Annotated in this window: 87 protein-coding genes (2 of these 87 cut by a window edge); 81 read left to right on the top strand and 6 right to left on the bottom strand. The window is 40.7% G+C overall.

The genetic code is table 11. The features are described from left to right. Positions 1-343 carry the 5' portion of a hypothetical protein gene (locus G602_RS0100255; RefSeq protein WP_026657080.1) on the bottom strand. It extends 221 nt beyond the left edge of the window, so the window shows 343 of its 564 coding nt (coding positions 1-343); the start codon lies at positions 341-343; its stop codon lies off the left edge, out of view. 176 nt (positions 344-519) lie between these two features. Here G602_RS0100255 and G602_RS0100260 point away from each other — a divergent pair, with 176 nt between their 5' ends. The 31 genes from G602_RS0100260 to G602_RS0100415 all read left to right on the top strand — a co-directional run bounded on the left by G602_RS0100260 (position 520) and on the right by G602_RS0100415 (position 41652). Further along, entirely contained in the window at positions 520-2106 is a 1587-nt protein-coding gene (locus tag G602_RS0100260) for an AAA family ATPase (RefSeq protein WP_026657081.1), read from the top strand. Between the two features lie 23 nt (positions 2107-2129). After that, positions 2130-3674: a glycosyltransferase family 39 protein gene (locus G602_RS0100265; protein ID WP_026657082.1), complete on the top strand. Its 1545-nt coding sequence runs from the start codon at positions 2130-2132 to the stop codon at positions 3672-3674. A gap of 300 nt (positions 3675-3974) precedes the next feature. After that, entirely contained in the window at positions 3975-4181 is a 207-nt protein-coding gene (locus G602_RS0100275) for a hypothetical protein (protein WP_026657084.1), read from the top strand. Between the two features lie 287 nt (positions 4182-4468). Then, positions 4469-5596, top strand: coding sequence for a right-handed parallel beta-helix repeat-containing protein (locus tag G602_RS0100280; RefSeq protein ID WP_026657085.1), 1128 nt, complete (start codon positions 4469-4471; stop codon positions 5594-5596). Between the two features lie 234 nt (positions 5597-5830). Further along, a complete protein-coding gene (locus G602_RS0100285) occupies positions 5831-6634 on the top strand; it encodes a glycerophosphodiester phosphodiesterase family protein (protein ID WP_026657086.1) in 804 nt (267 codons plus the stop codon). Positions 6635-6659: 25 nt separating this feature from the next. Beyond that, positions 6660-8339, top strand: coding sequence for a hypothetical protein (locus G602_RS0100290; RefSeq protein WP_155829647.1), 1680 nt, complete (start codon positions 6660-6662; stop codon positions 8337-8339). A 24-nt stretch (positions 8340-8363) separates the two neighbouring features. Beyond that, on the top strand, positions 8364-9326 hold the full coding sequence (locus G602_RS24595; RefSeq protein ID WP_044930701.1) for a glycosyltransferase family 2 protein: 963 nt from the start codon (positions 8364-8366) through the stop codon (positions 9324-9326). A 22-nt stretch (positions 9327-9348) separates the two neighbouring features. Next, positions 9349-10650: an oligosaccharide flippase family protein gene (locus tag G602_RS0100300; protein WP_026657088.1), complete on the top strand. Its 1302-nt coding sequence runs from the start codon at positions 9349-9351 to the stop codon at positions 10648-10650. Positions 10651-10835: 185 nt separating this feature from the next. After that, positions 10836-12008, top strand: coding sequence for a glycosyltransferase family 4 protein (locus G602_RS0100305; RefSeq protein WP_026657089.1), 1173 nt, complete (start codon positions 10836-10838; stop codon positions 12006-12008). A 52-nt stretch (positions 12009-12060) separates the two neighbouring features. Continuing rightward, positions 12061-13599, top strand: coding sequence for a hypothetical protein (locus G602_RS0100310; protein ID WP_026657090.1), 1539 nt, complete (start codon positions 12061-12063; stop codon positions 13597-13599). 138 nt (positions 13600-13737) lie between these two features. Beyond that, on the top strand, positions 13738-14709 hold the full coding sequence (locus tag G602_RS0100315) for a glycosyltransferase family 2 protein (protein ID WP_026657092.1): 972 nt from the start codon (positions 13738-13740) through the stop codon (positions 14707-14709). Between the two features lie 21 nt (positions 14710-14730). Then, on the top strand, positions 14731-15159 hold the full coding sequence (locus tag G602_RS0100320) for a GtrA family protein (RefSeq protein WP_026657093.1): 429 nt from the start codon (positions 14731-14733) through the stop codon (positions 15157-15159). 32 nt (positions 15160-15191) lie between these two features. Next, the gene (locus G602_RS31265; RefSeq protein ID WP_026657094.1) at positions 15192-17975 is read left to right on the top strand and encodes an Ig-like domain-containing protein; all 2784 of its coding nucleotides are present in this window, start codon (positions 15192-15194) and stop codon (positions 17973-17975) included. A gap of 11 nt (positions 17976-17986) precedes the next feature. Continuing rightward, entirely contained in the window at positions 17987-19834 is a 1848-nt protein-coding gene (locus tag G602_RS0100330) for an aminotransferase class I/II-fold pyridoxal phosphate-dependent enzyme (RefSeq protein ID WP_026657095.1), read from the top strand. After that, on the top strand, positions 19831-21084 hold the full coding sequence (locus G602_RS0100335; RefSeq protein WP_026657096.1) for a CDP-glycerol glycerophosphotransferase family protein: 1254 nt from the start codon (positions 19831-19833) through the stop codon (positions 21082-21084). The genes G602_RS0100330 and G602_RS0100335 overlap by 4 nt, the downstream gene beginning before the upstream one ends. Further along, complete coding sequence (locus G602_RS0100340) at positions 21081-23843, top strand: YidC/Oxa1 family membrane protein insertase (protein ID WP_026657097.1); 2763 nt, start codon at positions 21081-21083, stop codon at positions 23841-23843. The genes G602_RS0100335 and G602_RS0100340 overlap by 4 nt, the downstream gene beginning before the upstream one ends. A gap of 47 nt (positions 23844-23890) precedes the next feature. Next, on the top strand, positions 23891-26350 hold the full coding sequence (locus G602_RS0100345) for a YfhO family protein (protein WP_207638165.1): 2460 nt from the start codon (positions 23891-23893) through the stop codon (positions 26348-26350). Positions 26351-26696: 346 nt separating this feature from the next. Further along, positions 26697-26975 carry a flagellar biosynthesis anti-sigma factor FlgM gene (flgM, locus tag G602_RS0100350; protein ID WP_026657099.1) on the top strand — a complete coding sequence of 93 codons (279 nt, stop codon included), beginning with the start codon at positions 26697-26699 and terminating at the stop codon, positions 26973-26975. A 182-nt stretch (positions 26976-27157) separates the two neighbouring features. Beyond that, on the top strand, positions 27158-27679 hold the full coding sequence (locus tag G602_RS0100355) for a flagellar protein FlgN (protein ID WP_044930703.1): 522 nt from the start codon (positions 27158-27160) through the stop codon (positions 27677-27679). Positions 27680-28068: 389 nt separating this feature from the next. After that, positions 28069-29754, top strand: a complete 1686-nt coding sequence (flgK, locus tag G602_RS0100360) for a flagellar hook-associated protein FlgK (protein ID WP_081675777.1) — start codon at positions 28069-28071, stop codon at positions 29752-29754. A gap of 279 nt (positions 29755-30033) precedes the next feature. Then, complete coding sequence (flgK, locus tag G602_RS28415; RefSeq protein ID WP_026657103.1) at positions 30034-31890, top strand: flagellar hook-associated protein FlgK; 1857 nt, start codon at positions 30034-30036, stop codon at positions 31888-31890. A 13-nt stretch (positions 31891-31903) separates the two neighbouring features. Further along, positions 31904-34096 (top strand): flagellin N-terminal helical domain-containing protein, encoded by a 2193-nt coding sequence (locus G602_RS28420; protein WP_049944974.1) that lies wholly within the window; start codon positions 31904-31906, stop codon positions 34094-34096. A gap of 373 nt (positions 34097-34469) precedes the next feature. After that, on the top strand, positions 34470-34931 hold the full coding sequence (gene fliW, locus G602_RS0100375; RefSeq protein WP_026657104.1) for a flagellar assembly protein FliW: 462 nt from the start codon (positions 34470-34472) through the stop codon (positions 34929-34931). 56 nt (positions 34932-34987) lie between these two features. Then, on the top strand, positions 34988-35209 hold the full coding sequence (csrA, locus tag G602_RS0100380) for a carbon storage regulator CsrA (RefSeq protein ID WP_026657105.1): 222 nt from the start codon (positions 34988-34990) through the stop codon (positions 35207-35209). A 355-nt stretch (positions 35210-35564) separates the two neighbouring features. After that, complete coding sequence (locus tag G602_RS24610; RefSeq protein WP_049944975.1) at positions 35565-36035, top strand: flagellar protein FlaG; 471 nt, start codon at positions 35565-35567, stop codon at positions 36033-36035. Positions 36036-36238: 203 nt separating this feature from the next. Beyond that, positions 36239-37825, top strand: a complete 1587-nt coding sequence (gene fliD / locus G602_RS0100390) for a flagellar filament capping protein FliD (protein WP_026657106.1) — start codon at positions 36239-36241, stop codon at positions 37823-37825. A gap of 64 nt (positions 37826-37889) precedes the next feature. After that, complete coding sequence (gene fliS, locus G602_RS24615; protein WP_242835466.1) at positions 37890-38321, top strand: flagellar export chaperone FliS; 432 nt, start codon at positions 37890-37892, stop codon at positions 38319-38321. A gap of 152 nt (positions 38322-38473) precedes the next feature. After that, the gene (locus tag G602_RS0100400; protein WP_026657108.1) at positions 38474-38953 is read left to right on the top strand and encodes a hypothetical protein; all 480 of its coding nucleotides are present in this window, start codon (positions 38474-38476) and stop codon (positions 38951-38953) included. Positions 38954-38961: 8 nt separating this feature from the next. Continuing rightward, positions 38962-39960 (top strand): hypothetical protein, encoded by a 999-nt coding sequence (locus G602_RS0100405; RefSeq protein WP_026657109.1) that lies wholly within the window; start codon positions 38962-38964, stop codon positions 39958-39960. A 57-nt stretch (positions 39961-40017) separates the two neighbouring features. Further along, a complete protein-coding gene (gene fliW / locus G602_RS0100410) occupies positions 40018-40473 on the top strand; it encodes a flagellar assembly protein FliW (RefSeq protein ID WP_026657110.1) in 456 nt (151 codons plus the stop codon). Between the two features lie 6 nt (positions 40474-40479). Further along, entirely contained in the window at positions 40480-41652 is a 1173-nt protein-coding gene (locus tag G602_RS0100415; protein ID WP_026657111.1) for an iron-containing alcohol dehydrogenase, read from the top strand. Between the two features lie 88 nt (positions 41653-41740). Here G602_RS0100415 and surE read toward each other — a convergent pair whose 3' ends face one another. After that, on the bottom strand, positions 41741-42457 hold the full coding sequence (gene surE, locus G602_RS0100420) for a 5'/3'-nucleotidase SurE (protein ID WP_026657112.1): 717 nt from the start codon (positions 42455-42457) through the stop codon (positions 41741-41743). Positions 42458-42661: 204 nt separating this feature from the next. Between surE and G602_RS0100425 the strand changes: the two genes are divergently transcribed. The 16 genes from G602_RS0100425 (at position 42662) to G602_RS0100505 (ending at position 65659) form a co-directional block, all read left to right on the top strand. Further along, complete coding sequence (locus G602_RS0100425) at positions 42662-43801, top strand: glycosyl hydrolase family 8 (RefSeq protein WP_026657113.1); 1140 nt, start codon at positions 42662-42664, stop codon at positions 43799-43801. Between the two features lie 14 nt (positions 43802-43815). Beyond that, positions 43816-45003: an acyltransferase family protein gene (locus G602_RS0100430; protein ID WP_026657114.1), complete on the top strand. Its 1188-nt coding sequence runs from the start codon at positions 43816-43818 to the stop codon at positions 45001-45003. 503 nt (positions 45004-45506) lie between these two features. Beyond that, the gene (locus tag G602_RS0100435) at positions 45507-46379 is read left to right on the top strand and encodes an ABC transporter substrate-binding protein (RefSeq protein WP_026657116.1); all 873 of its coding nucleotides are present in this window, start codon (positions 45507-45509) and stop codon (positions 46377-46379) included. A 21-nt stretch (positions 46380-46400) separates the two neighbouring features. Further along, positions 46401-47504, top strand: a complete 1104-nt coding sequence (locus G602_RS24620; protein ID WP_049944976.1) for a BMP family ABC transporter substrate-binding protein — start codon at positions 46401-46403, stop codon at positions 47502-47504. Next, positions 47497-50076 (top strand): ATP-binding protein, encoded by a 2580-nt coding sequence (locus G602_RS28425; RefSeq protein ID WP_026657117.1) that lies wholly within the window; start codon positions 47497-47499, stop codon positions 50074-50076. The genes G602_RS24620 and G602_RS28425 overlap by 8 nt, the downstream gene beginning before the upstream one ends. 5 nt (positions 50077-50081) lie before the next feature. Continuing rightward, positions 50082-51398, top strand: coding sequence for a GGDEF domain-containing response regulator (locus G602_RS0100450; protein WP_026657118.1), 1317 nt, complete (start codon positions 50082-50084; stop codon positions 51396-51398). Between the two features lie 7 nt (positions 51399-51405). Further along, a complete protein-coding gene (locus G602_RS28430; protein WP_049944977.1) occupies positions 51406-54312 on the top strand; it encodes an amino acid permease in 2907 nt (968 codons plus the stop codon). A gap of 190 nt (positions 54313-54502) precedes the next feature. Beyond that, positions 54503-56902 (top strand): ABC transporter substrate-binding protein, encoded by a 2400-nt coding sequence (locus tag G602_RS0100465; protein ID WP_026657119.1) that lies wholly within the window; start codon positions 54503-54505, stop codon positions 56900-56902. A 72-nt stretch (positions 56903-56974) separates the two neighbouring features. After that, a complete protein-coding gene (locus G602_RS0100470) occupies positions 56975-57343 on the top strand; it encodes a hypothetical protein (protein ID WP_026657120.1) in 369 nt (122 codons plus the stop codon). Between the two features lie 149 nt (positions 57344-57492). After that, the gene (locus G602_RS24640) at positions 57493-58395 is read left to right on the top strand and encodes a hypothetical protein (protein ID WP_049944978.1); all 903 of its coding nucleotides are present in this window, start codon (positions 57493-57495) and stop codon (positions 58393-58395) included. A gap of 51 nt (positions 58396-58446) precedes the next feature. After that, a complete protein-coding gene (locus tag G602_RS0100480) occupies positions 58447-58812 on the top strand; it encodes a helix-turn-helix domain-containing protein (RefSeq protein WP_026657121.1) in 366 nt (121 codons plus the stop codon). Between the two features lie 17 nt (positions 58813-58829). After that, positions 58830-59303: a Cys-tRNA(Pro) deacylase gene (gene ybaK, locus G602_RS0100485; protein ID WP_026657123.1), complete on the top strand. Its 474-nt coding sequence runs from the start codon at positions 58830-58832 to the stop codon at positions 59301-59303. A 109-nt stretch (positions 59304-59412) separates the two neighbouring features. Continuing rightward, entirely contained in the window at positions 59413-61182 is a 1770-nt protein-coding gene (locus G602_RS0100490; RefSeq protein WP_026657124.1) for a glycoside hydrolase family 13 protein, read from the top strand. 115 nt (positions 61183-61297) lie between these two features. Beyond that, positions 61298-62245, top strand: coding sequence for an AAA family ATPase (locus G602_RS0100495; protein WP_026657125.1), 948 nt, complete (start codon positions 61298-61300; stop codon positions 62243-62245). 194 nt (positions 62246-62439) lie between these two features. Continuing rightward, complete coding sequence (locus G602_RS0100500) at positions 62440-63345, top strand: DUF58 domain-containing protein (RefSeq protein WP_196808552.1); 906 nt, start codon at positions 62440-62442, stop codon at positions 63343-63345. Continuing rightward, a complete protein-coding gene (locus G602_RS0100505) occupies positions 63305-65659 on the top strand; it encodes a transglutaminase-like domain-containing protein (protein ID WP_026657127.1) in 2355 nt (784 codons plus the stop codon). The genes G602_RS0100500 and G602_RS0100505 overlap by 41 nt, the downstream gene beginning before the upstream one ends. Here G602_RS0100505 and G602_RS24645 read toward each other — a convergent pair. Continuing rightward, positions 65625-66482: a YitT family protein gene (locus G602_RS24645; RefSeq protein WP_049944979.1), complete on the bottom strand. Its 858-nt coding sequence runs from the start codon at positions 66480-66482 to the stop codon at positions 65625-65627. The genes G602_RS0100505 and G602_RS24645 overlap by 35 nt on opposite strands. A 120-nt stretch (positions 66483-66602) precedes the next feature. On the opposite strand from G602_RS24645, the gene G602_RS0100515 reads away from it, so the two are divergent. Beyond that, the gene (locus tag G602_RS0100515; RefSeq protein ID WP_026657128.1) at positions 66603-66800 is read left to right on the top strand and encodes a hypothetical protein; all 198 of its coding nucleotides are present in this window, start codon (positions 66603-66605) and stop codon (positions 66798-66800) included. Positions 66801-66897: 97 nt separating this feature from the next. Here G602_RS0100515 and G602_RS0100520 read toward each other — a convergent pair whose 3' ends face one another. Further along, positions 66898-67794, bottom strand: a complete 897-nt coding sequence (locus tag G602_RS0100520) for a helix-turn-helix transcriptional regulator (protein ID WP_196808553.1) — start codon at positions 67792-67794, stop codon at positions 66898-66900. Between the two features lie 264 nt (positions 67795-68058). Here G602_RS0100520 and G602_RS0100525 point away from each other — a divergent pair, with 264 nt between their 5' ends. The 8 genes from G602_RS0100525 to pap all read left to right on the top strand — a co-directional run bounded on the left by G602_RS0100525 (position 68059) and on the right by pap (position 80164). Then, a complete protein-coding gene (locus G602_RS0100525; RefSeq protein WP_026657131.1) occupies positions 68059-69693 on the top strand; it encodes an extracellular solute-binding protein in 1635 nt (544 codons plus the stop codon). An 81-nt stretch (positions 69694-69774) separates the two neighbouring features. Continuing rightward, positions 69775-70689 (top strand): ABC transporter permease, encoded by a 915-nt coding sequence (locus tag G602_RS0100530; RefSeq protein WP_026657132.1) that lies wholly within the window; start codon positions 69775-69777, stop codon positions 70687-70689. A gap of 10 nt (positions 70690-70699) precedes the next feature. Then, on the top strand, positions 70700-71641 hold the full coding sequence (locus G602_RS0100535; RefSeq protein ID WP_242835467.1) for a carbohydrate ABC transporter permease: 942 nt from the start codon (positions 70700-70702) through the stop codon (positions 71639-71641). 36 nt (positions 71642-71677) lie between these two features. Then, on the top strand, positions 71678-73627 hold the full coding sequence (locus G602_RS24650; RefSeq protein WP_196808554.1) for a beta-L-arabinofuranosidase domain-containing protein: 1950 nt from the start codon (positions 71678-71680) through the stop codon (positions 73625-73627). A 23-nt stretch (positions 73628-73650) separates the two neighbouring features. Further along, the gene (locus G602_RS0100545) at positions 73651-75660 is read left to right on the top strand and encodes a glycoside hydrolase family 31 protein (RefSeq protein ID WP_026657134.1); all 2010 of its coding nucleotides are present in this window, start codon (positions 73651-73653) and stop codon (positions 75658-75660) included. A gap of 34 nt (positions 75661-75694) precedes the next feature. After that, the gene (locus G602_RS0100550) at positions 75695-77065 is read left to right on the top strand and encodes a sodium-dependent transporter (RefSeq protein ID WP_334290796.1); all 1371 of its coding nucleotides are present in this window, start codon (positions 75695-75697) and stop codon (positions 77063-77065) included. 136 nt (positions 77066-77201) lie between these two features. Beyond that, positions 77202-78584 (top strand): uracil-xanthine permease family protein, encoded by a 1383-nt coding sequence (locus G602_RS0100555; RefSeq protein ID WP_026657136.1) that lies wholly within the window; start codon positions 77202-77204, stop codon positions 78582-78584. Between the two features lie 104 nt (positions 78585-78688). Next, entirely contained in the window at positions 78689-80164 is a 1476-nt protein-coding gene (gene pap / locus G602_RS0100560; RefSeq protein WP_026657138.1) for a polyphosphate:AMP phosphotransferase, read from the top strand. A 130-nt stretch (positions 80165-80294) separates the two neighbouring features. Here pap and G602_RS28435 read toward each other — a convergent pair whose 3' ends face one another. After that, positions 80295-81545, bottom strand: a complete 1251-nt coding sequence (locus G602_RS28435) for an AraC family transcriptional regulator (RefSeq protein WP_026657139.1) — start codon at positions 81543-81545, stop codon at positions 80295-80297. Positions 81546-81882: 337 nt separating this feature from the next. Here G602_RS28435 and G602_RS0100570 point away from each other — a divergent pair, with 337 nt between their 5' ends. The 22 genes from G602_RS0100570 to G602_RS0100675 all read left to right on the top strand — a co-directional run bounded on the left by G602_RS0100570 (position 81883) and on the right by G602_RS0100675 (position 106638). After that, positions 81883-83862 carry an ABC transporter substrate-binding protein gene (locus tag G602_RS0100570; RefSeq protein ID WP_026657140.1) on the top strand — a complete coding sequence of 660 codons (1980 nt, stop codon included), beginning with the start codon at positions 81883-81885 and terminating at the stop codon, positions 83860-83862. A 152-nt stretch (positions 83863-84014) separates the two neighbouring features. Then, on the top strand, positions 84015-85019 hold the full coding sequence (locus G602_RS0100575; protein WP_026657141.1) for an ABC transporter permease: 1005 nt from the start codon (positions 84015-84017) through the stop codon (positions 85017-85019). 14 nt (positions 85020-85033) lie between these two features. Then, positions 85034-86278, top strand: a complete 1245-nt coding sequence (locus G602_RS0100580; protein WP_026657142.1) for an ABC transporter permease — start codon at positions 85034-85036, stop codon at positions 86276-86278. Positions 86279-86297: 19 nt separating this feature from the next. Next, entirely contained in the window at positions 86298-87341 is a 1044-nt protein-coding gene (locus G602_RS0100585) for an ABC transporter ATP-binding protein (RefSeq protein WP_026657144.1), read from the top strand. Then, on the top strand, positions 87298-88164 hold the full coding sequence (locus tag G602_RS24660; protein WP_081675782.1) for an ABC transporter ATP-binding protein: 867 nt from the start codon (positions 87298-87300) through the stop codon (positions 88162-88164). The genes G602_RS0100585 and G602_RS24660 overlap by 44 nt, the downstream gene beginning before the upstream one ends. A 188-nt stretch (positions 88165-88352) precedes the next feature. Then, positions 88353-89339 carry a diaminopimelate dehydrogenase gene (locus G602_RS0100595; protein ID WP_026657145.1) on the top strand — a complete coding sequence of 329 codons (987 nt, stop codon included), beginning with the start codon at positions 88353-88355 and terminating at the stop codon, positions 89337-89339. Positions 89340-89492: 153 nt separating this feature from the next. Beyond that, entirely contained in the window at positions 89493-90482 is a 990-nt protein-coding gene (locus tag G602_RS0100600) for a helix-turn-helix transcriptional regulator (protein ID WP_026657146.1), read from the top strand. Between the two features lie 78 nt (positions 90483-90560). Next, positions 90561-92222 (top strand): SulP family inorganic anion transporter, encoded by a 1662-nt coding sequence (locus G602_RS0100605; protein WP_026657147.1) that lies wholly within the window; start codon positions 90561-90563, stop codon positions 92220-92222. A gap of 133 nt (positions 92223-92355) precedes the next feature. Further along, positions 92356-93999 carry an ABC transporter substrate-binding protein gene (locus tag G602_RS0100610; RefSeq protein WP_026657148.1) on the top strand — a complete coding sequence of 548 codons (1644 nt, stop codon included), beginning with the start codon at positions 92356-92358 and terminating at the stop codon, positions 93997-93999. Further along, entirely contained in the window at positions 93996-94919 is a 924-nt protein-coding gene (locus G602_RS0100615) for an ABC transporter permease (protein WP_026657150.1), read from the top strand. Before G602_RS0100610 ends, G602_RS0100615 begins: the two co-directional genes overlap by 4 nt. Next, positions 94916-95737, top strand: a complete 822-nt coding sequence (locus G602_RS0100620) for an ABC transporter permease (protein WP_026657151.1) — start codon at positions 94916-94918, stop codon at positions 95735-95737. Before G602_RS0100615 ends, G602_RS0100620 begins: the two co-directional genes overlap by 4 nt. A 3-nt stretch (positions 95738-95740) precedes the next feature. Next, positions 95741-96490, top strand: a complete 750-nt coding sequence (locus G602_RS0100625) for an ATP-binding cassette domain-containing protein (RefSeq protein WP_026657152.1) — start codon at positions 95741-95743, stop codon at positions 96488-96490. A 3-nt stretch (positions 96491-96493) separates the two neighbouring features. Further along, positions 96494-97234: an ABC transporter ATP-binding protein gene (locus G602_RS0100630; protein ID WP_026657153.1), complete on the top strand. Its 741-nt coding sequence runs from the start codon at positions 96494-96496 to the stop codon at positions 97232-97234. Positions 97235-97309: 75 nt separating this feature from the next. After that, the gene (locus G602_RS0100635; RefSeq protein WP_044930708.1) at positions 97310-98098 is read left to right on the top strand and encodes a class I SAM-dependent methyltransferase; all 789 of its coding nucleotides are present in this window, start codon (positions 97310-97312) and stop codon (positions 98096-98098) included. Then, a complete protein-coding gene (locus G602_RS24665; RefSeq protein ID WP_026657155.1) occupies positions 98099-98998 on the top strand; it encodes a class I SAM-dependent methyltransferase in 900 nt (299 codons plus the stop codon). A 62-nt stretch (positions 98999-99060) separates the two neighbouring features. Then, positions 99061-100389, top strand: coding sequence for a DUF2130 domain-containing protein (locus G602_RS0100645; RefSeq protein ID WP_026657156.1), 1329 nt, complete (start codon positions 99061-99063; stop codon positions 100387-100389). A 132-nt stretch (positions 100390-100521) separates the two neighbouring features. Beyond that, positions 100522-101463, top strand: coding sequence for an ABC transporter permease subunit (locus tag G602_RS0100650; protein WP_026657158.1), 942 nt, complete (start codon positions 100522-100524; stop codon positions 101461-101463). Further along, positions 101460-102344: a carbohydrate ABC transporter permease gene (locus G602_RS0100655; RefSeq protein ID WP_026657159.1), complete on the top strand. Its 885-nt coding sequence runs from the start codon at positions 101460-101462 to the stop codon at positions 102342-102344. Before G602_RS0100650 ends, G602_RS0100655 begins: the two co-directional genes overlap by 4 nt. 37 nt (positions 102345-102381) lie before the next feature. Then, positions 102382-103968 carry an ABC transporter substrate-binding protein gene (locus tag G602_RS0100660; protein WP_026657160.1) on the top strand — a complete coding sequence of 529 codons (1587 nt, stop codon included), beginning with the start codon at positions 102382-102384 and terminating at the stop codon, positions 103966-103968. A gap of 10 nt (positions 103969-103978) precedes the next feature. Next, entirely contained in the window at positions 103979-104899 is a 921-nt protein-coding gene (locus tag G602_RS0100665) for a hypothetical protein (RefSeq protein ID WP_026657161.1), read from the top strand. Next, complete coding sequence (locus tag G602_RS0100670; RefSeq protein WP_026657162.1) at positions 104900-106120, top strand: hypothetical protein; 1221 nt, start codon at positions 104900-104902, stop codon at positions 106118-106120. It abuts the gene before it with no gap. 20 nt (positions 106121-106140) lie between these two features. Then, positions 106141-106638 carry a hypothetical protein gene (locus tag G602_RS0100675; protein ID WP_026657163.1) on the top strand — a complete coding sequence of 166 codons (498 nt, stop codon included), beginning with the start codon at positions 106141-106143 and terminating at the stop codon, positions 106636-106638. A 12-nt stretch (positions 106639-106650) separates the two neighbouring features. Here the strand turns inward: G602_RS0100675 and G602_RS28440 are convergent, their stop codons facing one another. Further along, positions 106651-108759 carry an ABC transporter ATP-binding protein gene (locus tag G602_RS28440; RefSeq protein ID WP_049944982.1) on the bottom strand — a complete coding sequence of 703 codons (2109 nt, stop codon included), beginning with the start codon at positions 108757-108759 and terminating at the stop codon, positions 106651-106653. A 272-nt stretch (positions 108760-109031) separates the two neighbouring features. Between G602_RS28440 and G602_RS0100685 the strand changes: the two genes are divergently transcribed. The 3 genes in view from G602_RS0100685 to G602_RS24680 are tightly spaced (at most 35 nt apart) and all read left to right on the top strand, a layout consistent with a single transcriptional unit that may run on beyond the window. Beyond that, positions 109032-111551: a glycoside hydrolase family 2 TIM barrel-domain containing protein gene (locus G602_RS0100685; protein WP_026657165.1), complete on the top strand. Its 2520-nt coding sequence runs from the start codon at positions 109032-109034 to the stop codon at positions 111549-111551. A 35-nt stretch (positions 111552-111586) separates the two neighbouring features. Then, positions 111587-114148, top strand: coding sequence for a glycoside hydrolase family 95 protein (locus G602_RS24675; protein ID WP_049944983.1), 2562 nt, complete (start codon positions 111587-111589; stop codon positions 114146-114148). Continuing rightward, positions 114145-115343, top strand: the start of a protein-coding gene (locus G602_RS24680; RefSeq protein WP_049944984.1) for a glycoside hydrolase family 31 protein. The gene runs 1327 nt beyond the window's last position; 1199 of the gene's 2526 nt are visible here — the first part of the coding sequence; the start codon lies at positions 114145-114147; its stop codon lies off the right edge, out of view. The genes G602_RS24675 and G602_RS24680 overlap by 4 nt, the downstream gene beginning before the upstream one ends.

Raw genomic sequence — 115343 nt, forward strand, 5'->3', positions numbered from 1 at the left:
AAAGGGCGATAAGAATAATTTTGGCTGTGATGCCTACAGTATGATTTATTCCTGTTGTGTTAAGGAGCACAGCCCTTAAGGCTTCAAGGCCTGCATAGTTAAAGAGAAAAATTCTTATCTTAGTCGGATTTTTATCTTCTATATACACATAAGATAAAAATATAATCGTTATACATGCAGCTGACTGAAATGTATAGATAATAAATCTGTTAGGATCAAGAATCCGGATTATTCCCAGAAGATCAAGCATCACTGCGGTTAAGATCAGGATTGTCTGAAGCAGAATCCTTCCGTCTGCTTTCTGAATATACTCTTCTTTTTTATTAGTTAATATCTGTTCCATTTCTCATATTCTCCTCACATTCATTGTTGATGCCAATTGTAAAAGCAAGAGTCCAACAAATGTCCAACAATACAATTTTGGCAAAGAATTGGAAAGAATGGTAAGATAAAGATTATCAGGATATATCAAGATTTATAATTCGGATAAAATAAGCGTTTAACAGATGAGGTGATAGAATGGGTACATATTTAAATCCCGGAAATAATGGCTTTGCCGAAATGATTAACGGAAAATATGTAGATAAAACCGGACTTATAGAGGTTATGAATGGACGGGTTAACACTACAGATAAATTAGTGTGTATCAGTCGTCCCCGAAGGTTTGGAAAATCCTTTGCTGTTGATATGCTAAGTGCTTATTATGACTGTACATGTGATTCTCAGAATTTGTTTACGGGATTGGATATATCCCATAGTAAAGAGTATGAGTGTTATTTGAACAAGTACAATGTAATAACGATTGATATTGCAGGCGCGTTGTCAAAGCTAAAACGGAATAAAAAATCTGTTGCAGACATAGTGGATTTTATTACTGAAGGCATCAGAGCTGATCTGATTGAAGTGTGTCCTCAGTTAGAGAGTACTGCGGATTTGTCGGATTGCATTGAGAAGTATGTTGAAATATCAGGTAAGGAATTTATTTTCATAATCGACGAGTGGGATGCTGTAATTCGTGAAGCAAAAGAGGACGATAAGACACAGGAATCTTATTTGAATCTTTTAAGAGAGTGGTTTAAAAACAGAAATTTCACACCAAAGGTTGTGGCTGCAGCATATATGACGGGTATACTCCCGATAAAAAAGGATGGTTCGGAATCTGCTATTTCTGATTTTAAGGAATATACAATAATTGATCCGGGCCCGTTTACAAAATATACCGGATTTACCGAGACAGAAGTAAAGAATCTATGTGAGGAATATCATAGGGACTTTAACCTGATTAAACAGTGGTATGACGGTTATGAATTTGAGGAAATTGGAGCTTTATATAATCCCTATTCCGTAATGGAAGCGGTTAAGTCGGGGGATTATTCTTCGCATTGGCGGAAGACATCTGCTGCCGAGAATTTGGTAACTTATATAAACATGAATGAAGATGGTTTACAGGAGGATATATTAAAGCTTCTATCAGGAGAACATCTTCGTGTAAATATAAGGAATTTCAAGAATGATTTTGAATCATTTTCTTCAAAAGACGATGTCATTACCCTGCTTATACATCTTGGATATCTGACTTATGATAAAAAATCTCAGCGCGTAAGAATACCTAATGAGGAAGTAAAGCAGGAATTTACTGATATTATAGAGAATCCCAAGCATACGAAGCTGCTGAAGCTCATCCAAACTTCGGAAATGCTCCTTGAGGATACTATAGCGGGAAATGAGGAAGCGGTTGCGAGTGCTATTGAAAAGGTCAGAGAGTCCAATTACGCACCACAATATTATAACAATGAGCAGGCACTCAGATATGCTATCAAGTTCGCGTACATAGTGTGTGTTGACAGGTTTCTTAGGATAGAGGAGCTACCATCAGGCAGAGGACTTGCAGATGTTGTATTTATCCCAAGAAGAGATACGGCATACCCTGCTATTATCATTGAACTTAAATGGGATAAAACTGAAGAGGAAGCTATTTCTCAGATAGATGAGAAGAAGTATGATGCTGTGCTTAAGGATTATTCCGGAGAGATAGTAAGAGTAGGGATAAATTATGATTCAAATAAGAAGATACACAGCTGTAAGATAGTAAGAGACAGTAAGTGAAGCTTTATTATAAGGACTTATAAATGAATGAGAGTGGATTAAATTTAAAGAGAATATGCTCAAAATTGCCATATTTATTATTGGGGATTATTTTGGTTGTCGTAATTAGTAAAAAAATAAATTATCATGTGGATGAGGTTTATTCCTATGGCTTGGCTAATCATAAAGCTGACGGCGAAAAAAATATGACAATAAAAAATGGAATTAAATATGTTCCTGCAAACAAACCATGGATGGATTATGTGACAGTATCTAAAGATAATAAATTTAATTATAAGAGTGTTTGGGATAACCAGGGAGTAGATACTCACCCACCACTTTATTACGCAGTGTTACATACTATCTGCTCTTTTTTTCCTGAATCGTTTTCTGTTTGGTATGCTGGAATTATTAACATATTTTTTTCTCTAGTTAGTATGTTTATGCTAAGAAAAATACTTCGATTATATTTTGAAAATTCGGGGGGGGTACTGACAGTTGCATCATTCATGTTTGCACTATCTCCGGCATTTGTTAATATGGCAACCTTCATGAGAATGTATGTTATGGCTTCATGTGTTGTTTTGGGTTTTACATATTATTTTATATGTAGTATTCAAAAGAAAAGTATAGGTACATATGTTGGAATAGTTATTATGACTATACTAGGAACATTGACGCATTATTATTGCATGTTCTACATAGTTTGTTGTTCGGTGGTATATGGATGTTTCCTTATCTTTAATAAGAGATGGAGAGATTTTATAAAATATGGCTTTTCTATGCTTGTTTCAGCACTTTTATCAATAGCTATTTTTCCTAAAATAATACATCACCTATTTGAGGGTAATCGCGGTAAACAGGCCTTGAATAACGCATCAGGAATGGAAGTTTTCTTGAAAAATATTATGCCTATGATGACAAGACTGTGCAGAGAGTTTGTTGGTCATTATTGTGTAGCAATTTTAGTGTTGCTGGGAGTGGCTTTGTTTCTTGTAAAACAGAGGAAAAATATTAGAATTCCCAACGAAGTTAGGATAATTTTTGTTTCTCTATTATTATACTTTATTGTTGTAGCTGCAATGGCGCCTTATTCTAATACAAGATACTATTATCCGGTTTATGGAAATTTGTTTTTTGTTGTTGTTTTTGTAATTACCAAAATCATTCTGAGTAATAGAGAAGTCTATTTCTGGATTTGTTCTATAGGATTATGTATGATAGTTTTCTTTGCTTGGAAGAATGTCGTGTGGGATTACTTGTATTCGGATGATATCGTTTCTTTAGAATGGGCACAGCAATATTTTGGTAAGGATTGTTTAATTGTTCATTCATCTAGATTTAAGCTTTATGCATGCATGGAAGAGGTAAAATACTATAAAAGCTCATATTTTGTTAATCATAAGAATCTTACAACTTTACTGGAAGAAGATAGCTTGGGCGGAGAAGATTTTGTTTTGATAATATGTGGTATTGATAATATTGAAGGGGCTTTAGAAGAAGTAAAAACGCTATATCACAATTATGAATGTATATCTCAGAATCAAGCTCAAAATCATGTTAGTTACTATTTTAAGTATAATAATTGAGAATGTTTTGATAGTATTATTAAAAGTTAAGTTATTAGCAAGAGGATTGATGAATTAATACAAAACATCAAAGTCGGGAGAGTGGAGTCTTTATGAACAACATTAGTAATATGATGAATAATTCAGGAAAAGTGAAATGATAACTAAAAATAAATATTGATAATAAGGTACATGAAAAAGGTATTAAGATTGGAATGTATGATACCAAGACAGCAAGCGATATAAAATATCTTAATAAGATCGGTGCGGATTTTGCATTTTTTTATCATGATCTTTTGAATTAACAGATGAGATGTGGTATTGGATCCTGAAAAAGAATACAATATCTGCATAAGCAGCAATGTGTCTTTAAAACCATCTCATATTTTAAGCACAAAAACGCCTGTTAATACCTTGGAAGATGCATCTTCTGAAACAGAGCTTGTGATAAGCGCTTTGAGGAAGATGAAAAAAGATACTGGCGGATATATAGAAATAGATGCATCTCCTTGCGGGACTAAAGAATAATATGGATATATAGGATTGCATTAAATTATTAGACACCGAAGAAATGATACAAAAAATTTCTTCGGTGTTTTTGTGCTTTGGCATAAGAATTGAAATAGAATATACGATATTGTAGTACGTTATTGTAATAAAAATTTTGTGAATCTAAATAAAAGTTTAATAGTTGCTTTATAAAATCCTATATCGGTGAATGCTATAATAAATCTGTGGTTTATGAGAAATGGCAAGTAAAATGTGATTCGAAATCACGTGTATAGCTTACTGAATAAATAGGAGGGTAGTTTTTTATGAGGGATATTAAGAATATTTCCAAGGTGGGTCTTGCTGCTGCGGCTATGGCTTTTTCCATGATGCTGATTGTGCCTGTCCAGGCAAAGGCTGCAACGGTAACAATCACACACAATCCAGAGAGTAAGCCTGGTGGTGAGGATGAATACGCAGATACTAATAATATAAAAGAAGCCCTAAAGAGAGGTGATTCCGTTAAACTTAAAGCAGGTGATGAGTTTTATTTAAAGGGACCCATTGATGCAATTGATGGAACCAGTATAGACGCAACCGGTGCGACTATCTTATGTAAGAAGTCTGCGGTTCATAACAGTGATGACAGTAAATCAATTTCTAACTTTAGTATAAATGGTGGAACATGGTTAAGAGCATCCAATTTTGAATTAGATGGTTCATCTTTCAGATTCCACTATGGTGATAATCTTAAGTTTACCAACATGACAATTAAGATGGCGAACATGGAGAATCACTCAATTGAGCTTGTTGCATGTAAGAATGTTATTATTGATGGTTGTGTAATAGAAGGCCAGGGAACAGGTGGAAAGAAGAGTGTTGAAGAACAGATACAGATAGATGTTGCAACACCCAGAACAGCTCCTTTCCTTAAGGGAAAGAATGCAGGACTTCTTGATGGTACATGCTGCGAGAATATTACAATCAACAATTGCAAGGTAATCGGCTGCAGAGCAGTCTGCGCTAACTATGATAAGAGCAACAAGAAGTTTAAGAGTAAATATCATAAGAATATTAAGGTTACCAATTGCGAACTGACAGGTGAGACTGCTGAAGGACTTATGATTTTCAATACAAAGGGCATTACTGTAAAGCACAACAAACTTATCAGCAATGCACCTAAATCAAGAAAGTATTTCTCACCCGGTCTTCATATTCAGGTATATGGAAACGGAAAGGGAGGCTTCGATAAGGGTAAGGTTAAGGTAACAAATAACACAATTAAGGGTGGAATATGTGGTGCATTCATTTCTGCAAACACGAGCAAGACAAAGTTTGGAAAGGTTACTTTCAAGGGTAACAAAGTATACACTAAGGGCGAAAAGGATAGTGCTTACCACATAGATTCTTATAAAAAGCTTACGGATAAAGGTAACAAGAAAAAGGAATGGTAATCACCTGATATTTTAGATAATGAGGAACACTATGATAATATCCTACCGCAAATTTATAATTAAAAAGAGTCTAAAGAAGTGGCGACGTTTTATTGCCTCACTGGGAAAATACTCAGCTGTGGTAAAATGATAAAATGCGTGGAAATGCTTTGACAAACGATGTATATTATATATAAGTACAAAAAGGTAACCAAAGTGATTTGGCTACCTTTTTGATTGAGGGGGAAATTGAATATGAAACTAATGAGAAGACTAACAGGATGGATAGTTGCTATATTAACTATTGCTATGCTGGCGCCACAGGGCACAGTGCATGCATCATCTCTTTCGGACAGCCTGAAGAGAAAAAAGATAGTTCATGCCTGCGGAGGTTATAACGGAATCAGGCATGCCAATTGCGAGGAGTCGCTTATTGATGCAATTAAAAATGGCAGTAAAGTCATTGAAATAGACTTTATGCTTACTTCTGATGGAGTACTAGTATGTGATCATGCGTTTGATAGTTTTGGGTATGAAAGAGTGTCATATGAAAAATTCAAGAATGAGAAACCTGCAGAAAAGGGTACTCCCATGTCAGCGAAAAGAGCAATTAAGCTGTTAAAAGATACTGATATGAAGCTGATCGTGGATACACAGGATAAGAATCTCATTAAGGTATATAAGGAACTGCTTAAGATATGCAAAAAGGAAAAGGCAGAAGCTTATTTTGATAATATAATTCCGCAGATTTACTATGAAGAACAATATAAAAAGATGGAATCATTTCATAATTTCAGTGAATATATATTTGAAGCATATCGAATGACCGGATCTCCGAAAAAAGGGGGATATGCGGACTTTAACAAATTTGCAAAAATATGTAAGAGACATAAAAAGATAAAATACGTTGCTTTTTATAAGAGCTTTGTGACCAAGGAAGCCGTAAAAAAATTTAAAAAGTGTGGTGTGGGTGTGATTGCGCATCCGGTTAATTTGAAAGAAGATTTTAGACGCCTTAAGAAAATGGGTGTGGCTGCAGTTATGACAGATTTTTTATAAGAAAGGTATAACTATTAATATAGCTGTGAGAAGTAAGAAAAAAGAGATATTTGTCTTTACAATTATTGTCATATTGCAACTATTGATAATTATGTACTGGGCAAATGCAAAACAGAATTATTTTATTGATGAGTTGTATTCTATGGGGTATGTCAGTAGTTATACCGGCAATGGTGACACTGCAAAGTACATAACCACCAGTGATGATTTTAAGTTCAACGAGTGGGTTGAGAACTCAAATTATAAAAAGTACTTATTGCTTTCTGACGAAGAGAGTCTTTTTAGAATGCCTTTTTATAAGGCGATTGGAAAGATTCTCACAGGTAGAAATTACTTTGGCCTGTTAAATATTGCCGAATCCATATATGGATATGATCATGTTTCGCAGGTTCCTGCATTGGTTCTTAATGTAATACTGCTTATTTTAACTGAAATTTTGCTAATTGTCCTTATGAACCGACTGAATATTGCAAAAGAAATACAGTTTTTGTCAATTGCAATGTTCGGTTTTTCAAGTTTCGTGATAACCCATGTTGAATATATCAGATTTTACATGCTCGTTATGATGTATTTTGTTCTGTCCCTGATACTGCTTCATAATATGTGGATAGAGACCGGGATGAGAAAATTCATATTTGAGGAGATTTGCTTTCTTCTGATTATTTATTTGATGTACAAAAATTCCGAATTTGCAATTATTTATTTTGGGGCGATATCAATCTGTTTTTTTGCAGGGCTGATTTTTTTAAAACAAAAAATAAAGTCTATTGTCTACGGAGTTTCAATTGCAATAAGTGGGATAATTGCAGTGATCGGAACAGGAAAATTAGATATCCTTTTACATCCCAATGATTATATAAGTGAAAGCGAATCAAAGGTTTCTGCGAGTATTGCTCTGCAATTACATAGTCCATCCCTGGATGATATAAAGGACTGCCTGAAATGGATAACGGAATTGTTCAGAGATGGGTACTTTGGGAGTTGGATTATTGTATTTGCCTGTGTCATAGCTGTTACTGTATATATAATTTTAAAATCAAAAAAAGAAGTTAAAGGGATTTCGGAAACTATAGGTAAGCCGGTTAAGCCTGATTGGAATAAATTTGGAATGAATGCATATTTTATATGTATCCTATTGGGCGCGACTACCATATTTACAGCCTTTGTAGCATGGTCAGGGTTAGAAAAATGGAGATATTATTGTTTGGGATTTTCAATGATTGTCATATCTCTATGGTATTTGGTAGACCGGTTAATTAAAAAAACAGCTCCTGAAAATTCTGTCAAAGGTGTATATAGAATCATAGCTGTTTGTGTACTTATCAGTGCAATAATTCCCTTTAAAGCAAGGAACATTGAATATTTATATGAAAATGATGCTTCGATGATAAATGAAGTTAATAAGTATAACACCTTAGACACAGTGCTAGTAACAAGGGCATACGGGGATTCTTCGTTAAACACAAAAAGACATGAAACATATGACTGTGTAAATTTAATGTCATCTGAATCAAATATTTATGCAGTGAACCTTAATGATTACAGTTATGATTCGGTTGATTTCCCGGAGAAGGACTTTGTGTTATGGAGGAGTACAAAAAGGGATATTTCCGCGGTAATAAACGATCTTACAGAGCATGGATATGTGGTTGAAAGTCTTGGGAGAGATCATTGCTCTGAAGCATATATTTGCCGCAAAGAATAAAAAATAAGGAGCAGGTAATAGAGAATGAATGGATTATCAGTAGTAGTTCCGGTATACAACGAGGAAGGAAACGTTGCGGAACTTCATAAAGAAATTTTAGATGTGTGTAAGGAAAACAATTATCAGTTTGAGATTATTTTCATTGATGATGGTTCAAAAGATAAAACTGTTGAGATATGTAAAACACTTGCACCGCTTAAACTTATTCAAATGCGACGCAATTTTGGTCAGACAGCAGCAATGGATGCCGGAATTAAGGCGGCACAGTATGATTATATAGTTACGATGGATGGAGACAGGCAGAATGATCCTGCGGACATTCCCAAAATGATTAAGTATCTGGAAGATAATAATCTGGATGTGGTTTCCGGTTGGAGAAAGAACCGTAAAGATACTTTGATGAAGAGATTTACCAGTAGAGGAGCAAATTTTCTCAGGGGATTAATCGTACATGATGGTATACATGATAGTGGATGTTCGCTAAAAGTATACAAGAAAGAATGCTTTGAAGGCCTCAACCTATATGGCGAACAACACAGATTTATTCCTGCCTTACTTAAAATCAAGGGCTTTACTGTAGGTGAAATAGTTGTAAACCATAGAGCCAGAACGGCAGGAGTTACAAAATACAACTGGAAGAGAACAATCAAAGGCTTTGTAGATATGATTTCAGTCTGGTTTTGGAATAAATTTGCCAGCAGACCACTTCATCTGCTTGGCGGTGCCGGACTTGGATTTATCGGCCTGGGATTCATATGTGGAATTTGGTCTCTGTGTTTATTCATATCCGGAAGAAAGATGTCGAATAACATTTTCCCGCCACTGCTTACTATATTCTTTGTCATTATAGGTGTTTTGCTGTTTGTATTTGGTCTTATGAGCGAAATTATGATGAAGACTTATTATGGAACACATATTGATTCTCCCTACAGTATAAAGGATGTTGTTGAAATTACAGATGAAGGTGCAAGGAGTATAAAAAAATAATTGAAATGGATTTTTGTGTTTTATGAATAAAGCTGCACTAAAACCGGGAGCTAATTTTTATAATGTCGTATATTCTCTGGCGGGTAAAGGTGTATCCCTTATTGCGCTGATGCTTCTGGATATACTAGAGACCAGACTTTTAGGACAGACATTATACGGAGAATGGGCGTATTTTTTTGCAATACTGAATATATGTTTTTTTATTGGCTGGGCCGGAATAAATAATTCAGCAAAAGTAATAGTTTCACATTGTGATACTGTGGATGCAAGAACGCAATGTCTGAATGCTTCTATCATATTGAGACTGATATCAGCTTTTGTGATAAGCATTCTTGTTGTTATTGTTCTTTATGTTATTGCCCCTGAATTAGGTTATCCGGATAAATATCCACATTTGAAGTCACTTATTTTTCTTTCGGTGGGCATGATATTTTTTAATGCATTTGCTGTTTATTACAAACATTTATTCGTTGGATTGGGAAATTTTAAAGATGTATTTATTGTCACGGTACTGGAATACTTTTTGAATCTATTATTTTGCTGGCTTTTTCTTAAGCTTTTTCATAATATTGAAGCTGTTGCATATGGATATATTGTATCAGGTTTAATATTACTTATAATCGGATTATGTCTGATTAAAAAGGACTATAGAATATTTGAGGCCATTGATGAAAGTATAATTAAAAAGTACACCAAAAAAATAATAAAATATGCCCTTCCAATGTTTGTTGTTGGTATAGGAGCAGCAATTCTTATAGAATTAGATACTTTTATGCTTGGAATCTTAAGTACAAAATCAGAAGTTGCTGTCTATAGTATTGCAAAGAATCTGACAAATAAGGCCGGGCATGTGAATGTGTCTATTGCCACCGGTGTAATGACTTCGTTTGTGATCATTAATCAAAATGAAAAGAAGGCTAAAATTAAGAAATTTAATAGATATGCTATGGTGAATTTTACCGTAGCTTTGTTTATTGCGGTATTTATTTTTGTTTTAGCACCGATACTTATACCGTTCTTATATGGAAGTGAGTATGTTAAAGCTGCAGAAATTTTTCGTGTACTTACTATTTTTCATATGATGAATGCTGTGTCAAATTTTTATGCTACCTTTCTCGACTTCAGAGGCAAAGCAAATATAAGGAGCATAACATATGTTGTAGTGATTTTATTGGATATAGTCTTAAATTATTTACTTATACCCGGTATGGGAGCTATGGGTGCGACAATTGCTACAGAGGTATCTATGCTGCCGTATGTTTTTGTAACAGTATTTTTTTCATATAAGGAAATTAAGAAAATTGAAGGTGACGGGATAGCATAAAAATATGACTTCTTGTGGGGCAAACAAGGAAAAGCCCCACAAGAATCCTGCCTTTGGCAGGACACGCCCCTCGCAAGCGAGGGCCTGGTCCAATACGATTCCCGTTTTTCTGATGAAAAACAGGAATCTATATTTTTCTGTAAAAGATGAAAATATAAAACGAAAAATGGGTTGAAGAAAACGAAATGAAAATACTTATAATATCACATGAATACCCGCCTATTGGTGGTGGTGGAGCAAATGCCTGCATGTATCTTGCAAGAGAATATGCAAAGAATAATCATATTGTAGACATTGTTACTGTATGGTACGAGGGGTTACAGGAAAAAGAAATTATTGATGATTATAGCGGCACCATAACAATTTACAGGGTTAAGGCAAAGCGTTCAAAAAAAGAAAGCTGCGGTTTTGCAGAAATGCTTGATTTTATTCATAAGGCAGATTCCTTTGCCTGCAAACTGGTAGCTGACGCGGAAAATACATCTTCTAAATATGATATATGTCAAATTTTCTTTGGAATTCCAAGTGGACCAATAGGTTATCATCTAAAGAAAAAATATCACTTGCCCTATGTTGTCAGATTCGGGGGCGGAGACATTCCGGGATTTCAGGAACGGTTTAAGACTATATATAAATTGATAGGACCGTTTGTTAAGATTATTTGGAAGAATGCTGATGGACTAGTGGCTAATAGCAAGGGACTCCAAGAATTTGCGTTGGATTTTTGCAGTAAATATACTATAGATGTTATTTATAACGGAGTTGATACGGAAAAATACTATCCTTTGAAGAAAAATGATTCAGAATCGGACAATAGTGAAATCCGGTTACTTTTTATTTCCCGCCTGATAGAGAGGAAAGGATTGCAATATCTTATTCCAAGAATAAAAGACATAGAAACGGCAACAGCAAAAAAAGTCAGATTACTGATAGTCGGTGATGGCCCATACAGAAGCATACTTGAGAACATGGCGGAACAATATGGGATTAGTGATAATGTAATTTTCTATGGTCAAAAGGACAAGTCGGAATTGCGTGGCTATTATCAGCAGGGTGATGTTTTTGTTTTTCCTTCAAAAAAAGAAGGAATGCCAAACGCAGTTTTAGAGGCAATGGCATGCGGACTTCCAGTAGTGATGAGCCCTTGTCAGGGAAGTGATGAATTAATTGAAGAAAATGGTCTGATCGCTGATGCGGACTTAGACAGATTTTATGAATCAGTTGTAAAGTATATTAATCTTACAGAAGAAGAGCAAAGCAGAATGTCTGAGGTAAGTCGTAAAAGAGCAGAAGAGATTTTTTCATGGAAGAGCGTTGCAAACGATTATATAAAGATGTTTGATCGAATCGTATCATGATTTTAAGCGTTGTAAATAAGAAAAATGTGAAATATGAAAGAAATAAATAATTATGGAACGTTCTGAAAAAATGATAAGATACTCTCTATATATTGTTTTTTTGCTGCTCCTTGTTTTTTCATTCAGTAGAAAATTCAATGTAAATATAGATGAGGTATACTCCTTTGGCCTGTCCAATCATTACGGTTCCCGGAGCATGACTTATGAGGATGGGATAAAATACATTCCTGCAAACACGCCTTGGATGGAGTATGTTTCAGTTTCTGAAGGGCATCGTTTTGATTATGTCAATGTTTGGAAAAACCAGGCATCGGATGTTCATCCACCTTTTTATTATGTTATTCTGCATACTATTTGTTCGCTTTTTCCCGGAAAGTTTTCCATGTGGTTTGGTGGAGTGATAAATATCTTCTTTTGCCTTGCGGGATTATATGTATTTGAGAAAATAGTCTCAATTTATATGGATGATTTTAAGGTAAGGACAGTTTTGGCTGCTGTTTTTGCGCTTTCTCCGGCATTCTTAAATATGGCCATGTTCATAAGAATGTATACGATGGCAATGTTTTGTGTGATGCTTTTTACATATTTTTATATCAGATATGTAAGGGGAGAGGAGGGAAGAAAGCTTCTTACGGCGCTTACTGCAACAGCTGTGCTTGGGGCGCTGACACACTATTATTGCATGATTTTCGTTGTACTGCTGTCTTTTTCGTTTGGTGTGTATTGCCTGATAAAAAGAAAAATCTCTGCACTTATAAAATATACAGTATCAATGGGCATCTCAGCAGGCTTATGCATTACTATTTTCCCTGGAATGCTGGGACACTTTTTCAGTAGTGACAGAGGAGAACAGACTATAAGTAACGCAGGTAGCGATTCGGTTCTTAAGGCTAATTTAGTTGGGGATATTCGAATTGTAATCGGAGAGTTATTTGGCAATCCGGTGATTTTTGGTATCGCAATAGTTGCGGTTTTGCTTCTGATGATAATGGGAATAAAAAAGCGTCATATTAGATTTTGTACAGAGTTTGTTCTTGTTGGGGTTGCGATTTTTGCATACATGGTGATGATAGCTGCGACTGCTCCGTATGCTGCAGACAGGTACTTTTTCCCAATATATGGAATTGCGCTTACATCGGTTTTGATTGTATGTACAAATGTGATTTTGACTCTGTGCAAGAGAAGTATAGCCCTTGTTGTAACAGTTGTGTTTTTTTGTGTGATGCTAAGTACAGCCTTCGTTGGTATGGAGTGGGGATATACGGACAGTTTTACAAGAGAATCAGTAGAGTGGGCTAAGGATCACGCTGATCTTGATGCTATAATGATACATGGAAAGAGATTCAGAATGCATACATCCTTTTTTGAGGCTTCCGAGTATGCGGGACTTACAATGGTTGACAGTAAGGATTTGAGTAAGCTTCCGGATACATCAGAGTATGCAGATAAGGATTTTGTTCTAATGGTTGCCGTGAAAGAAGATGATGATAAGTTCCTCGAGGAAGTTATGAAAAAATATCCGGGGCATACCTATACCAAAGTAGCTTTTTCTGCATATCATAATAGCTACTATTTTGAGAAAGAGAATTAAATAGATATAATAGCGCTGAAAAGTCAAATAATCAGGAGAAAATTCTGATTATTTGACTTTTTCTTGCAGTGTTTGGGAATAACCATTAATATAAGAGAAGTATGTTTTTTTATATTGATTTAATTCTAGGAGATTTTAATGAAGCTTATTATACAGATACCGTGCTTCAATGAGGCTGAGACTCTGGAGGTTGCACTTAATGACCTTCCAAAGCACATAGATGGAATTGATACTATAGAATATCTCATAATTAACGACGGAAGTAAGGACAATACAGTAGAGGTTGCCAGGAACTGGGGTGTTCATTATGTTGTGAATTTCAAGAAGAACAAGGGGCTTGCCAAGGGCTTTATGGCAGGTCTTGACGCATGTCTTAGAAACGGTGCGGATATTATCGTTAATACGGATGCTGATAATCAGTATAACGGAGATGATATTGAGAAGCTGGTACGTCCTATTATTGATGGAAAGGCGGATATTGTTATCGGAGCAAGACCGATAGACCAGACTGAGCATTTTTCACCAATTAAGAAAAAACTACAGCATTTTGGAAGCTGGGTTGTAAGGAAGGCTTCAAAATCAGATATTCCCGATGCTCCCAGTGGATTCAGAGCTTACAGCCGTGAAGCTGCCATGAGACTCAATGTGGTTAATGAGTATACCTATACTCTTGAGACCATAGTTCAGGCAGGACGCGAGAGAATACCGATGGAGTCTGTGAATATCCGGACTAACGCCGAGCTTAGACCCTCCAGACTTTTCTCCAGTATGATGGGGTATGTGAAAAAGTCCATGCTTACAATTATCAGAGCTTATATCATGTATAAACCTCTGAAGTTTTTCTCAATTTGCGGAGCGGTTCCGTTTTTGATCGGATTTATACTGGGAGTGCGCTATCTGTGCTTTATAGCTATGGGCGTAGATGGAGGCCATGTTCAGTCACTTATCCTTGCAAGCACACTTATGATGCTCGGATTTATGACCTTTATAGTAGGGCTTCAGGCTGATGTCATTGCTGCTAACCGCAAGATTCTTGAGGATGTTCAGTATCATGTAAGAAAACTGGATTATGACAGAGATAGTAGCAAGGATGAAGCTACAGATAAATAATACATTTTGGAAAGATTATATATGTTTGAAAAGATATTTAAAAAGTTGGTAAACAGAGAAACCATACTTTATACAATATTCGGCGTGGCTACAAGTGTTCTGAATGTAGCCATGTTTCATGTTCTGGATTTGCTTGGGATGGAGTACAAACTGGCAAATCTCATAACCCTTATTACTGTTAAACTTGCAGCATATTTATGCAATAAGAACTTCGTTTTCAGAAGTAAATGCAATAATTTTTTTGAGCTTGTCATGGAATTTGCACGGTTTGTATTCTGGCGCGGTGCAACCATGATTCTTGACTATTTGGGGCTTATTTTCCTTGTTGAAATTGTTCATATGAAGAAGCTTTACGGAAAGATTATTGTTACCGTGCTCGTTATCGCTATAAATTATGTGACAGGTAAAAAGCACGTGTTTAAGAATCAGGTTGGAGAAGAAAGTAAGTAACTTGGCGGGGGAGTAATTAAGAAGGAGATAGTATGAAAAGAGTTTTAGCAAATATTCTTGTTGGGGTTATAGCTGTGTCAAGTATTCTGCAGGGGCAGGTGGTTTGTGCTGCGGAGGAAACAGAGATAATCGGATCAGTATCTGATGGAAATGCTGAGGAAAATATTTACGGTGAAAACTCTGCTACAGCAGATGCTGCAGAGTCAGGTAGTTCCGAAGATACCGATATTGCTGAAGACGGACTGGAACAGGATGAACCTACTGTATCTGACGGAAATGCTGATTCTGATGATCTGGACGATCCTGAACCGGAAGTATCATCAGGTGATGCCGGCGAGGACGATACTGATGCGCCATTGCAGAGCCCTGAATTTAAGTATGAAGCTGAAATTGACGGCTACTATTTTGCCTTGAGTGCTGATGAGAATATTCTTCCTGAGGGTACGGAGGTTCAGATAGATAAACTCACGGAAGACGAAGAAAAAGCGGCAGAGGATGAGATTCAGAATATGTCTGAGACAAGTGTCATTGAGACAGATTCTTTTGACATTAAGCTGTTTGACGCTGAGGGCGAAGAAATCCAGCCTGAAGATGGAGATGTTCATATTTCAGTAAAACTCCCCGAGGAGAAGTCCTATTCAATGGAAGGCTGCGGCGGAGGTGCGCAGTTCAAGATATATCATTTTCATGAGGATGATAAAGCTGCTCTTGAAACCGAGGTGAAGGAAGAAGATTCTGATATAGCGCTTCCTGATGAGGATGACACGGAAGTATATGTGGATGAGTCTAATATTGATCCCGAAACACATGAACTGAAGAGCAAGAATGAAGTACATGCCATAAATGCCGGTGCTTTCGAGGAACCTGAGTATCTGAAGGAGTATACGCTTGAATGTGATACTGAGAGTTTTTCAATTTTTTCAATTGCGCTGCTGACAAAATATGCATATGATCCAACATTATCAAATGGGGAGCATGTCTATAATTTGTCCGGAAGAGCCGAGCTGAAATCAGATTTCAGAGGGCTGGTAAATGGTGCCCTGAGAGATGCATGGGATAACTATGAGGAGGATTCTTCGTATAAATCAAGAGTTATTATTCCGGAGGGAACCTATGCGTTATCAGATGTGCTTCGTATTGGCAGCAATACAACACTGGAGATGAATGGCGTAACAATTAAAAATGGCTATGGCAGAATGCTTACAACTACCCTTAAGGGAAAGAATAAGCGAGGCGCAGGCGGATATGCAGATTATCAGAACATTACTCTTATCGGTGGATGTTGGGATGCTGAAGGATATGAGAAGGTTCCTGTAAGATTTGCTCATATGACAGGTCTTACAATTAAAAATGTGACTTTTGAAGATTCTGCTGCAACGCATACGCTTGAGATTGGTGCATGTAAGGATGTTGAAGTCAGTGGATGTGTCTTCCAGAATACAAGACATTCCAGTGCTGAATTGGAAGCCTTTCAGATAGATGTACTCCATGAATATGGCGGAGGATCAGATGACGATGATGAGAACTCCGATGATACGGGATATACTATGAAATACCATCCCGATCAGGTATATGATGATACCTGCTGCGAGAATGTAAGAGTAACAGGCTGTACCTTCAGAAATCTGAAAAGAGGATTTGGAAGCCATGGAGCGCTGGTTGGTAAATATTATTACCAGAATATATATGTAAGCAACTGTACTTTTGACAATATTACAAATACAGCTATCATGTGCACTATGTGGAAAGATTCTGCTATTACAGGAAATACCTTTACTAATGTAGGAAGAGGTGTGGATACGACTACCTATTCCTGGTATACACATTATCCGGACGAGCATGAAAGCAAGAAGGCTTTGGGATATGAAGCTAATCTGACGATTTCGGGAAACCGGTTTTCAATCGGAGGAGGTGACAGGGATAGCGCTACACTTGCGGCAATTCTAGTAAGTGGATACCACAGCTCCAATGAGGGTGATGACTATCCTTCAGGAACTTACGCTCCCACAGGCTTTACAATTACTGATAATACCATTACAGGCTACAGTGATTGGGGAAGTTACAATGAAAACAATATTTATGCTGATATTTATGTTCTCTATGCCAATGGTGTGACTGTAGCAAGAAATAAACTGGAGTACGGAAAATATGGTGTACTGGTACAGAGCAGTAGTGAAGCGTCTTCAATAAATAATAATGATTTTTCATCTAACGATGCTGCATCCATTGCTGTAAGAAATGGTGGAACCATATCAGATATGTATGATAACAATCTTTTAGGTGCTGCTCCGTATGTTTTGTATGCAGATAATGAATCAAACTGTAATGGAAGAATCAGTTCAAGCATCAAGATGGGCGCGGGTGAAAAAGTAAGGCTAACCCATGATGCTTTTCCTAAGGTTACATCAGATCTGGCCAACATAGAGGGACTCAGATATAAATCTTCAAAGAAGGCTGTTGTAAAGGCCGGTAGTACCAAGCTATCAGCCAAGAAGAAGGGAAAAGCGTATGCTAGGGCTGCATGGCAGCGCGGAAACGGCACAGTAACTGTAGAAATGGCTGTGCAGGTAAAGAAGGCTCCGTCTAAGCTCAAACTTGGTAAGAAGACGGTGACAATTGCGAAGGGCGAGAAATATCAGCTTAATCCCAGGGTGAATACAGCCTGCAACACGTATACTTATAAGTCTTCAAATAAAAAGATTGCAAAGGTTAATAAGAACGGACTTATAACAGCTAAGAAAAAAGGAACTGTGACGATTACGGTTACCACGTATAATAAGGTGTCGAAGACTATTAAGGTTAAGGTAAAGAAATAAGAGGTATAAAAATGCAGGGAATAATTCTGGCTGCCGGCATGGGCAAGCGCCTGAAATTTTTAACAAATGATAATACAAAGTGCATGGTGAAGGTTAATGGTGTCACCATGATAGAACGAGCGCTCAGGATCCTTGACAGAAAGCATCTGTCCAAGATTGTGATAGTTGTGGGATATAAGGGACAGGAGCTCATGGATTATATCGGAACCCTTGATATAAAGACGAAGATAGTTTTCATAAATAATCCTGTTTACAACAAGACTAACAATATCTACTCTCTGGCGCTTGCAAAGGAATACCTTTGTTCCGAGGATACGCTGCTGCTGGAATCGGATCTTGTATTTGAGGAGAGTGTTATCGACACAATTCTCAGTGATAAGAGAGAAAATCTGGCGCTTGTTGATAAGTTTGAGAGCTGGATGGACGGAACCTGCATGGAGCTTGATGATGTTGACTGCATCACTAACTTCATTCCCGGGAAATACCTGAAATTCTCTGAAAAGGATAACTACTACAAGACGGTTAATATCTATAAATTCAGCGCATCGTTTTCAATGAATACCTATGTACCATTTCTTACGGCATATGAAAAAGCAATGGGTGAAAACGAGTATTACGAATCTGTAATCAAGCTTATATCCCTTCTTGAGACAAGAGAGATACGTGCAAAGAGACTGGATGGTCAGATTTGGTACGAGATAGATAACATTCAGGATCTCGATATAGCGGAGTCGCTGTTTTCCGAATCTGATGAGGAGCATTTTAAGAAGATATCCGCACGTTATGGTGGCTATTGGAGATACCCTAAGCTCCTGGATTTTTGCTATCTTGTAAATCCGTATTATCCGCCAAAGAAGATGATAGAAGAGATGAAGTCGAACTTCACTGAGCTGCTTACACAATATCCTTCCGGGATGGCAGTTAATTCCCTGTGCGCGGCAAGTGCTTTTGGAGTAAGGCAGCATCATATAGTTATTGGAAACGGAGCAGCAGAGCTGATTAAGAGTCTTATGGAAAAGCTGCTGGCGGATCCTGACAGGAAAATCGGGTGCATTTATCCTACTTTCGAGGAATATCCAAACCGCTTTGACAGGGATAGGATTGTAAGCTTTGTATCCACAGCTGATGATTATCACTATACAGAAGCTGATCTTATGGAATTCTATAAGGATAAGGATATCAGTGCTCTTGTTCTGATAAATCCGGATAATCCCAGCGGAAGCTATATTAATCACGATGGACTCTTGAAGCTTATAGACTGGGCAAAGGAAAAAGGAATAATCCTTATAATTGATGAGAGTTTTGTGGACTTTGCAGATATCCCGGAGGCTAAAGGAATTGACAGTGTTACTCTTTTGAAGGAGAGTATCCTTAGTCTCTATGAGAAGCTGTATGTGGTAAAGAGTATATCGAAATCCTACGGGGTTCCCGGAGCAAGACTTGGAGTGCTTGCAAGCAGTGATGAAGAGACTATAAGCTTTATCAAGAAGGATGTTGCCATTTGGAATATTAATTCCTTTGGTGAGTTTTTCATGCAGATAAAGGAAAAGTATGATAAGGACTACTTTAAGTCTCTTGAGAAGATGAGAATGGCGAGAGCAGCACTTTTTAAGGAGCTTGAGGCAATTCCCTATATTACTCCCTTCCCGTCACAGGCTAACTACATCATGTGCAGACTTTCTGATGTAAATTCCGGGGAGCTTGCAAGGAGACTACTCAGGGAGAATATTTTCATAAAAGATCTGACGCCCAAGATTAAGGACGGTAATCAGTACCTGAGAATAGCAGTGAGAGATGAGGCGGATAATAAGAAGCTTGTAAATGCTCTTAAGCGTTACATGAAGGAAAAAATGAAATGATAATGGCGTTATATATAGACCCGGGCACAGGCAGCATACTGTTTGCAGTGCTTATAGGTATTCTCGGGGCTATAAGATATGTAATCAGAATCGGAATAGTTAAGCTGAAGTTCATGCTTAGCGGCGGTAAAAAAGTGGATAACAATGGTGAGGTCATCCCTTTTGTTATATATTCCGACAATAAACGATATTGGAATGTGTTTGAACCGATCTGCAGAGAGCTTGACAGGAGAGGGATGAAGGTCCTTTATATGACGCAGTCCCCGGATGACCCGGCTCTTAATAACCCCTATGAAAATATAAAGGCAGAGTTTATCGGAGAAACAAACAAAGCTTTTGTCAGACTCAATTTCCTTGAGGCGACAATGCTCCTTTCAACTACACCGGGACTCGACGTTTATCAGTGGAAAAAGTCCAAGGGAGTTAAGCATTATTGCCATATTCTCCATGCGGCAGGTGAAGTTGTGCTATACAGAATGTTTGGTATAGATTACTATGATTCACTTCTTTTGTCCGGAGAATATCAGGTAGAGGAAGTCAGACAGCTTGAGAAAATGAGGAATCTTCCTGCTAAGGAGTGCTATGTTGTTGGGCTTCCTTACATGGATGAGATGGTAAGGAGACTTAAGGAAAGCGGACCCAGTGAGCCTCATGAGAGAACGGTACTACTTGCTCCGTCCTGGGGTCCCAGCGCTATTTTTTCAAAGTTTGGCGGAGACATTATAGGTAAGCTACTGGATACCGGTTATCATGTAATTGTCCGTCCACATCCCCAGTCGTTTGTATCTGAGAAGGAAATGCTTGATAAGATAATGGAAAAATATCCTGAGTCAGACAGACTGGAGTGGAACAGAGATGTAGATAATTTTGAAGTGTTAAAGAGAGCAGATATTCTGATTTCTGATTTTTCAGGAGTTACCTTCGATTTTGCGCTTGTCTATGATAAGCCTATTATCTATGCAGATACTGAATTTGATACGGCGCCTTATGATGCATGGTGGCTTAAAAAAGAGGTTTGGACGCTTACAGCACTACCCAGAATCGGTATGAAACTTGAGGAAAACAATATGGACAGCCTCAAGGAGATGATCGATACCTGTATAGAGGATCCAAAGTTTGCAGAGGGAAGAAAAGAAGTTCGCTCCGAGACCTGGTGCTATTATGAGGAAGGCACCAGGAGGACAGTAGACTGGCTTATGAATAAGTACGAGGAGCTGTCGAAGGAAGATAAACAGGAAACAGAAAAATGAGTATTTCGGAAATAATTTATACACTTCTTATAAGACCACTCAGGGTATTTTTTGAGCTGGTCTTTATAACTGCCAACAAAGTCATCGGGAATCCCGGTCTTTCAATCATAGCACTCAGTCTTGCCATCAATTTCCTTGTCCTGCCGCTTTATAAGAGGGCGGATGCAGTTCAGGAGGAGGAAAGGGATATAGAGGCAAAGCTCCATGACGGTATTGCTCATATAAAGAAGACCTTCAAGGGCGACGAGCGCATGATGATGCTCCAGACCTACTACAGACAGAATGATTACAGACCTACTGACGTTTTTAAGGGTTCTATTTCTCTTTTTTTGGAGATACCCTTTTTTATAGCAGCGTATCAGTTTTTATCGAATCTTTGGATTTTAAAAGGTGTCTCCTTTGGGATAATATCTGACCTCGGAGCACCGGATAATCTTATTAAGATCGGGGCATTGGGGATAAATCTTCTTCCAATACTTATGACCGGAATAAACCTTATATCTTGTGCGATTTTTACAAAAGGATATCCCTTAAAAACCAAGGTTCAGCTATATTCCATGGCGGTGTTTTTCCTTATCTTTTTGTATGATTCACCGTCAGGACTGGTATTTTACTGGACACTGAACAATCTGTTTTCACTTATTAAGACGATTTTCTACAAGCTGAAGAATCCGAGAAAGGTTCTTAGCATTTTATTCGCAGCAATCGGTGCTGTGGCTTTTGTTTATGGGGTTTTGTTTTATCAAAGCGAACATATCAAGCATAAGATTCTTATTATCGTGCTTGGTGTATGCTGCATGATTCCGTTCTTTATAATGCTTCTTAAGAAGAAAAAGAGCGACGTCGTAAGGCTGAGTAAGGATAAGCCTAATGCCAGACTTTTCTGGGCAGGCGCTTTTTACATGGTGGTGCTGGTGGGACTTGTCATTCCTTCAGCAGTTATTAAGTCATCACCTCAGGAGTTTGTGGATCTTAACTATTATGTTAATCCCCTTTGGTATGTAGTCAGCTCACTTTGTCTTGCAACAGGCGCGTTTGTGATATGGATGGGAGTATTTTACTGGCTTGCAGGAAAAGAGTTCAGACCTTTTTTTGATAAGCTTATTGTGGTTGTGAGCGGTGTGGCTACAGTTGATTACATGTTTTTTGGAAACAAACTGGGTACACTTACTGCAGATCTTGAGTATGAAGAGGGCTTTGAATTTCTTCTTTCCGAAAAACTGATTAACGTACTTATAGTTGCCATAGTTGTATTGATTTTTATATTGCTGGTAAAAAAGCTGCCGAAGCTGACTGCTTCAGTGATATCTGTTGCAGCCCTTGCGCTTGCGGTAATGGCCGGAAGCAACATGTTGAATATACAAAAGTCTATATCGCAGCTATCAGGTGCTGTAGCGGATGCGCAGGCTGACAGACCCAGCTTCAACCTCAGCAGGAATGGGAAAAATGTTATTGTGATCATGCTCGACAGAGCCATGAATGCGTATATTCCTTACATTATGAATGAAAAGCCTGAGCTGAGAGAGGTATATTCGGGCTTTACATATTATTCCAACACGATATCCTTTGGCCCCTGCACAAACTTTGGAGCTGCGCCGATTTTCGGAGGTTATGAGTACACACCGGAGGAGATGAACAAAAGGGATACGGAGCTTCTTGTGGATAAGCAGAACGAGGCACTTAAGGTTATGCCGGTCCTTTTTGATGAAAATGATTATGATGTCACAGTAATTGAGCCTCCTTATGCGGGATATCAGTGGACTCCTGATCTGTCGATTTATGATGAGTACCCTGATATAAAAGCTTACCATGCCAATGGTAAATTTATACCTGCAGAGCAGAAGGAGAGCAGCATAGAGCGCAGAAAAGAGGACTTTTTCTGCTACAGTCTTATGAAGGCTTCTCCACTTGTTGTACAGAACTCTCTATACAACAGTGGAAATTACAACAATTATGCAGATCCCTCAATCCCGGGAAAGCAGAAGAGACATGGCTTCCACGAGGCAACCGGAATCCTTGCCAAATGCATGGACAGCTACACTGTTCTGGAAAATCTGTCAGATATAACAACTGTTACTGATGAGGGTAATACCTTCCTTATGATGGCCAATGATACTACTCATGAGCCCATGCTGATGCAGGAGCCTGAGTATGTGCCTGCTGCAAATATAGACAATAACGAGTATGACGAAGATCATGCGGATAGATTCACATTGAATGGCGAGGAACTGCACTTTAAAAAGAGCTGGACTCTGGCACATTATGAAACAAACATGGCTGCGCTTTTGAGGATTGGTGAGTGGCTGCAGTACCTTAAGGATGAAGGCGTCTATGATAATACCAGGATTATTATCACAGCAGACCATGCGAGAGGCTTGGGGCAGCTTGATAATCTGGTGCTTGACGATGGAAGTAATTTCCTTCTGGATGCGGAGTTCTACTATCCGCTTTTACTGGTAAAGGATTTTGGCGCAGAGGGTGAGCTTACAACCTGTGAGGACTTTATGACTAACGCGGATACACCGACTATTGCAGTTAGTGATATCATCGACAATCCTGTTAATCCCTTTACAGGAAAAGAAATCAACAACAATGAGAAATATGCTCATGACCAGTATGTCCTTGCTTCTCATCAGAATGATGTTTCAGTTAACTGTGGGACACAGTTTCTGCCTGACATGTGGCTTGCGGTACACGATGACATGAGGAAGAAGGAAAACTGGAAGATATTGACGGAAAAGGACGTAATGCCATATTGATGAAAATGTTTTTTATGGATGCTAAAGGGGAGAAAGACAAATCCCATATGGAGAGTAGAATAAAGCCGACTATTATAACCGCATTAATAGCGGCTTTTTCTGCAGCCCTTTTATTTTTGATGCTGTGTTTTGTACTTCATATCACGCCTTTTGGGGATAAAACTTTTTTGTATGAGGATATGAAGCAGCAGTATGTGGATTTTTTTGCATACTATAGTAATGTATGGCATGGTAAGGATGGATTCTTTTATTCAAAAAACTGCGGACTGGGAGCTGATATGCTTGGGATATGGGCATATTATCTGACAAGTCCGTTTCTTTTTATGTTCGTTTTTATTCCGGATGTTTATTATGCAACTGCTGTGACTTTTCTGATCATGTTGAAAATTGCAGCGGCTACGGGGACAACTTCAGTGTTTTTTTCATATGTTCAGCAATCGTTTTTTTATCTGAAAAAGAATGCTTTGGATAAGAGTGGTTCAAATATCCTTGTTTCAGTTGCGTTTGCCTTTAGCGGCTGGATGATTGCCAACATGACTAATATCATGTGGCTTGATGCAGTTATCATGATGCCTGTCGTACTTATTGGCTTTTTCAAAATGATGCGTGGAGAAAAGAAGGGAAGTGTTGTATACATTGTCTCAGTGATGTTTATGGTTGTAATGAATTACTATATTGCGGCCATGATTATGATGTTCCTGGGAGTATTTGCAGTACTTATGGTGCTTTTTGGAACAGGTGAGCTTATATGCTCTGAAAATGCTGTAACTGACAGTGATTTGAGTTTTGGAACGAGAGCAGCTAAGTTCCTTAAGTTTATCGCAGCAACTCTGGGAAGTCTTGTTCTTGACGCCTGGTTTTTAGTGCCTACAGTAAGATCCCTCATGGGAAGTAATAAGGACCATCTTGGTGATAATGCAGGTGCTTTGGATGGTTATTTACCCTCATCAGAAGCAGTTGGTAAGTTTATATCTCCTTTTTCAGTAATTCCAAAGCTCTTTTCCATGAGCTATGATTCCCTGGAAATCATGGAAGGAATGCCCAATATATACTTTGGCGCGGTGCTGATAATTCCATGCATTATTTTCTTTCTCAACGAAAAGATAAACAAAAAGATTAAGCAGCTGATGGGAGCATTTCTCTTTGTGATTATGATGTTTTTTTCCATAAAGCCTCTTAATACCCTGGCGCATGGAGGAACAGAGGCATATGGATATTTGTACAGGTATTCATTCATTTTTTCCTTTGTATGTCTGATGCTTGTTTATCTTTGTCTTGCGAATATTGACGGGATAAAAACAAAATCTGTTTTGATGTCCGGAGCGATTGCATTTGCGTTAGCTATTGTCGGGTTCCTTTCCAAGCCTGGATTTATGAGTTTAAAGGCATGGATTGTTAATGTTTTCATTTTGATTTTTGCAGTAGCTATATTGGTGATTTATGTCCAATTTCATGATGGGGATAAGGCAGGAACAGAAGCCAAAAAGGTTGGGGATGATACTTGTAATAATGCAACATGCATCAGCTCAAAAATACTAATGGGAATGCTGACGGTGGTATTTGTATTGGTGATTATTACAGATATTTCTATGAACTTTATTTCAATATATAGAAATTCATCCATGAATGCGGAGACGGTTTCAGGGTACATGGCTAAATGCAGGGAAACTGAAGAAAGATTGGAAGCTATAAATCAGTTGACTAAAGAAGAAACAGGGGTTGCATACCGTATAGAATCACTTTCGCCCAGAACTCCTAATGATGCGTTGCACTATGGATATCCCGGTACAACTACATACAACAGTCTCTTAAAGATTCAGAACAGACTTTTCATGTATAAGCTTGGATTTAATGATAACGGACTTTACACAAGCTATGATGATAATAATACCGAATGTGCGGATGCTATTCTTGGTATCAAATATATTCTTAAAAGTGATGGCAGACAGGGACAAAACATAAACGATGTAGGCATACTGAAGGAGGGACAAACGACATTATCCAAATGTGTGACGGAGAATCTTAATGTACTTTCTGCTGAGTATATATCGGATGAGAAGATTCCTGCTCTGCTTGAGCTAATTAAGGATGCACAGAATCCTTTTGAGGCTCAGGAGATTTTGTGGAATGAGTTCACCGGAAGAGAGGATACGATATTTGAGGCGGCAGAATGCGAGAGGATTGAAGCCGGGTTTAAAGAAAATTCAGCTGAAGATACTGAAGATAGCGGTATGATTGTCAGATATAAGGTTCGCTCTGCTGCTGATGGAGAATTATATTTCTATATGAATCGTGATAAGTCGGAAGAAAGATCCCTTGCTGTTTATGTAAACGATGTGTTAGTAAGCGGTTATGGAAACGCATCATGTCAGAAAGTTCTGAATCTTGGGTATTATAGTGAGGGCGAAGAACTGGAGCTTATAATAGAAGAATACGATGGATTCAGAAGTCTTCCATCAGAGCCTGTTGTTGTGACCGAGCTGGCAGAGAAGTTGAGGGTCAGGTAGGCTGAGGGTTGAATAATATACCTGGCTATGTAGAATTCACACTTTGAACAACTTTCTAAAAAAAATATAAAATTTTTTTTGAAATAGGGGTTAAGTTTTAAAGGTGTCAGACCGATATTATTATCGGTGGGGAAGAAATGACACAACACCTTGGGCTTTCTAAAGTATTACTACAAGATAGGGTATTCCGGAATGGTTATCTACAATATAGAGCCTTCCGGGGGAGCGTTTGGAGGACGAGTTAAAAATCAATTGATTTTTTTTCATAAACCCTCTAAAGTAAAATTAAAATACGCCGATAAATGTAGTAGAACTAAAGAAATTCTCCAAGGAAGGAGGAAACGATATGCGTATAGAAGCTTACAGCCAGATTCAACAAGTTTATGGCACCAGCAAAGTGAATAAGACCGCAAAGACTCAGAAGTCAGGTAGTGTTTCTGATTCTCTTAAGATTTCTTCAATCGGAAAGGATATTCAGATTGCTAAGCAGGCTGTGAAAGAGGCTCCGGATGTCAGGGAGGACGTTACGGCACCTATCAAGAGTGCAATTAAGAACGGAACATATGACGTTAGCGGAGAGGATTTTGCAGATAAGCTCCTCGCTAAACTCAGCGAATCATTATAAGGCTAATCTTATATGAAAATAATATATGGAAACTATTAGAGCCGGCTTAATCAAACGGTTTAAGCTCCGACGGTCATTAGGCAGGCTCTATAACTTTGCCCTTTTTTAGGTCTGGCGAGTGAAGCGAGAGCAGATATTCCTTATTAGCCAGTCACCTGACGAAGTTATAGGGAGGTAGCATCATGGCAAGTTTATTGGAAAATCTTGTTGATGTTCTTGACAGAGAATGTGCATTATATGAGAGACTCCTGGAGTTGTCGGGTAAGAAGACACCTGTCATTGTTGACAGAGATCTGAAGAAGCTGGCAAAGATTACAGAGGATGAGCAGGCGGTTGTATCCCTCATTTCAGCGGTGGATAAGGAACGCGAAGCAGTGATGAACAGCATAGCGGACGTTATCGGTGAAAAGGGAAATAACCTGAAGCTTACAGAGCTTGTCGATATGCTGAATTCAAGACCTAATGAGCAGAGGAGTCTTGCAATTCAGAGAGATAAGCTTAAAACAGTTTCTTCCAATGTTCAGAGAGTTAATGATCAGAATCAGATACTGCTGCAGAGTTCGCTTGAGATGGTGCAGTATGAGATGAACATTATTCAGTCTGCAAGACGTGCACCTGAGACTGCAAATTATACCAGACGTGGTGGATCCAGAGGCGATCTTATTGGTATAGCGCCTACGGGCAGATTCGATGCGAAGCAGTGATGGAACTGTGAAGATAGAGAGCACAATGTAGTCACGAAGATACACTGTATAGTTGCGAAATATGCTATTCAGGAATGAAGATTCACTATGCAGGTATAAAAATACACTATGTAATTATGAGGGAGAGGGATAGTGTATTTTCTATAAGGATTGATCGGTATTGTTATTTTGTACCGGTCAATTTTTTTATGGTTTTATGTGTCCAGACAATATTTTAATACGTTGAAAATTACTTGGGAGATGTACAGGAATTATTGGGAAATATAACATTTTTACTCAGTAAATATAAGATAAACCCCAAACCTGCCGATACATTATATGAATGATAATCCCCTCATCGTGCGCGATAGCACAGGAGCAGATGAGGATTCATACAACGAGGTGAACACATGGCGTCTTTAATGGGAAGTTTATATATTGGAGCATCAGGATTACAGACATCACAGAATGCGCTGAATACTACAGCTCACAATATGTCAAATATTGACACAGAAGGTTATACAAGGCAGCAGGTTTCACAGGGCACTCGCCCTTACATCACCACTGAAAAAGATTTCAGAGTAATATCCTGGAAACAGACCGGTCTCGGTGTTGTTTACAACAACTGTAAGCAGGTCAGAAGCTTGTTCCTGGATCAGAGTTATCGCCAGGAGACAGGCAGAGAAGCCTTCTATGATGTGTCTGTTACGACGCTCGAGGAGATTGAGGACCAGCTTCAGGAAATGAACGGCACGGAGTTTGCTGAGTCTTTAAATGACTTATGGGTTGCAGTTCAGGAAATGAGTAAGAATCCTACTTCCGCAGTTAATCAGAGTACGCTGGTAACAAGAGCAAATGAGTTCATCATAAGAGCAAAGAGTGTATATGAAGGCTTTACCAATTATCAGGACAACATGGATCTTAAGGTAGCAAGCCTTGTTGAAGAGATAAACGGAATTGGTGACAGAATTAAAGAGCTTAACCTCGAGATAGTAAAAATAGAATCAGGACATCAGGAACATGCGAACGACCTTAGGGATGAGAGAAATCTTCTTCTCGACAGACTGGGAGAGCTTGGAAAAATAAGCTACTACGAAGATGTTTTTGGCAATGTCCTCGTACAGTTCGAAGGAACACAGTTTGTAACAACAGATCATGTAAACCATATGGCATGTGATAATGAGCTTCCTGCAGATAAGGGTGGAAGTGCAGTAGGATATAACACTCCTTATTGGGAGTTTGCAGCTAAAAAAGAATACGATGAAAGCAGAGGAGAATGGGTAGTAGCTGATATCAGAGGAGCTAAAGTATTTGACCTCACACAGACAATCTCAACTGCAATGAATACTGATGTCGGAAAGCTTCGCTCAACACTACTTGCAAGAGGTGATCATCACGCAAACTATCACGATATTACTGAGGATGGCACAGGAGTTTACTACAACACAAATATTGCTAAGTCAGTCATCATGAATGTGGAAGCGGAATTTGATCAGATGATCAAAAATATTTGTACCGCGATAAATCAGGTATTTGAAGAAGCAGGAAGCAATCCTGTAACTCTTGGGGAAGTAGAGGGCTTTACTTCTGACTATGATTTATTCAAGTGCCTTGATGAAGAGGATTGCCTCAATTACGATATTGACGAAAATCACAAAGCAGGAACAGTACAAAGAGGCTTCACAACTACTAATATTGCAGTGAATTCGATATATCTTCAGGAACCCACAGCAATGAAGTTCCTTCTTGCAGATGGAAGTGAGGATCAGGTCACAGTTGAAAAGCTCAAGGATGCATTCACAACAGCGAAGTATGTTATCAATCCTAATGTAGCAACAAAGACAGATTTCACCGGATATTACAATATGCTGGTTTCACAGGTTGCAAACTCCGGAGATGTTTATAAGGGAATCAGAGATAATCAGGAGCTCACTGTTAGTGCTGTAGGAAATGCAAGAGAGCAGATAGTCGGAGTTTCAAGTGATGAAGAGCTTGAGCACATGATAGAGTTCCAGAATGCATTTAATGCATCCAGCAGATATATAAATGTGGTAAGCGAGATGCTGGAGCACGTAGTAACAGCACTGGGAAGCTAACCCCTCATCCGGCGCTTCGCGCCACCTTCCCCCCAAGGGGAAGGCATAAAGGAAGGGGCTATATAATAAAGCCTTCCCCTTGGGGGGAAGGCATAAAGGAAGGGGTTATATAATAAAGCCTTCCCCTTGGGGGGAAGGCATAAAGGAAGGGGTTATATAATAAAGCCTTCCCCTTGGGGGGAAGGCATAAAGGAAGGGGCTATATAACAAAGCCTTCCCCTTGGGGGGAAGGTGGCACGAAGTGCCGGATGAGGGGAACCTCAGAAAGGACCAAGACACATGCCTTCAACATTTTTCGGATTAAACATAGCTGCATCAGGACTCAGGGCAGCGAATGCAGCACTCAACACAACTGCAAACAACATAGCGAATGCCAACACTGAGGAGTACAGCCGCCAAAAGGTAAACCAGAGAGCAACCGATGCTCTCAGAGTTTTCACAACCTACGGATGCGCAGGTGCAGGTGTAGATACCATCTCAATAGAGAGAGTGCGCGATGAGTTCTATGATGTGAAGTACAGAACAAACGAAACCCTTCTTGGAAGAGTTTCTCAGAGATATTACTTCAATCAGCTGACACAGGAGTACTTCAAGGACGATGGTGTCACAGGATTCTCAAGTCTTTTCACAAAGATGCAGTCTGCACTTCAGGATGTTATGAAGGCATCCGGCACAACAGAGTCCAAGGCAACCTTTGTTTCTTCGCTGTCACAGATAACGGACTATTTTAATCATATGTCCGAGTCATTACAGCAGCTTCAGAACGATATCAACCAGGAAATAAAAATGGACTGCGACACCATTAATTCCTATGCACAGCAGATATGCTCACTTAATGAACAGATAAATGTCATTGAGATGCAGGGATCAAGAGCAAACGAACTCAGAGACCAAAGAGATGAGCTTCTTGATAAACTTTCAAAAATTGTCGATATAGAGGTTAAGGAAACAAAAGTAATAGATGCAAGTAATCCCGAAAGAGAGACGGGAGCAACCAGACTGATCGTGAACATTGCAGGACAACAGCAGCTCCTTGATGATTATTCATACAGAAAGCTGGTCTGTGTTGCAAGAGAGGCAAATGAAACTGTAAATCAGAGCGATATGACCGGACTATATGATATCAAATGGGCGCCTTCAAATTTTAAAGATGGTGATGACACAAGTAAGCTGGATGTTTTTAGCCTTCAGAATAAGCTGATCGGTGGTGAACTTCAGGGACTTATCGATATGAGAGACGGTAACAACAGCTTCTACTTTAACGGTGAAGTAATAGACTCCATCAAAGATAAGAATACAGGACTCACAACCTGCACAATTAAGGTTACAGATTCGAACCTCATGGATATGTCAAAATGTACACTTCCACAGGCAGGAAAAATCGAGGTTGCAAGCAAGATATATTCCTATGAGGACTGGCAGTATGACGGAGGCGATACATATACTTTTATTCTCACAGCAGAAAGTACAAAGTCCACAACACCTCCAAAGGAAAGGACAGCGACTGTAGGAGCCGACTTTTCATATCAGGGAATACCGTACTACATGCAGCAAATGAATGAGTGGGTAAGAAGATTTTCAGAAAAAGTAAATGACATTATGGTGAAGGGATTCACATCTGATTCACTGGAAGGTTCTTATATACTTTCAGGAACCAACAACATGGATTCAAACTCACAGTTTTCATATCCCCAGCTGACTTCACTTTCAAATAATAAGGGCTACTACGAATTGACTGCAGGGAATTTCATTGTAACAAGAGAACTCAGATCAAATTCAGACCTTCTGGCAACCAAGATGGATGTTACTGAGGGAGAATCGGAATATAGGAATATTCAGGCACTGGGAGAATTTTTCTCAAAGGAAGATATTTTCCGAGGCGCAACAAGCGGAGAGTTCCTGGATAAGGTTCTCGGAGATGTGGCACTTAACACAAGTAATTCAGAAACACTTGAAAAGACCTACACAGCACTTGAAAAGACTATAGGTAACCAGAGACTCTCAGTAATGGGCGTTGATGAGGATGAAGAAGCATCCGCACTTGTTCAGTTTGAACACAGCTACACACTTAACTCCAAGATGATAAATACTTTAACACAGGTCTACGACAGACTTATCACTCAGACGGGCGTATAAGAGAGGAATTACCATGAGAATTACCAACAAAATCATGAACAACAACTCACTCTACAACATCAATAACAACAAAGTCGCAGAGGATGAGGTCAACACACAGATGGCTACAGGAAAAAAGATAGCAAGACCCTCTGATGACCCGGTTATTGCAATCAGAGCTTTGAGACTTCGCTCGACAGTAACCCAGCTGGATCAGTACTACGAGAAGAACGCGAAGGATGCAAAGAGCTGGATGGATGTTACGGAGGATGCGCTTTCGACTATAACGGATGTCCTCACCGATGCAATAGGTCTTGCCAACAGAGGCGCAAACAAGGATCTTACAATGGCGGATCTTACAACAATAGTTACACAGCTTGATGCACTTTCCAAAGAGTACTATTCGACAGGAAATGTGGATTACGCCGGACGCTATGTTTTCACAGGTTTTCGTACGGACACCACGCTATCATATGGACAGCCCACGACAGAGAATTTTACAGATATAAATGACGAGTTTAATGCTGAAAATGTCAGCAAATCAATTCGCACCTTAAATCTTCAGTATCTTGATGCAGGTAACATTCTTGATACAAATTTTGCCAGTAATTTTGTAAATGAAACAAAGGAAGATGATATTCGCGAGATTGATATAGGAAGAGTAAGACTTTCCTATGATAACCTTGACTATACAGAAGGTGATGGGAATAAGGCATATCTTAAGTACAGGGAAAATCTTCCCCAGGAAGCAACTTCATCAATTACAAATACACAGCTGACTTACTTTGATCTTAAATTTGTAAATTCGGAGGGGAAAGAGCAGGTAGCATATGTTCCTCTTTCAGATAAATATACTGTGAATGTAGGAAGATATCAGTGTACAGCAGAACGTGCGAGCCTTACAGATCCTGATAGAGGCTATATAATCAGCGTGACCGATCTATCAACTTATGAGATTTACCAGTTCGAAGTAAGTAAGGATGGAGTGCTCACTGATCAGGATGGTGACGGACAGTTCGATATCCCTACAGGTATTAAAAGTGCGATAGTATCAATGCACACTACAAGTGTATCATCAATTGAATTTTCGGATGGTGAAAATACAGATACGACAATACCTCTTCTGGGTCCTATTGGACAGGAGTATACAATTGATTTGGATAATGAATTTGTAGCAACGGTAAATGGTGATGGAACCTACACTATTGTGAAAGAAACTGACTACGATGAGTATGATAACAAGACACAGACAGTTCTGCAGGTGACAGATAACGGAACCATTCATTCATCCTATAAAGAGACCACAATACAGATTGACCCTGATCACATTCTGTATTCCACAACAACAGATGACGATATAGATGAAGCCTACAGAGAGTTAAATGGTGACTATGCACCAAAGAGAAGCGATTATGATTCAGGTGATCCGGTTAAGGACGAAGAGGATTTTGAGAATGCATACAAGGCATTTACAATGACCTATAACAACATGGTTTACTTCAATGCAAAAACCGGTGAGGTTTTACTCAATGATTATCTTACAGAGAAACTCTCATCACTTGCGTTTATACAAAATGCCAATACTATCGATGTGGTTTATGACAAAAAGGAATGGCAGGAGGGAGACATAAGACCTCAGAATCTGTTTTCCTGTGTTGATTCAGACGGAGTTATTTACAACGGTGGAAATGCTGCACACGAAATACAGTATGATGTGGGATATTCACAGAAGATTACAATCAACACTACTGCAAGCTCTGTTTTCACAACCACTGTAAAAAGAGATATATTTGACTTAACACAGATTCAGGAAAAGATAGAAGTGGTAAATACCACATTGACAACACTTAAGGATAAGCTTGCCGGACTTACAGATGAGAAAGAAAAACGTGCTGTCCAGAATGAGATAGATGCCTGCCAGAAGGCGTATGACAATCTCAGACAGAATATCCAGGAGGAGTTTGAGCACAAGATTACAAGCATACAGGCAGCTCTTGATAAGGCAAATGTGGCAGTTACGGATAATGGTACAAGAAGTAAGAGACTTGAGCTTATAAATTCAAGACTTCAGGATCAGACTACAACATTTAAGACATTGCAGTCAGATAATGAGGATGCGGATCTTGCAGAGACAGCAACCAATCTTGCAACAGCACAGCTGACCTACCAGGCAGCACTTATGGCAACCGGTAAGATAAGCAAGGATAGCCTTATGAACTACATCTAAAGCCTTTCCCCTCATCCGCCCTTCGGGCACCTTCCCCCCAAGGGGAAGGCAAAAAATGACTTCTCCTATGGGAAGAAAAGAAACTCTAAAGCCTTCCCCCCAAGGGGAAGGCAAAAAATAAATTCTCCTATGGGAAGAAAAGAAACTCTAAAGCCTTCCCCCCAAGGGGAAGGCAAAAAATAATTTCTCTTATGGGAAGAAAAGAAACTCTAAAGCCTTCCCCTTGGGGGGAAGGTGCCCGAAGGGCGGATGAGGGGATTTATAATAATTTTTCTTGCTAAATACCGTATATTTGCATACAATTATTAATAACAGAAAGTTCGAGGAAATGCGCGCTGCGCATTAGCATATTTTCATATGGAGGGGCACCAGAATGAAACTAAAAACCAGAATTTTCGGAGAGATTGAGATTGAGGACAGTAAGATAATAGAGTTCCCTAAGGGAATCATCGGTTTCCCGGATATGACTCAGTTTGCGCTGATGCATGATAAGGATAAGGAATCCAACAACATCAGATGGCTTCAGTCCCTGGACGATCCGGTTTTTGCTATGCCTGTTATGGATCCGCTTTATGTTAAGCCGGATTTTAATCCTGTTGTTCAGGAAGATAACATCAAGGATATCCTTCCGCTTGAGGATGAGGACCTCCTTATTCTTGTGACTGTTACGGTTCCTCAGGACATTACCAAGATGACAGTTAACCTTAAGGGGCCAATTATTATCAATTCGGGTAATTGCAAGGCTTGTCAGATCATCATTGACGATGATGATTATCCTGTTAAATACCCTATTTATGACTATCTTCAGAAACAGAAGGAAGCTGCTCAGAATTAATTTACTGGAAACTTCTGTTGGGAGCCAGGTATAAAAAAGGAGAGAGAGGAAGAGCTATGTTAGCATTATCCAGAAAAAAGAATGAATCTATCATTGTCAATAATGATATAGAGATTACGATTTTAGATATCAGAGGTGATCAGGTGAAAGTGGGAATTGCCGCACCTAAGGAAGTACCAATCTACCGCAAGGAGGTTTATCTTCAGATTCAGGAGGAGAACAAGGCAGCAACAAATGTGGATGGAATTTCTGCACTTGCGGATTTGCTAAAAAAATAAGAATAAAGTCAGGTGGGGCAGTCGTGAGGTTTTACGGCTGCCTTTTTTCATATAGAAAATTTCTATGAAATTTCTATATGAAAAACGCTCCGCTATGGATGTGCAGCTCGCGGAGAGGTATCTAATTGCTACGCAATACCGCTCGCGCGCAAGGATTTTGCAAGCAAAATCCTATTTATAATCCATGTATAAACATTTTATTAAAAAAATATAAGAACCTAAATGTTTGATATATTATTCCGATATAATGGATAGAGGAAACTATAAGTATGTTTATGATGTTTTATAGGCATACTGATATGAAAAAAGCGGAGAGGGATATCCGCTGTAAACATAACACAAGGAGGTGAGAGTGATGGCTATGGATGCAATCAGTAACGTAGGTGCAATCAGCACAACTCAAATTCCTGATGTTCAGAAAACAGAGAGAGTAGTGTCATTCCCGGAAGGTGGTGCAGGACAGGGACAGGAAAAACCTGATTTTTCACTGAACCAGTCAAGTACAGCACCTCAGACATCTCAGGCATCAAAGCCCGAGGTTCAGGAAAGCGCTAACCCCAATATGCCAACACGTCAGGAGATAACAGAAGAGCAGATTGAGGCTGAGAACAAGCGCATAAAGAGTGCGATCAGCGAGATGAACAAAAAGCTCATCAGCAATTCGGAGGCAGTCTTTGGTATTCATGAGGATACCAACCGTATCACAATCAAGATCGTGGATAAGACTACCAGAGAGACAATCAAGGAGCTACCGCCGGAGAAAACACTCGATATGATTGCGAAAGCTTGGGAACTGGCTGGACTTATGGTCGACGAAAGAGGATAAAAATATCCGCTTCCGAAAGCTATTTTTAAACGTGCAAGGGGTAGTCTGCGCTCTTTTACCCTTCGGGCAAAAGAGCCTCTCCGAGGGATGCACAGCCCGCGGTAAGGAGATAATTGCTACGCAATTCCGCGGGCGCGCAGAGATTTCGCAAGCGAAATCTCATCTCTATGGCGTATTCAATCCCCAGAAGAAAGGAGCACCATATGACCATGAGAATAACCGGACTTGCTTCCGGGCTCGATACAGAGAGTATCATTACCGAGCTGACGAAAATAGAGTCCAAAAAAGTAGATAAAATAAAGAACGATCAGAAAAAGCATGATATGAGGATGGATAAGTGGAAGGAGCTCAACAAAAAGGTAGTGAGCTTCTACAACAAGACCCTCAGTAATTTGCGTTTTGATGGAAATTATACAAAGAAGACTACAACTGTATCCAATAATGATGCGGTATCCGTAACAACAAGCGGTTCTGCCATGAACAGTATGCAGAAGATGTCGGTTGATAAGCTGGCATCAAGTGCATATATGACAGGTTCCAAGATTAAATCCAAATCAGAAGATGGCAAGGCTACCAGTAGTACCACTCTGGATAACCTGGTTGGATATGGTGCTGAAGGTGAAGTTGATGATAACGTAAAAAATCATATCCGTATCAAATTTGGTGCTGAACCGGCTGAAGGAGAGGACGACAACAGAGAGTATGTTGACATTCAGCTTAGCGGTTCAGAGACAATTGCCGAAGCCATAGCTAAGATTAAGGAAGCTAAAACAGATAGCGGACTGGGAGTAAATGCGAACTATGATGCAAATCAGGGACGACTTTACATGACATCAACTACGTCCGGTGCTGATGGAAGCTTTTCCATTGACTATGGTGCAAGCGATATGAACGTTATCTCAGCGCTTGGATTAAAAGAATCCGATGACATGAAATATACTACCGGTGAGGATGCGCGGATAACTCTTAACGGACTTCAGTATACGTCAAATACCAATACCTTCGAGATAAACGGCCTTTCAATCACAGCAAAGCAGGTGGCTGAAGATATCAGCCTTACTACGGATGATGACACCAGTGGTGTCTATGACATGATAAAGGGCTTCCTTAAGGAGTACAACGAACTCCTGGGAGAGATGTCAACTCTTTACAATGCTGAGAGTGATGAGGAGTATGATATTCTGACAGCTGAGATGAAGGAATCCATGTCAGAGGAAGAAATCGATGAGTGGAATGAGAAGATAGAAAATGGTCTTCTTTCCAAGGATCCTGTTATCGGACGCGTAATGCGCGAGATGAAGAATATCATGCTAGGAAGTTTTGACATGGGTGAAGTTGATGAAGATGGAAAGCCATTCAAGACATCCTTTGCATCCTTTGGAATAGCAACCAGAAGCTATTTTGAGACAGAGGAAAATGAACGCGGACAGTGGCACATCGATGGTGATGAGGATGACGAGTACACCAGCGGCAAGGATGACAAGTTAAAGGATAAGATCAAGAATAATCCTGAGCTTGTAAGAACATTCTTTAAGCAGATATCCTCCAATATGTACACCAAGATCGGTGATCTTATGAAGTCAACCGAGTTTTCAAGTGCTTATACATTGTACGATGATAAGACAATGAAAAAGCAGGTCGATAAATATAAGACACAGCTCAAGGAAGCGCAGGATAAGCTTGGTCAGGTAGAAGACAAATACTATGACAAGTTTGCCCAGATGGAAAAAGCTATGACGAAGCTTAACGAGCAGACCAATTCCCTGGCAGGAATGCTTGGAACAGGCTGATAAGTAAATTGTCAGTACAGCTGACGGATGAGGGGTAACATAAAATCTACACGGAGGTGGTTCTATGCCGGTAACGAGAAATCCTTACGCAAAGCAAATGAATCAGTATCAGAATACGAAGATCCAGCAGGCTAAGCCGGAGGAGCTTACACTGATGCTTTATGACGGTGCCATAAAATTCTGCAATATTGCAATTATGGGCCTTGAAAATAATGATGAGAAGAAATTTACAACATATCTTCTTAAGGTAGAGAATATCATAGATTATCTGAACAACACTCTGGATATGAAATATCCTGTTGCAAAGGATTTTGAAAATGTATACAACTATCTTATGAAGAGACTTGTTGAAGCGGATCTTCACAGAGAGGAATCCCTGGAAATCATGAATGAGGTGAATAAACATATTCATACCATGCGTGATACCTGGGTTGATGCAATTAAGATTGCAAGGGGACAGATGCCTGCGCCTAAACGCGTACCGGCAGGAGCTTAGTAGGATGGTAGAAGCTTAGTTAGTTACTAAGCCTTCCCTTTGGGGGCGCTAATCGTCCAGGGGACGATTGCTCAGCGCGGACCGAAGCGGAGCGAAGACAGGTGGCACGAAGTGCCGGATGAGGGTTTTAAGAAGAAAGTGGGGAATGTAAAGTGACAGAGTCATATCTGGACATGATGGAAGAGAGTCTCAGAAGCAAGATAGAAGTACTTGAAGAGATTGTTAAGGAAAATGAGACTCAGAAAGAAATACTTGAAAGTACCAAGGAATTTGATGAAAAAGGTTTCGATGAAGCAATTAGTCGCAAAGGCGAACTGATACGGCGGGTGGATAATCTGAATGACGGATTTGAAAGCTTGTACGACAGAGTAAAGAAAGAGCTGGAAGAAAACAAAGACAAACATAAGGAAAAAATAAGGATTTTCCAAGACCTTATACGACAGATAACGGATTTATCAAACTCCATTGAAGCAGGCGAAAAGCGGAACAGTTCCCTCGCAAAAAATTATTTTAGTGTGGCAAGGAGTAAGATTAATCAGGGACGAAAATCCTCCCAGGCTGCTCTTGATTACTACCTTACAATGAACAAGTCCAAGATTACACCGCCTCAGTTCTATGACACAAAGAACTAGGTGATAATGTGAACGAACTTCCGATTGTAAAGGAATACGAAAACAGAATAGTTGAGATACTTTCATGCGATGATATTACTGAATGCTTTGATGAGATGTTGCAGATCGGAGCACGGATAATAAGCGGAGCGCTTTCTCCTGATGGGAAGAGAGAGCTGGCAGATCGCATTAAGAGAAGTGTCTACTTCCTCCCCAGAGAGGAAACACCGGATATGCTGCGTCATGTGGCATATCTTCATTTGATGGTGCGCCTTACTGACAGTAGGGATTTCTACACCGAATTTTTAGCCTATGTAGATGGAATGCGCATTGATGAGCGCTACAGATTTTTCCTTCTGATGCAGGCAAGATATCTTTCATATCAAAAACCGCATATTATTACTATCGAATCTGACAGATTGTTCCATAAAATTTTCAAAAGATGTAAACAATATTATGCCGACAGGATGGGTGATACTGGGCCGTTTTTAAAGCTGATCGACAGAAAAGCAGATCAGACCATAATCCTGACACAGCAGTATCTGACGGATACACACAGAGAAACACATATCACCAATCTCATAGCACAGGAGATTCTGGTGAGCATGTGCCAGAATACATTTATTATAAATACTAATGACCTTCTTCCTGTTTCAAATGTAGTTCCGCTTTTTGGAATAGAAGGTCATAATTCCATGCAATATCTCGCAAATGCAAACAATGTTTTTGTGAGAGGTCTTTCAGTTCCCTATTTTCAGTGCGATGACAGAATGCCCTCAGAGGATGAGATGCATATAATTCTAAGCACTATAAGGGAAATGAGACCTGAATACATCATAAGTTGTGGTGATCATGCTCTTACAGCATCACTTGCTGCAAGGATTGTTCCTGTAATTCCGGGATTCCAGATAGCTCCGGTAGATGATCCGCAGGTAATACGTGAAAATCTTCTCAATTACAGAAGAATGATAGAAGAAAAAAGATTTTGGCAAATCCGTTTTAAAGTTAGCGAAAATAAGATAAAATAAAAAGAAAACAATGCTAATGTCAAATAGTCTATAAAAACGATGAGGGGGAAAGAAAAAATGAAAGTAAATACCAGGATCTTTGGTGAAGTAGACATTGAGGACTCAAAAATCATTTCAATGCCATTTGGTCTTGTAGGATTTCCGCATCTTCAAAAATTTGCACTTATCCATGACAGTAAAAAGCCTGTGGGTGCTTTGTGGTATCTGCAGTCTATGGACGATCCTGATATTGCACTTCCGGTTATTGATCCTTTAACCATTAAGGCTGATTACAATCCTCAGATTGAGGCTGCTGATGTGGAGCTCTTAGAGCCACTGACAGAAGATAATCTGCTTCTTCTTGTGACCATTACCGTTCCTGAGGATATCACAAATATGACCGCCAACCTCAATGCACCTATTTTGATCAATTCCGATACAGGAAAGGGTGCTCAGATTGAGATTGTCTGGGGAAAAGAAGAATATATTACAAAGTATCCTATCTATGAATATCTAAAGAGACAGAAGGACTGAATTTGAATGGAAAACTTTAAATATTATGCACCGACAGAGGTTATATTCGGAAAAGGTGTAGAGAACAACACAGGTGAAGCAGCAGCGAAATATGGAAAAAAAGCACTACTTGTATTTGGAAAGGGTAGTGTGATAAAGAGCGGACTCCTTGAGAGAGTTGAGAAATCACTCGATAATTCAGGAATTCGGTATAAAGAGTTTGGAGGAGCAAAACCTAATCCCACTCTTGCACATGCCGAGGAAGGAGTTAAGGAGGCTCTTGATTTTGATGCTGACATGATCATTGGAATAGGTGGCGGAAGTGCAATTGATACAGCAAAAGCCATTGCTCACGGCGCAGCTAATCCTGATGATAAGTTGTGGGAGCTTTGGACTAAAAAGGTGCCACTTACAAAATCTCTCCCTGTAGGTGCTGTGCTCACAATAGCTGCTGCGGGAAGTGAGATGAGTGACTCTGCGGTTCTTACCAACGAAGAGATCGGTAAGAAGGCAGGAATAAATACTGATTTTAACAGATGCAGGTTTGCCATGGTTAATCCCGAGCTTGGAATGACGCTTCCAAAGGAGCAGATTGCAGCGGGTGTTACAGATATTATGATGCACACCATGGAGAGATATTTCATTCCGGATTCGTGCTGCGATCTTACTGATGAGATAGCAGAAGGCCTTATAAGAACAGTAATCAAAAATGGTGCGACCGTAGTGGAGAATCCCTCTGATTATAATGCAATGAGCGAGATTTTCTGGGCTTCAAGCCTTTCACATAATAACCTGACCGAGTGCGGAAGGGGAAAAGATTTCTCTGTACATAAGCTTGGACATGCACTTTCTGCCCGCTACGATGTTACTCATGGCGCATCGCTGGCAGCAGTCTGGGGTGCCTGGGCAAAGGAATTGTACAAGGATGCTCCCGGCAGATTTGCAAGATTTGCACGTAAAGTGTGGAACATTGCCGATGAAGATGATGAGACAGCTGCGCTTGTGGGAATTGAAAAGACATTAAAATTCTTTGAGTCCATAGGAATGCCCATCAGTATAAAAGGACTTGGTGTAGAGCCTGCAGAGGAGGATATCAAGGCACTTGCACTTGACGCAACTATGCAGGATAGCGTGAAGCTTTCGAGAATAAGACCACTTGATGCTGCAGCCGTTGAAAAAATATATAAGGCAGCTCTGTGATAAATGATAAAATATTACCCCTCAAATTCTTGTTAATGCAAAGAAATCTGAGGGGTTAATTATTTCTGGCTGTTAAAGAGACTATGTATTAGCCGATATTATTGGCGATACCAAAAGAAATATAGCCTTCGATGAGAGCTCTGAAATCAGTTCCTTCTTCACATTTTTCATTGTAGATTCCATCTACCATCAGGCGAAGTCCGCCGCCTTCAAAATGCTCTACAATTTTATATCTGTCCTTGTAAAAGGAACTTCTGGAAACCGCTACGTCCCTGCGCACGCCCTTGAATTCCGTAAGAGGGCAGCCCGGGAAATTAATGTTGACTATCTGACCATAGTCCAGTTTTACCTTCATAGCCTCCTGTAGCATGTCTTTAAGGTAAGCGTTTGTGACTTCATGCCTGTCATCCATGTTCTCGGAGAGGGCGATGGCATGATATCCCTGAAAAGCTGCTTCAAAGGCAGCACCTGCTGTTGCGGAGTATTGTATGTCAGTTGCCACGTTATAGCCGAAATTGATTCCTGAGAGCACGACATGTGGTTTTTTCGGCATTATGTTCAGACTTCCAACGCGAACGCAATCTCCGGGAGTTCCGCTGCATGAAAAGGCGTGTACGCCCTCAACGGTAAAATCGTGTGGAAATACATCTATTGGATCCCTGAGGGTTATGCTGTGGGAAGCTGCACTCCTCTGGTGCGCAGGTGCTACAACCCATACCTCTCCGAATTCCTTTGCTGCTTCAGCGAGTCTGTGAATTCCGCTGGCATCTATACCATCATCATTTGTAATAAGTATTCTTTTCATATGTGAAAATCCTTTTTGTTTTTATCTATATTAACACACGGGGAATAATGTCATCCAGCCTTCAAAACCGCAACATCTAGAAATAAAATAAGCAACATTATGTAAGACAGTAATTGTGGATAATGCGAAGATGATTTATAGGAATTTATGAAAAAACGATAATGATGTGGCATTGGAATCCACTATTAGGAAATGAGGACGCTTATGGGAGCTTTTGAAACAGGAGAATACAGGAACCTATTGAAGGAAATAGGTAAGTCGGACACCGAGATACAGGCTCGTATAGATGAAGCGGTTAAGACATTTTTCTATGATGAAAATGAGAGAATCTACCACGAAGCAGGTGAGGATATGGGGTACCTCACCGATACGGGTAATAATGATGCGAGGACGGAAGGCATGTCCTATGGCATGATGATGTGTGTCCAGCTGGATATGAAGGAAGAATTTGACCGCATATGGAAGTGGTCAAAGACCTATATGTTTATGGATGAAGGCGAGAACGAAGGGTATTTTGCCTGGTCATGCCAGACGGATGGTAAAAAGAATGCCTACGGACCAGCACCTGATGGTGAGGAATTCTATGCCATGGCTCTTTTCTTTGCTTCACACAGATGGGGTGACGGAGAGGGAATATTCGAATATAGCAGAGAGGCCAGGGAGCTCCTTGGTGCATGCCTCCACAAGGGAGAAAACGGAAGACAGGGGTGTCCTATGTGGAACAGGGAAAACGGACAGATACTCTTTGTGCCGGGAAGTAAGTGGACGGATCCATCCTATCATCTTCCACATTTCTATGAACTGTTTGCACTTTGGGCCAATGAGGAGGACAGAGAGTTTTTCAAAAGGGCTGCAGGAGTAAGCAGGGAATACCTTGCAAAGGCCTGCCATAGTGAAACGGGCCTAAGTCCTGAGTACGGGAATTTTGACGGAACACCTTTGGACGAGGAGCTGCCTTGGGGATATTTTGGTAACTTCTTCAGTGATGCATACAGAACCGTAGCAAATATAGGGCTTGATGCGGTTTGGTTTGGTGAAGAAAAACGGCATCTTGGGGCACCACTTCGAATGATGAAGTTCTTCGGAACCGATCTTGAAGCTGTAAGGTGCGAATATAAAATTGACGGAACACCGCTTGAGAGACCGGTGCTCCATCCGGTGGGGTTACTTGCAGCAACTGCTCAGGGGGCACTTGCAGCTGCTGACGAGGATTTTGAAACCGCTAAAAAATGGGTAGAGTGGTTTTGGAATCAACCTCTGAGAAAGGGAGAGCGCAGATACTACGACAATTGTCTGTACATGTTCGCGCTCCTGGCACTCTCGGGGAACTATAGAATTTATTAAGGGAGGTATTTTTTATGGGCAAACAACTTATTTATTCGGTGTATTTTATACTACCGATACTACTTTTGTGGGGGGCTAAACCTGCAAAAAGAGGGGAGTGGAACGACTCTCTCACACTCGAGCAGACTAAAGTATTTCAAGGATTTCTTACTATCTGCATCATGTTACATCACATCGGACAAAAGACCTGTGCATCATGGCTTTTTCCTAAGAGCCGCATAGTACCGGGCTTGGAATTCTTTGTTCCGATAGGCTACATTCTTGTTTCATTTTTCTTGTTTTTCAATGGCTATGGTGCTTACAAGAGCTTCCATACAAAGGAAAATTATCTTAAGGGCTTTGTGAAAAAGAGAGTACTGCCTGTAGTACTTGCTCTCTATTCAACAACTCTAATCTTCTTCATTGCAAGACTTCTTGTGGGTGAAAAGATTGACGGACAGGGCGCTTTTTACTACCTGACCAGCATTAAGCTTTGTAATCCAAACACATGGTATGTGATAGTTCTTCCGTTCTTCTACCTTGCATTTTATTTTGCATTCAGATTTATCAAAAAGGACGGTATTGCAGTTGCGGTAACAACAGCCTTTGTAGTGGCATATATGCTCGTCGGAACAAGCATCGACCACAATGACTTCCTCATAAGAGGTGAGTGGTGGTGGAACTGCGTGCATATGTTCCCTGTCGGTATCATCTTTGCAAAGTACGAGGACAGGATCATTCCTCACTTAAAGAAATATTACTGGGTATATGCTGTTGTGGCAGTAGCTGCATTATATCCGCTGTATCTGTATTCAGTTCATGCGCAGGATGTGTTCTCATATTATGGGGAAAACTGGGGAGCACCTGACACAGTTTTAAGAAGACGTTTGACTCTGCTTAGCCAGGTATTTGTAACTATGGACTTTGTATTTGCAGCACTTCTTCTTGGAATGAAGGTGAAGATCGGAAACAGGTTCCTTAAGTTCATGGGAACAATTACACTTGAGTTCTACCTTATTCACGGACTTTTCGTAGAGCTCTGCGACCATACCTTTGATGGCGGCGTTAAGTCACCCTTCCCGATCAAAAATGTATTCCTCTATGTGCTTGTGGTATTTGCCCTTGGGGTACCGTCAGCTATATTGCTAAAGAAGTTCCACGGATTAGTTCTTGGTATCGGTAAGAAGAACAAGTCACAGCTTAAAGATAAAAAGGTTGCCTGAATGGGCAAAACATACGGATTTGGTTATTCACCCAGTTTTGATGAATCAAGTCAAATTGGGTGAATTTTTTTATTTATAACCTAAAGTAATACTATATTGATGTAAGAAAATTCAACCTATATGCATGAAAACTTAATGATTGGGTGAATGAAAACGAAATAACGTATATTTTTGGTTAAAAAAGATGGCCCAAAACAGTAAAGTATAAGTTTCCGGGTGAAAGTAGATTCCAGTAATCTCAACCTGTCAGGCACTGATTACACAATGAATTTTTTATCGTAACTTAATCACCTGTTTATCATATTTTTATATCAATAGTGGATAATGTCATTAGAATGACAATTAGTATGTGTAGGTATGCTCAGGCGTGAAATGTGCGCATAGATAAAACAGCTATCTGATGTGCCAGCTATAGAGATAACCGGGCAGGAATAATGTAAAAATGTAAAAACAAACTGAGCGATGATAGAGGCAGCAATATAGGGCGACAAGAGGGCAAACATATGAGGAAACGACTGATATCGGCAATCGCGATTCTCACAATATTAGTGGCTATGACAGCATCATGCAGCAAGGGATCCGGTGGTGTGGTAGGTTCTGATGCCGAGGATACGGGAGATGCACTTGTTGTAATAGATATTAACCTCACTGATGAAGATTATGGAATCGGGGTAAATAAAAATAAGCCCGAGCTCCTGGAGAAGATAAATACGTTCATAGAAGAAGGTTTTAAGAACGGAAAGTATGAAGAAATCACCGGGCACTATTTCGGCGGTGGTGGTGAACCTGTGGGTATCCCTGCGGGGGAAATTGATAGGAGCAAGGATCAGCTCATTGTTGCTACGACAGGAGATTTTGAACCCTTTGATTATGATGATGGGGATCTGCAATATGGAATTGATAAGGAGCTTATTAAAGCTATTGCAGATGATATGGGAAAGGAACTTGTACTTGTCAATGTCAATTTTGACCTGATGTTCATTCAGGTTAGTCAGGGAAAATGTGATGCCTGCATAGCGGGAATTACCATAAATGAAGAAAGAAAAGAATATGTGGACTTCACAATTCCATATTTCAATGCAGGACAATGCCTTGCTGCAAGAGAAGCCAAAAATGAATTCAAGGATGCAAAAACCAGAGAAGAGGCTGAAGAGATACTAAGAAATTTGGATGCAGGCACAACTATTGCAGTTGAGAGCAAAACTACCGGAGAGGATTACCTTGAAGGCACAAGCGGCACCGGTTTTGAAGGAGTAAGCTGCAAATTACTTATTTGCTCAACCCTTAAGGATTGCATAAATGCACTTAATAACGGATCAGCAGATTATGTCATTGGAGATAATGCTACGCTCAAATACCTTATAGCTAATCAGTGACATGCTTAATAGGGCTTCAAAATGAAAACGTTGAAGAATTACATCTGGATATTGTTGCTTGGCATCCTTTTGCTGGTGTTCCTTGGACTTGCAATAGGACTTAGTTCCATGTTCAGAGTCTCTGTGGACAACAAAAATATAGTTGGAGCGATTTTTATAGATAATATAGATGATGGTGGGTGGAACGAAGCTCATTATAAGGGGTTAAAAAAAGCCTGTGATATGTTTGGCTTCAAGCTTGAGATAGAGACCAATATAGAAGAGTCACGGAATGCAGCTGAAGCTGCAATAGATGAACTGGTTGCAAAAGGCTGCAATATCATATTCCTTACAAGCGATGGGTATGGGATGGATCTGTATCCTGTAATGGAAAAATATAGGGATGTCCAGTTCTATACGGTTTCTCCTAATGCAGATATGCCCAATGCTACAACATATTTTTGCAGAGATTATGAGATGAGATATCTTGCAGGAATTATTGCCGGAAAAATGACAAATAGTAACATAATCGGGTATGTTGCAGGTATGAGGAAGCCACAGACAACCAGAGGAATTAATGCTTTTGCCCTCGGAGTGAGATCTGTGAATCCGGATGCGATAGTTAAGGTAAAATACATGGATGCCTGGACAGATTCTGACGTTGAATATGAATCAGCAAAAAAGCTTATTTTAGATGGTGGAGCTGATTTTATTACTTTTCATGCAAGTCTTCATACAGCGATTGATGCTGCAGAGGATTTTGATACCTATTCAATAGGCTACGGATCCTATAAGGAGGGATATTCGGATAAAAATCTTACGACGGTTTTATATAAATGGGATGTGGTGTATCAGTACATTCTTGAGGATATCTCAAAAGGTAATTTTGATGCCGAGCCGTATTACTGGTTAGGTTTAAGAAAGGGAGCAGTGGATTTGGCAGAATACTCACAGCTTGTACCGGGGGAAGTGAAGCTCCTTGTCGAAGAGAAAAAACAGGAAATAAAGCATGCATACGATATTTTCGAGGGCGAACTTATAAGTAATACAGGTGAAATCATGTGCAATAAGGGAGAGAGTATAAGCGATGATGCTCTCCTAAAGCGCATGGACTGGTTTGTGGAAGGGGTGGAAATCTATGAGTAAAAAGAACCGCTTCCTGACAAATCAACTGGCCTTTGTACTGGCGCTGACTGTACTCATCATGGCGGCATTGGGAGCTCTTATGTACATCAGCATGGACAGGCGAATTAATAGAATTACAGAGTCCAATATAGCTAACGAAGCAGCTGCAGCAGCTTCCTATTATTCAGAGAATCTGCGAGGTGAGATGCTTACTCTTGAGCACATAGGAGCCATATTGGCAAATGAGGATACCGTTGGAGAAGATGAAAGCTTACAAAAAGCCACGGTTATTATTGAAAATGTATTCAATGCAAACCCAAGCATAATTCTGGGTATTATGGATGGAGAAAAAAAGCCGGTATATTCAGAGGCTGTTGATCCTAGTGATTATCAGGAACTGCTTGATTCTTTCCGCGGTAATTCCGGCGTGTCATATATGAAAACAGGGGCTTTGCTGTTTTCATATTCCGTTCTTCGCGGAGATAATGTGCGCTATGTATTATATTACATCTGCTCATCTACCTACATTAAGAGAAAGCATGATCTGTCAATGATTAAAAAACTGGGCAGTATTTCACTTATGACTAAGGATGGAGATGTGATAATACCTTTTTCGAATGTTGAGAAGGGGGATGAATCATTTTTTGCCAGTAAATCCGTAAATAATGTTTTTAATAACCTGCGTAGAGGACATAACCTTGAATCCGTAGTTGTAGAAAAAATCTCAACTACAAAAGGGGATATGTTTTTCTACTCTGCTGAAGTGAAAAATACGCCATTTGTACTTGCGGGAGCAATCGACAAATCGACTGCCATAGGCGTATTGTATCTTATTCCAATTACTGTAATGTCGGTATATGTTATTTTTGTGCTGATAGTTTTGATCCTTTCGGTTTTCCTTATCGTAGCTTCCGTTAAGGTAAGAGAGAGTGATGAGCTTAGAGAAGCAAAGCTGATTGCAGAGGATGCATCGAAAGCCAAGGGGCTCTTTTTGGCGAATATGTCTCATGAGATAAGAACGCCCATAAATGCCATACTTGGTATGGATGAAATGATAATAAGGCAGACAGGGGATAAGAAACTTCTTCAGTATGCACATAGTATTAAAAGTTCAGCGAATTCACTTCTTGGACTTGTAAATGATATTCTTGATTTTTCGGCGATTGAAGCCGGCAAGCTAAAGCTGAAAAATGAGCCATATAACCTGTCAACATTGCTTATGGATATCTCTACCCTGATAAAAACCAGAGCAGAGAGCAAGAATCTTGAATTCAAAATTGACATAAACAAAAACGTTCCGGATAGACTCATTGGTGATGTGACAAGATTAAAGCAGGTAATAATCAACCTTCTTACAAATGCCGTCAAGTATACCATTGAGGGATTTGTTTATCTGATAATTGATTATGAAAAGATAAATGATGAGGAAATAAAACTTAAAGTATCCGTCAAGGATTCCGGAATAGGAATGAAACCTGAGGATATTCAAAGACTGTTCCATGCCTTTGAAAGATTTGATGAGAACAGAAACCGTACAATTGAGGGAACAGGCCTTGGAATGACCATAGTTAAACAGCTCCTTGACGCAATGGGAGGAACCATCGATGTTAAGAGCGTGTACGGTGAGGGCAGTGAGTTTTCATTTGAAGTAAATCAAAAGGTTGAGAATTGGAAGCAAATAGATGATTATGAAATTACGGCAGAGAAAGCAGCAATAAAGCAGGAGAATTACAGACCATCCTTCTATGCTCCTGATGCCAGGATCCTTTCTGTGGATGATATGGAGATTAACTTAAGAGTCGTAAACGGACTTCTTGAGCAGACGGGAGTTAAAATAGACTCTGTTCTTAGTGGGGAAAAGGCGCTGGAGCTTATAAAAGAAAACCGCTACGATATTATGCTCATAGATCATAGAATGCCGGTTATGGATGGCATGCAGCTTCTTGAAAGAATAAGATCTATGACGGACAACGAAAATCATGGCTGCGTGTGTATTGCACTTACTGCTAACGTAACGGAAGGCATGCGTGAAAAGTATATAACAGCAGGCTTTAATGATTATATGGAAAAGCCTGTTAAAGGAAATCTTTTGGAGGAAATGTTATTAAAATATATTCCAAAGGATAAGCTTCTTGATGAATCGGAGAGAGAAAAGTCCATGCAGACTGCGGAGGCAGATTTAGGGGAAGAAGCAAAGGAAGAAGCTGAACAGGGTATCCCGGAAGCTGTTAAAAACGAACTCCAAAGACTTCAGGATGAGGGGCTTCTGGATTGGACAAATGCTGTTGAGTTCGCAGGAAGTGAGGAGCTTTATCTGGATACGGTTCTGTTCTTTAGAGATTCGATAGATGAAAAGGCAGATGAGATAGAATCTCTGTATTTTGCAGAAAATATACAGGATTTCACTACCAAGGTACACGCACTTAAGAGCTCTGCAAGACTGGTGGGACTGACAGAGCTTTCAGAAATGGCAAGGCTTCTTGAGGAAGCAGGTAAAAATGAAGACATGAACTATATAAGAGACAATACCTGGGAGGTACTGTCCAAATATCGTTCTTACAAGGATGTACTTGAAAAAATAAAGAGGGAGTAAACACTATGGACGGTAAAAAAATACTGGTCGTGGATGACGATGATCTGATGCGCATGGTCACTGTCAAAATGCTTCAGCAAAAGTACACAGTAATAACGGCAGGATCCGGGAAGGAAGGAATAGAAGCATATGAGAGAGAAAAGCCGGATATGATTCTCTCTGATCTTATGATGCCGCAAATGGACGGTTTCCAGATGATGGAGCATCTGAGGGAAAAGCATAATATTGTTATTCCCGTTATGTTTATGACGGCCTATTCCAGCGATGATTCCGAAAAGAGAGGACTTGAAGTAGGGGCTGTGGATTACATCAGAAAGCCCTTTAAGGCTGAGGTATTACTCCGCAGAATAGAGAATATTCTTCAGAATGCAGACAGAATAAAAGGGCTGAAAGAAGCTGCCGAACTCGAGCCCATGACCGGACTTTTGAATAAGGTTACAACTGCAAAGGAGGTAGGGGAGACTGCCCAAAAGACCGGCGGAATTCTCATGATGGTGGATCTCGACAGCTTCAAACTGGTAAATGACATCTACGGTCATGAATCCGGAGACAAGATACTGATATGGTTCGCAGAGCTTTTGAGAAGCATAATGAGATCCGGCGATATTGTTGGAAGAGTCGGCGGAGATGAATTTGTTGCGTTCTGTCAGAATGTCAGGGATGAGAGGATGGTAGCGGAGAGGACGCAGTTTATGAACAGAAAGCTCCTTTCCTATGCAAAAGAGCTTTTTGGCGAGGATATGAATATTCCTCTTGGCGTATCTGTCGGTGCGGTTATCTGTCCTGATGAGGGTACGGATTATATGACGTTATATAAAAAGGCCGATCAGGCGCTCTATAACGTCAAGATGGCAGGAAAGCATAATTATGCATTTTTCAGGAATACTGAGGAAGTAGAAAAAGAGAAAGCAGCTGAGGGGCTAAGTGAAATAAATATGGTCCTTAAGGAGCGTGACATTAAGAAAGGCTCAATGGTACTGCCTCTCGATAGTTTTAAGCTTATTTACAGGTTTTTGATGCGTTTTCAGAGAAACTATGCATGGGATATCCATCTTCTTGCTTTTAAGATTGAGTCACAGGCAGGAAGTGAGGAGGATATTTCGAGGATGACGGATTACTTTTTGGAGATGGCAGCGGGATGTCTTAGAGGAAGTGATGTATTTTCCAAGATGGGTAATAATACAGTGCTGGCCATTTTCCTTAAAGCAACTGATGATGAGGTGAAGATTCCCATCCTGAGAATTCAGGATAAGTGGGAGACAGACGCAGAGACTGCCGGGTATACCTTCACATATGAAATGGAATATATGATGCCGGATTGAGGTATAGATGTTTAGGGATAATTCTACTGATAAAAATCCACAGCTTAAAAAATATCTGACTCCTGTGGGAGCATGGGCTCTGGCCTTTGGATGCAGTGTAGGGTGGGGCTCTTTTGTGATGCCCGGAACTACCTTTCTTCCACTTGCAGGTCCTGTTGGAACGACACTTGGCATGATTATTGGCGGCTTTGTAATGTTCCTTATAGGTGTGAATTTCCACTACATGATGAATAAATATCCGGATGATGGCGGAACCTATGCCTTCTCAAAGTATGTTTTTGGCTATGATCAGGGATTTCTTGGCGCGTGGTTTTTACTTCTTGTATACATGGCAATTGTATGGGCAAATGCCACAGCCATACCGATTATCTGCAGGAATCTTTTTCCGGGGCTTTTGGAAAAGGGATTGTGCTATAACATCGCAGGGTTTGAAGTATATGTCTATGAATCCCTATTATCTGCAGTGATAATAGGAATTTCGGGATTTATCTGCCTTAGTGGTGGTAAGCTTTCATCTCTGGTTCAGACTGTTTTTGCCTTTGTACTAATTGGCGGAATTACTGTTGTTGCATTATTGATTCTTGCGAGCGGACGGGTTAGTGCCGCGACCTTTGAACCCGGTTTTGTTTCGGGAAAATCAAACGGATTCCAGATTTTTCAGATAGTTGCACTTGCACCATGGGCATATGTCGGTTTTGAATCCATATCTCATTCGACTGAGGAATTTAATTTTTCACAAAAAAAGAGCGGATGGATATTTTTCTTTGCTCTTCTTGCAGGGGCAGCAGCCTATTCACTTCTATCACTTATTGCTGTAACAGCACTTCCTGCCGGGGCATCAAATTGGAAAATGTATATTGATCATCTTGGTCAGTTTTCAGGAATTGCGGGGCTTCCCACTTTTCACGCTGCAACTACCATTATTGGAAAACCGGGATTTATACTGCTTTGCTTTGCCGTAGCAGCCGGAATAGTCACAGGACTTATAGGTAATCTTATAGCAGCCAGCAGGCTTATGTATTCCATGGCAAGGGATAACCTTTTTCCTGAATGGGTGGGGAAGCTCAACAAATATGATGTTCCCTACAAAGCTATCATGGTTATCACAGCTGTATCCATGATTATTCCGTTTTTTGGAAGAACAGCCATAAGCTGGATTGTTGATGTGAATACAATAGGTGCAACCCTGGCATACAGCTACACCTCTTTTGCTGCTTTTAAGAGTGCCAGAGAGGAAGGAAATGCAACTGTTCAGCTTACAGGTGGCATTGGACTGGTTATTTCGGTTATCTTTACAATCTATTTTCTTATTCCTAATCTATGGTCTGTTGAAGCGCTTTCGCAGCAGTCCTATATAATTATAATTCTGTGGAGTATTGCTGGATTTGTAGCATTTTACTTTATTCTGAAAAGTGATAAAACGAAGAAGTTTGGACATTCCACGACTTCACTTATTGCACTTTTGTTCCTTGTGTTTTTCATAAGCATGCTGTGGTTCAGAGAGGCTTCCCACAAGACCTCGGAGGAAGCACTTACTGACCTCAAGGACTACTATATTTCCAGAATGGAGGAACGCGGAATTGAGCTGACAGATTCGGAGATGCTCAATGTTAATGGCTATATAGAGAAGAAGGTTAATGATGTAAATAATTCACTTCAGATAAAAAGTATCCTGCAGATGCTGACAATTCTGATTGCGCTTTATGTCATGTTCAGCGTATACAGAACCATGCACAAAAGAGGGCGGGACATGGAGATGGAAAAAATAGCCGCTGAGGAAAACAGTAAGGCGAAGAGTATGTTTTTGTCCAATATGAGTCATGACCTCAGAACTCCCATGAATGCAATAATCGGTTATACGGAGCTTACCAAGGATATTAAAGGCATGCCTCCGGAGGCACTTGAAAATCTCTATAAGATTGAGTATTCAGGAAAGCATCTCCTTTCACTTATAAATGACGTTCTGGATATGGGAAGAATTGAGAACGGCAAGATGACTCTTGAAATAGAGGATACCGATATCACGACAACCATGCATGATGTAAAGGTTATTTTCATGCCCCAGATGAAGTCCAAGAACATAAGCTTTGAGGTTGTGACAGAAGGCGTAAAGAACAGGTATGTTAAATGTGATGAAAACCGTTTGAACAGGGTTCTTCTTAACCTTATCAGTAATGCGTTTAAGTTCACTCCCGAAGGCGGAACCATCACGGTATCGCTCATTCAAAAGGGTGTTGCAGGTGGAAAAGGTAAGTATGAAATAAGGGTTAAGGATACGGGAATGGGTATGAGCCCTGAGTTTGCGGCTACTGTTTTTGATGCCTACACCCGTGAAAATACTGCCATCAGAATTCAGGGAACAGGACTTGGAATGGCCATAACCAAGAGCATTATAGAACTCATGGGCGGTGATATACGAGTAGAGTCCGAAAAGGTTAAGGGTTCTGAGTTTATCATTAATGTGGCTTTTGAGATTATTCCTGATGAAGACTATGTGAAGAAGCATCAGCCTGTTCAGGATGTAGGTAAGGACTTTAGCAAATATACAGTACTTCTGGTTGAGGATCAGGTTATCAACAAAGAGATAGCAATCCGTCTTCTTAAGAAGTATGGCTTTAAATATGATACTGCTGAGAACGGACAGGTGGCTCTAGACAAGGTTTCTTCTTCAGCACCCGGGACCTTTGACCTGATTCTTATGGATATACAGATGCCGGTTATGGATGGATACACTGCCGCCAGGAAGATACGCGAACTTGAGGATCCTGAGCTTAACAGTATTCCCATCCTCGCCATGTCTGCCAATGCCTTCGCAGAGGATGTCACGAACGCCAGGGACAGCGGTATGAACGGCCATATCTCCAAGCCTATTGAGGTCAACAAAATGATTGAGACGATGAGTGAATTTTTGTAATTATAGCCTTCCCCTTGGGGGGGGAAGGTGCCCGAAGGGCGGATGAGGGGAATATGACAGATTGTTAACAGAAAAGTAATATATAGTTATTTTCTGTGAATGCCCAGGGAGATATGTTAAAATCACTTCGTGGTGTTTTTAGTGAAATACTCTAAACGATGAGGGGGTCATCTAGTAGGAGGAGATTAGTATGAGAAAAGGGCAACTGGCGAAAGTAATGGCCATAGGCTTAGTATGCTCTATGGCTTTTTCTAGTGCTTGCGGCAAAAAGAGCGGTGTCATCACCGAAGGTGGCGACAGACCCGCAAAGGAAATAGATAAGGATCATGTATACAGCTTCGAGAGTGTAGATATACCTGCAGAAGGCGACAGCAATGTATCCAATGTGTGTGCCGGTAAGGACAGTCTGTACGCAACTGTCTATAACTATAATAGTGAATCCGGATATATGAAGCTGTACAAAATTCCCTTTGATACAGTGGAACCTGAGGAAGTACCGCTTGATAATGGTAATAATGTAAGCTTCGACAGCATTACCTGTGATGATGAAGGAAATATCTATGCTTCTAAGTATGTGTATAGCGGAGACGATGCAGATGCAGAGCTTTTGGAGCAGGATGTAGTTTCTGAAGAAAATACAGATGAAGAAAAAGAAGCTGCTGAGGAGGAGACCGGAGCTGCCTCTGAAGAAACAGGCGATGATGCAGTGTCAGATGAGGACTATACAGCGCCTAAAGCATTCATGGTTAAGATGAATTCTTCAGGAGAGACACTCTGGGAATCCGACTTCACAGAGGAGGATTCAGAATCCTACATACGATCAATGGTTTATGCCAAGGGATACGGAGTACTCACATGCAGTGAGAATGGTGTTTGTCTCTATGATGAAAATACCGGCGAAGGCAAAATCATTTATGCACGTGAGAAAAAGCAGGATGAGTATTACGATGCCTATCTTTTCCGAATGAAAAATGATGATGTATATCTCGTAGCGGAGGACGGTGGAAATGATACTACTATAAGTAAGTTCAACCCGTCCCAGATGACCTTTGACAGTACTGATTATAAATTGCCGGAACATGTATATGGTGGTTACGGAATTTATCCCGGAACAAGCTATGACTTCTATAATCAGGATAATAGCGGAATATATGGCTTTAATCTTGGTGATGAGAAGACTACTAAGATTGTTGATTTCACCGCCTCCAATGAAGTGGTAAATATGGTGAACTTCATTGGTGAAGCTCCTGACGGAAGACTTGTCATTACTAATTCATCAGGTGATGAGAGCTGTCTCAGTTTTCTTTCAAAGGTTGATCCTTCCAAGGTTGAAGAAAAGGAAATCATCACTCTTGGTACCTGCTACATAGCTGACACAGTAAGAAAGCAGGTTGTGAAATTTAATAAAAATAGTGACAAGTACAAAATCAACATCATCGATTACGCTGAGCTTGCAGGAGAAGAGCCCGGTGATGATGATAATTCTGATGAGTACATGACAGGAATAAACAAGCTGAGCCTTGATATCACACAGGGCAAAGCTCCGGATATCATCGCCGTTGAATCGGATATGCCTTTTGAAAGCTATGCTTTAAAAGGTGCAATAGAACCTCTTGATCCTTATTTTGACACTGATGATGAAATATCTGCTACAGATTATTTATCAAATGTATTTGATGCCAGTAAGATAAACGGAAAAATATATTCCATAATTCCCAGCTTTTATGTGACAACCTGTGTTGTTTCAAAGGACAACGCAAAAGGTGATGTAATTACAATTGATAATTATGAAGATATATGTAAGAGATGCGGAATTGATCCCATACTTGGAATGGGAATGACGACAAGAAGTGATGCCCGTCAGCTATACGAGACGATGGGAAGTGCCTACGTGAACTATGAAGAGGGAACCTGCAGTTTCGATTCAGAAAGCTTTGTAAAGCTTCTTGAGTTTATAAAAGAGCTTCCTAATGATAGCGAGGACATGGATTATGAGACCTACGAGGCATACTACAGAGAGAATAAATCGCTCTTAAAGGGATATTGGCTAAGCTCCTTCGAAGACTACCAGGTTCTGAAAAAAGGTTACTTCGGAAAAGATATTGTGTTTAACGGATTCCCCGCAGCCAAGGACGGAAGATCCTATATAACTCCCAACGTACAGATTGCAATGAGCAGCGACTGCAAGAATAAGCAGGCAGTATGGGAATTTATGAAGTCATTCCTCTCAGATGAGTATCAGGAAAATGTTGAATGGAGTTTTCCGATAGAGAGAAAAGCAATTGACAAGCTTGCAGAGAAAGCTCAGGAGAAGCCTTACTACATTGATTCGAATGGCAAGAAGGTCGAAAATACTTCTATCTGGAGCATTGGTGGAATGGATGTGGAAATAGAAGAGCTTTCAAAGGAAGAGACGGATACAGTTGTTGACTTCATTGAATCCGTAACAACTACCCAGAGCAAGGATGACAATGTCATAAACATTATTGATGAAGAGGCAGCAGCCTTTTATGAAGGCCAGAAGAGCGCTGAGGAAGTTGCTGACATCATCCAGAGCAGAGTATCCATATACCTGAGTGAACAGATGTGATAGGGATAAAATAGAACAATTATTGAGATATTCACCCGGATTGGTTTGTGAACTGATTCCGGGTGATTTTTTGTGACTTTAAGTGCTATTATGAATTATGAGGGCCTTTCTCTTTCCAATATTACGCTGCTGGGATGGTCCATGGGTGCCGGAGTGGTGCTAAATTATGTAAGACTATATGGGTGCGATGCTCTGAAACAGATTATACTTTGTGACATGACGCCAAAGCAGATTAATGATGATGAGTGGAAGCTTGGGCTTTATCAGGGCAGGTATACGAAAGAGGATATGGACAGGGATGCGGGAAAGGAGTTTTATACGCTGTATAAGGAATTTGCCAAAGGGGCTATTCCCAAACTAAAAAAGTTACCGGGATTCATTCTGAAAAAGCCTTTAATGCAAAAACTTGCTGAGTGCGATGAAGCTGTACTTCGCAGGTAAGAGATGGAGAAATTGACAAGCGGTTATTGCAATGATAAAATCCATATAATTGAATTATAAAGAAATTATAGAATTGACAGATCATGTACGGCAAACATTCTGTAATACTTTTATAAATCAATTATAGTATAATGATAGTGAGAACAGGCATGGAAGAGAATAAACGTATTAAGTGGCATCCTGGCTTTTATGGAGCACTAGAATTTGAACTTAGAAAATACAGGGATGTGCTGATATTTGAAAGTGAGCATGAGCTGTCAAAGGAGCCTTTGCTCATGGATATGCTGGTTATTAAGAAAAAGAATTCCGAAGTTATTGATGAATCTTTTGCCAGAATATTCAGAGGACATAATGTTATAGAGTATAAAAGCCCTGATGATGAATTATCAATAGATCAGATGTACAAGACTGTAGGCTATGCCTGTTTATACAAGAGTCTTGGAGAAAGAGTTAATAAAATATCTGCTGACGATATGAGTATTTCAATATTTAGAAGCAGACATCCGAGGAAGCTGTTTGCAACATTAAATGCTCTGGGGGCAGTCATAAAGGAGCTTGATTTTGGGGTATATTATATTCAGAGAATAGTTAACATACCTTTACAGGTGATTGTTACAAGTGAACTTGAACCCGATAATTATTATGCACTGAAGATACTGACACGTAATGCAAACAGAGAAGATATCAGTGCATTCATAGATATGACAAGTACTGAGTTGCCGCAAGGTGACAAGGACAATGTTGATGCGGTTTTGCAGGTCAGCGTTTCAGCAAACTACGATCTTTATCAGGAGATAAGGAGGGACAATACCATGTGTGAAGCACTTAGGGAACTTATGAAGGATGAAATAGAGAAAGACGTTAAGGAAGGAATAGAGCAGGGAATAGAACGTGGAATAGAACGTGGAATAGAGCAGGGAATAGAACGTGGTCGCGATGAGATACTTTTTTCATTGGTTCATGATGGCTTGCTCGATGTTAAGGAAGCAGCGAAAAGAGCCGGAAAATCAGTAAAGGCTTTTAATAGCGGGATGAAGAAGATTTACGGTTGATCTCATGATTGGGTGCCTGTCAGCATGAGGTTTATTTGGGGAGCAAATTACATGACAATTAGTGATAGGATATTTGAGAGAATAGAGCAGCTTTCTATGACACAGAAAGAATTTTCCAGGAAAGCAGGCATTCAGCAGAGTACGATCAGTGAATGGAAGAAGAACAAGACTAATCCATCATCTGACAAGATATTAGCTATATGTAAGGCACTTGATGTTACTCCTGAGTGGCTTTTGTCTGGAGTAGATCCTTCAGAAAACCGTGGTAGAAATCAGTCATACTATACAGTTGATCTAAGCACAGACACAGGAATCCTTGTTGCTGAATTTAATAAGCTAGAGAAACAGGAAAGGGACAGGATACTTGGATATGTAGCAGCTTTTGTAGCAATGCAGAAAGAAAAGCAACAAGAATAAAGGAAGACAGAAATAATATGGCAAAGGAAGAAAAAACTAATGTTATGAGAGTTCTTGATGGCAAGAAAATTGCCTATGAGAGCCATGCATATGAACCTGATGCGACCATGAGCGGAGAGGAGATCGCAGGGATACTTGGAGAGGATCCGCAGAAGGTGTTTAAGACACTTGTTACTCAGGGGAAGAGTGGACAGTATTATGTCTTTGTAGTTCCGGTGAAAGAGGAACTGAATCTGAAGAAGGCTGCTTCTGCAGCATCTGAAAAGTCTGTGAGTATGATTAAACAAAAGGAACTGCTTCCACTTACGGGCTATGTTCACGGGGGATGCTCGCCCATAGGTATGAAAAAACAGTTCAAGACATTTATTCATGAGTCAGCAGAGGCCTTTGACAGGATTTTCGTAAGCGCAGGCAAGGTTGGCTATCAGATAGAGCTTGCGCCGACTGATCTTATCAGCGTTACCGGGTGCAGCCTGGCAGATATTATCTAATGTCATTGTATTCCGTTTTTTGAATTGTACAAAATAGGTATTGATTAATGATTATTCATAAGGTATAGTTTTATTTGCAACGGAAAACGTTTTCCAATAAGGAGAGACTATGAATTTAAGCGCAATATACCACAGAATGTCAGAACAATACTGCTACTCCCTGGACCAGGATCAGCTGATTATCAATATCAAAACAGGATATGATATCGACAGGATATACATTTACCATGGAGATCCGTATGATGCCGGAATAATGGGCGGCAATGAGAGATGGACAGGTAAGAGGGAAGAAATCTATTTTAAGAAGAGACTAAAGGACCATATCTGGTGGACAACCACTCTTCGCCCTGAACATAAGAGATGTAAGTATTACTTTGAGCTTCACAGTGGGGATGAGTGCGTATATTACTTTGAGGATGGTTTTTACTCTGAAGAGGAGATGAATCAGGAGGGTAAGACTCTTTCATACTTTATTATGCCCTGGATGAATCCTGCAGATGTGTGCAGGACACCCGACTGGGTTAATGATACTGTGTGGTATCAGATTTTTCCTGAGAGATTCTGCAATGGAAATAAGAGCATAGATCCTGATAACGTACTTCCATGGCAGACAGGAAAGGTAGGATTCCATGACTACTATGGTGGAGATATACGAGGTATAAGGGATAAAATTCCTTACCTCAAGGAGCTTGGAATCACGGGGTTATATCTGAATCCTATATTTGAGGCACATAGTAATCACAAGTACAACACTCGTGATTATAAAAGGGTGGATCCTCATTTTGGAACTAATGAAGATCTGAAACTGCTTGTAAAAGAGGCGCACGAAGCAGGCATAAGAGTGATGCTTGATGCAGTATTTAACCACACAGGAGCAGATCATCCGATGTGGGTTGATGTACTTGAAAAGGGGCAGGAATCCAGGTATGCGGATTGGTACATGGTAAATAAGTGGCCAATTGAGCAGGGCCGTGATACAAGAGATGGCAGATACTATTCCTTTGCTTTCGCAGAATATATGCCAAAGCTCAATACGAACAACCAGGAGGTTCAGGATTATCTTCTGGATATTATCAGATTTTGGATAGAGGAATTTGACATAGACGGATTAAGGTTTGATGTCGGTAATGAGGTTTCACATTCATTCCTGAAGGCAGTACGCTACATGACGAAGCGCATGAAGGGCGATTTTTATCTGCTTGGCGAGATCTGGCATGATTCTATGTCCTGGCTTCTTGGAGATGAATATGATTCTGTCATGAATTATCCGCTCTCAACAGCGATTGCTGATTTCTGGGTTTACAAACACAGAGGCAGGGAAACCTTTGAATATGATATAAACAGGTGCTTTACAATGTATTTCTCACAGGTAAATGATGTACTGTTTAACCTGCTTGATTCTCATGATACCAACAGACTTTTCGAGAAAGCTGAGAAAAATGTTGATATATTCTATCAGCAGCTTGCAGTTCTGTTCACAATGCCGGGAAGTCCCTGTATTTACTACGGAACTGAGGTTATCATGGATGGAACCTATGACCCTGATTGCCGAAGGTGCATGCCTTGGGATGAGATTGAGTCAGGAGAAAAAGATGCTGAGATTTCAGAGATTAAGAAACTTATCGGTATGAGAAAGAGCTTGCAGGCATGTAAGAGCAGAAACTTCCATTTCCCCAACGACATCGATAAGCAGCGGGTGGTTTCTTATCTAAAGATAGGAGAGAATGAGAGCCTGCAGATATATCTTAATTGTGAGGAAGAGGATGTTTCCATAGAAATAGGCGATGCAGCCAAGATTGTTTACTCACGCAAATGGGAACAGAGTGACGAGGCTGCAGGCAAATTGGGAGTTAACGGTATTTTGATATTAAAAGTATGATAGAAGAGAAGTTTTCTATTCTCAACCCTGCTATTTATGATATAGTTTATTAGTGAGTGGCAGATTTATCTGACATTTACGATGGAACATATCATAAATTGTTTGGGGGAAAGTCATGGAAAAAGTCAGTACCGGGGACAAAGATAAGATTACAGTTTTAATAGACAATATGAAAAACCGCCTGATCGGGAAGGATGATGTTATAAGAAAGGTTATAACTGTTCTTCTCGCAGGCGGTCATGTTCTTTTAGAGGATGTTCCGGGGGTTGGAAAAACATCACTTGCGCGGGCTCTTTCAGATTCACTCTCATGCAGCTTTGCAAGGATTCAGTGCACACCGGATACAATGCCTTCCGATATCACCGGACTTTCAGTATATCATATGGAAAAGGGAGAGTTTGAAGTAATCCCCGGACCTATCGTTAATCAGATAGTTCTTGCCGATGAGATAAACAGAACTTCTCCTAAGACACAGGCAGCTCTTCTTGAAGCCATGGAGGAGAGGCAGGTTACTATCGATGGCAATTCAATACCGATTCCGGAACCCTTTATGGTAATAGGAACTCAGAATCCTATGGAGATGGCAGGTACATACCCGCTTCCGGAGGCGCAGCTGGACAGGTTTATGATGAAGCTTTCAGTAGGTTACCCATCTGAGGACAGCTCTGTGCAGATAGCATCAGAATTCCTTAAGGGGGCACTTCACGCTAAGACAGAGCAGGTGCTTGGAGCTGACGACATTACTGCCATGAAGGATGAAGTCAGTAAGGTGGAAATCCACAAGGATCTGGTGAATTATGCAGTGAGAGTAATCGAGGAGACAAGAAAACATCACAGTATAAAGTGCGGGGCCAGCACAAGAGCACTCCTGGATCTGCTCAGGGCTTCTCAAGCCAAGGCATATATTGAACACAGGGATTACTGTATTCCGCTTGATATCCTGGAGACGGCAAAGGATGTACTTCCACACAGAATGATTTTATCTGCGGAAGCAAAAATGAATAAAATAACGCAGGAGACAGTCATTTTACAGATTCTCAATAATCATCCGGTGCCGCAATGAAAGTAAATTTTAAAAGACTTTTTGTTTTCTTAATTATCTTGATAGGAGCCACAGTCTGGGCGTCATATATGGGAGGGGCGCTTCCGTATATGTGCCTTTTCAGTGTGCTTTTCTATTTACCTGTTTCCGCTTTTTATATATTAATAAATAACCACTTTTTTCAGGTGTATCAGGAGCTTCCTTCACGGAGAGTTATGAAAAATGAGGAGCAGCCCTACAAGCTGACTATTGAAAATGCCGGTGTTTTTAGAATAAATGACACCCAGCTTCAAACGGAGGAGGAGCTTGCTTCAACAAGCTTCATAGATTTCTCAGAGAGTGAAAACAGAGTGGAAATGTGCAAGGATAAGCCTGTTATAAATCTCACACCAGGGGAAAGGGCTCTGATAGAGGGTGCCATAAACTGTAAATATGCAGGAACCTATGATGTGGGACTTCTTAGGGCTATGTTTTTTGATCCTTTTGAAATATACGGGGCATCTTTTTCTATACCATCACCTTACCGTGTGACGGTGATGCCGATGATAACGGATGTAGCAAATAGTGTGTTGGATTTTGAAAATCTTAAGAACAGCAGCAGAATAAAGAGTATGGTGCTTAGGGAACCTACACCGGGAAACGATATGAGACCCTACAGAGTAGGGGATCCTATAAAACAGATTCACTGGAAGGCGAGTGCTTCTGCCGGGGAGCTTATAAGCAGGACGCCGGAGCTTCTTGATCTTAGGAAGATATCTCTTGTTCTGATTGCGGAGAATGGGATATCAAAAAAGAATGAACCGGAATTTATAAAAAGAAGAGACTACTTTTTGGAATTCGCTGTTTCTGCAGTGTACTACCATGCGCAGAAGGGTGAGAGCATTCAGGTGGTTTATCCCAGGGGTGAGATAAAAAAAGTTCAGGTAGCTTCCCTGGATAATTTCGCGGAGTTCTATGAGGATATTTCAAAGGGACCTTTTTATAACAGAGATAGTGATATAGAGAAACTTGAAATGCAGAGCGAAAGTATGGCGGAAAATGAGCAGGACGGGATTATCATCACAGTCAGAGAAAGTGAATATGGGAAGGAGCATTTTCTGGAAATCAGAAACGGCAATTGAGAGAGCGCTTTTGGTATTATCCGGATCCTTGTTATGGAAACCCGGATTCTGGCTTATTCTTTTTGTTTGCTATGCCCTTTTTGAAGGAATGCTGTTGCTTGGCAGATATGTGCAGAAAAAGGGGATTCTTATCGGTGCGCAGGTCGTTATAACAGGTGCGCTTCTTTTGCTTTTTCATGAGATACCGGTGGTATATCCTGAAAATGTTCCGGAGGAAGAGGTTTCGTACTTTACCTCAATCGGAATTATCGCAGCATTGGCACTTGTCATGTATGTGGGGCTTGTACTGCTGTCAAGAGTATCTGCCGTTATCTGCACGATGATAATTGCGACGGATATAATTATAGTGTTCCGCTGTGTAAACGGGATTCAGACAAAAAAGGCGGCGATAGCTGCTGCTTTGGCACTTACATTGCTGGAGCTTAGCAGAGGTATTGGTTTTCTGGAGGAAAGATTTGGAAATGGAAACAGCAGATTAGGTTGTTTTGATAAAGGTGTTGGAACGGAAAGATATCGATGGCTGATTTTCTTTATGGTTTTGGAAGCTCTGGTGCTAGGGGTGCCGGTAAATGAGGAGCCTATAGACTGGAGTTTTGTATATAAAATAGGATACCGCGTAAGGGATGGTTTTGAAACCTTTGTTGAAGATACCGGATACTTTTTCTCGGGAATCGGCGATGGTGCCATGTATCAGAGCGGTTATAGCGGGTTTGGAGCTGTTCCTGATGCGATAAATGGAAGCAGTCGTGAAGAGCTTTATATTACGACTGATGGGACAAAGGACAGTCTATATCTTGCAGGACATATTGAGGGAGACGATGAGGACATTTCAGATGAGATGAAGGGTGAGAGGTTCCTGGATTTTCTGTATGCGCTCTACTCTCATGATGTTGGAAGAGAGGAGGCTAAGTGTTTCGGGCGTGTCATGAAGCTGACTGCAGAGTTTGGGTACCTTAGAACTAAGGATGTTATAAGGCCTGAGAATACACTTTTAATAGATTCTGTGAAGAAAGACGCAGTTGATATAGAGGGTACGCAGTTTGTGAAAACACATAAAAAGGGTGACAGCTATGATATTGTGTACCTGAATGTGGATTATGGCAGCAGGTATCTTGAGAAAATCATGCGAAACCCGATTGAAGCTGCTGTGCCTTCCTATGATGAGATGGAGGATTATTGCGGAAAGCTGTTTGATTATCAGCTTAGCAGGACTGTGTCGGAAATCGGGTACAGGAAATGGAGCGGGAAAAAGAAAAGCATAGAGAAGAATACGGAGTTGGCGATATATCTGGAGCCCGGTGATATGGCTACGACCAGAATGAAGGAACTGGCTGAGGAGATTACGAAGGGTGCTCAGAACGACTATGACAAGTGCAGGCTTATTGAGAAATACTTAAGGCAGTACAAGTATTCAACGCATCCCGGAAAGACAGTGGATAATGGCAGTAATTATATTGATAGTTTTTTATTTGAGACGGGTGAGGGGTACTGTGTCCATTATGCGTCAGCCATGGTTGCACTTTTGAGACTGAGTGGTGTTCCTGCGCGATATGTGGAGGGGTATTGTTATACGTTCCCTTCAATAAAGCATGACAGATTTGTTGTGACAGGGGACAGGGCACATGCCTGGGTAGAAGCTTATATAGAAGGGACCGGATGGGTGCCCTTTGAGCCTACTGCAGCCAGGAGAACATCTATAGAGTCTTCATGGAATTATACCATTCCTGAGGAGGAAGAAACTGCTGAGATAGAGATAGAAGCTGATGCTGAGCAATTTGTGCCCGATATACCGGATAATGCAGCAGGATATCTTTCAGATGAGGCCATGGATGAGGAAGAAAATGAGACCAAAAAGCACACGATAGATTTACTTGTTCTGGGGAAACTTTTGGTTACTATTTTCATAGGTCTTCTGATATATGCGATACTCATGTGGGGAGCGATAGTTCTTGTAAGAGTGATAAAATACAAGAGAGCGCCTATGGCACTTAAGCTTGAAAAAAATGTGAAAGACATTCTCTGGTACATGGGCAGAGAGTTTCCCGGAACCGGAGAAAAGGCAAGAGTTCTTGAGGATTATGCTCTGGCGCTTCCGGAGGGGGAAGCTGTTAATGGTGAGAGGCTTGAAATAACTGATTTAAAAGCTCTCTCGGATTATGTCTTTTCCGTTTATTACAGACAGAGATTTGCAGGGCGCAGCGCTAATGGCGCGGAGGTTCGCGATTCTGAATACTTAAGGAAACACCTAAGGAGAAGATATATTAAGCAGATGCTTCCTTTTAGGATAATGTATTCTTTACATTCTTTCCGATGATTTCATCTATGCCGCTTATGGTTGCAAAGCAGTTGAAGTCTGCAAGGATTTCCCTGACCTGCTTTAATTCGTACTGAGAGACAACTATATAGAGAGCTTTGTTATCACCCTTGATGTAGCCTTCAGTATCCCATTCGGTACAGGTGCGACCAAGCTCTTTATAGAAGCGGTCTTTTATTGCAGTGACATCGTCGTGGGTAAAGATAAGGCATGCTCTCTGTGCATCGAAGCCCTCTTCAACTCTTGTCATGACAACTGACACAAGGACATAAGTGAGAATAGAATACAAACCCTTGTTCCAGCCATACAGGAACCCGATGATCATGTACAAAACGATATTAAAATACAATACCTGACGGCCTATGGGAAGATGAATCTTGGGACTGAGGATAGATGCGACAATCTCTGTGCCGTCAAGGCATCCACCGTATCTTAAAACCATTCCGACACCGACACCGAGAATAAGGCCGCCAAAGGTAACCGCAAGAAGTGACTCCTCCGTAACAGCGGGAGTTGTCTCAAAAAAAGCTACAGCCACGGCAAATATGGTCATGGCATATATTGATCTTAAAACAAAATGCACTCCTCGCTTTTTCCATCCGAAAGTAAGAAAAGGAACATTCAAAAGCCAGGTCAGAATACTGAGTTTAAAGCCCGTGAAGTTCGATATTATCATTGAAACACCGACTATTCCGCCATCGAATATCTTGTTCGGGGCAAGAAAATCTTCAATTGCAAACGCTGCAATCGTAGCGCCTACCCCAACCATTATGTAGCAGAAAATTATTTCAGTTAATGAGTTATTTGAGATACGCTTTGACAAAGTTTTTCCTCCGAAGCAAATAAAATTCCGTAACTATTTTCATTATATATTCCTATAGAGGTGCATTAAAGCAAATAAGTATTAAGAAAAAATAAATATATTTTCAAAGAGGAAAAGAGTTTGTATATCGTCAAAATATCATTGGCAAAAAGTGATAAAAAGAGAGCATTTTCTGGTAGGTATATGGTCAATATATACGGAATAATAGCGGTACTGAGAATGAACCAGCCGCTGAGAGGGATAAAAGTGACCGTATCAGGTAGCGATAACTATGAAAGCGCAGAGAATACAGTTACATTCAAGGTTAAGGTAAAATAAGTAATAAGTATGAGGGCTGTTGCACTAATTATAAATATAGTGTAACAGCCCTATTTCCTTAGGTGTTAAGTCGGCTTTGCGTAAAGTAATATGAAAATCAGAAGTGAAAAAGAAGTCTCTTCGAGTAGGTATTGCGGTAAGCGGTGGGAGTGAGCCCGGTTATCCGTTTGAAGGTTCTTGAGAAGTTATGCACATCTGAAAAACCGACGTCATTAGCAATTTCAGAGACTGTCTTGTCGGTGTCTCTAAGATAAAAACTTGCAGTTTCCATTTTTAAAGACATAATAAACTGCTTGAGTGAGGTACCCTTCACGACACTGAAGAGGTGTGAAAGGTACTTTGGACTGTAGCCGAAAGCATCTGCAATTTCACTGATCTTGATATTTTTTGATATATTGCGACGTATATAGTCTGCGATGTCCGAATATATCTGTTTGGTTCCTATAGGATCTGAATCCTTTGGAAGTTCAGCAAGGATCTGACCGTATAGCTCTGTGACGATAGCTGTCATGGCAGCATTCAGAGTTATATCGGGATAACTGTTGCGCTCCAGATCCTGAAGCTGCTTCATCTGTACTACCATCTTCTCGAGCCTTGGGACGGTACCTGTCTGAGGAAGGAGAAAACAGTTTGCTCTTTCGTATGCCGGTGTTTCATCAGGTGTTATTCGCGCAGGGAAGGATTCCATATCTACTGTGAAATGACTCCAGTAGAAGGAGCAATAGGCTTTCTTGAAACCGGATCTGTCTCCTTCACTTGGAGGTAAAATCAGATATTCGCCTTCGGAAACCTTGTAGTCTTCTTCCATATAACGCAGATAAAGAGTTCCTTCTGTTACAACAATAAGTTCATAGTCAAAACGGAGAGGAAGATTTTGATGCTTCCAGTCTGCATTTAATGCAACAAATTTTCCTGATCTCAGGTAGCAGAAAAGTTGTTCTTTGGGAAAAACCATCAATTTGGTAAGTTTCTTCTTAAGCCTTGCATTAGCCATATTATTCACAATTCCTTTTGAAATAGTATCCTTAAAAGTGTCAAAAATAACACCGAAGATAGAAAAATGATACATTTTTTAAAAAATTATACACTCAAAGAGAATGATAAGCAAACTAAAGCAAGAATTGAGCCATATTTGAATAGGCGGTAAAATGACACACAATCTATCTTTGTACTATTTAGATAAAAGACTGGAGATGATAACCTTTTTATAGTGCAACATGCACAAAGGGGAAGCAAAAAGGTTTAAAGGAGGATTAGTATGAAGAAAAAGTTAGTTTCAGTTTTATTGTCTATGATTATGGTTACCGGAATGCTTTCAGGATGTGGAGGACAAGCCGGAAACGGAGCAGCATCTGATGAATCTGCACAGACATCCGATGATTCGGCTTCGGGAGAAAAGACCAAGCTCACTGCGCTTTTCTGCGCACATGCTCTTACTGCTGATATCAATGAATTCAAGTGGCTTCAGGAGTTTGAGGACCAGGCAAACGTAGATATCGAATGGGAAGTTATCTACTCTGACTGGGATCAGACGAAGCCTACACGATTTGCTTCAGGAGATATCCCGGATATTCTTTTTAATGCAACAACAGATGCGGATTACATTACATATAACGGACTTTTTGAGGATCTTACACCTTATGTAAGTGCAGAAAAGACACCCAATATTCAGGAAATGTTCGATGAAGAACCGGATACACTGGTACTGGCAAAGACACTTGAGGGTAAGCTTTTCGGACTTCCCAAATTCCAGGGGAAATGGCCCGGAACAAATGGTGTTCTTTTCATAAATAAAACATGGCTTGATAAGCTGGGACTTGAAAAGCCCAGGACATTCTCAGAATTGGAAAAGGTTCTGTTGGCATTTAAGGATGGAGATCCTAACGGTAACGGTGTAGCAGACGAGGTTCCTATGGATTTCAACGGATGGTTTGGAAGTGCTTATTCACTTTCAAATCTGGTTGGCGGACTTGGTATACAGCTCACAAACTGGGCAAACGACGGATATTTTGCAGAGGGCGGAGAGGTAAAAAACTTCGCGGTTGATGAGAGATATAAGAAGCTCATGAAGTACCTTGCAGGTCTTTATGCAGAAGGACTTATTGATGAAAATGCTATAACAAACGATTATTCAATGTTCCAGTCCTTATCAAGAGGAAATGAGAATGGTGATGCGCTTGTAGGTGTTGTTTACGGATGGGAAGAAACAGATAAGTTTGGTAATGAGCTCGCAAGTCAGTACGAAGCACTGGAGCCTCTTACTTATGATCTTGATGGCGAGAGTTACGATGCACGTTGGACCTATGACTATTCAGGACTTAACATGTCCACAAACAGAGCATGTGTAAGTGCCAAGTGCAAAGATAAGGAAGCTGCTATGAGATTCCTTGATCAGTTCTATACACAGAAGGATTCTGTAGAAGTTCTTTTTGGTGGCATAGCAGACGGCAACGTATCAGAAATCGGTGACAATAAATACAAAGTAAATGATCCTCAGGATCCTGCTGTAGATCCCGGCACATGGAAATGGACCTATGCATTTGCAGATAATGGACCTATGTATATAAGAAGAAACACAGAAATTGAGATGACACAGGATATGGACAATGCTCTTCGCGAAAGAGAAGCTTATAATGATACGCTTGCCAAGGTTTCCGAAGATGACTATTATCCGCAGATGTTCATGAAGTACACAGAGGATGAGCAGAATGAAATGGCTGTACTTCAGGCAAATGTTACGAATATTACTGACAATCAGTGGGGATTATGGCTTGTTGGTGATGAGGATGTGGATGCAACCTGGGATGCTTATGTAAATAGTGTAAATGAAGCAGGGCTTCAGCGAATTCTTGAGATTCGTCAGGGTGCGTTTGATAAATACAGAGGTAAATAATTGAAATAGCGGAGATTTAGGGCGGCAGAGTGGATATTTGCTCGTCGCCCTTATTCCTTTTTTTAGAAAGTGGAGGAGAATATGGTAAAAAAGGCAGCCAAATATTTTAGTAAAACCTGGCAGCTGTGGATAATGCTATTACCTGCCATGATTTATATTTTTGTATTTTGCTATGTTCCCATGTATGGAGTTCAGCTTGCATTTAAGGAATATAGTTTTTCTAAGGGATTCCTGGGAGGAGACTTTGTAGGCTTTAAATACTTTAAACAGTATTTTGAAAGTAATATGTTCTGGCCTACTTTAAAGAACACATTTGTCATAGCTGTGACGGGAATAATCGTAGGATTCCCTGCACCGATAGTTCTTGCGTTGATAATAAATCAGCTGAGAAATCAGAAGTGGAAAAAATTTGTACAGACAATAGTGTACATACCATACTTTATTTCGGTAGTTGTACTTGTCTCGATGATAAACATTTTGTTTGCAAACGGGAGTGGAGTAATTGCCAACTTTTTCAAGACTATACATCTGGTGAATCCTTCGGTAAATATCATAGGAAGTTCTTCCACCTTCCTGCCGCTTTATGTTTTGACCGGGGTGTGGCAGTCCATGGGATGGAATTCGATCATCTTTATTGCGGCACTGTCGTCAGTTGATACCCAGCTCTATGATGCCTGTAAGGTTGACGGAGCAAACAGGTGGCAGACGATGATTCATATTGATATTCCAGCTCTTGTACCAACTATTATGATTCTTCTTATTCTTAATATGGGCGGAATTCTTAATGTAGGTTTTGACAAGATTTTCCTTATGCAGAACAGTACAAACCTCGGGGTGTCACAGGTTATATCAACCTATGTATATGATGTGGGTGTTAAAAGCTCTCAGTTCTCGTTTGGTACAGCTGTTGGTCTGTTTAACACAATTATCAATTTTATCTGTCTGGTTGTTACAAACTGGGTTTCACGCAAAACCACAGGCAGTGGCTTGATGTAAGGAGGCAGATATGGAAAAAATGTTAAATGCGGCAGACTTATGTGAAGCAGAGACTGAGAAAGTAAAGGAAAAAACATTTTCAAAATGGCCTGACAGGATCTTCGGGGCAGCAGTCATTATTCTTAGCATAATTGTGGTTATCATGATTGCGTATCCTTTGTATTTTGTGGTTATAGCATCGATTTCAAATTCGAATCTTGTTAACCAGGGAGCGGTGACTTTTTGGCCAAAGGATATAAGATTCTACGGATATGAGCAGATCCTTAAGGATGGCAGAATCTGGACAGGTTACGCCAATACTATTTTGTATGTTGTAGCAGGGACTGCCCTTAATATGGCAATAACGATGCCTGCAGCGTATGCTCTTTCACGAAAGGATTTTAAGGCAAGAAATGTGGTGATGTTTTACTTTGTATTCACGATGTTTTTCAATGGCGGACTAGTACCTACGTACATGACGGTTTCATCACTTCATCTTATTTCGACAAAGACCATACTTATAATTTTTGTTGCGATAAATACTTATAACCTGATAATAGCAAGGACCTTTATAGCAAACTCTATTCCGGATGATCTTTATGAGGCAGCTATACTGGATGGATGCTCACATTTTAAATACTTTTTCCTTGTGGTGCTTCCTTTATCAAAAGCGGTTATTTCGGTTCTTACACTTTATTATGCTGTATTCCATTGGAATGATTATTTCAATGCTCTTATTTATAATAGTAAGGAGCAGAATGTTCCGCTGCAGATCGTACTAAGACAGATCCTTCTTCTTAATCAGGCCTTTGCCAGCGGAAATGGCGGAGTACAGGGCGGCTACGGTCAGTCCAGTGCTGATCAGGTTAAGTATGCAGTGCTTATAGTTTCAACACTGCCGATATTGTGTGTATATCCTTTTGTACAGAAATACTTTGAGAAGGGTGTCATGATTGGCGCCGTCAAGGGATAAATGAGGGGAAATAAAATAAGAAAGGTTTTTAATATTATGAAAAAATGCTATAGGGCAGCTGAATTGTCAGCTGTAAAGGTTACTGACAAGTACTACGACGAGGCGCTTTGCATCGAAATTAAGAATATGCTTCTGCTTGATGCTGACAGGCTTCTTGCAGGGTTCAGGGAGACGGCAGGACTTCTTGCGGGTAAGAGCGAAGAGGAACTGGTCAGCCTAATGAAGGGAAAAAGACGTTATGGAGGAGACTGGGAGGATGGTCTCATCGGAGGGCATACTCTTGGGCATTACATCACTGCTTTGGCGCAGGCTGTTGCCAGCCCTGCGCTCTCTGAAGAGGATAAGAAAAGTGTTTTAGACAGATTGGACTATATGCTTTCTGCACTGAAGGAGTGTCAGGAACTTACAAAAGGAACAGACGAAGAAGGCTTTATATTCGGAGCAGCATTTCCTTCAAAAGCATTCAGAGATAATCCGGTTCTTCAGTTTGATAATGTGGAGAAGGGGCTTAGCCAGCCCTTTGAAGAGGCGTGGGTACCGTGGTACACAATGCACAAGATTCTTTCAGGTTTAAACGCATCATTTAAGCTTGCGGGGAAGGAGCTTGGACTTGATGTGGCAAATTCTCTTGGGATGTGGATTGCAGACAGGGCACTTTCCTGGTCAGAGGAGGTTAATAAAACAGTTCTTTCTATAGAGTATGGCGGAATGAATGACTGTCTTTACGAACTCTATCAGATTAATGAATGCTTGAAGAAAAGTGGCAGCAGCTTGTATCATCCTGAATTTGAGAAGATAAAGGAAGCTGCTCACAGATTTGATGAAACTGAGCTTTTTGAAAAAGTACTCGCAGGAGAGAAAAATACCTTAAACAATTTTCATGCAAATACTACTATTCCCAAGTTCATCGGAGCCCTTGCGCGATATGAGACCGATAAAAACGAGGTCAAATATCTGGAGTATGCAGAGAGCTTCTGGGATATGGTGTTATCAAAGCACACCTATGTTACCGGTGGAAACAGTGAGGATGAGCACTTCGGTGAAGACAATATCCTGGATGCTGAGAGAACTAACGTAAATAACGAAACCTGCAACACTTATAATATGCTGAAGTTTTCAAGAAGGCTTTTTGCGGTGACAGGGAAAAAGAAATATCTTGATTATGCGGAGAGGACGCTTGTAAATGCCATTATGGCATCCCAGAATCATGAGACGGGATTTTCAACTTATTTTCAACCTATGGCGACAGGTTTTCAGAAGGTGTTTAACACACTTGACGGGAATTTCTGGTGCTGTACAGGAACGGGCTATGAGAACTTTACAAAGCTCCAGGACGGTATATATTTTGGCAGAGAAGACGAGATAATTATTGCGCTGTATCTGGCTTCTGAGTACTGTACAGAGGACTTCAGTATTTCCATAGATGCTGATTTTACAAAGTCGGATGAAGTGAAAATATGTGTTAAACCTGTGGCAGGGAAGGAAGTTGAAAAGGATCTCCTTTTGAGAAAACCAACCTGGGTAATGGGAGAGCCTGAGATTAAGGTGGGAGAAGATGAGATTTCTCCTGAGGAACAAGATGGTTTTTATATAATTCCAAAGAAGACTGTTAAGAATGGCTGCAACATTTTCTTGAAGCTTCCTATGGGAATTACCTGCCATAATCTTCAGGATGGAGCTGACACCTATGCTTTCATGTATGGACCATATGTACTCTCTGCACGACTTGGAGTAGCTAAGATGAAGACAAAAGGACACGGAATCGCTGTTGTGGTTGCTGCAGAAAAAGCTGTAGAGTCAGATGAAGTTCTTGTTACTAAAGAGAAATCAGTTCAGGATTTTATTGAGAATATAGATAAGTATCTTGTGAAGAGGGAAGGCGAGATGGAATTTGATCTTGCAGGCACAGATAGGAATCTTAACTTTACAACACATTATAATCAGTACAGTGAGAGCTATGGTATTTACTGGAAGTTCAAGGCTTGATTTAGCGATAAGAGGATGAGGATATGCAGTTCTTTTCAATCGAAAACGGATCATTATTATTTAGGGAAAATGGAGAGACACTGAAAATTGAAGCCTGGGGCAGGGACAGCTTCCGGGTAAGGTCGGTTTTTCTCGGAGGAATAAGTGATTATAGCCCGGCGCTTCTGGAACAGGAGAAGAGAAACTGTGATATCACAATTGATGACAGGAGAGCTTTAATAGTTAATGGGAAGATCACAGCAAAATGCTATGTTCAGCCCTGGGGAAATGCGCTCCAGATATCATTTGTGGAGACTGATTCAGGAAAAGTTCTTCTTGAAGAAATATCAAACGGAGGTGCTTTGGCCAATAAAGCCAGGTATTACAAGCATCTTAAGGGTGATGTTTTCAGGCTTAAGGCAAGCTTTATTGCAGATCCGAAGGAGAAGCTCTTCGGAATGGGGCAGTATCAGCAGGAGATTATGGATTTAAAGGGCTGTAATCTTGAACTTGCTCACAGGAATTCTCAGGCAAGCGTTCCTTTTGTATTATCTGACAAGGGCTATGGCTTTTTGTGGCACAATCCTGCCATAGGTGAAGTTCACTTTGGATACAATACCACCGAGTGGGTGGCAGAGGAGACAAGGCAACTGGATTATTGGATTACTGCCGGTGATACGCCTGCTGATATCATGGGAAATTATACAGAGGTATCCGGACGTGCGCCCAGAATGCCGGAGTATGGACTTGGCTTCTGGCAGTGTAAACTTCGTTATTATAATCAGGAACAGGTTCTTGATATAGCGAGGGAGTATCATAAGAGAGGCGTCCATATTGATGTTATTGTTATTGACTATTATCACTGGCCAAGGTGCGGAGACTGGAGATTTGACCCTGAGTATTTTCCTGATCCAAAGGCTATGATAAAAGAGTTAAATGACATGGGAATAGAGTGCATGGTCTCAATCTGGCCTCAGGTTGACTGGAGAAGTGAGAACTATGAAGAAATGAAGCAACAGGGGCTTCTTGTGAAAATTGGCTCCGGTGTTGATGTTCAGATGATTTTCCATGGGAATAATGTATTTTTTGATGCTACAAATAAGAGGGCGAGGGAGTATATCTGGAATAAATGCAGGAAAAACTATGCAGAACTCGGGGTGAAGACCTTCTGGCTGGATGAGGCGGAGCCTGAGTTTACCGGATATGACTATGAAAACTATCATTATAATTCCGGTTCTGTTCTGCAGACAGGAAACATATATCCCAGAGAATATGCACGAGCTTTCTATGAAGGACAGCGCTCACTTGGTCAGGAAAAGATAGTAAATCTCATAAGATGCGCCTGGGTAGGAAGTCAGCGCTACGGTGCACTTGTGTGGTCAGGCGATATAATGTCGACCTGGGAGGATTTCAGAAAGCAGATAATTGCAGGACTTCAGATGGGAATAGCAGGTATTCCCTGGTGGACAACGGATATTGGAGGATTCCATGGAGGCGATATCCGAAGTGATGAGTTTAAAGAGCTCCTGATCAGATGGTTCCAGTATGGATGCTTTTGTCCGGTAATGAGAATACATGGTAACAGGGATCCTCATACAGAAATTATAAATAAGGCGGGCGAAGTTCGTGAGTGGACCGGTGCTGAGAATGAAATCTGGAGTTACGGAGAAGAGAATTATGAAATAATGAAGCATTTCATAGAAATCAGGGAAAAGCTTCGGGATTACACCCGTTCTGTAATGGATGAGGCATCAGAGAAAGGATATCCTGTAATGAGAACTCTTTTCTTCGAATTCCCTAATGATGAGAGAGCATGGAGTATCACTGATGAGTATATGTACGGAGGTGATATTCTTGTTGCTCCGGTGTGTCACAAAGGAGAAACAAAAAGGAAGGTATACCTTCCGGAAGGCTGCGACTGGATAGAGGCATTTACAGGGGAAAAGTATCAGGGAGGCATTGAAATTATGGCTGATGCGCCGATAGAGAGACTTCCGGTATTTGTCAGAGCCGATAGTGAAAAGATTGGGAATGGCATACAAATAAATTTCTGATATAATAAGCTGTACTATTTTTGGGAGGTTTATTATTTTGGAAGAAGAAAATCGCAGTTCCTTTTCGGGGAAAATCGGCTATGTGCTTGCGGCAGCAGGTGCATCGGTAGGACTTGGTAACATTTGGAGATTTCCGTATCTGTGCGCGAAATATGGCGGAGGAATATTCCTTCTTGTCTATATTATTCTTGCACTGACCTTCGGATACACCATGATTATTGCTGAGACTGCCATAGGACGTACTACTAAGAAGAGTCCTGTAGGAGCATTCAGAGAGCTCGGAAAAAATGGACAGATGCAGATCGGTGGTTGGATTAACGCTATTATACCTATGCTGATTGTGCCGTATTATTCTGTTATTGGTGGATGGGTATGTAAATATCTGTACGAATATATAACAAATGATGTGCAGAACATTGCAGGTGATAGTTTCTTTGTTGATTTCATCACGGACGGCTCTAAGGCAGAGCTTTGGTTTATTATTTTCATGCTCCTGGTAGTTGTGGTTATTATCATGGGAGTAGAAAATGGTATTGAACGCGTATCTAAGATTATGATGCCTGTGCTTTTGGTTTTGGCAGTTATCATATGTATTTATTCCGTTTCAAGACCCGGAGCACTTAAGGGTGTGAAGTACATGCTTGTTCCGGATATGAAGCATTTCTCATGGATGACAGTAGTTTCAGCTATGGGGCAGATGTTCTACTCACTGTCAATAGCAATGGGTATTCTGATTACATTCGGTTCATATGTGAAAGAGGATGTAAGTATTGAGGATTCTACAAGAAACGTTGAGTTTTTCGATACAGGCATAGCTATCCTTGCAAGCCTTATGATAATCCCGGCAGTATTTTCATTTTCAGGCGGAGATCCTGATACCTTGAATGCGGGACCTTCACTTATGTTCATCACAATGCCCAAGATATTTGCCAGCATGGGACTTGGAAGGATAATCGGAATATTATTCTTTGCCCTCGTTCTTTTTGCAGCTGTTACAAGCGCTATTGCTCTTACTGAGAGTGCGGTTTCAACACTTACGGATGAAACAGGCTGCAGCAGGGGAAAGGCAACAGGCGTAATGGTATTGATAATGCTTATTCTGGGAAGCTTATCTTCTCTTGGAAACGGACCGCTTGCAAATATAACTATATTTAAGATGCAGTTCCTGGATTTCTTTGACTTCCTTACCAATTCTGTAATGATGCCTATAGCAGCATTTGCTACATGCATGCTTGTTACAAATCATATGGGTATTGAAAAGGTAGAAGAAGAGGTTATGCTGAACGGACATCCCTTCAGAAGAAGAGGAATATTCAGATTCATGATAAGGTTCCTGTGTCCACTGTTCGTAATTATAATTCTGTTCAGCTCAGTAGCGCAGGTGTTTGGACTTATCAGTTTTTAAGGAATTAAAAAAATACAATCGATATGTTTTGATTTTTCTTTATCTGTAAGAAAGTGCATGATATAATTGATAGGGCTTCCGGTTAACCCCGGGAGCCTTTTTGTGTGTAAATGTATTCATAACGGAGGAGTAGAAAATGGGAGAAAAAGGAAAAGCTATTTATGATGCGTCCAAGCTGGGGAAGAAAAGAATGATGATTCTTGGTCTTCAGCACATGTTTGCAATGTTTGGTGCAACCATTCTTGTTCCGATACTGGTTAACAGCTATTTTCATGGCGAAGGCCTGTCGGTTCAGGTAACATTGTTTTTTGCGGGAGTTGGTACACTGTTGTTTCATCTGTTTGCCAAATTTAAGGTTCCTGCATTCCTGGGGTCTTCATTTGCATTTCTTGGAGGTTTTGCAACAGTAGCCGAGCTTAACACAGGTAAATTTGCAGATATGTCATACGGAGAAAAACTTCCTTATGCATGCGGTGGAATTGTAGTTGCAGGTCTTCTTTATCTGGTACTTTCATTATTCATTAAGCTTGTAGGTGTTAAGAAGGTAATGCATTTCCTTCCTCCGGTAGTTACAGGCCCGATCATTATCTGCATCGGATTATCACTTGCACCTTCAGCAGTCAGTAATGCAGCAGTTAATCCTGTCCTTGCTATAATAGCGCTTGCTATAGTAATCGCTTTCAATATATGGGGCAAAGGAATGTGGAAGATTATTCCTATTCTTATGGGGGTTGTAATATCCTATGTATGTGCGCTCGTTATGCACCTTGCAGGCATGACTAATGTTGACGGAAGTGCGATTCTTGATTTTGCACCGATTGCTTCTGCAAGCTGGGTTGGTCTTCCGCCGTTCGTGATTGCTAAGTTTGACATTTCAGCAATTCTGGTTATGGCTCCTATCGCACTTGCTACTATGATGGAGCATGTAGGTGATATCTCAGCTATCTCTGCTACAACAGGCAACAATTTCCTTGAAGATCCTGGTCTCCACAGAACTCTCTGGGGTGACGGTCTCGCTACAGCACTTGCAGGTCTCTTCGGTGGTCCTGCTAATACAACTTACGGTGAGAACACAGGTGTTCTTGAGCTCTCTAAGGTGTATGATCCCAAGGTTGTAAGACTTGCAGCAGTTTATGCTATAGTAATCAGCTTCATTCCGAAGATTACCGATGTTATCGGAACAATGCCCACAGCTATTATTGGTGGTATAAGCTTTGTCCTTTACGGAATGATCTCAGCAATCGGTATCAGAAACGTGGTTGAGAACAAGGTTGACTTTACAAAGTCAAGAAATCTTATTGTGGCTGCAGTTATCCTGGTAACGGGGCTTGGCTTCTCAGGCGGACTTACCTTTGAAGTTGCAGGAACTTCGATTACTCTCACTTCACTTGCTCTTGCAGCTATTTTCGGAATCGCACTTAATGCTGTTCTTCCCGGAAATGACTACAACTTCGGTGAGAATTATAAGGGCGATATAAACAGAGGAGTAAGCTTCAACAACCTTGAAAAGGGAGCTTGATAGTACGAAATATTAAACTTTTCTAAACAAGATATAGTGAGCGCTGTGTGTGGTATGATTACCATATATGGCGCTTATTTTTTCACTATTATAGGGGGTTACATATGCTTAGAGATTTCGTGGTAACTGATATTCCGGAAGAGGAAGAGTTAAGAGCAAAGCTAAAAGAAGAGAGAGCAAAATTAAATGCTTTTCAGATGAAAATAAAGGAAGCGGGGCTTCCTGTAATGGTGCTGTTTGAGGGATGGAATGCCGCAGGAAAAGGTGCAGTTATAGGAAAGGTAATAAGAAATATCGATCCCAGATTTTTCAAGGTGGCAACTTTGGACAGAGAGCCCAGCAATGAGGAAAAGAGGTATCCCTTCTTATATAGATATATCAGGGAGATCCCGGAGGCAGGAAAATTCCAGTTCTTTGATACCTGTTGGATGGAGGAAATTGTTGATGGTGTTCTCAAAGGTGAGATGGATGATGAGACCTATGCTACGAGAGTGCATTCCATCAATGTGATGGAGAGGCAGCTGTGTGACAATGGCTACCTTGTTGTGAAGTTTTTCATGAATATATCCCAAAAAGAACAGAAGGAGCGCATGGGAAAGCTTCTTGATAACAAGAATACGCGTTGGCGTGTAACTGATGAGGATATAAAGCAGAATAAGCACTATGATGAGATTCAGGAGGTGTATGACAAGTATCTTAACGACACAAATCAGTCAAGAACACCCTGGTATATTATAGATGCAACTGATAGGAAATATGCTGAGCTTCAGGTTTTGCAGTTTCTTAATCAGGGTATAGACATTGCTTTGAAGAACCACGCACTGAATGTGCCAATACTTCAGAATACTTTCCCTATGGAGAAGGTGCAGAAACTCTCTGATATTCCGCTTAACGATAAGTTTCTTACGGATGAGGAATATAAGCTTGAGCTTAAGAAACTGCAAAAGGAGCTCAAGGAGCTTGGAAATAAGGCCTACAGAAAAAAGCTTCCTGTAATTATTGCTTATGAAGGCTGGGATGCAGCAGGTAAAGGAGGAAATATAAAAAGAATTACAGCAGCTTTGGATCCAAGGGACTATGTTGTTGAGCCCATTGCGAGCCCTGAGCCTCATGAGAAGGCAAGGCACTATCTCTGGAGATTCTGGACAAGACTTCCCAAGACAGGACATATCACTATTTTTGACAGAACCTGGTATGGACGCGTTATGGTTGAGAGGCTTGAGGGATTCTGCTCTGAGAATGACTGGCAGAGAGCTTACAACGAGATAAATGAATTTGAAAAAGAACTCCATGACTGGGGTGCAGTTATAATTAAGTTCTGGGTGCAGATAGATAAGGATACCCAGCTTGCCAGATTTACCGACAGACAGAATACTGCTGAAAAACAGTGGAAGATAACGGATGAGGACTGGCGAAACAGAGAGAAGTGGGATCTTTATGAAAGTGCGATAGATGAAATGATCGCTAAGACCAGTACAACCTTTGCACCTTGGCATGTGCTTGAATCGGTGGATAAAAAGTATGCGAGAATTAAGGCACTCAGGATTGTGATAGAAGAGATGAAGAAGGCATTAAAATAGAGGGGAAGGCATTCCCCTCATCCGCCCTGTATACTTTATTGCCCCTGCATAGTATATGTGAAATTTCAATCGATTATGTACGAAGTACAACGAGATTGAAACTTCCATATATACTATGCAGGGGCGTACTTTAGTTACTCATAACGTTTTTCTGCATGGCCCGTTCTCTGAATTCCTTGGGCGTAAGATCTGTCTTTTTCTTAAATATACAATTGAAGTAGCTCTGTGAGCTGAAGTTTAATAAGGTACTGATCTCAAGATATGAAAGCTCTGTATTTGTGAGAAGGTGCTTGGCTTCGTTTACCCTTAGATCCTGCATGAAATCTGTAATTGATGAACCGGTTTCTTTATTAAACAGTGCTGATAAGTATTTTGCTGAGATATGCAGCTCTTTTGCCAGCTCATCTAAGCTTATCCTATCGGGCAGGCGCTCGATAATACGCTGTATGCATTTGTTTGTCATAGGTGAATACGAATCGTTGGTATATTTGCTCATGTCATGAGAGTTACGTGCAAATTCAATAGCACATTTTTCAACGATTTTGGCAATTGTCTCGTAGTTTTTGGCATCAATCAGCTTTGTGGAATATTTCTGATATCTGCTGTAGCTGGATATGCTGTCATTTCCGCTTTCATGTGAGGCAACTCTTGCAAGAGTAAGTAGCTCGGAAGCTCTGACCTTACTGCTCTGAACAGATGCCTTGTTGGGGAACAGGATGCCCATGGTATGCTCGTCCTTGAACATGGAATATAGCTGATAGGTGTTACCGTTTGTGATATAAACCTGGAAAAAATCTTCCAGTCTGCAAAGCTCGGAAATCTCGTCGGAATTAAATACATCATCTTCGGATGACAGAATTTCATAGGAATCTTCTTCGGAAGAGTATTTGTTTATTACAGCAGAAATATTGTCTGATTCAAAAGTGGGTGGAATTACATCAATAACCTGTTTGAGGAAGTTGGTTATCTCAAGCTTGAAATCTTCAACGTCCATAACCGGAAGGGCGCGTGAAAGGACACGCTTTTGCTCTGCGAACAGATTGCCCGAAAAGCCAAGCTCCGGCCATATTGTTTCTGTAGGATTAACAGTGAGCACAGGACCAACAACCATAGTGTAGGTGCTGTGCTTTCCTATAGTATATGAAAATTCAAAATACATTACGTAGGGATTATCCAGATTGAGATGATAACCTTCTATGGAATGTGCAAGCATAAAGTTCCTCGCAAGAGGGCGCACGCACTCAAAAAGGTTCAGGATAGCAGCAGTGGAAAAATTGGTATATGCTACTTCCAGATTCTGATCAAAGAACCATATGGGTACTTTTTTCTCCTGATAATAACTCTCCAGTCTCCATTTAACCAAAGAAGTATTTGTCTGCATAAAGTGTCTTCCTTGTCCCCTCAAAACGATTACAACGCTCCCAAACTTCATATTAATGTAGTAATTTTGCTTATCAAATTACCAAGGTAAATTCTACATTATAATGTGCGAAAATACAAATTAATTGAGCAATATTTGTTATATGCGCAAGTTTTGTATGTGAAATATGCCCATAAGCAGCTAGTTAAATTTCGATTAAATGTGAATAATGAACAAAAGCGGAAATTTTTTTATGGATGTGGAATTTTTGATATAAACAATTATGAACATTTTATTAAAATTCTATTATCAACTTATGAGCATATAGCTCACAACAAAAATGAAAGGGAGGTAAGTTATGAAGAAGAACTTACAGAAGGTTATGTCACTTCTGTGTGTATCCGCATTATCACTTTCCATGCTTGCAGGATGTGGCGGCGGAAACAACGGTGGCACAACAACAACTGAGACTCCGGCAGCTACAGAAGAGGCTTCTACAGAAGCTCCTGCAGCAGAGGAGAAAACAGAAGACACAGCTGAAGAGACAACCGAAGAGACAACCGAGGAGACAACCGAGGAGACAACCGAGGAAACAACTGAGGAAGCTGCTGAAGAGACAACGGAAGAAGCTTCTGCAGACGGTGAGTCAACACCCAGAAACGAGACTCTTTATGAGGCTGGTCAGCAGTGGGGAACAATCAATGACTGGAACCCTATGTCAGCTAACTCAAACAACGGTCTTGCACTTTCCGCAAATGATGTTGCACGTGAACTTGTATATGAGACATTGTTCATGTTCAATCCTCTTGACGGCGAGCTCTATCCTCTTCTTGGTACAGAGTATAGCTGGAATGACGATAACACAGAGCTTACTGTAAAGCTTAATGCTGATGCTAAGTGGAGCGATGGTACTGCATTCACAGCAGAGGATGTTGCATATACTTATGATACACATGTTAAGTATCAGTCTTCACAGGGTTCAGATTTCTCAACCTATGTTGATGCTGTAGAAGCTGTTGATGATGCAACAGTTCTAATCAAGGCTAAGGTTGAAGGCGGTAAGGCTATTAACCCTCTTAAAGTTACATCAATGCTTAATACAATGTACATGATGCAGAAGGCTTATCTGCAGACTGTAGAAGAGAGAAACGGCGAGGATGCTGATAAGGTTAAGCAGGATACAATGGAAGATATGGCTCATACAGGCCCTTATGCTCCTTACATCTCTAACGATCAGAAGGCTGTACTTCAGAGAGATGACAACTATTGGGGACAGGCTGATTCAATGTGGGGCAAGCTTCCTGTTCCGAAGTACATCGCTCATACAATTTATAAGGACAATGCAGCAGGACAGGTTGCTCTTTCACAGGGCGAAGTTGATGTCTGCCAGCAGTTCATCACAGATGTACAGAACCTTTGGTTAGAGGATCAGCTTCCGATTTCAACATGGCTTGATGAAGCTCCTTACGGACAGTGCGAAGCTATTCCTTCAATGTTCTTCAACGTAGAGAGAGAAGGCCTTGATCAGAAGGAAGTTCGTCGTGCAATTGCTATGGCAGTTGACTATGAGCAGATTATTGCATCAGCTATGTCAGGTCAGTCACCTACATTTGACGAGTATCCGAGATCTATTGTTGGACCTACAGCAGGTGAGAGAAAGTATGTAGACTTTGATGCTATTGCAGATCTTCAGTGGGAGAACGCAGATGTAGACGGCGCTAACAAGCTCCTTGACGATGCAGGTATCGTTGATGGCGATGGAGACGGAATCCGTGAGTACAATGGTAAGAACCTTTCCTTCAAGGCTGAGTGCCCTTCAGGATGGTCAGACTGGAACGCTTCAATGGAAATCGTAGCAGCAGCCGGTGAGAAGATTGGTATCGATATCCAGACATACTTCCCTGAGGCTTCTTCATTCTACGATGACATGACAACCTGCAACTTCGATATTTGCATGTGGTCAGCTCCCGGTGCAGGTGTTATGAACCCTTACTCAAAGGGAATGTTCTACTTCTCAGAAGAGTATGCAAAGCTTGCATCTAACTGGAGTGGTAACTTCGGACATTATATGAATGATGACGCTGAAGCTATCCTTGAGGCTATTCCTACAGAGACTGACGAAGCTAAACTTAAAGAGTACTATACAGAGCTTTCAAGAATACTCCTTGAAGAGTGCCCTGCAGTTGCTCTTATGTATCGTCCTCAGCTGTTCTATGCTGTAAACGAATCTGTATGGACAAACTTCCCTGCAGCTGATGATGGAAGAAATATTCCTCCGACAGACTGCACAGATGGTTATGGTATTGCAGCACTTTACGAGCTTGAGCTTGTTGAGTAATTCATATGAATTAAATATCTGACTGAAAACTGGGGCTGCCGTTAGTGGCAAAAACGCTTTCGGCAGCCCTTTTTTTACCAAAAATCGCCGATTTTTTGGTGAAAAACACAACTATTTACCGGCGTAAGTTAGCAGAAGGGAGGTTTCTTCAATTGAAAGGGTATAAAAAATACTATGGTCAGAAATTATTCTGGTATTTTCTGACACTCATATTCGCCGTAATCCTCAATTTCATTCTGCCGCGCCTGATGCCCGGAAATCCTGTTTCCGCTATAGCATCAAAGGCAGTAAGCGGTATGACGGATTCAACGGCTATCCAGAAGGTTTTAAATGATTATGCTACAAAATTCGGTATCAATGAGCCGATGTACAAACAGTTTTTCATGTGGCTTGGAAATGCATTAAAGGGTGACTTCGGTGTTTCCTTCAGCCAGTATCCCAGACCTGTTTCCGATATAATCGCAAATGCTGTATGGTGGACAGTTTGCTTACAGCTTCCTGCAATTATTGTTGGATGGATTCTCGGAAACATTCTCGGTGCGATTGCCGCTTATATCAAAGGTGCTTTTGATAAGGTAATCCTTCCTGTATTCCTTTTTATAGGAAACATTCCGGCATTTGGTATGGCAACAGTTCTTCTTTATCTGTTTGCTATCAAGCTTAAGATTGCTCCTTCATCAGGTGGTTACGGATATGATCTTATTCCATCTATGAGCTGGACTTTCATGAAATCGATAATCGCGCATTACCAGCTTCCTTTCTGGTCAATCGTTCTTATTACAATCGGCGGACAGGCAATCGGTATGCGTTCAATGTCAATATATGAGTTAAATGCGGACTACGTTAAATACTCAAGATTCCTTGGAATCAAGGATAGAAAGATTGTAGGCTATGTGTTCAGAAACGCTATGCTTCCTCAGATCACAGGTCTTGCACTTTCACTCGGAACCATGATGGGTGGTGCTCTTGTTGCAGAGATGATTTTCTCATATCCCGGACTTGGAATGACACTTCTTTCAGCTGTAAATGGTCAGGACTATCCGCTGCTTTCAGCTTGTACACTCATCATTACAATCATGGTACTTATTGCCAACCTTGCGGTCGAACTCCTCTATGGTGTTATTGATCCTCGAGTTAAGGCTAATCAGCAGGATTAAGGAGGGAATGAAAAATGAAAAATACAATAAAACAAGTTTTCCATTCCGGAAAGTTCCTGTTTGGATTTGTAATCTTTATGTTCATACTGCTTACAGTACTCATTTATCCTATTTTTGTAACAGCTGATCCGTTGCAGATGATAGGACAGGGTAACTTCTTCAAACCGGGGACATATGTATCTGTAGAAGAGTCAGCACTTGAGAAAACCTATACATTGCAGATTCCCAAGCAGTTTTCAAAGCTTGAGATGGTACTCGATGTAGACACAAGAGCAAGTATTCAGGATTTCCTTATTAAGCAGGCAGGTGTTGCTGAGTCAGAAATCGATGTAACAGATGCTGAAGGACTTGTAGCACTTTGGAAAGCAAATTACGATCCCAATACAAAGTATAAGGGACTTACAACAGCTAAGAGAAAAGCACTTAGAAGATTAGATGGCCAGATTACAGCAGCTATGAAGGATTCAGGTGTTATCATTGCTGAAAAGGATGAAGAGGGTACTCTTCAGCAGAGTAAGGTTATTAAGGATACAGACTATATAAACATTAAGGACGTAACAACAAAGACCTTCCTCTTAGGAACTGATAACTTCGGTCGTGATGTGCTCACAGAGCTTGTTGCAGCTACAAAGTCTTCCTTAAAGATCGGTCTTCTTGCAGGACTTATCGCAACAGCAATTGGTCTTTTACTTGGACTTATTGCAGGATACATGGGTGGACTTGCTGATAACATCATTATTTTCATCACAAACCTGTTTACAGTTATTCCTTCCTTCGTAATCCTGATCCTCATTTCTTACTCTGTAGGAGATAAGGCAAGAGGTATTGCAATGGTTGGTATAATCATCGGTATTACATCGTGGCCATGGACAACACGTTCCGTTCGTTCACAGGTAATATCACTTAGAAACCGTGATCACGTTAACCTGTCAAAATTGTCAGGTCACAGCATGTTCAGGATCATCTTCACAGATATCCTTCCTTACATCGCTTCTTATGTTGTAATGGCTATGATTCTTCAGATTTCATCAGGAATCCTTGCAGAAGCACAGCTCTCAATGATAGGACTTGGACCTGCAACAACAAAGACAGCTACCCTGGGACTTATGATGCAGTGGGCAATGCAGTATTCAGCACACTTAAATGGTTCCTGGTGGGCATACTTCCCGGTAGTAATTTTGATAGCGCTGATTTCATTCTCACTTAACCTTATGAACACAGGAATGGATCAGGTATTCAACCCGCAGCTTCGTGATTAATGGAAAGGAAAGGTTAGTTATGGGAAAAGTAATGCTTGAGGTAAGAGACCTCAAAACTAAATATATAACCAGATTCCATGAGGATGTGTATGCGGTTGATGGTGTTTCCCTTAAGGTAGAAGAAGGAAAATCACTTGGTATTGCCGGAGAGTCCGGATGTGGTAAATCAACACTTGCACTTTCACTTATGGGTTACTATTTTGCTCCCCTTCATTATATTAGTGGAGATATCATAGTTGACGGTCAGACAATTTCAAATATGAAGCCCGATGATGTACGTAGAAAGATTCTCGGTAACGAGATCGCTTACATCCCTCAGGCAGCTATGAATGCGCTGAATCCTACTCAGAAGATTATCCGTTTCGTTGAGGACGTTATTCATGCTCACGGAATAAAGATGACTAAAAAAGAAATTTACGATATGGCAAGGGAACGCTTTGCTGAGCTTGGACTTCCTGAGGATGTACTTGAAAAGCACGCTGTAGAGCTCTCAGGTGGTATGAAACAGCGTACCGTTATTGCAATATCTACAATCCTTTCACCTAAGGTACTTATTGCAGATGAGCCTTCATCAGCTCTTGATGTTACATCTCAGAAGATGGTTATCAGAATGATGAGACAGCTTATGGAAAAGGGCTATATCAAGTCCATGATTTTCATCACACATGAGCTTCCACTTCTCTATAATGTAACAGATGATATCGCAGTAATGTACGCAGGACAGTTTGTAGAGCTTGGAACAGCGAAGGAAATGGTATTTGATCCGGTGCATCCATATGCTAAGGGCCTTATGGGATCCATCATCGTTCCTGAGGAAGGTATGAAAGCACATGATCTGACAGCACTGCCCGGAACACCTCCGAACCTCAAGAATCCTCCGAAGGGATGCAGATTTGCACCCAGATGTAAATATGCGGTTCCTACATGTACCGCTATGGCACCTGATGCCAAGGAATTTGAGAATGGCAGATGTTACCGCTGTCTGATGTCAGTAAGAAAGCTTAGGGAGGTATACGCTAATGGCAACGAATCAAAACCAGAGCCAGAAACAGAATTCGACTGATACAAATAAACCGGCTCCGAAGCCTTGCCTCTCAGGGCGAGGACTTACAAAGATATTCGGAGTAGGTAAAACTCAGAAAGTAGCTGTTGATCACGTTGATTTTGACTTTAATGAGGGCGAGATTGTTTCAATAGTTGGTGAGTCAGGAAGTGGAAAGACAACTCTTTCAAAGATGCTTCTTGGTCTTATCAGCACAACAGAAGGATCAATTGATTATCAGGGAAAACCCCGTGATATAAGCACAAACGCTAAGAAGAAGGAATACTGGAAAAATATCCAGCCCATCTTCCAGGATCCTTTCTCATCCTACAACATCTTCTATAAGATTGATGCGGTATTGGATGACTGCCTGAACATGAGAGGATTTAAGAATCTTCCTGAGGAGCAGAAGATACAGATGAAGACAGAGGCCTGCAGCTTTGTTAACCTTAAGTATGCAGAGCTTACAAACAAGTATCCTTTCGAGCTCTCCGGTGGACAGATGCAGAGACTTATGATTGCCCGCATCTTCCTCTTAAAGCCGAAGATTCTTATGGCCGACGAGCCTACATCCATGATCGATGCATGCTCAAGAGCAACAATCCTTGATATGCTCTTAAAGCTTCGTGATGAGATCAATATGACAATCATTTTCATCACACATGATATCGGTCTTGCTTATTACATTTCCGATAAGGTTTATATCATGGAGCATGGTAAATTTGTTGAGTCAGGTACTGCAGAGGAGGTTATTATCAATCCGCAGGCTGATTACACAAAGAGACTTATCAGTGATGTACCTAAGATCTATGAGAAGTGGGATCTTGATACAGTAGTAAGCTGATAAAAATAGCTTTAGCCTAACTTTAATAGATTAGTTGTATGAGCAAATCCCTCGCCATGGACGGCGGGGGATTTGGCATGTAGGGAGAATATATATATTAACGCGTTAATACACTAAAATTTTATGTAGATTTTTCCTTGTAAAATGGCGTATAATGCGCTTTAGAAAGATTAAATAAAGGAGGACTTATGAGCACTAGAATCGGTATTATAGGATATGGTAATCTGGGTAAGGGTGTTGAGCTTGCAGTAAAGGAAGCTCCTGACATGGAGCTTGTAGCTGTTTTCACAAGAAGAGACCCTTCCACACTGACAATAAAGACTCAGGGAATTCCCGTTGTGTCTGTTAATGAAGTAGAAGACTGGAAAGATAAGGTAGATGTAATGATTCTCTGCGGAGGAAGCGCTACAGATCTTCCGGTTCAGACTCCTCAGTATGCTAAGCTGTTCAATGTTGTAGACAGTTTTGATACACATGCAAGAATTCCGGAGCACTTTGCAAATGTTGATGCCGCTGCTAAGGAAGCAGGTAAAGTTGCTGTTATTTCATGCGGATGGGATCCCGGAATGTTCTCACTTGCAAGAGTTTATTCAAATGCTATTCTTCCTGACGGAAACGATTATACTTTCTGGGGAAAGGGTGTATCACAGGGACATTCAGATGCAATCAGAAGAATTGATGGCGTAAAGAATGCCAAACAGTATACTATCCCTGTAGAAAGTGCTCTTGAAGCAGTCAGAAGCGGCAAGAATCCTGAACTCACAACACGCGACAAGCACACAAGAGAGTGCTTTGTTGTTCTTGAGGAAGGCGCTGATGCAGCAAGGGTTGAGAAGGAAATTAAGGAGATGCCCAACTATTTTGCTGATTATGACACAACAGTTCACTTCATCAGTGAAGAAGAGCTTCTTAAGAACCACAGTGGAATGGCACACGGCGGTTTTGTTTTCAGAACAGGCAAGACAGGTGCTGACAAGGAGCACAATCATGTTATAGAGTACAGCTTAAAGCTTGATTCCAATCCGGAATTTACTACAAGTGTCCTTGTGGCTGCAGCAAGAGCAGCTGTACGCATGAATAAGGAGGGACAGACAGGTTGTAAGACCATGCTTGATATTCCTCCGGCATATCTTTCAGATAAGAGCGGCGAGGAATTAAGAGCACACCTGCTGTAATATATGCTGATAGTAATCCCATGTAATGTGTATCATAAAATATTATGATACGCAGAACGTGGGATTTTTCTTTTGCAATTGCCTGGTTTAAGGCATACTATAATAATATAAAAAGGAGTTGCATCAGCATAATTTACGTATGGGGGAAAACTTATGCCAAAGGGAACAAATCAGAAATTAAAACTCTATTATCTTGCAAAAATACTGCTGGAAGAGACTGATGATACACACGGACTTACTATGCCGGATTTGTTGCAGGAGCTTGAGGCGTATGGAATTACGGCAGACAGGAAGAGCATTTATACAGATATTGATGCTCTAAACGAGATAGGTCTTGATGTTATTGGCGAGAAGAGTGGTAAATATTTTGTTTACCATATTGCAAGCAGAAGGTTTGAGCTTGCAGAATTAAAGCTCCTTGTAGATGCGATTCAATCCTTCAAATTTATTACAGAGAAGAAATCTAACGCTCTTATTAAGAAGCTTACTACACTTGCAAGTTCCTATGAGGCTGCACAGCTTGAGAGACAGCTGGCTGTTCAGGGACGCGTAAAGACAATGAATGAGAGTATCTACTATACTGTGGACGAGATTCACAGTGCAATATCCGATAATAAGAAAATCAGTTTTAAGTACATGAACTGGGACACAAATAAGAAGCTGGTTCCGAGAAAAAATGAACCCTATATCATTAGTCCCTGGAAGCTTACCTGGAATGATGAAAATTACTATCTCATTGCTTATGATGCTGTGGCAGATAAGATCAAGCAGTACAGAGTAGATAAGATGGATAAACTGACAATTCTTGACGAGAAGAGAGAGGGAAAAGAGCACTTTAAAGCCTTTGACCTGGCAGCATACACAAACAGGGCTTTTGGAATGTTTGGCGGAGATGGAACGATGGTCACTCTTTCTGTCAGGGATGAGATGATAGGTATTCTGATTGACAGATTCGGAAAAGATATTTCAGTGAAGCCATCCAAGAAAAAAGGATGGTCAGATGTCAGGGTCGAAGTGGCTGTAAGTGACCAGTTTTTTGGCTGGATCTTCGGACTTGGAACAAATGTGAAAATCACTGCTCCGGCTTCTGTAGTAAAAGCGTACAAGGAAGAGATAGATAATCTCTTAGAATTCTACAAATAAAATATGCTCCCATTTATGAAACTGTGCTATAATTTGTCTGTTTTTTGTTAACGTTTCATTAAATGGGAGATTTTTATTATGAAAAAGGACAAAATAAAGCCGATGCTTTTTTCCGTGATGAAGAAGTACACGGCGAAACAGTTTACTACTGATGTTATTTCCGGAATAATAGTTGCAATCATTGCGCTTCCGCTTTCGATAGCGCTTGCACTTGCATCGGGTGTAGGACCTGAGGAAGGTCTTTACACTGCAATTGTTGCAGGTTTTATCATTTCATTTTTAGGTGGAAGCCGAGTTCAGATCGCAGGTCCCACAGCCGCTTTTGCAACAATTGTCGCAGGTATAGTTGCTACTAACGGAATGGAAGGACTTATGATGGCAACAATTATTGCCGGAATTCTTCTTATTCTGATGGGACTTCTAAGACTTGGTTCGCTTATCAAGTTTATCCCCTATACCATCACAACAGGTTTTACAGCGGGTATCGCTGTGACAATTCTTATAGGACAGATCAAGGATTTCTTAGGACTTACATATCCCAAGGGAACAGTTACGATTGAGACAACGGAAAAAGTGGAGGCTATAGTTAAGAACATAGCAACCATCAATTATCAGGCACTTATCGTTGGTGTTGTCTGTCTTGCGGTTCTTATTATATGGCCTAAGTTCTTTGAGAAGATACCTGCTTCACTTATTGCCGTAATCGTAGGTATCCTTATGGTAAAGGTTCTTGGAATGAAGGTTAATACCATAGGTGATCTTTATACTATTAACGGTGGACTTCCTAAATTCCATGCACCGGTATTTAGCTGGAAGCTCGTAAGAGAATCATTTTCAAACGGATTCACAATCGCGATCCTTGCTGCTATCGAGTCACTTCTTTCTGCAGTTGTTGCCGATGGTATGATCGGTTCACATCACAGATCAAATATGGAGCTTATTGCACAGGGATGCGGTAACATCGGATCAGTTTTATTTGGCGGTATCCCCGCGACAGGAGCGATTGCAAGAACAGCTGCAAACATCAAGAACGGTGGTAGAACACCCATAGCAGGTATCGTTCATTCAATTGTTCTTTGCCTTGTACTTGTTGTGCTTATGCCGTATGCAGCACTTATCCCCATGCCGACCATTGCAGCAATCCTTTTCCAGGTTGCTTACAATATGTGCCAGTGGAGACCCTTTACACACCTTTGTAAAACTGCACCTAAGAGTGACATAATCGTACTCGTAACCACTTTTGTTCTTACAGTTGTATTTGACCTTGTGGTTGCTATCGAGGTTGGTATGGTTCTCGCATGCCTCCTTTTCATGAAGAGAATGAGCGAGGAGACATCAGTTCGCGGCTGGACTTATGTTGATCCCGATGATGAGGAACTTGAAAAACATGATCCCGACAGCATTGACCTTAAGGTTGTGCCTAAGCATGTTCGTGTATATGAGATCAATGGTCCCATGTTCTTTGGTGATGCAGATGCCCTTGCAGATATTACAACCAAGGAATTCACTAAGTGTCTTGTTATAAGAATGAGAAGTGTTCCGGCTCTTGATGCTACCGCAATGAGAGCTCTTGAGATGCTCTATGATGATTGCAAAAAGAGAGGAGTAAGACTTATCTTTTCACATGTTAACGAGCAGCCCATGAGAACCATGGAGAAGGACGGCTTTGTTGAGAAGGTAGGAAGAGATAATTTTGCAGCTCATATCGATGAAGCTCTTGAGAAGGCTGCTTCATATTAAAAATAAGAAGTAATTATTTTCATGCATTCAGGTGCTTAAGGAAAATCATAACCCCCCGGGGGGCTTATAATAAATTCTTGTTTGTACTAAACTTCTATTCGTGACTAATAATCATGAATAGGAGTTTTTTATTATGAAGAAAAAAGTTTTATCAATTTTACTTACCGCAGTGCTTGCGCTTAGTGCAGTAGGCTGTGGAGGTAATACAAATACCGGAAGCACAAATGAAAGTACAGAAAGTACTGAAGCAAGTGCTGATCAGACTGATGCGGGTGATAAGAATGAAGCAGAAGGAGATCAGACAGAGGCAGACGCTAAGGATGCGGCAGCAGAAGGAACAACTTCTTCTGACGGGACAAAGATACTTAAGACAGCAGCATCATTTGCATATCCAAGTCTTGATGTGCATAAGGAATACTATGGATGGTACACTTCAATTTATGGTATTTCCGAGGCACTTTTTAAGATGAATGAGAATATGGAAGCAGCACCATGCCTTGCGGGGGATGCTACAGTTGAAGGCAGAGTATGGACAATTACACTAAATGATGGAGTTGCTTTTTCAAACGGAACACCTCTTACTGCTGAGATGGTAATTAAGAATCTTCAGAGAGTTGCGGAAGTGAATGAGCGCTTTGCTTATCTTGCTGACTTTGACATGACAGCTGTGGATGACAAAACAGTTACTATTGATACAAAGGAAGTTTATCCTACTCTTCGTAACGAGCTGGCAAGCCCTGAGCTTGGAATGATTGACCTCGATGCGACAACAGATTTTGATAACAATCCTATCTGCACAGGTCCTTTCGTGATCGCAAAATTCCAGCCTGAGGGTGATGTGGAAGTTACAAAGAACGAGAATTACTGGGGCGGAGATGTAAAGCTTGACGGTGCAGTATTCTACTACATGCAGGAGGACGACCCGAAGCTTCTTGCGATGCAGAGTGGTGAGATTGACTGCTATAACAGCGTATCTTCTGCAGCACTTGCAGTATATGAGCAGGAGCCTGAAAATTACAACGTGGTATCCATTCCCGGAGCAAGACTTCAGTTCTATATCCTTAATGAGAACACTCTTGATGATGCTGTAAGAGAAGCAATTAACCTCACTGTTGATAAGGACAAGATTGCTGAATACTTATCAGGAACAGTATCACCTGCAGTGGGACCTTTCAGTACCAGTGCTGAGTATGGTAAGGTTACAGTGCCTGCAGTAGATACAGACAAGGCAAAGGAGATTCTTGAGGCTGATGGTTATACACTTGGAAGTGATGGCATCTATGAAAAGGATGGACAAAAGCTTTCCATAAATATTAAGTATTATGCTGCAAGATCACTCGATACAATTGCACTTCTTATCCAGGAACAGCTTAAAGCTATAGGAATTGATTCAGTACTTGGAGTAGAGGAAGATCCCGATTCTACTTACATTGCAAACAGTGACTTTGACCTTGCACTTTATTGTATGATCGCTGATAAGTCAGGTGATCCGCTTTATTTCATCGAGTCAACTCTTAAGGAAGGCTCATATTACGACTGCGGCGGATTCGACGATGCTCACTGTGAGGAGCTTATTGAGCAGCTTAAATATGAGACAGATACTGCAAAGAGGGCAGAGCTTGCAAATGAGATAGTTCAGATTGCAATTGATGACAATGCTTTTGGATATGTCGGACTTTTCAATAACACAACAGTTCTTCGTCCCGGCGTATCAGGTTTTGCAGAGGATATTCCATTTGATTTCTATGGAATAGATGCGGAGACAGATATTAAATGATAAAAAAGGCAATTAAGAAAATTGTCAGTTTAATAGTAATCCTGATGATTTTGAGCTTTTTTGTATTTGCACTTCTTTATATAGCGCCGGGTGATCCGGCTGAAAAAAGGCTGACCTCGCAAGGGGTCGCCGTCACAAAGGAAGTGCTGGATGCAGAGCGCGAAAGACTCGGTCTTTTAAAGCCATTCCTCGTTAGATACGGGGAGTGGCTTGTCCGCGTTATCAGAGGAGATTTTGGAGTTTCCTTTAAGGATGATATGCCTGTTGCACCAAAGCTGTGGGCAGGGCTTAGGAATACGACTATTCTTGCTATGACAAGCCTGATATTATCGCTTCTGATTTCATTTCCACTTGCAGTGCTTTCTGCAATTAAGAAAAATGGCATAGCAGACAATATCATCAGACTGTTTTCCTTTATAGGAAATTCAATTCCCAACTTCCTGATATCTGTTTTGCTCATGTACTTTTTATGCATAAAAATGAAGCTGTTCCCCGTAATCGCAAGCGAGAATCTTCAGGGGCTGTTTATGCCTGTGGTATCTCTCTCGATACCAATGACAGGAAGATTTATAAGGCAGATGCGCACAGAGTTTCTTATCCAGTTGAAAGAGGATTACGTCGTAGGAATGTGGGGACGAGGGGTAAAAGGTCGATATATTGTGCTGAATATTCTAAGGAATTCCATCGGACATATTTCCACAGTTATTGCGCTGCAGATTGGAACACTCATGGGCGGAAGTGTTGTAATTGAGACAATTTTCAGGTGGCCCGGCATAGGAAAGCTTGTGATGGATTCAATTACCGCAAGAGATTACCCTGTGATAATGGGATTCGTAATAGTAATGGGAACAATCTATGTGGTGATAAATCAGGTTTCAGACATTTTAGGGCACTTAATGGATCCAAGGACAAATATATGAAACAAAGAACACTCAGGGAAAAGAAATTAAAAAAGAGAATAATTGTTGTGTCTTTGCTTGCGCTTTTGATAATTCTGATGACCACCTTTGCAGGAGTTATCGCGCCAAATGATCCGTATACAACAAGTGCGTCTTCCATAAGGATGGCACCGGGAGCACAGTACCCCTTTGGAACGGATAATCTTGGAAGATGTGTGTTTTCGAGGGTATTGTATGGTGGAAGAACCACAATTGCAGCTACTTTTCTACTGGTATTCATATCATTTTCAATCGGAACGGTGATAGGAATGCTTTGCGGATATTATGGGGGTATTCTGGACCAGCTGCTTATGAGACTTGCTGATATTATGCTGGCATTTCCGCAGATGGTTGTGGCAATTGCAGTTGCGGGTATATTAAACGCGGGAATGTCAGGAGCAATGGTTGCACTTGGTATAACCATGTGGGTCAGCTTTGCGAGACTTTCAAGAAGTCATACTTTTTCAATAAAAAAGGAGGCATATATTCAGGCGGCTTTCTTTGCAGGGAAAAGTGATTTTTATATAATAATGGTTCATGTATTCCCGAATCTTCTTGCGCCTGTTTTGACAAATGCCCTTACACAGATTGGAACAACTATGATAGGATTATCAGGCTTGTCATTTTTAGGACTTGGTGTTGTGCCTCCGAAGGCTGAATGGGGTTCGATGATAAGTGAGGCTAAGGCATATATTCAGATAGCGCCGTGGGCTGTGCTTTTTCCTGCGCTTGCAACTATTATCACCATTATTGTTTTCAACTATCTTGGTGATGTTGTGATGGATTACATGGAGGTGTAAAGGATGGCGGAGTGTTTACTTGACATAAAAAAGCTTTGCACCTCATATGATGAGAGTATGGTGCTGAAGGAAATTGACCTTAGCGTCTATAAAGGTGAAGTTCTCTGCATTGTGGGAGAGAGCGGTTCCGGAAAGTCCACTCTCATAAAGGCAATATGTGAGGATAAGAGCGTAAGGGTAAATGAGGGAAGTGTAATGTTCAAGGGAAGTCACTGTGGACACAAGCTTCTTGGCAGCAGTATAGGGCTTGTTCAGCAAAATCCTGAGGGTGCTTTTAATCCCTTGCGGTCCTTTGATGTGCAGTTTGCGGAGACGCTTAAGAGCCACAAAAGAGAGCCTGATAAGGAAAAGCTTGCTGCGATATTTTCTACTCTTGGACTTAAGGATACAGACAAGCTTTTGAAAATGAGACCGTATGAGCTGAGCGGCGGAATGAATCAGAGAATGGCAATTGCGGCGTCTCTGCTTTTGAATCCGGAGCTTTTACTCTGTGATGAGATTACAAGTGCGCTTGATGTTTCTACTGCAATAGCTGTCGTAGATGAGCTTTTAAGGCTCCGCAGAGAATTCGGGGTTACCATAGTTTTTGTAACTCATAATCTGGGTATAGCTGCCAATATTGCAGACAGAGTTGCTATTATGTATCAGGGAAAAATAGTTGAAATCGGTGATGCAAAGGATGTTCTTACAAATCCAAAGCATGAATATACAAAGGGTCTGTTAAGAGATGTCCCAAGATTAAAGGCGATGTGATATATGGTTTTACTCGAGGGTAAAAATTTAAATAAATGCTTCAATGATAAGATTGGCTATACTAATGCTCTTCAGGATGTGAGCTTTACGCTTAGTAAGGGTGAGGTGCTTGGGATAGTAGGAGAGAGCGGTTCAGGGAAAAGTACTCTTTTACGAGTTATTTCAGGTATGATCCCTCCAAGCAGCGGTTCTCTTTATTTTAAAGGTGAGGAGTATACCGGCAAAAAGCCAAGGCAGACAGGCGAGTTCCTGCAGGTGATTTTTCAGAATGCAAAGAGCTCATTCGATCCCAGAATGACAATGGAAAAAGCTATTTTGGAAAACGGAAGAGGAAAGAAGGATAAGGATGAAATTCTGCGTCTTCTTGAGCTTGTAGGACTAGAGGAAAGGCAACTGTCAAGAAGAGCGGGAGAACTTTCAGGCGGGCAGTGCCAGAGGATGTCCATTGCGAGAGCTTTCTATTCAAATGCGGAGATATTACTCTGCGATGAAATCACAAGTGCGCTTGATGTATCGACGCAGGCAAGGGTAGTTGAACTATTGCAGAGGTTAAAGAGTGATGGAAAATTGTCCGCTGTTTTCATATCCCATGATATTGCACTAGTCAGTATGATATGCGACAGAATCATGGTCATGAAGGATGGAAGATGCGTGGAGCAGGGCAGTACTGATGAGGTAATTGGTAATCCCAAGGATGAATATACAAGACTGCTGATTGATAGCGTAAAAAGGCAGGCTATTTAGGATGGCTCATTTAGATGTAGTATGAGCAGCGCAGATTTGACTGAGATTTACAGATAGAACGGTAAGAATACGAATATGTTTAGTACTAAGAATGCAATAAGTATCAGGAATCATGAATATTGGATAGACAGAGCACCCGGTTATTCTGACGTTAACAGGGAAGAGCTTGAGGGCTCCCAGAGAAAAAACTGGTCAAAGCTTCTGGATGAGGAAATCAGGGCTCATTTTGGTATTGCGCCGGATGAAAGAGGAAAGATAAAAATTCTTGATATAGGTGCAGGCCCGGGATTTATTTCTATTATACTGGCTGAGCTTGGATATACAGTTACTGCGGCAGATTTTGCAAAGACCATGCTCGCAGAAGCTAGGAAAAATGCCGGAGAGTTGGCAGATATGATTTCTTTCAGAACAGAGAATGCCATGGAGCTTGGCTTTGAAGATGACTGTTTTGATGTTGTTTTTTCAAGGAATCTTACCTGGAATCTTCCGGATCCTCAGAAGGCCTACAGTGAATGGATGAGAGTTCTTAAAAAGGATGGACTGATGCTGATTTTTGATGCCAACTGGTATGCCTACCTCAGGGATTCGGAAAAGAAAGAACAGTATGATCTGGACAGAGCCAATGTGAAGGAGCAGGGCTTTGGAGATTACAACATCGGTGATAATTTTGATGTTATGGAGCATATCGCGGATAAGCTTCCGCTTACAGGAATAGACAGACCGGGATGGGATATTGACTATTTCAATAAAAATTTAGTGCAGTCAGTTAGCAGTGTTTATGATATAGGTTCGAGGGTTTATTCGGAAAAGGAAAAGGTTAATTATGCTTCGACACCTATGTTTATGGTAAAGGTTGTTTTATAAATGAGTGAATTAAAGTATATTCCCTTTGAGGAGGAATCAGAGGAAATCAAGGATAGAGTTACAGGCTATTGGACAGAAAGGGCAGAGAGTTTTTTTGAGCAGAGACAGCATGAGCTTTCGAGTCCGAAGGCGGGGAAGTGGCTTTCTGAAATCAGAACAAAGCTTTTTGAGTCATTTGGAGAGAATGCTTCTTTGGAATTGAAAAGTGATGGTTTTTCGGAATTGAAAAGCGATGGTTTTTTTGAATTGAAAAAAGACACATCTGAGATTTGTGGTATCAGCTGCAATGACGGGGGCATGGAAAGAACCTTGAAAATTCTCGATGTAGGTTGTGGAGCCGGATATTTCTGTGTTCTTCTGGGGAAAGAAGGTTATGAAGTAACTGGAATCGACCTTACAGAGAAAATGATTAACGAAGCCAGAGAACTTATTAAGCTTCATGAACCTTATAGTAAGCCTGTGAAGGCAGTGATCATGGATGCGGAGAAGCTTTCATTCGAGGATGAGACCTTTGATGTTGTGATCACAAGAAATCTCACCTGGACACTGCCTCATCCTGTAGAAGCATATAAGGAGTGGTTTAGGGTTCTGAAGAAGGGAGGGCTGCTTCTGAATTTCGATGCGGAATATGCCAAGGGTGCTCACAATTTGAAGACATTAGAGAATCTGGCCCACAGAAATATCAGCGATAAGCTTAAGGATGAGTGTCATGAGATTTATCATATGCTTACAATAAGTGCGCTGGACAGGCCTGAGTGGGACAAGGAGATTCTTGAGAGACTTGGCTTTGTTGATATTCAGTGTGATACGGAATTTGCGGACAGGATTTTTTCAGAGAAGGATGAGTTTTATATTCCGGATAGGATGTTCATGATAAGTGCAAGGAAATATTATATTTAATGAAATGATAGTTTTTCGAGATATAATTAAGAAATAATATTGGAAATTCCGGGAGGATTGAAATGGCAGAATTAAAGTGCCCACATTGTGGACAGGTTTTTTCGGTGGATGATACAGAGCTGAGCTCAATTGTAAGTCAGATAAGAGATGAAGAGTTTAAGAAGGATGTTGATAAAAGAATCGAAGAGCTGGAGAAACATCTTGGGGAAAAACACAAGCTTGAGCTGGATGCGGTTAATTCCGAACTTAAGCTAAAGCTCCAGGAATCTTATGAAAAACAACTATCCGAGCTTCGTGAAAGTCATGAAAAGGAGCTTAGTAAACTTAGAGAGTCTTTTAGTAAAGAAAATCAGGAACTTAGAAAAAGTTATGATGCAGAGACAAAAAAACTAAGGGATGATCATGATAAAACAGCGCAGAAGCTCCGTGAAGAGGTTTCCAAAGCCGAGATTGAAAATCAAAAGCTGGTGGGTCAGATAGAGAGAGCTGAGGATAAGCAGAAAGCTGCTGTTCTTGAGGCCGTAAAGGAAGTTGAGGACGAGAAGCGAGACCTTGAGAGAAATCTTCAGGCTGAGAAGGAGAAGTCGCAGATATTACTCGCTCAGAAGGATGAGCAGATAGAGTTTTACAAAGATTTAAAGACAAAGATGTCCACAAAGATGGTCGGAGAAACCCTGGAGCAGCACTGTGAGATTCAGTTTAATCAGCTCAGGGCGACAGCCTTTTCCAACGCATATTTTGAAAAGGATAATGATGCCAGATCCGGAAGTAAGGGTGATTACATCTATCGAGAGAAGGATGAATTCGGCAATGAAATAATATCCATCATGTTTGAGATGAAAAACGAGATGGATACTACTTCCACAAAGCATAAGAATGAGGATTTCTTCAAGGAACTTGATAAGGACAGAAGAGAAAAAAATTGTGAATATGCCGTTCTGGTATCACTTCTTGAGGCTGACAGTGAGCTCTACAATGCGGGAATAGTTGATGTTTCCTATAAATACGACAAGATGTATGTTGTGAGACCGCAGTGCTTTATTCCGATGATCACACTGCTTAGAAATGCTGCTATGAATGCTCTTATGTACAAGCAGGAGCTGGCAGAGATAAGAAATCAGGATATTGATATTTCTAATTTTGAGGACAGTCTTTTGAAATTCAAGGATGATTTTGGAAGAAATTATGAGCTTGCCCATTCTCATTTCGATAAGGCAATAGACGAAATTGACAAGACAATACAACACCTTGAAAAGGTTAAGAAAGAGCTCCTTGGCTCAGATAACCAGCTTAGAATTGCCAACAATAAGGTAGATGAGGTCAGTGTTAAGAGACTTACTAAGGGAAATCCTACAATGCAGGCAAAGTTCGAAGAACTGAAAAAAATATAAAAAAACGTCAAATATAGATGCTTTTTTTAGTAAATTGTATAAAATATATTTATGAACCAAATTTCAACAAATAGCCGGCACTAAGGCAGAACGATAAAATAATTATCGGTTGCCTAAAGAGGGGGAAGTGCTTTGGATAAAAGAAAACGGTCTCAGCGGAAGGGCAAGAATTCAGGGCTTCTTCTGCTGTCTTTACCTACACTGATTTGGTATTTAGTATTCTGTTATTTGCCTATGTTCGGAATCGTAATTGCCTTTAAGCGATATAAACCGGTTCCGGGCAAAGGTTTTATTTATTCGCTCTTTCAGAAAAGTCCCTGTGTTGGATTTGATAATTTCAAGTTTTTGTTTTTAAATCCTCAAATGCTTTTGACAGTACGTAATACCCTTGCATATAACCTGACTTTTCTTGTCATAGACACAGTGTTGCCCGTAGCGCTGGCTATACTGTTATCATATTTGTATTCAAAAAAGCTTTCCATGGCAGTTCAGACTGCCGCTATGCTTCCGCACTTTCTTTCGTGGGTAGTGGTAAGCTATTTTCTGTATACTTTCCTTTCGACAGACAGAGGTCTTTTTAATAATATCCTTATAAACACAGGTAACGATCCGGTCAGATGGTATCAGAACCCGGGAGTATGGCCCGTGATTCTCATAATCACGCATACCTGGAAGGCTTATGGATATGCACTTGTAATGTATATGGCATATATTACGGCTATAGATCAGGAGCTATATGATAGTGCTATTGTTGACGGGGCAGACGTATTTCAGATGATAAATCACATAACACTCCCTATGCTGAGACCGATAATACTTGTACTTCTTATTTTGAATCTTGGGAATATTCTTAATACTGATTTTGGGCTTTTTTATCAGGCTACCAGAAATTCGGGTTCCATCCTATCTTCGACTCAGACCATTGATGTATATATCTATAAAGCACTCATGGAAAATGCAAACTATGGCTATAGTGCTGCAGCAAGCCTTATTCAAAACACAGTGGGCTGCTTTTTGTTAATTGTAGCTAATTATGCTGCAAAGAAAATAAATCCGGAAGAAGGAATACTATGAAAATAATACGACCCCGGAGCAATGTATTTATCAGTCTGTTGGCAGTCTTCATTGCTGTTGTAACCATATTGCCTATTGTTTTTGTATTTATCATTTCCTTTTCATCCGAAGAGTCCATTGTGAAAAGGGGATACAGCTTCATTCCGGAGGAGTTCTCCCTTGAAGCGTATAAATATCTGATGTCAAGTATGGATATTATCGGAAAATCGTTTCTGCTTAGCATTTTTATAATGATTGTGGGAACTACTTTATCTCTCTGGCTTATAAGTACAATGGCATTTGTAATAAGTCGCAGGGACTTCAGACTGCAAAAGCTGTACATGCTGCTTATCATAATTCCAATGTTTTTCAGTGGCGGACTGGTAGCTTCATATGTTGTAAATACACAGCTCCTAAACCTGAAGAATAACGTGCTTGCACTGATACTACCGGGAGCATGCTCAAGCTGGTACATCCTGGTAATGAGAACTTATTTTAAAAATCAGATACCGGAGGAGCTGCTTGATGCTGCGCGAACTGACGGTGCAACAACCTTCAGACTTTTCATGCAGATAGTATTACCATTGTCAAAACCGATAATGGTGACGGTAGGGATTTTTGAGGCCTTTGCGTATTGGAACAGCTGGTATTATGCAATGCTGTATATAAGTCAGAATCATAGCGAATTGTATCCGTTGCAATATGTACTTTACTCAATACAAAAGAGTGTTGAATTTGTATCACATAATGACAGGATATCAGGAACGGTAGTCAGGCACACACCTACTGAATCCTTTCGCATGGCGATAGTTGTAATAATAACGATTCCTGTATTGATTGCTTATCCGCTTCTGCAAAAATATCTTGAGAAGGGAATAATGGCAGGCGGCTTAAAGGGATAATTTTTTATATATCATTATGAATCAGGAGGACCTGGAAATGAAAAAAAGAGTGGCACTAATTCTTGTGGGAGCTTTTCTGGCACTTACTGCATGCGGGAAAACTGAGCAGAGTTCAGCAACAGAAGCTGACAAGGACACGAAGCAGGGTGCGTCAACAGAAGCTGACAAAGCCACGGAGCGGGATACGAAAACGGAAGCAGCAACAGGAGAAGAGACAACAGCTGAACAGACCGCAACAAATTCTGATGAACCGATTAATCTTGTGTGGTGGGTCTATGATGAAGGCGTTCCGAGGGACCTTGATAAAGTGCTTCAGAAGGCCAATGAGATCAGTGCTGAGAAGATAGGTGTTACTGTTGAAATGTATTTTAAAAACGAGGAACAGTTTCCGCTTGATATGACAGCAGGTGAGTACTATGACATGACCTTTGCCTGTGACTGGTGCAATGATTTTGATAAGAATGCAAGAATAGGCTATTTCTATGATATTACGGATATGGTTCAGGATACTGCTCCTGAGCTTTATAAGGCAGTTGATCCTTGGTGGGGGATAGGAACGCTTAATGACAGGATTTATGGAGTTCCTATGCTTAAGGATCTGGGTGCGGAGGTATTTTTCCGACTTAACAGCGATTATTACGAGGGTGAAAAAGGAATGACTATTCCTGAGAATATGACCTTTGAGGAGCTGGAACCGATGCTCGAAATGTGGAAAGAGGATAATCCTGATGAATATCCGCTCTATATGGGAAGAAACGGACTTGGTGGCATGAGCAATGAACACGAGTCCATTGTCTCATCTTATCTTGTAATCCCTTATAGTAAGGCTGGAACACCGGAAGGGACAAAAATTATTCCCATATGGGAGGATGAGGATTACATGAACATGCTAAGGTGTCTGCACAGATGGTATGAAAAGGGCTACATAAATCCTGATGCAGCAACCACGACGGAGTTTCCTTACACAATCCTGGCTCCCGTAAGAACCGGTACTGCCTGGACCGGATACAAGGGCTGGTCGGATCCGGAAACAGTAGGCTTTAATGTTAAGCTTTCACGTTTCATAGGACCAAATATATCAAGAGCAACAGAGCAGGGAGCCCTGTTTGCGATAAATGCTGCTGCTCCAGAGGAAAATGTAAAGGCATGTCTGAAATATATGGAGCTTTTATATACTGATGTCAAGTTCAGAGACCTTTTGGCCTATGGAATAGAAGGAGAGCATTTTGACTACTATGAGGGAACTGTAATAAGAACAAAAGAAGGCGCTGATGGTTATCTTATGGATAATTTTGTCACTGGGCCATCTATAAGTGCCACTGTGGTATCTGCAAGTAAGGAGGTGCTGGCAGATCCCGATCAGTGGACCAAGGTTTATGAAGGCTATAAAACCGCTAAGCAAAGTGATACAAAAGGATTTAGCTTTAATGCTGAGAACAGCGAAGCAGAGATAGCCTCTATGGATGCTATTTGGGATAGTTACTACAATGATCTTGTAACAGGTACAATCGATCCTGACGAGACAATGGAAGAGCTTAAGGGACTTATGGAGGCTTCAGGGCTTCAGTCTGTATGTGATGAAGCGCAAAAGCAGCTTGATGAATATCTTAAGACCATGGAGTGATTTTTTTAATATGAACAGCAAAGAATATGCACGAAGAGAGTTTTTTGATAATTATGATTACTACTGGCTCAAATATACGCTGGAAAGGGGAGCTGCCACACAGTCCTCTTTCCTTCTTGTGGGTCATTCTTTGCCAAGATTTGCAGTTAATGACAAAACAATAGAGGGACTTATTAATCTGTCCTTTTTATCACAGGATTATTATTATTCAGGAAAAATCATTGAGCGTGCTTTGGAGGATATATCTTCTCTGAGAACCGTGATTTTGGGAACGAGCTATATATCACCTTTCATGGATCTATCCAGAGCAAGGAACAGGGATGAGCTTGCGCGAATTGTGAAGGTATATGACAGATATTTTGATGATATGCATAATGCGGACAGGGGAATATGCGAGGAAATACGTAAAGAACTCCTGAATTATAATTCTCATGCCTTTGATGAGGAGTTTGCAAAGGAAGAGCTGTTTAAAATGTATGACGAGAGGAAGGATGATTATTTTTGCAGGGAGCGTGACAGGCAGAGCCTTTCGGAGGTTGTATGGCATGAACTTTCTTCTGAGGAGCGAATGGAAGAGACAAGAATAAGAACAAATTTCCACAACAAGCTTTGCTCTCATATGGATATTTATAATGAAAATTCTGAGATACTGCGAAAAACAGCAAATTTGTGCCATGATAGGGGTGCTCGGTTTTTGTTAATGGTATTTCCGCTTAACAAATGCTATAGAGAGCTCATAAATCCTGAATTTTGTGATTACTATCAAAAACAGATAAATCTTATACCGGAAGAATATCGTCCGGAGTGCTTTGATTTTTCAAAAGCTCCGCAGATTGATTCCGTAACCGATTTTGTGGATGCAGATCATTTAAATGATACAGGTGCAGCGAAAATGACCGCAATTTTATCTGAATGCATTAGGGAGAATTGAATGCTTGGAATATGGTTTAATCATGAGGACTATCGCCTGAGATCGAAAAAGCATAAGGACTTCAGTGTTCTGAAGATGGCTGGAGTTACAGATGCATATATTCTCGTCAAGGGTATGGAGGATGATATAAGAATTACTGAGGATCTTTTTTTGCATACGAAGTTTTTATTTCGTGAAATGAAGAAACTTGGTATAAGGACTCATGGAGTTTTTATATGCAGCCATGATGAGTATTATTGCAAAAAATATCCTGACAGGGCGGATTCCTCCCTGTTTGGAGACAAAAGTACCCGTAGGATATCTCATGTTGATCCCTATTATCTTGAGTATTTGGAAGACTCTGTTTTTACGGCAAACGATATATTTGACATGGATGGAATCCAGCTGGATTTCCTGCGGTATGGAATTGTTGCAAATGGATGGAGCAAATTAGAGGAACAGATTTATGAAGAACACGGATTAAATGTTCAGACATTTAAACGGGAGCTCCTTGAACATTATGATTCTAATAAGGCAGGATATAATCTGTTATCGATAGTGTCACGCTATTATCAAAATGACGAGCAGCTTATATCCTTTGTAAATGGAAGGAGAAGCGTAATAAAAGGTTTTGTGAGATCCTTGTCTGAAGCTATAAGAGAGAAACTGCCTGAAAAAGAGCTCTCGATAGCAATGATGCCAGAGGGGTTACTCCCGGATCAAAAGGGATTTGCACTTTTTCATTATGGGCAGGATTACAACGACTTTGCATCCTTTGCAGACCGCCTCTTTCCAATGGCTTATGCCGGAGCCTATGGGAAAAAATCTGATTGGGTTGGGAGCGTTGCAAAAAGCGCTTCACTAAGTTTAAAAGGCGCAGTCATGGGACTTGAATGTACTGAGCCTCGCACAGCTATGGATATACAGGGCGACCTGAATGAGGTAACAAAATATAAAAATGATGGATTTTGCCTATTTAGATATGGAAGGATGATCTTTGCCCTGGAAGAAGATAATGACACACTTCTTTTCAATACTTATCCCGGAACTGTTATGAGTTTGCTTCTTGTAAAATCAGATGAGCAGGAGGAAAAGAACTTCGAAATTGAAGAGGGAAGCTGGCTACGAATAAATGGCCATTTTGATATTATCAGAGCCTTTGGTTCTTTCAGAACGGACAGTCAGTCTGTCTATGAAGGAGAGCTCTGTGTGGTAAAAGAGCCGTCAAAATATAATAAATAAGTAGGGGAGAAGAGTTTGAAATGAAGGTTTGGATCAATGCCGACGGAGGCAGTGACAAATTAAAACTGAGCTTGGCTAAAGCTCTTGAAGAAAAAGGAATTTCTGTTTTTGTAGGGAAAACAGACGTCAGTGCACATTATGCCGATTATTTTAATGTGACCTCTGATTATAAATATTATATAACCATATACAATGGCTTCTGCGCCGGAACCATAAGAGAGGCATACAGCAGGGAAATTCAGGATCTGCTTAAGGAAAAGGGTGTCACCCTGATGATTGTATTTGATACTGAACTGTGGCTGGAAGGAATGAAACCGTATAGATTCGGTGACTTTAGTGGTTATCATGCCAAGAGAGCATGGGATGATAATTTCAGCGAAAAAGAACCTGATATCGAGGATGTCAGGACTTTTTTGATGGATAATAATGCTATATACTGTGCGGGACCTGATGCGCAGACTATCATGGAGCAGTTTGAAGCAGGTGGATACTTTGAGTGGGAAAAGCAGCACAAATGAATCGGGGCTTAGTTATACAACAGTAGCTTCTGCCTGGTATAATTTTCTGTAGGATTCGCATTTCTCAAGGAGCTGTGAGTGTGTTCCCTGTTCGAGGATTTTGCCGTTTTCCACAAAGAAAATAATGTCTGAATTAATGACAGTGGACAGTCTGTGTGCAATCATGATAACGGTGCGGTTTCCCTTAAAATTGTTTATTGCTTCCTGGATTTTTAGCTGTGTTTCATTATCCAAAGCAGAGGTTGCTTCGTCAAGCAGAATTATTCCAAAATCTTTCAGAAGGCATCGCGCTATTGCCAGGCGCTGCTTTTGACCGCCTGATAAGTTTACACCACCTTCACCGATAATTGAATCATACTTAAGTGGCATAGCCTCAATATCATCAGCTATGCACGCCATTTGGCATACTCTGCGCATTTCTTCCTCAGTCATATCAGGTTTTACAAGCGACAAATTATCATGGATAGATAGGTGGAATAGATACGGATTTTGGCTGACAACGGTAATGTTTCCGCGGAGTGATTCTTTATCAAGGGTTGTGATATCCTCTCCGTCCAGGTAAATTGTACCGGATTTAACTACATTAAGCTTTGTTATAAGCCTGAAAATTGTGCTTTTTCCACAGCCACTTTTTCCTACAAAGGCAGCAGTACTGCCAGCAGGGATGACAAAATTCATATCTTTTAGTATTTGCCTTGGCTTTAGTCTGGGATCGAAAGAATCATAATGGAAGTTTACATGATCAAAGCGGATTTCCCCTTTTACATCATGGAGCTTTCTGTCTCCGAATTCTTCCTTCGGAAATTCAGGACTATAAATTAATGCACAGATTCTATCGGCTGAAAGCTCGAATCCTTTTTTGAATTCCAAAAATTCTCCAAGAAGAAGAGCGGCACTGCCGTTAAGCTCAGTGTAGAAATTAAATAGAATGACTGCGGTTGCAGGTGCCATGCCAAAATTCAAAATGCACGTGGCAATTATGCATATGAACGCAAGAATAGCGATATCTCCGAACCCCCACCTGGCCAATTTAAAACGCCAGCTCGTCTGCATCATATTTATATGGCGTTGGTTTGCAAACCTTATGCGCGTTGAAATTTCATCATGAAAAGATTTTTCACTGTTCAGAGTCTTTATATCAGTAGAACCATTGACCATTTCGGAAATCATACCGGAAACACGTTCATTAGCCTGTCTGAAGGTATTATCATCGGTATACATTCTTTTGGTTCGTTTAAGTTCAATAACGGTCTTGGTTGTGATCATTATAAAAACAAATACAAAAACAGGAGGACTTATAATCAAAAAGGCAATAAGTATGCCTATGTAGTGGAACATTTGAGAAATCTCATCTGCCATTACATTAAAGCTGGTTGCCAGATTGGTGGTATCTGTAGTGAGGCGTTGTATAAAAAGTCCTCCGCCCCTGTGTTCTATGCAGGAGGTTTTGATTCGCATGGCGCTATCTACAAGGTCTACCTCGATATCGGATAGTATCCCATTATAAACCCGGTTATAGTATGTGTTACAAAAATATATACTGATATCTGCAATAACGCTCACAGCAAAAAGCATTAGTGCAGTGAGGATTATCTGATCAAGAATCTTGTCTGTGTATGAAACAATTACCTTTGCACTTGCCATTGGTAAGGCAATATTCATTAATACATTGATTAACTGTGCACTGACTGCGATGATAAAGTGCTTTTTATGACGTTTAACATATTTCCACGCAAACTTCAGGTTTTTAATGGAAGTAGTGTGAATTGGAATCGTAAAAGAAATCTGATTGCGGTCATGTTTATACTGCCAGGAGAATTTATCATTATCCTTTTGGAAAAGCGCAAGGATCTCGGGAAAAGGATCCTTTGAGGTTGTAAGATCCAGAGAGGCTCCGCCTATTGAAATCATGTAGCAGAGCTCCTCCGTGTTTTTGCGCATGCGAAAAACAAAGTCTGAATCTTCAATAAAAGCATCCTTGTATATAAGGAGCACTTCTTCTGTCATCAGGCGTACTTTAAGACAATCTGATTGCGCAGCTCCCCATTTTTTTGCGAAATCTTCTGCGGATGAGACTGCTTTTTCTATATCTGTCACATTTAATTTGCCTTGTATTTTCATGATACTACCTCAGAGAATGACCATTAAAACATTCGCTAATTGTATTCTAAAATATGATAGAAAATTCACTATAAAGAAATGATTATTTTTTCATAAATTAACTTGATGGGTCGTGGGATTTTGCGCGTAAACCATAGTGCTATGGAGCATTTCATTTGAGCAAGAAATGAATATAAAAGGTAAAGAATTGAATATATACTTTGAGAGCAATTTAATAAATAATTAAAGACAGAAAACACATATCACTTAGTCTGGATTGGGGGATTCATGGCATGAAAAATATATGTATTGATGATAATTGGACTTTTAGAAGAGGATTTGCAGATTCTATTGGAATGCTTAATGAGGATCCGGGGACATTGGTTAATCTTCCGCACGATGGAATGATTGGAACCAGGGTATATCCTGATGCTCCTGCAAAATCCGACAGCGGATATTTTGTCGGAGGACTTACAAACTATACCAGATACATAATGATTCCAAAGGAATGGGAAAATGAGTGCGTAGGACTTAAATTCGATGGTGCAATGATGAATGTCACAATCGAGGTAAACGGCTGCAAGGTAGGATGTCAGCACTACGGATATGCGCCTTTTTATGTTGATCTTACGGACTATGTGACCTTTGGCGAGGAAAACCGCATCACAATAAATTGTAATACCAGTATGTATGTTAATTCCCGCTGGTATACAGGTTCGGGATTGTACAGAGGTGCTGTACTTTGCCATGGAACCAGAGTTCATATTGTTCCTGACGGAGTATTTGTCTATACAAAGGAAGTGGCTGAGGGTTATGCCTTTCTGGATGCTGAAGTGGAGGTGAAAAATGCGACGCTACAGAACAGATTGGCAGAAGTAGAGATAACAGTATTTAGAGAAGTTTCAGGAGAAAAGGAAAGTGAGGCTTCAGAAGTTGTAGGCAGAACAAAGCGGGTAATTCAGATCAATGCCGGGAAATCAGAAATTGCGAAAATAGCGTTAAATATAAAAAATCCGGTGTTATGGGATGCGGATAATCCAAACCTCTATAGGGTAAGGGCTCAGGTTAAGAGTCTTGGTATGAACCGCACGCATTTTATTTCGGAAAAAACAGATGAAATTGATGAAGCAGAAACACTCTTTGGAATCAGGACAATAACAGTGGATTCTGTTCGAGGGCTGAGAATTAATGGTAAAACAGTGAAGCTTAAAGGTGGCTGCCTCCATCACGATAATGGTCTTCTTGGTGCAGTATCTTTATATGAAACTGAAGCAAGAAAAATAAAGAAGCTAAAGGAAGTGGGATTTAATGCAATCAGAACCGCGCATAATCCGCCGTCAGCAGCTCTTATAGAGGCCTGTGACCGAATCGGAATGTATGTATTTGACGAAGCCTTCGATGCCTGGGGTATGGCAAAGCGTGGAGGTGACTACAGCCAGTTCTTTGAAAGTGATTGGGAAAAGGACTTAACAGCATTTGTAAAAAGGGACAGAAGCCATCCATCCGTTATCTTGTGGTCCACAGGTAATGAGATTCCTGAGAGGGGAGGCCTTGATAATGGATATACGCTCGCTACAGAGCTTGCAAATACAATGAGAAGCCTTGACGGAACAAGACCTGTGAGCAATGGAATCTGTTCCCTCTGGAGCGGTCTTGATGATGAGCTTATGAAAAATCAGAGCCAAAAGCAGAATTCTTCCGAAGGTCTTATTGATACGAGTTGGGAGACTATAACTGAACCCTTTACAAATGGACTTGATGTTGTTGGCTATAACTACATGGAGGAGTTGTATGAGCGCGACCATGAGATGTTCCCGGAGAGAGTAATTTTGGGATCGGAGAACTTTCCAAAGGAAATTGGATTCAGGTGGCCCCTTGTGGAAAGACTTTCCTATGTGATAGGAGAGTTCACCTGGACTGCCTGGGATTATATCGGAGAAGCCGGTATTGGAAAAGCAGCTTATGTAGAGGAAGATGATCCGATGGTAGCGACGAACGGATGGGCACTTATGCCGCCATCGGGTTCCCCCTATCCATGGAGACTTGCTAACGATGCAGATGTTGACATCACAGGCCACATACTTCCACAAGGCGCTTATAGAAGTGTGGTGTGGGGAACCAACAATACATATCTGTTTTCAATGCACCCTGATACCTTTGGCAGGACTGAGCTTATGACCATGTGGGGATTTCCCTCAGTTGCTGCAAACTGGAATTATAAGGGATATGAGGATAAGCCAATAAGACTTGTGGTAGTTTCAAGGGCAGAAGAGGTAGAAGTATTTGTTAACGGAGAATCTGTCGGAAGAAAGCACGTCAGCACAGAGCGGCCCATGCCAAATACAGCATATTTTGATACTGTTTATGTACCGGGAAAAGTTGAAGCTGTAAGCTACGTGGGCGGTAAGGAGGTAAGCAGGGATATTCTTCTTTCTACCGGAGAACCTGCAGAAATCAGACTCATACCTGAAAAGAAGGAGATGAAGGCTGACGGTCATGATGTCATCTATGTTGGAATTGAAGTGGTTGACAGTGAAAGAAATGTAGTTCCGGATGCAGAAATATCATTAAAAGCGGAAGTGAAGTATGTTCCGGACAATGGACATGATAAAGAAGAGTCGGGCTGTGCAATCCTTGCAGGCTTTGGTTCAGCAAATCCCATAACTGAAGACAACTACACAGACGGAGAGACTACCAGCTACCGCGGTAGAGCCATGGCGATTCTTCGCGCCGGATATGAGCAGGGAGAGGCGGTGCTTACGGTTTCCGCAGAGGGATTAGAGGTAGTTCGAGAGATTTTTAAGTTGTTATAAAATCATTAAGAGTAAAAGGTATGAGGAAAGATATTATGGAGAAAAAACTGAGTTTGTGGTACGAGCAGCCTGCTTCAAGATGGGAGGAAGCACTTCCTGTGGGAAACGGAAGGCTTGGAGCCATGGTGATGGGCGGAGTTTCCAGGGAAGTAATTTATCTTAATGAGGATAGTATCTGGAGTGGGAAGCCTACAGACAGAATAAATAAGGATGCTCGGAAATATCTTGATGAAATACGAAAGCTTATCAGGGAGGGGAGAATACCTGAGGCGGAGAAGTTATCACTGATGGCCCTTTCCGGTACTCCTAACTCAGAGAGATCCTACGAAACCGCGGGGGAGTTTATCCTCGAATTTGATGGGATTGCAGATTATGAAAATTATCGAAGAGAACTGAATCTTGAGACAGGCTGCGCGTCAGTTTCATATGAGTCTGACGGAATAAAGTATTCAAGGGAGTTCATTGCTTCTTTCCCCGATCAGGTTATGGCTTATCATCTCAAGGCAGAGGACGGAAAGCTGAGCTTTTCCTGTAGGTTGGACAGATGCCACAACAGACTTGATGAAGTGTGGGCAAATGATGATGAAATTGGCTTTAATGTGGCATCCGGAACCGGGATTCCTTTTGAGGTAAGAGTAAAAGCCAGAGTGACTGATGGAGAAATATGTACTATAGGTGAGCATCTTGTGATAAAAGAAGCTTCGGAGGTGCTGCTCCTCATTGATATCCGGACGGAGTTTTATAATGGGTCATTTATTAGCAGAGTTGAAGGGTCCAAGCAGGGGAATTATGAGAAAGATAATAATTGTGAGTCGAAAAAGATGACTTTGCAGAGCGACTTAGAAAGTACTAAGGAAAATCCTGCGATTGGAAAGGATATCTTAGATAATGCAGCAAAGAAGAACTGGAGTGACATTTTTGCGGAGCATGTGAGTGAATTCAAACGAGGTTTCAATAAGTTGTCACTGCGGCTCGGTGATGGCATGGAAATGCATGAGAGTACTGTAGCGGATAATGATGCAACAAAGAAGAATGAGAGAAGTACAGCAGAGAGAAATGACACTGAGGATAGGAATAGCATGCCTACCGATAAGCGCCTTCAGGCTTTGAAAAACGGTGAAAAGGACCCCGATCTATTTGCGCTTTATTTTCAGTACGGAAGATATCTCCTTTTTTCATCCAGCCGTGGTAAGTGTCTTCCTGCGAATCTGCAAGGGATATGGAATAACAGCATGACCCCGCCCTGGGACAGTAAATTTACAATAAACATAAATGCAGAGATGAATTACTGGATTGCTGAGAGCGGAAATCTTTCTGAATGTCATATGCCTTATTTCGAGTTCTTGAAAAGAGTATGCGAAAACGGTAAAAGGACAGCCAGAAAAATGTATGGCTGCAGGGGTTCAGTAGCTCATCATAACTCTGATATTTATGCGGATACCGCGCCGCAGGATCACTATATTCCCGCAAGCTTCTGGGTTATGGGAGAGGCCTGGATGACTACCCATATATGGGAGCATTTTCTCTATACCGGGGATAAGGAATTCTTACGGAATAATTTTGATGTTATGTCTGAATGTGTGGATTTCTTCGAGGATTTCCTGATAGAAAATGAGTTGGGAGAGCTTGTCACATCACCCTCTGTTTCTCCTGAAAATGTATATATTATGGAGGACGGAACAAGAGGCTGCCTTTGTGAGGGAGCAACCATGGACATAGAGATTCTGATGGAACTTCTAAATGGATATATAGCTGCATGTGAAGTTCTTGGCGATGCTGGCTATGCGGGAGAAGAGAATTCACCAAAGGAGAAGGCTTGTACTGGAAAAGCTATAGAATCACCCGGAATATATGCGAAAGCAGCAGAAAAAGCCCGGAAAATTCTAGAAAGGCTCCCCAAAATCAAAATTGGAAAATATGGCCAGATCCAGGAGTGGATGGAAGATTACGACGAGCTTGAGCCCGGACACAGACATATCTCCCACCTTTACGGAGTGTATCCCGGAAGCTCAATAAGTTATGAAAAGACGCCCGAACTTATGGATGCTGCAAGAGTAACATTAGAGAGAAGACTTGCTAACGGAGGAGGCCACACAGGTTGGTCGAGGGCATGGATTATTGGACTCTGGGCGCATTTTCTTGAAGGGGAAAAGGTTTATGAAAATCTTGAAGCGCTGCTTTGTCAGGGAACTTTTGATAACCTCATGGACAATCATCCTTATGGAGCAGGAGCAGTTTTTCAGATTGATGGAAATCTTGGGGCTTCCGCTGCAATTTTGGAGATGCTCGTGCAGTGCAGAGATGGTCATGTAAAGCTCCTGCCGGCACTTCCCAAGGCTTTCTCAGAAGGTAGTGTAAGCGGAGTGTGCCTAAGAGGAGGACTTGAGCTTTCCATGGAATGGAAGGATATGAAAGTGACGAGTTGGGAGATTAAACGCAGAAAATTCTGTAAAGATGATTTAAACCAAGATGCAAGCCAGGTGAATCAAGATACAAGCTCCAAGGGCAGTGCATCCTCAAATTCAGAAAATCCAAGCTATGGACAGACAGAATTAATTGTCTGCGTCAACGGGGAAGAGCAGGTGTTTAAGTTATGATGGATGTAATACCGGATAAGGACAGAAGTATTTCTAAGGTTTATGAGAATAACGGTGTCGTTTTTATGGAGTCGGAAGCAGGGACTCTTCGCGTTATTCCGCAGAAGGGCGGAATAGTCAGGGTTTCCTTTTCAAACGATGGCGTGTTTTGCAAGGAACAGGGAGAGGATTTTGCAGATTATACGGGAAGTATTGAGTATACGCTGGCAGAGAGAGCAGCTTTTGATAATACTAAGACTATAAACTGCGAAAACGGAACAAGCAACACTGATAATTGTATGGGTTATGTCAGAATAATAACTCATGAGGGTGAAGTACGTATAGACAAGACCGTCGGTGCGATATCTTTTTATAATACAGCAGGTGAACTCCTGCTCTCTGAAAGGATAAGCCATCCCAGGGAACTTGAGAAAATCTCCCTTTACAGGATGGTAAATGCAGATAATGCACAAATTGAGGAAATCGTCACCGCTGACGGAGTTAAGAAAAAGGTAAAGGCAGCTGACCGGGAAGAGTATGGGACAGCTTATAAAACCAGAACTTATTTTGAATTCGACGATGAGGAAATTCTGACTGGATTTGGACAGGGTGAAAATGGTGAGTGGAACTTAAGAAACAGCACCTACTATGTGCATCAGGCAAATAGGAAAATTGCTATGCCCATGATGATCTCCAGTAGAAACTATGGATTACTCTTTAGTACAGAGTCACTTATCATGTTCTCTGAAACTGCGGACAAGGCCTATATTCAGACTGAGGCGGATTATTACCTCGACTACTATTTCCTTTTTGGGAATGATCCTTTTGATGTTGTGAAAAACTACAGACGGCTGACAGGAAAGGCTGCGATGCTTCCTCTTTGGACCTGCGGCTATATTCAGTCAAAGGAGCGTTACAAAAGTCAGGCTGAGATTCTGGAGACTGCTGATGAATTTCGAAAAAGAGATATCGGTTTGGATTGTATAGTCCTTGACTGGATGAGTTGGGAAGATGGAAAGTGGGGACAGAAGAGCTTTGATAGGGTGAGATTCCCCGATCCAAAGGCGATGACTGACAAGCTTCATGAAAGTGGAATACATTTCATGATGTCCATTTGGCCTAATATGAGTGAGGGCACGGAAAATAACAGAGAGTTTAAAGAGAGAGGACTCCTCCTTCCGGGAATGAGTATATATAACGCTTTTTCAAAAGAAGC

The sequence above is a fragment of the Butyrivibrio sp. AC2005 genome (genome assembly GCF_000424145.1).
GTDB lineage: Bacteria > Bacillota > Clostridia > Lachnospirales > Lachnospiraceae > Butyrivibrio.

What these genes read in the sequence shown, in the direction of transcription:
- G602_RS0100260 (WP_026657081.1), top strand. Translation starts at nt 520, where the DNA reads ATGGGTACATATTTAAATCCCGGAAATAATGGCTTTGCCGAAATGATT.
- G602_RS0100265 (WP_026657082.1), top strand. Translation starts at nt 2,130, where the DNA reads ATGAATGAGAGTGGATTAAATTTAAAGAGAATATGCTCAAAATTGCCA.
- G602_RS0100280 (WP_026657085.1), top strand. Translation starts at nt 4,469, where the DNA reads ATGAGGGATATTAAGAATATTTCCAAGGTGGGTCTTGCTGCTGCGGCT.
- G602_RS0100285 (WP_026657086.1), top strand. Translation starts at nt 5,831, where the DNA reads ATGAAACTAATGAGAAGACTAACAGGATGGATAGTTGCTATATTAACT.
- G602_RS24595 (WP_044930701.1), top strand. Translation starts at nt 8,364, where the DNA reads ATGAATGGATTATCAGTAGTAGTTCCGGTATACAACGAGGAAGGAAAC.
- G602_RS0100300 (WP_026657088.1), top strand. Translation starts at nt 9,349, where the DNA reads ATGAATAAAGCTGCACTAAAACCGGGAGCTAATTTTTATAATGTCGTA.
- G602_RS0100305 (WP_026657089.1), top strand. Translation starts at nt 10,836, where the DNA reads ATGAAAATACTTATAATATCACATGAATACCCGCCTATTGGTGGTGGT.
- G602_RS0100310 (WP_026657090.1), top strand. Translation starts at nt 12,061, where the DNA reads ATGGAACGTTCTGAAAAAATGATAAGATACTCTCTATATATTGTTTTT.
- G602_RS0100315 (WP_026657092.1), top strand. Translation starts at nt 13,738, where the DNA reads ATGAAGCTTATTATACAGATACCGTGCTTCAATGAGGCTGAGACTCTG.
- G602_RS0100320 (WP_026657093.1), top strand. Translation starts at nt 14,731, where the DNA reads ATGTTTGAAAAGATATTTAAAAAGTTGGTAAACAGAGAAACCATACTT.
- G602_RS31265 (WP_026657094.1), top strand. Translation starts at nt 15,192, where the DNA reads ATGAAAAGAGTTTTAGCAAATATTCTTGTTGGGGTTATAGCTGTGTCA.
- G602_RS0100330 (WP_026657095.1), top strand. Translation starts at nt 17,987, where the DNA reads ATGCAGGGAATAATTCTGGCTGCCGGCATGGGCAAGCGCCTGAAATTT.
- G602_RS0100335 (WP_026657096.1), top strand. Translation starts at nt 19,831, where the DNA reads ATGATAATGGCGTTATATATAGACCCGGGCACAGGCAGCATACTGTTT.
- G602_RS0100340 (WP_026657097.1), top strand. Translation starts at nt 21,081, where the DNA reads ATGAGTATTTCGGAAATAATTTATACACTTCTTATAAGACCACTCAGG.
- G602_RS0100345 (WP_207638165.1), top strand. Translation starts at nt 23,891, where the DNA reads ATGGAGAGTAGAATAAAGCCGACTATTATAACCGCATTAATAGCGGCT.
- flgM (WP_026657099.1), top strand. Translation starts at nt 26,697, where the DNA reads ATGCGTATAGAAGCTTACAGCCAGATTCAACAAGTTTATGGCACCAGC.
- G602_RS0100355 (WP_044930703.1), top strand. Translation starts at nt 27,158, where the DNA reads ATGGCAAGTTTATTGGAAAATCTTGTTGATGTTCTTGACAGAGAATGT.
- flgK (WP_081675777.1), top strand. Translation starts at nt 28,069, where the DNA reads ATGGCGTCTTTAATGGGAAGTTTATATATTGGAGCATCAGGATTACAG.
- flgK (WP_026657103.1), top strand. Translation starts at nt 30,034, where the DNA reads ATGCCTTCAACATTTTTCGGATTAAACATAGCTGCATCAGGACTCAGG.
- G602_RS28420 (WP_049944974.1), top strand. Translation starts at nt 31,904, where the DNA reads ATGAGAATTACCAACAAAATCATGAACAACAACTCACTCTACAACATC.
- fliW (WP_026657104.1), top strand. Translation starts at nt 34,470, where the DNA reads ATGAAACTAAAAACCAGAATTTTCGGAGAGATTGAGATTGAGGACAGT.
- csrA (WP_026657105.1), top strand. Translation starts at nt 34,988, where the DNA reads ATGTTAGCATTATCCAGAAAAAAGAATGAATCTATCATTGTCAATAAT.
- G602_RS24610 (WP_049944975.1), top strand. Translation starts at nt 35,565, where the DNA reads ATGGCTATGGATGCAATCAGTAACGTAGGTGCAATCAGCACAACTCAA.
- fliD (WP_026657106.1), top strand. Translation starts at nt 36,239, where the DNA reads ATGACCATGAGAATAACCGGACTTGCTTCCGGGCTCGATACAGAGAGT.
- fliS (WP_242835466.1), top strand. Translation starts at nt 37,890, where the DNA reads ATGCCGGTAACGAGAAATCCTTACGCAAAGCAAATGAATCAGTATCAG.
- fliW (WP_026657110.1), top strand. Translation starts at nt 40,018, where the DNA reads ATGAAAGTAAATACCAGGATCTTTGGTGAAGTAGACATTGAGGACTCA.
- G602_RS0100415 (WP_026657111.1), top strand. Translation starts at nt 40,480, where the DNA reads ATGGAAAACTTTAAATATTATGCACCGACAGAGGTTATATTCGGAAAA.
- surE (WP_026657112.1), bottom strand. Translation starts at nt 42,457, where the DNA reads ATGAAAAGAATACTTATTACAAATGATGATGGTATAGATGCCAGCGGA.
- G602_RS0100425 (WP_026657113.1), top strand. Translation starts at nt 42,662, where the DNA reads ATGGGAGCTTTTGAAACAGGAGAATACAGGAACCTATTGAAGGAAATA.
- G602_RS0100430 (WP_026657114.1), top strand. Translation starts at nt 43,816, where the DNA reads ATGGGCAAACAACTTATTTATTCGGTGTATTTTATACTACCGATACTA.
- G602_RS0100435 (WP_026657116.1), top strand. Translation starts at nt 45,507, where the DNA reads ATGAGGAAACGACTGATATCGGCAATCGCGATTCTCACAATATTAGTG.
- G602_RS24620 (WP_049944976.1), top strand. Translation starts at nt 46,401, where the DNA reads ATGAAAACGTTGAAGAATTACATCTGGATATTGTTGCTTGGCATCCTT.
- G602_RS28425 (WP_026657117.1), top strand. Translation starts at nt 47,497, where the DNA reads ATGAGTAAAAAGAACCGCTTCCTGACAAATCAACTGGCCTTTGTACTG.
- G602_RS0100450 (WP_026657118.1), top strand. Translation starts at nt 50,082, where the DNA reads ATGGACGGTAAAAAAATACTGGTCGTGGATGACGATGATCTGATGCGC.
- G602_RS28430 (WP_049944977.1), top strand. Translation starts at nt 51,406, where the DNA reads ATGTTTAGGGATAATTCTACTGATAAAAATCCACAGCTTAAAAAATAT.
- G602_RS0100465 (WP_026657119.1), top strand. Translation starts at nt 54,503, where the DNA reads ATGAGAAAAGGGCAACTGGCGAAAGTAATGGCCATAGGCTTAGTATGC.
- G602_RS24640 (WP_049944978.1), top strand. Translation starts at nt 57,493, where the DNA reads ATGGAAGAGAATAAACGTATTAAGTGGCATCCTGGCTTTTATGGAGCA.
- G602_RS0100480 (WP_026657121.1), top strand. Translation starts at nt 58,447, where the DNA reads ATGACAATTAGTGATAGGATATTTGAGAGAATAGAGCAGCTTTCTATG.
- ybaK (WP_026657123.1), top strand. Translation starts at nt 58,830, where the DNA reads ATGGCAAAGGAAGAAAAAACTAATGTTATGAGAGTTCTTGATGGCAAG.
- G602_RS0100490 (WP_026657124.1), top strand. Translation starts at nt 59,413, where the DNA reads ATGAATTTAAGCGCAATATACCACAGAATGTCAGAACAATACTGCTAC.
- G602_RS0100495 (WP_026657125.1), top strand. Translation starts at nt 61,298, where the DNA reads ATGGAAAAAGTCAGTACCGGGGACAAAGATAAGATTACAGTTTTAATA.
- G602_RS0100500 (WP_196808552.1), top strand. Translation starts at nt 62,440, where the DNA reads ATGAAAAATGAGGAGCAGCCCTACAAGCTGACTATTGAAAATGCCGGT.
- G602_RS0100505 (WP_026657127.1), top strand. Translation starts at nt 63,305, where the DNA reads ATGGGAAGGAGCATTTTCTGGAAATCAGAAACGGCAATTGAGAGAGCG.
- G602_RS0100520 (WP_196808553.1), bottom strand. Translation starts at nt 67,794, where the DNA reads ATGGCTAATGCAAGGCTTAAGAAGAAACTTACCAAATTGATGGTTTTT.
- G602_RS0100525 (WP_026657131.1), top strand. Translation starts at nt 68,059, where the DNA reads ATGAAGAAAAAGTTAGTTTCAGTTTTATTGTCTATGATTATGGTTACC.
- G602_RS0100530 (WP_026657132.1), top strand. Translation starts at nt 69,775, where the DNA reads ATGGTAAAAAAGGCAGCCAAATATTTTAGTAAAACCTGGCAGCTGTGG.
- G602_RS0100535 (WP_242835467.1), top strand. Translation starts at nt 70,700, where the DNA reads ATGGAAAAAATGTTAAATGCGGCAGACTTATGTGAAGCAGAGACTGAG.
- G602_RS24650 (WP_196808554.1), top strand. Translation starts at nt 71,678, where the DNA reads ATGAAAAAATGCTATAGGGCAGCTGAATTGTCAGCTGTAAAGGTTACT.
- G602_RS0100545 (WP_026657134.1), top strand. Translation starts at nt 73,651, where the DNA reads ATGCAGTTCTTTTCAATCGAAAACGGATCATTATTATTTAGGGAAAAT.
- G602_RS0100555 (WP_026657136.1), top strand. Translation starts at nt 77,202, where the DNA reads ATGGGAGAAAAAGGAAAAGCTATTTATGATGCGTCCAAGCTGGGGAAG.
- pap (WP_026657138.1), top strand. Translation starts at nt 78,689, where the DNA reads ATGCTTAGAGATTTCGTGGTAACTGATATTCCGGAAGAGGAAGAGTTA.
- G602_RS28435 (WP_026657139.1), bottom strand. Translation starts at nt 81,545, where the DNA reads ATGCAGACAAATACTTCTTTGGTTAAATGGAGACTGGAGAGTTATTAT.
- G602_RS0100570 (WP_026657140.1), top strand. Translation starts at nt 81,883, where the DNA reads ATGAAGAAGAACTTACAGAAGGTTATGTCACTTCTGTGTGTATCCGCA.
- G602_RS0100580 (WP_026657142.1), top strand. Translation starts at nt 85,034, where the DNA reads ATGAAAAATACAATAAAACAAGTTTTCCATTCCGGAAAGTTCCTGTTT.
- G602_RS0100585 (WP_026657144.1), top strand. Translation starts at nt 86,298, where the DNA reads ATGGGAAAAGTAATGCTTGAGGTAAGAGACCTCAAAACTAAATATATA.
- G602_RS24660 (WP_081675782.1), top strand. Translation starts at nt 87,298, where the DNA reads ATGGCAACGAATCAAAACCAGAGCCAGAAACAGAATTCGACTGATACA.
- G602_RS0100595 (WP_026657145.1), top strand. Translation starts at nt 88,353, where the DNA reads ATGAGCACTAGAATCGGTATTATAGGATATGGTAATCTGGGTAAGGGT.
- G602_RS0100600 (WP_026657146.1), top strand. Translation starts at nt 89,493, where the DNA reads ATGCCAAAGGGAACAAATCAGAAATTAAAACTCTATTATCTTGCAAAA.
- G602_RS0100605 (WP_026657147.1), top strand. Translation starts at nt 90,561, where the DNA reads ATGAAAAAGGACAAAATAAAGCCGATGCTTTTTTCCGTGATGAAGAAG.
- G602_RS0100610 (WP_026657148.1), top strand. Translation starts at nt 92,356, where the DNA reads ATGAAGAAAAAAGTTTTATCAATTTTACTTACCGCAGTGCTTGCGCTT.
- G602_RS0100615 (WP_026657150.1), top strand. Translation starts at nt 93,996, where the DNA reads ATGATAAAAAAGGCAATTAAGAAAATTGTCAGTTTAATAGTAATCCTG.
- G602_RS0100620 (WP_026657151.1), top strand. Translation starts at nt 94,916, where the DNA reads ATGAAACAAAGAACACTCAGGGAAAAGAAATTAAAAAAGAGAATAATT.
- G602_RS0100625 (WP_026657152.1), top strand. Translation starts at nt 95,741, where the DNA reads ATGGCGGAGTGTTTACTTGACATAAAAAAGCTTTGCACCTCATATGAT.
- G602_RS0100630 (WP_026657153.1), top strand. Translation starts at nt 96,494, where the DNA reads ATGGTTTTACTCGAGGGTAAAAATTTAAATAAATGCTTCAATGATAAG.
- G602_RS0100635 (WP_044930708.1), top strand. Translation starts at nt 97,310, where the DNA reads ATGTTTAGTACTAAGAATGCAATAAGTATCAGGAATCATGAATATTGG.
- G602_RS24665 (WP_026657155.1), top strand. Translation starts at nt 98,099, where the DNA reads ATGAGTGAATTAAAGTATATTCCCTTTGAGGAGGAATCAGAGGAAATC.
- G602_RS0100645 (WP_026657156.1), top strand. Translation starts at nt 99,061, where the DNA reads ATGGCAGAATTAAAGTGCCCACATTGTGGACAGGTTTTTTCGGTGGAT.
- G602_RS0100655 (WP_026657159.1), top strand. Translation starts at nt 101,460, where the DNA reads ATGAAAATAATACGACCCCGGAGCAATGTATTTATCAGTCTGTTGGCA.
- G602_RS0100660 (WP_026657160.1), top strand. Translation starts at nt 102,382, where the DNA reads ATGAAAAAAAGAGTGGCACTAATTCTTGTGGGAGCTTTTCTGGCACTT.
- G602_RS0100665 (WP_026657161.1), top strand. Translation starts at nt 103,979, where the DNA reads ATGAACAGCAAAGAATATGCACGAAGAGAGTTTTTTGATAATTATGAT.
- G602_RS0100670 (WP_026657162.1), top strand. Translation starts at nt 104,900, where the DNA reads ATGCTTGGAATATGGTTTAATCATGAGGACTATCGCCTGAGATCGAAA.
- G602_RS0100675 (WP_026657163.1), top strand. Translation starts at nt 106,141, where the DNA reads ATGAAGGTTTGGATCAATGCCGACGGAGGCAGTGACAAATTAAAACTG.
- G602_RS28440 (WP_049944982.1), bottom strand. Translation starts at nt 108,759, where the DNA reads ATGAAAATACAAGGCAAATTAAATGTGACAGATATAGAAAAAGCAGTC.
- G602_RS0100685 (WP_026657165.1), top strand. Translation starts at nt 109,032, where the DNA reads ATGAAAAATATATGTATTGATGATAATTGGACTTTTAGAAGAGGATTT.
- G602_RS24675 (WP_049944983.1), top strand. Translation starts at nt 111,587, where the DNA reads ATGGAGAAAAAACTGAGTTTGTGGTACGAGCAGCCTGCTTCAAGATGG.